Annotated in this window: 111 protein-coding genes, 1 tRNA gene and 3 pseudogenes; 62 read left to right on the plus strand and 53 right to left on the minus strand. The window is 69.2% G+C overall.

Annotated elements, in window-relative coordinates:
• Positions 1-123 precede the first annotated feature (123 nt).
• The 3 genes from istB (at position 124) to ND747_RS10615 (ending at position 2,338) form a co-directional block, all read left to right on the plus strand.
• A complete protein-coding gene (gene istB, locus ND747_RS10605) occupies positions 124-915 on the plus strand; it encodes an IS21-like element helper ATPase IstB (RefSeq protein ID WP_251733337.1) in 792 nt (263 codons plus the stop codon).
• Between the two features lie 8 nt (positions 916-923).
• Positions 924-1,292, plus strand: coding sequence for a hypothetical protein (locus ND747_RS10610; protein ID WP_251733338.1), 369 nt, complete (start codon positions 924-926; stop codon positions 1,290-1,292).
• Positions 1,293-1,459: 167 nt separating this feature from the next.
• On the plus strand, positions 1,460-2,338 hold the full coding sequence (locus ND747_RS10615) for a phosphotransferase (protein ID WP_251733339.1): 879 nt from the start codon (positions 1,460-1,462) through the stop codon (positions 2,336-2,338).
• 241 nt (positions 2,339-2,579) lie between these two features.
• On the opposite strand, the gene ND747_RS10620 is transcribed toward ND747_RS10615, so the two are convergent.
• Together ND747_RS10620 and ND747_RS10625 are read right to left on the minus strand one after the other, a co-directional pair.
• Complete coding sequence (locus ND747_RS10620; protein ID WP_308204600.1) at positions 2,580-4,145, minus strand: ISL3 family transposase; 1,566 nt, start codon at positions 4,143-4,145, stop codon at positions 2,580-2,582.
• A gap of 109 nt (positions 4,146-4,254) precedes the next feature.
• Positions 4,255-5,073, minus strand: a complete 819-nt coding sequence (locus ND747_RS10625; RefSeq protein WP_251733341.1) for an ATP-binding protein — start codon at positions 5,071-5,073, stop codon at positions 4,255-4,257.
• Between the two features lie 414 nt (positions 5,074-5,487).
• Between ND747_RS10625 and ND747_RS10630 the strand changes: the two genes are divergently transcribed.
• The 3 genes from ND747_RS10630 to ND747_RS10640 all read left to right on the plus strand — a co-directional run bounded on the left by ND747_RS10630 (position 5,488) and on the right by ND747_RS10640 (position 9,080).
• Entirely contained in the window at positions 5,488-6,351 is an 864-nt protein-coding gene (locus tag ND747_RS10630) for a helix-turn-helix transcriptional regulator (protein WP_251733342.1), read from the plus strand.
• Positions 6,348-6,563, plus strand: coding sequence for a DUF397 domain-containing protein (locus ND747_RS10635; RefSeq protein WP_251733343.1), 216 nt, complete (start codon positions 6,348-6,350; stop codon positions 6,561-6,563). The genes ND747_RS10630 and ND747_RS10635 overlap by 4 nt, the downstream gene beginning before the upstream one ends.
• An 816-nt stretch (positions 6,564-7,379) precedes the next feature.
• Positions 7,380-9,080, plus strand: a complete 1,701-nt coding sequence (locus ND747_RS10640; RefSeq protein WP_251733344.1) for a recombinase family protein — start codon at positions 7,380-7,382, stop codon at positions 9,078-9,080.
• 112 nt (positions 9,081-9,192) lie between these two features.
• Here the strand turns inward: ND747_RS10640 and ND747_RS10645 are convergent, their stop codons facing one another.
• The 8 genes from ND747_RS10645 to ND747_RS10675 all read right to left on the minus strand — a co-directional run bounded on the left by ND747_RS10645 (position 9,193) and on the right by ND747_RS10675 (position 12,448).
• Positions 9,193-9,399, minus strand: a complete 207-nt coding sequence (locus ND747_RS10645; RefSeq protein WP_251733441.1) for an HNH endonuclease — start codon at positions 9,397-9,399, stop codon at positions 9,193-9,195.
• Between the two features lie 53 nt (positions 9,400-9,452).
• Positions 9,453-9,677, minus strand: a complete 225-nt coding sequence (locus tag ND747_RS10650; RefSeq protein ID WP_251733345.1) for a hypothetical protein — start codon at positions 9,675-9,677, stop codon at positions 9,453-9,455.
• 97 nt (positions 9,678-9,774) lie between these two features.
• Complete coding sequence (locus tag ND747_RS10655) at positions 9,775-10,182, minus strand: hypothetical protein (protein ID WP_251733346.1); 408 nt, start codon at positions 10,180-10,182, stop codon at positions 9,775-9,777.
• Complete coding sequence (locus tag ND747_RS10660; RefSeq protein WP_251733347.1) at positions 10,179-10,619, minus strand: hypothetical protein; 441 nt, start codon at positions 10,617-10,619, stop codon at positions 10,179-10,181. Before ND747_RS10660 ends, ND747_RS10655 begins: the two co-directional genes overlap by 4 nt.
• 85 nt (positions 10,620-10,704) lie before the next feature.
• Complete coding sequence (locus ND747_RS29300; protein ID WP_285900322.1) at positions 10,705-10,830, minus strand: hypothetical protein; 126 nt, start codon at positions 10,828-10,830, stop codon at positions 10,705-10,707.
• Positions 10,827-11,018 carry a hypothetical protein gene (locus ND747_RS10665; protein WP_251733348.1) on the minus strand — a complete coding sequence of 64 codons (192 nt, stop codon included), beginning with the start codon at positions 11,016-11,018 and terminating at the stop codon, positions 10,827-10,829. The genes ND747_RS29300 and ND747_RS10665 overlap by 4 nt, the downstream gene beginning before the upstream one ends.
• A 208-nt stretch (positions 11,019-11,226) precedes the next feature.
• Positions 11,227-11,607: a hypothetical protein gene (locus ND747_RS10670; protein ID WP_251733349.1), complete on the minus strand. Its 381-nt coding sequence runs from the start codon at positions 11,605-11,607 to the stop codon at positions 11,227-11,229.
• A gap of 40 nt (positions 11,608-11,647) precedes the next feature.
• Positions 11,648-12,448 (minus strand): phage antirepressor KilAC domain-containing protein, encoded by an 801-nt coding sequence (locus tag ND747_RS10675; protein WP_251733350.1) that lies wholly within the window; start codon positions 12,446-12,448, stop codon positions 11,648-11,650.
• A 51-nt stretch (positions 12,449-12,499) separates the two neighbouring features.
• On the opposite strand from ND747_RS10675, the gene ND747_RS30055 reads away from it, so the two are divergent.
• A complete protein-coding gene (locus tag ND747_RS30055; protein WP_374216204.1) occupies positions 12,500-13,501 on the plus strand; it encodes a GntR family transcriptional regulator in 1,002 nt (333 codons plus the stop codon).
• Positions 13,502-13,532: 31 nt separating this feature from the next.
• On the opposite strand, the gene ND747_RS10685 is transcribed toward ND747_RS30055, so the two are convergent.
• On the minus strand, positions 13,533-13,727 hold the full coding sequence (locus ND747_RS10685; RefSeq protein ID WP_251733351.1) for a hypothetical protein: 195 nt from the start codon (positions 13,725-13,727) through the stop codon (positions 13,533-13,535).
• Between the two features lie 93 nt (positions 13,728-13,820).
• Positions 13,821-14,099: a hypothetical protein gene (locus ND747_RS10690; RefSeq protein ID WP_251733352.1), complete on the minus strand. Its 279-nt coding sequence runs from the start codon at positions 14,097-14,099 to the stop codon at positions 13,821-13,823.
• A 139-nt stretch (positions 14,100-14,238) separates the two neighbouring features.
• Here ND747_RS10690 and ND747_RS10695 point away from each other — a divergent pair, with 139 nt between their 5' ends.
• Entirely contained in the window at positions 14,239-14,445 is a 207-nt protein-coding gene (locus ND747_RS10695; protein WP_251733353.1) for an AlpA family transcriptional regulator, read from the plus strand.
• Between the two features lie 4 nt (positions 14,446-14,449).
• Here ND747_RS10695 and ND747_RS10700 read toward each other — a convergent pair whose 3' ends face one another.
• Positions 14,450-14,611, minus strand: a complete 162-nt coding sequence (locus ND747_RS10700) for a hypothetical protein (RefSeq protein WP_251733354.1) — start codon at positions 14,609-14,611, stop codon at positions 14,450-14,452.
• Positions 14,612-14,832: 221 nt separating this feature from the next.
• Between ND747_RS10700 and ND747_RS10705 the strand changes: the two genes are divergently transcribed.
• Positions 14,833-15,096, plus strand: coding sequence for a hypothetical protein (locus tag ND747_RS10705; protein WP_251733355.1), 264 nt, complete (start codon positions 14,833-14,835; stop codon positions 15,094-15,096).
• A gap of 551 nt (positions 15,097-15,647) precedes the next feature.
• On the opposite strand, the gene ND747_RS30060 is transcribed toward ND747_RS10705, so the two are convergent.
• The 7 genes and pseudogenes from ND747_RS30060 to ND747_RS10735 all read right to left on the minus strand — a co-directional run bounded on the left by ND747_RS30060 (position 15,648) and on the right by ND747_RS10735 (position 19,984).
• Positions 15,648-16,109 carry a DUF6011 domain-containing protein gene (locus tag ND747_RS30060; RefSeq protein WP_374216205.1) on the minus strand — a complete coding sequence of 154 codons (462 nt, stop codon included), beginning with the start codon at positions 16,107-16,109 and terminating at the stop codon, positions 15,648-15,650.
• Positions 16,102-16,410, minus strand: coding sequence for a hypothetical protein (locus tag ND747_RS10715; protein WP_251733357.1), 309 nt, complete (start codon positions 16,408-16,410; stop codon positions 16,102-16,104). The genes ND747_RS30060 and ND747_RS10715 overlap by 8 nt, the downstream gene beginning before the upstream one ends.
• Before the next feature lie 10 nt (positions 16,411-16,420).
• A complete protein-coding gene (locus tag ND747_RS10720) occupies positions 16,421-16,927 on the minus strand; it encodes a single-stranded DNA-binding protein (protein WP_251733358.1) in 507 nt (168 codons plus the stop codon).
• A gap of 11 nt (positions 16,928-16,938) precedes the next feature.
• Positions 16,939-18,729: an AAA family ATPase gene (locus tag ND747_RS10725; protein ID WP_251733359.1), complete on the minus strand. Its 1,791-nt coding sequence runs from the start codon at positions 18,727-18,729 to the stop codon at positions 16,939-16,941.
• The gene (locus ND747_RS10730; RefSeq protein ID WP_251733360.1) at positions 18,726-19,112 is read right to left on the minus strand and encodes a DnaT-like ssDNA-binding domain-containing protein; all 387 of its coding nucleotides are present in this window, start codon (positions 19,110-19,112) and stop codon (positions 18,726-18,728) included. Before ND747_RS10730 ends, ND747_RS10725 begins: the two co-directional genes overlap by 4 nt.
• 312 nt (positions 19,113-19,424) lie before the next feature.
• Positions 19,425-19,619 (minus strand): annotated as a pseudogene (locus ND747_RS30065) (helix-turn-helix domain-containing protein); the annotation flags it as partial.
• Complete coding sequence (locus ND747_RS10735; RefSeq protein WP_251733361.1) at positions 19,616-19,984, minus strand: hypothetical protein; 369 nt, start codon at positions 19,982-19,984, stop codon at positions 19,616-19,618. The pseudogene ND747_RS30065 and the gene ND747_RS10735, both read right to left, overlap by 4 nt.
• A gap of 187 nt (positions 19,985-20,171) precedes the next feature.
• Here ND747_RS10735 and ND747_RS10740 point away from each other — a divergent pair, with 187 nt between their 5' ends.
• The 19 genes from ND747_RS10740 to ND747_RS10830 all read left to right on the plus strand — a co-directional run bounded on the left by ND747_RS10740 (position 20,172) and on the right by ND747_RS10830 (position 31,438).
• Positions 20,172-20,402, plus strand: a complete 231-nt coding sequence (locus tag ND747_RS10740) for a hypothetical protein (RefSeq protein WP_251733362.1) — start codon at positions 20,172-20,174, stop codon at positions 20,400-20,402.
• Between the two features lie 345 nt (positions 20,403-20,747).
• On the plus strand, positions 20,748-21,317 hold the full coding sequence (locus ND747_RS10745) for a hypothetical protein (RefSeq protein WP_251733363.1): 570 nt from the start codon (positions 20,748-20,750) through the stop codon (positions 21,315-21,317).
• The gene (locus ND747_RS10750) at positions 21,314-21,775 is read left to right on the plus strand and encodes a hypothetical protein (RefSeq protein ID WP_251733364.1); all 462 of its coding nucleotides are present in this window, start codon (positions 21,314-21,316) and stop codon (positions 21,773-21,775) included. The genes ND747_RS10745 and ND747_RS10750 overlap by 4 nt, the downstream gene beginning before the upstream one ends.
• Before the next feature lie 178 nt (positions 21,776-21,953).
• On the plus strand, positions 21,954-22,247 hold the full coding sequence (locus tag ND747_RS10755; protein ID WP_251733365.1) for a hypothetical protein: 294 nt from the start codon (positions 21,954-21,956) through the stop codon (positions 22,245-22,247).
• Positions 22,244-22,660, plus strand: a complete 417-nt coding sequence (locus ND747_RS10760) for a hypothetical protein (protein ID WP_251733366.1) — start codon at positions 22,244-22,246, stop codon at positions 22,658-22,660. Before ND747_RS10755 ends, ND747_RS10760 begins: the two co-directional genes overlap by 4 nt.
• Before the next feature lie 1,354 nt (positions 22,661-24,014).
• A complete protein-coding gene (locus tag ND747_RS30070; RefSeq protein ID WP_285900333.1) occupies positions 24,015-25,130 on the plus strand; it encodes a DUF5131 family protein in 1,116 nt (371 codons plus the stop codon).
• Entirely contained in the window at positions 25,127-25,327 is a 201-nt protein-coding gene (locus ND747_RS10770; protein WP_251733368.1) for a hypothetical protein, read from the plus strand. Before ND747_RS30070 ends, ND747_RS10770 begins: the two co-directional genes overlap by 4 nt.
• Positions 25,320-25,826 (plus strand): hypothetical protein, encoded by a 507-nt coding sequence (locus ND747_RS10775; RefSeq protein ID WP_251733369.1) that lies wholly within the window; start codon positions 25,320-25,322, stop codon positions 25,824-25,826. Before ND747_RS10770 ends, ND747_RS10775 begins: the two co-directional genes overlap by 8 nt.
• A complete protein-coding gene (locus ND747_RS10780) occupies positions 25,823-25,981 on the plus strand; it encodes a hypothetical protein (RefSeq protein WP_251733370.1) in 159 nt (52 codons plus the stop codon). The genes ND747_RS10775 and ND747_RS10780 overlap by 4 nt, the downstream gene beginning before the upstream one ends.
• The gene (locus ND747_RS10785) at positions 25,974-26,225 is read left to right on the plus strand and encodes a hypothetical protein (RefSeq protein ID WP_251733371.1); all 252 of its coding nucleotides are present in this window, start codon (positions 25,974-25,976) and stop codon (positions 26,223-26,225) included. Before ND747_RS10780 ends, ND747_RS10785 begins: the two co-directional genes overlap by 8 nt.
• Positions 26,222-27,832: a hypothetical protein gene (locus ND747_RS10790; protein WP_251733372.1), complete on the plus strand. Its 1,611-nt coding sequence runs from the start codon at positions 26,222-26,224 to the stop codon at positions 27,830-27,832. Before ND747_RS10785 ends, ND747_RS10790 begins: the two co-directional genes overlap by 4 nt.
• Positions 27,829-28,023, plus strand: coding sequence for a hypothetical protein (locus ND747_RS10795; protein WP_251733373.1), 195 nt, complete (start codon positions 27,829-27,831; stop codon positions 28,021-28,023). The genes ND747_RS10790 and ND747_RS10795 overlap by 4 nt, the downstream gene beginning before the upstream one ends.
• On the plus strand, positions 28,020-28,307 hold the full coding sequence (locus tag ND747_RS10800) for a hypothetical protein (protein ID WP_251733374.1): 288 nt from the start codon (positions 28,020-28,022) through the stop codon (positions 28,305-28,307). Before ND747_RS10795 ends, ND747_RS10800 begins: the two co-directional genes overlap by 4 nt.
• Positions 28,297-28,686, plus strand: a complete 390-nt coding sequence (locus ND747_RS10805) for a hypothetical protein (protein WP_251733375.1) — start codon at positions 28,297-28,299, stop codon at positions 28,684-28,686. The genes ND747_RS10800 and ND747_RS10805 overlap by 11 nt, the downstream gene beginning before the upstream one ends.
• A 439-nt stretch (positions 28,687-29,125) precedes the next feature.
• The gene (locus ND747_RS10810; protein WP_374216206.1) at positions 29,126-29,494 is read left to right on the plus strand and encodes a hypothetical protein; all 369 of its coding nucleotides are present in this window, start codon (positions 29,126-29,128) and stop codon (positions 29,492-29,494) included.
• Complete coding sequence (locus ND747_RS10815; protein WP_251733377.1) at positions 29,491-29,964, plus strand: hypothetical protein; 474 nt, start codon at positions 29,491-29,493, stop codon at positions 29,962-29,964. Before ND747_RS10810 ends, ND747_RS10815 begins: the two co-directional genes overlap by 4 nt.
• Before the next feature lie 69 nt (positions 29,965-30,033).
• Entirely contained in the window at positions 30,034-30,807 is a 774-nt protein-coding gene (locus ND747_RS10820; protein ID WP_251733378.1) for a hypothetical protein, read from the plus strand.
• Positions 30,791-31,276 carry a DUF4326 domain-containing protein gene (locus tag ND747_RS10825; protein ID WP_251733379.1) on the plus strand — a complete coding sequence of 162 codons (486 nt, stop codon included), beginning with the start codon at positions 30,791-30,793 and terminating at the stop codon, positions 31,274-31,276. Before ND747_RS10820 ends, ND747_RS10825 begins: the two co-directional genes overlap by 17 nt.
• 9 nt (positions 31,277-31,285) lie before the next feature.
• On the plus strand, positions 31,286-31,438 hold the full coding sequence (locus ND747_RS10830) for a hypothetical protein (RefSeq protein WP_251733380.1): 153 nt from the start codon (positions 31,286-31,288) through the stop codon (positions 31,436-31,438).
• A 6-nt stretch (positions 31,439-31,444) separates the two neighbouring features.
• Here the strand turns inward: ND747_RS10830 and ND747_RS10835 are convergent, their stop codons facing one another.
• Positions 31,445-31,741 (minus strand): hypothetical protein, encoded by a 297-nt coding sequence (locus ND747_RS10835; protein WP_251733381.1) that lies wholly within the window; start codon positions 31,739-31,741, stop codon positions 31,445-31,447.
• A 419-nt stretch (positions 31,742-32,160) separates the two neighbouring features.
• Between ND747_RS10835 and ND747_RS29755 the strand changes: the two genes are divergently transcribed.
• From ND747_RS29755 to ND747_RS10920, 17 genes are all read left to right on the plus strand, one after another.
• The gene (locus tag ND747_RS29755; RefSeq protein ID WP_251733382.1) at positions 32,161-32,691 is read left to right on the plus strand and encodes a WhiB family transcriptional regulator; all 531 of its coding nucleotides are present in this window, start codon (positions 32,161-32,163) and stop codon (positions 32,689-32,691) included.
• 76 nt (positions 32,692-32,767) lie between these two features.
• Positions 32,768-33,073, plus strand: coding sequence for a hypothetical protein (locus ND747_RS10845; protein ID WP_251733383.1), 306 nt, complete (start codon positions 32,768-32,770; stop codon positions 33,071-33,073).
• Complete coding sequence (locus tag ND747_RS10850) at positions 33,070-33,282, plus strand: hypothetical protein (RefSeq protein WP_251733384.1); 213 nt, start codon at positions 33,070-33,072, stop codon at positions 33,280-33,282. The genes ND747_RS10845 and ND747_RS10850 overlap by 4 nt, the downstream gene beginning before the upstream one ends.
• Positions 33,279-33,563 (plus strand): hypothetical protein, encoded by a 285-nt coding sequence (locus ND747_RS10855; RefSeq protein WP_251733385.1) that lies wholly within the window; start codon positions 33,279-33,281, stop codon positions 33,561-33,563. Before ND747_RS10850 ends, ND747_RS10855 begins: the two co-directional genes overlap by 4 nt.
• Before the next feature lie 45 nt (positions 33,564-33,608).
• Entirely contained in the window at positions 33,609-33,803 is a 195-nt protein-coding gene (locus ND747_RS10860; protein WP_251733386.1) for a hypothetical protein, read from the plus strand.
• Positions 33,804-33,872: 69 nt separating this feature from the next.
• A complete protein-coding gene (locus ND747_RS10865; protein ID WP_251733387.1) occupies positions 33,873-35,342 on the plus strand; it encodes a DUF2637 domain-containing protein in 1,470 nt (489 codons plus the stop codon).
• Positions 35,339-35,590 carry a hypothetical protein gene (locus ND747_RS10870; RefSeq protein WP_251733388.1) on the plus strand — a complete coding sequence of 84 codons (252 nt, stop codon included), beginning with the start codon at positions 35,339-35,341 and terminating at the stop codon, positions 35,588-35,590. Before ND747_RS10865 ends, ND747_RS10870 begins: the two co-directional genes overlap by 4 nt.
• A gap of 182 nt (positions 35,591-35,772) precedes the next feature.
• Positions 35,773-36,246 carry a hypothetical protein gene (locus tag ND747_RS10875; protein ID WP_251733389.1) on the plus strand — a complete coding sequence of 158 codons (474 nt, stop codon included), beginning with the start codon at positions 35,773-35,775 and terminating at the stop codon, positions 36,244-36,246.
• 14 nt (positions 36,247-36,260) lie between these two features.
• The gene (locus ND747_RS10880) at positions 36,261-37,265 is read left to right on the plus strand and encodes a hypothetical protein (RefSeq protein ID WP_251733390.1); all 1,005 of its coding nucleotides are present in this window, start codon (positions 36,261-36,263) and stop codon (positions 37,263-37,265) included.
• 81 nt (positions 37,266-37,346) lie between these two features.
• Positions 37,347-39,455, plus strand: a complete 2,109-nt coding sequence (locus ND747_RS10885; RefSeq protein ID WP_251733391.1) for a hypothetical protein — start codon at positions 37,347-37,349, stop codon at positions 39,453-39,455.
• A gap of 35 nt (positions 39,456-39,490) precedes the next feature.
• Positions 39,491-39,715 (plus strand): hypothetical protein, encoded by a 225-nt coding sequence (locus ND747_RS10890; protein WP_251733392.1) that lies wholly within the window; start codon positions 39,491-39,493, stop codon positions 39,713-39,715.
• A complete protein-coding gene (locus tag ND747_RS10895) occupies positions 39,712-39,933 on the plus strand; it encodes a hypothetical protein (protein ID WP_251733393.1) in 222 nt (73 codons plus the stop codon). Before ND747_RS10890 ends, ND747_RS10895 begins: the two co-directional genes overlap by 4 nt.
• Before the next feature lie 55 nt (positions 39,934-39,988).
• Positions 39,989-40,405 (plus strand): hypothetical protein, encoded by a 417-nt coding sequence (locus ND747_RS10900; RefSeq protein ID WP_251733394.1) that lies wholly within the window; start codon positions 39,989-39,991, stop codon positions 40,403-40,405.
• Positions 40,402-40,968 (plus strand): hypothetical protein, encoded by a 567-nt coding sequence (locus tag ND747_RS10905; RefSeq protein ID WP_251733395.1) that lies wholly within the window; start codon positions 40,402-40,404, stop codon positions 40,966-40,968. The genes ND747_RS10900 and ND747_RS10905 overlap by 4 nt, the downstream gene beginning before the upstream one ends.
• Before the next feature lie 85 nt (positions 40,969-41,053).
• Complete coding sequence (locus ND747_RS10910) at positions 41,054-41,194, plus strand: hypothetical protein (protein ID WP_251733396.1); 141 nt, start codon at positions 41,054-41,056, stop codon at positions 41,192-41,194.
• Positions 41,191-41,463, plus strand: a complete 273-nt coding sequence (locus tag ND747_RS10915) for a hypothetical protein (RefSeq protein ID WP_251733397.1) — start codon at positions 41,191-41,193, stop codon at positions 41,461-41,463. The genes ND747_RS10910 and ND747_RS10915 overlap by 4 nt, the downstream gene beginning before the upstream one ends.
• Positions 41,463-41,672 (plus strand): hypothetical protein, encoded by a 210-nt coding sequence (locus tag ND747_RS10920; protein WP_251733398.1) that lies wholly within the window; start codon positions 41,463-41,465, stop codon positions 41,670-41,672. The genes ND747_RS10915 and ND747_RS10920 overlap by 1 nt, the downstream gene beginning before the upstream one ends.
• Positions 41,673-42,042: 370 nt before the next feature.
• Here the strand turns inward: ND747_RS10920 and ND747_RS10925 are convergent, their stop codons facing one another.
• The 16 genes from ND747_RS10925 to ND747_RS11000 form a co-directional block, all read right to left on the minus strand.
• Positions 42,043-42,282 (minus strand): hypothetical protein, encoded by a 240-nt coding sequence (locus ND747_RS10925; protein ID WP_251733399.1) that lies wholly within the window; start codon positions 42,280-42,282, stop codon positions 42,043-42,045.
• 92 nt (positions 42,283-42,374) lie between these two features.
• Entirely contained in the window at positions 42,375-42,788 is a 414-nt protein-coding gene (locus ND747_RS10930; protein WP_251733400.1) for a hypothetical protein, read from the minus strand.
• 3 nt (positions 42,789-42,791) lie between these two features.
• The gene (locus ND747_RS10935; RefSeq protein WP_251733401.1) at positions 42,792-43,709 is read right to left on the minus strand and encodes a hypothetical protein; all 918 of its coding nucleotides are present in this window, start codon (positions 43,707-43,709) and stop codon (positions 42,792-42,794) included.
• Entirely contained in the window at positions 43,706-44,635 is a 930-nt protein-coding gene (locus ND747_RS10940) for a peptidoglycan recognition family protein (RefSeq protein ID WP_251733402.1), read from the minus strand. The genes ND747_RS10935 and ND747_RS10940 overlap by 4 nt, the downstream gene beginning before the upstream one ends.
• Positions 44,632-44,976, minus strand: coding sequence for a hypothetical protein (locus ND747_RS10945; RefSeq protein ID WP_251733403.1), 345 nt, complete (start codon positions 44,974-44,976; stop codon positions 44,632-44,634). Before ND747_RS10945 ends, ND747_RS10940 begins: the two co-directional genes overlap by 4 nt.
• Positions 44,973-45,263, minus strand: coding sequence for a hypothetical protein (locus ND747_RS10950; protein ID WP_251733404.1), 291 nt, complete (start codon positions 45,261-45,263; stop codon positions 44,973-44,975). The genes ND747_RS10945 and ND747_RS10950 overlap by 4 nt, the downstream gene beginning before the upstream one ends.
• 22 nt (positions 45,264-45,285) lie before the next feature.
• Positions 45,286-46,791: a malectin domain-containing carbohydrate-binding protein gene (locus tag ND747_RS10955; RefSeq protein ID WP_251733405.1), complete on the minus strand. Its 1,506-nt coding sequence runs from the start codon at positions 46,789-46,791 to the stop codon at positions 45,286-45,288.
• A gap of 6 nt (positions 46,792-46,797) precedes the next feature.
• Positions 46,798-47,334 carry a hypothetical protein gene (locus tag ND747_RS10960; protein WP_251733406.1) on the minus strand — a complete coding sequence of 179 codons (537 nt, stop codon included), beginning with the start codon at positions 47,332-47,334 and terminating at the stop codon, positions 46,798-46,800.
• Positions 47,335-47,583: 249 nt separating this feature from the next.
• Complete coding sequence (locus ND747_RS10965; protein WP_251733407.1) at positions 47,584-51,900, minus strand: hypothetical protein; 4,317 nt, start codon at positions 51,898-51,900, stop codon at positions 47,584-47,586.
• Between the two features lie 36 nt (positions 51,901-51,936).
• On the minus strand, positions 51,937-54,474 hold the full coding sequence (locus tag ND747_RS10970) for a hypothetical protein (RefSeq protein WP_251733408.1): 2,538 nt from the start codon (positions 54,472-54,474) through the stop codon (positions 51,937-51,939).
• Positions 54,471-55,544, minus strand: a complete 1,074-nt coding sequence (locus tag ND747_RS10975; protein WP_251733409.1) for an NADAR family protein — start codon at positions 55,542-55,544, stop codon at positions 54,471-54,473. The genes ND747_RS10970 and ND747_RS10975 overlap by 4 nt, the downstream gene beginning before the upstream one ends.
• Complete coding sequence (locus tag ND747_RS10980; protein WP_251733410.1) at positions 55,541-56,935, minus strand: AAA family ATPase; 1,395 nt, start codon at positions 56,933-56,935, stop codon at positions 55,541-55,543. Before ND747_RS10980 ends, ND747_RS10975 begins: the two co-directional genes overlap by 4 nt.
• Positions 56,932-57,252, minus strand: coding sequence for a hypothetical protein (locus ND747_RS10985; RefSeq protein ID WP_251733411.1), 321 nt, complete (start codon positions 57,250-57,252; stop codon positions 56,932-56,934). The genes ND747_RS10980 and ND747_RS10985 overlap by 4 nt, the downstream gene beginning before the upstream one ends.
• Positions 57,249-57,626 carry a hypothetical protein gene (locus ND747_RS10990; RefSeq protein WP_251733412.1) on the minus strand — a complete coding sequence of 126 codons (378 nt, stop codon included), beginning with the start codon at positions 57,624-57,626 and terminating at the stop codon, positions 57,249-57,251. Before ND747_RS10990 ends, ND747_RS10985 begins: the two co-directional genes overlap by 4 nt.
• The gene (locus tag ND747_RS10995) at positions 57,623-57,793 is read right to left on the minus strand and encodes a hypothetical protein (RefSeq protein ID WP_251733413.1); all 171 of its coding nucleotides are present in this window, start codon (positions 57,791-57,793) and stop codon (positions 57,623-57,625) included. Before ND747_RS10995 ends, ND747_RS10990 begins: the two co-directional genes overlap by 4 nt.
• Before the next feature lie 78 nt (positions 57,794-57,871).
• Positions 57,872-58,135 carry a hypothetical protein gene (locus ND747_RS11000; protein ID WP_251733414.1) on the minus strand — a complete coding sequence of 88 codons (264 nt, stop codon included), beginning with the start codon at positions 58,133-58,135 and terminating at the stop codon, positions 57,872-57,874.
• A 225-nt stretch (positions 58,136-58,360) separates the two neighbouring features.
• Between ND747_RS11000 and ND747_RS11005 the strand changes: the two genes are divergently transcribed.
• Positions 58,361-59,071 (plus strand): hypothetical protein, encoded by a 711-nt coding sequence (locus ND747_RS11005; protein ID WP_251733415.1) that lies wholly within the window; start codon positions 58,361-58,363, stop codon positions 59,069-59,071.
• A 409-nt stretch (positions 59,072-59,480) separates the two neighbouring features.
• Here the strand turns inward: ND747_RS11005 and ND747_RS11010 are convergent, their stop codons facing one another.
• Positions 59,481-59,672, minus strand: a complete 192-nt coding sequence (locus ND747_RS11010; protein WP_251733416.1) for a helix-turn-helix domain-containing protein — start codon at positions 59,670-59,672, stop codon at positions 59,481-59,483.
• Between the two features lie 360 nt (positions 59,673-60,032).
• Here ND747_RS11010 and ND747_RS11015 point away from each other — a divergent pair, with 360 nt between their 5' ends.
• The gene (locus tag ND747_RS11015; RefSeq protein ID WP_251733417.1) at positions 60,033-61,064 is read left to right on the plus strand and encodes a recombinase family protein; all 1,032 of its coding nucleotides are present in this window, start codon (positions 60,033-60,035) and stop codon (positions 61,062-61,064) included.
• A gap of 38 nt (positions 61,065-61,102) precedes the next feature.
• Positions 61,103-61,147: pseudogene (locus ND747_RS30075) on the plus strand (hypothetical protein); the annotation flags it as partial.
• A 532-nt stretch (positions 61,148-61,679) separates the two neighbouring features.
• On the opposite strand, the gene ND747_RS11020 reads toward ND747_RS30075, so the two are convergent.
• Positions 61,680-61,764, minus strand: a tRNA-Leu gene (locus ND747_RS11020).
• A gap of 1,299 nt (positions 61,765-63,063) precedes the next feature.
• On the opposite strand from ND747_RS11020, the gene ND747_RS11025 reads away from it, so the two are divergent.
• The 4 genes from ND747_RS11025 to ND747_RS11040 all read left to right on the plus strand — a co-directional run bounded on the left by ND747_RS11025 (position 63,064) and on the right by ND747_RS11040 (position 66,211).
• Positions 63,064-63,273 (plus strand): hypothetical protein, encoded by a 210-nt coding sequence (locus tag ND747_RS11025; RefSeq protein WP_251733418.1) that lies wholly within the window; start codon positions 63,064-63,066, stop codon positions 63,271-63,273.
• Positions 63,274-63,552: 279 nt separating this feature from the next.
• The gene (locus ND747_RS11030) at positions 63,553-64,374 is read left to right on the plus strand and encodes a sterol desaturase family protein (RefSeq protein ID WP_251733419.1); all 822 of its coding nucleotides are present in this window, start codon (positions 63,553-63,555) and stop codon (positions 64,372-64,374) included.
• A gap of 212 nt (positions 64,375-64,586) precedes the next feature.
• Positions 64,587-65,015 carry a hypothetical protein gene (locus tag ND747_RS11035; protein WP_251733420.1) on the plus strand — a complete coding sequence of 143 codons (429 nt, stop codon included), beginning with the start codon at positions 64,587-64,589 and terminating at the stop codon, positions 65,013-65,015.
• Positions 65,012-66,211 (plus strand): cation:proton antiporter, encoded by a 1,200-nt coding sequence (locus tag ND747_RS11040; protein WP_251733421.1) that lies wholly within the window; start codon positions 65,012-65,014, stop codon positions 66,209-66,211. Before ND747_RS11035 ends, ND747_RS11040 begins: the two co-directional genes overlap by 4 nt.
• A gap of 243 nt (positions 66,212-66,454) precedes the next feature.
• Here the strand turns inward: ND747_RS11040 and ND747_RS11045 are convergent, their stop codons facing one another.
• On the minus strand, positions 66,455-67,348 hold the full coding sequence (locus ND747_RS11045; protein WP_251733422.1) for a polysaccharide deacetylase family protein: 894 nt from the start codon (positions 67,346-67,348) through the stop codon (positions 66,455-66,457).
• 858 nt (positions 67,349-68,206) lie between these two features.
• Between ND747_RS11045 and ND747_RS11050 the strand changes: the two genes are divergently transcribed.
• A complete protein-coding gene (locus ND747_RS11050; protein ID WP_251733423.1) occupies positions 68,207-69,349 on the plus strand; it encodes an esterase family protein in 1,143 nt (380 codons plus the stop codon).
• 50 nt (positions 69,350-69,399) lie between these two features.
• Here the strand turns inward: ND747_RS11050 and ND747_RS11055 are convergent, their stop codons facing one another.
• The 5 genes from ND747_RS11055 to ND747_RS11075 form a co-directional block, all read right to left on the minus strand.
• Positions 69,400-70,374: a universal stress protein gene (locus ND747_RS11055; protein WP_251733424.1), complete on the minus strand. Its 975-nt coding sequence runs from the start codon at positions 70,372-70,374 to the stop codon at positions 69,400-69,402.
• A 112-nt stretch (positions 70,375-70,486) separates the two neighbouring features.
• Positions 70,487-71,542: a hypothetical protein gene (locus tag ND747_RS11060; protein WP_251733425.1), complete on the minus strand. Its 1,056-nt coding sequence runs from the start codon at positions 71,540-71,542 to the stop codon at positions 70,487-70,489.
• Positions 71,543-72,014: 472 nt separating this feature from the next.
• Positions 72,015-73,016: an LLM class flavin-dependent oxidoreductase gene (locus tag ND747_RS11065; protein WP_251733426.1), complete on the minus strand. Its 1,002-nt coding sequence runs from the start codon at positions 73,014-73,016 to the stop codon at positions 72,015-72,017.
• Between the two features lie 570 nt (positions 73,017-73,586).
• On the minus strand, positions 73,587-73,802 hold the full coding sequence (locus tag ND747_RS11070) for a hypothetical protein (protein WP_251733427.1): 216 nt from the start codon (positions 73,800-73,802) through the stop codon (positions 73,587-73,589).
• Between the two features lie 76 nt (positions 73,803-73,878).
• Positions 73,879-74,106 carry a hypothetical protein gene (locus tag ND747_RS11075; protein ID WP_251733428.1) on the minus strand — a complete coding sequence of 76 codons (228 nt, stop codon included), beginning with the start codon at positions 74,104-74,106 and terminating at the stop codon, positions 73,879-73,881.
• Positions 74,107-74,424: 318 nt separating this feature from the next.
• Between ND747_RS11075 and ND747_RS11080 the strand changes: the two genes are divergently transcribed.
• The 3 genes from ND747_RS11080 to ND747_RS11090 all read left to right on the plus strand — a co-directional run bounded on the left by ND747_RS11080 (position 74,425) and on the right by ND747_RS11090 (position 75,775).
• The gene (locus tag ND747_RS11080; protein WP_374216208.1) at positions 74,425-74,790 is read left to right on the plus strand and encodes an ArsR/SmtB family transcription factor; all 366 of its coding nucleotides are present in this window, start codon (positions 74,425-74,427) and stop codon (positions 74,788-74,790) included.
• Complete coding sequence (locus ND747_RS11085; protein WP_251733430.1) at positions 74,787-75,020, plus strand: hypothetical protein; 234 nt, start codon at positions 74,787-74,789, stop codon at positions 75,018-75,020. The genes ND747_RS11080 and ND747_RS11085 overlap by 4 nt, the downstream gene beginning before the upstream one ends.
• A 74-nt stretch (positions 75,021-75,094) precedes the next feature.
• Positions 75,095-75,775 (plus strand): sensor domain-containing protein, encoded by a 681-nt coding sequence (locus tag ND747_RS11090; protein WP_251733431.1) that lies wholly within the window; start codon positions 75,095-75,097, stop codon positions 75,773-75,775.
• Between the two features lie 20 nt (positions 75,776-75,795).
• On the opposite strand, the gene ND747_RS11095 is transcribed toward ND747_RS11090, so the two are convergent.
• The 7 genes from ND747_RS11095 to ND747_RS11125 all read right to left on the minus strand — a co-directional run bounded on the left by ND747_RS11095 (position 75,796) and on the right by ND747_RS11125 (position 83,178).
• The gene (locus ND747_RS11095) at positions 75,796-76,596 is read right to left on the minus strand and encodes a crotonase/enoyl-CoA hydratase family protein (protein WP_374216209.1); all 801 of its coding nucleotides are present in this window, start codon (positions 76,594-76,596) and stop codon (positions 75,796-75,798) included.
• Between the two features lie 318 nt (positions 76,597-76,914).
• Complete coding sequence (locus ND747_RS11100; protein ID WP_251733433.1) at positions 76,915-78,219, minus strand: MFS transporter; 1,305 nt, start codon at positions 78,217-78,219, stop codon at positions 76,915-76,917.
• A complete protein-coding gene (locus ND747_RS11105; RefSeq protein WP_251733434.1) occupies positions 78,212-79,510 on the minus strand; it encodes a biotin carboxylase in 1,299 nt (432 codons plus the stop codon). The genes ND747_RS11100 and ND747_RS11105 overlap by 8 nt, the downstream gene beginning before the upstream one ends.
• Complete coding sequence (locus ND747_RS11110) at positions 79,507-80,751, minus strand: acetyl-CoA carboxylase biotin carboxylase subunit family protein (protein WP_251733435.1); 1,245 nt, start codon at positions 80,749-80,751, stop codon at positions 79,507-79,509. The genes ND747_RS11105 and ND747_RS11110 overlap by 4 nt, the downstream gene beginning before the upstream one ends.
• Positions 80,748-82,022 (minus strand): acetyl-CoA carboxylase biotin carboxylase subunit family protein, encoded by a 1,275-nt coding sequence (locus tag ND747_RS11115; RefSeq protein WP_251733436.1) that lies wholly within the window; start codon positions 82,020-82,022, stop codon positions 80,748-80,750. Before ND747_RS11115 ends, ND747_RS11110 begins: the two co-directional genes overlap by 4 nt.
• 27 nt (positions 82,023-82,049) lie before the next feature.
• On the minus strand, positions 82,050-82,805 hold the full coding sequence (locus ND747_RS11120) for a hypothetical protein (protein ID WP_251733437.1): 756 nt from the start codon (positions 82,803-82,805) through the stop codon (positions 82,050-82,052).
• Between the two features lie 100 nt (positions 82,806-82,905).
• Entirely contained in the window at positions 82,906-83,178 is a 273-nt protein-coding gene (locus ND747_RS11125; RefSeq protein WP_251733438.1) for a 2Fe-2S iron-sulfur cluster-binding protein, read from the minus strand.
• 741 nt (positions 83,179-83,919) lie between these two features.
• Here ND747_RS11125 and ND747_RS30080 point away from each other — a divergent pair.
• From ND747_RS30080 to ND747_RS29320, 6 genes and pseudogenes are all read left to right on the plus strand, one after another.
• Entirely contained in the window at positions 83,920-84,255 is a 336-nt protein-coding gene (locus tag ND747_RS30080; protein WP_374216207.1) for a CoA transferase, read from the plus strand.
• Between the two features lie 55 nt (positions 84,256-84,310).
• Positions 84,311-85,354: pseudogene (locus ND747_RS11130) on the plus strand (CoA transferase); the annotation flags it as partial.
• 43 nt (positions 85,355-85,397) lie between these two features.
• A complete protein-coding gene (locus tag ND747_RS11135) occupies positions 85,398-86,129 on the plus strand; it encodes a CoA transferase (RefSeq protein WP_251733439.1) in 732 nt (243 codons plus the stop codon).
• A complete protein-coding gene (locus ND747_RS11140) occupies positions 86,101-87,027 on the plus strand; it encodes a TIGR03619 family F420-dependent LLM class oxidoreductase (protein WP_251733440.1) in 927 nt (308 codons plus the stop codon). Before ND747_RS11135 ends, ND747_RS11140 begins: the two co-directional genes overlap by 29 nt.
• Before the next feature lie 298 nt (positions 87,028-87,325).
• A complete protein-coding gene (locus tag ND747_RS29760; RefSeq protein ID WP_308204602.1) occupies positions 87,326-87,664 on the plus strand; it encodes a hypothetical protein in 339 nt (112 codons plus the stop codon).
• Positions 87,585-88,094, plus strand: a complete 510-nt coding sequence (locus tag ND747_RS29320) for a hypothetical protein (protein WP_308204603.1) — start codon at positions 87,585-87,587, stop codon at positions 88,092-88,094. Before ND747_RS29760 ends, ND747_RS29320 begins: the two co-directional genes overlap by 80 nt.
• A gap of 1,076 nt (positions 88,095-89,170) precedes the next feature.
• Here the strand turns inward: ND747_RS29320 and ND747_RS29325 are convergent.
• The coding region (locus ND747_RS29325) for a hypothetical protein (RefSeq protein WP_285900326.1) at positions 89,171-89,514 on the minus strand (344 nt) is incomplete at its 5' end.

An 89,514-nucleotide genomic window follows, 5' to 3' on the forward strand; every position in this document is an offset into this window, starting at 1 on the left:
GCGGGTGGCCTCGCTGACCGCCCGCCGGCTGGCCGCGCTGCCGCCGGACATCCGACCGCTGCCATCGGTCGCCGCCTACGACCAGCTGCTTCGCCGTCCACGCACCCGTCAGGGAGGCTCGCTATGACCGCCGTTCACCGCACCCGGGGCCTGACCGACCAGGCCGCCGACGCCGCCGTCGACACCGCCTGCCGGGTGCTGCGCCTGCCCACCGTGCGCGCCGAGTTCCCCGCCACCGCGCAGGCCGCCGAACGCGAGCACATGTCCTACCGCGGGTTCCTCGCCGAACTACTCATGGCCGAATGCGACGACCGCGACCGGCGCCGGTCCGAACGGCGCACCAAAGCCGCCGGCTTCCCCCGCCAGAAACTGCTCAAGGACTTCGACTTCGACGCGAACCCCGCCCTCGAGCCCGCCGTCATCCACACGCTGGCGAAATGCGACTGGATCCGCAAGGGCCTGCCGCTCTGCCTCATCGGCGACTCCGGCACCGGCAAGTCCCACCTGCTCATCGGCCTGGGCACCGAGGCCGCCCTCGGCGGATTCCGCGTCCGCTACACCCTCGCCGCGAAGCTCGTCAACGAGCTCGTCGAGGCCGCCGACAGCAAACAGCTCGGCCGCACGATCGCCCGTTACGGCCGCGTCGACCTGCTCTGCATCGACGAACTCGGCTACATGGAACTCGACAAACACGGCGCCGAGTTGCTCTTCCAGGTCCTCACCGAACGCGAGGAGAAAAACAGCGTCGCGATCGCCTCCAACGAGTCGTTCTCCGGCTGGGCGAAGACCTTCACCGACCCGCGGCTCTGCGCCGCGATCGTCGACCGGCTCACGTTCGGCGGGAACATCATCGAGACCGGCACCGACTCCTACCGGCTCGCCCGCACCCGCGCCGGCGCACAGACCACCACCTGAGGCCCACCGTGTTCGTCTATCGCCTCACCAAGCCCATCGACCTCTTCGACGGCCTGGTCCCGCTGCGCCGCTGGCTCACCGACGCCACCGCCGGACAGACCAGCTGGGCCCTGGCCGCCGTCCTCGCCCTCGGCGACGCCGCCACCGACGTCGGCTGGCACGGCGACATGCGCCACCTCCCGCTCGTCGGCGCACTGCCGACCCGGCCGGCCACGACCCCCTACCTGCTGGTCAAGCAGGACAACAACGGCGACACGTTCCTCGTCACCACCGCCCCGCCCGGCTGGCTCGGCGAGACCGCCACCCAGGTCCAGGTCCCCACCCGCGACATCGGCGCCTGGGAACCCGACGACAAACCCGACCAGTCCTTCTTCTGACCGGCACGACCGACTGGATACACCGCAGGCCGACGACGTTGTTGCTTGCCATCGAAGCCAGCCCGTTGTCACCGAATCCGACCCGAGGAGTTCGCGCGAGGGGAGGCGCCCCCTTCCGGGTTGATTGGGTGATCTGGTGTCCGGTCTGGCCGAGCAGAATCAGGGCCGTGACATCGCCTGCCCCGAACTGGCCGCGCGCCGAACGGCTCGACGCCGAACGTGTCGCCGAAGCGATCGCCGCCAGCACCGGCGTTCGTCTCCTCATGGAGGGTCCGTGTCCAGGAGGCCAGGTCGGTGCCGCCTACGTGCGCAGACCCGACGGTCGCCGGTCGGTGCTCACCTGGCGGCCGGACACCACCCTGGCCGGCCTGCGTGCCGGTCCCCTCGCCGTCGTGGAGACGCTACGAACCGCCGGATACCCGGCCCCCGCCGTCGAGATGGCGGTTCAGGTCGGCGCGGCGGTCGCGCTCGTCCAGGAACGCCTGCCCGGCCAGAAGATCGACTATTTGACCCATCGGCTGCTGGACCGGCTACTGGACCTCAACGACCTGCAGGCCGGCGCCCTTTCGGGACGGCCGGACGTGCCGCCGGTCCGGCTTCACCTGCGACACGACGGTCCGGGCTACTGCCTGCACGAGCCGCTGCGGCGCCATAGTCCGCGGGCCGCCGCCCTGGAGCGGTGGGTAATCGCCGTCGCGGATGCCTATCCCGACGGTCTGCCGGGTCAGGACGCCGTGCATGTCGACTTCCATCCCGGCAACGTCCTCGCCCTCGCCGGCCGGGTGACCGGAGTCGTTGACTGGGACGGCGCCGGGCGAGGCGATCGCCGCCTGGACCTGGTCACGCTGCGCTTCGGCGTCCGCCCAAAGTCCACCGAGCCCGGCGTCCTCGAACGCATCGACGAGATCCTCGACGCGCTGCCCGACAGCGTCGTCCGCCCGGCGTGGGCACACCTGAGCCTGCGCATGGCGGACTGGGCCATCCGGCACTTCGCCCCCGACGAGATCGACCGCTGGCTCGACCTGGCCGAGAGCCGCCTCGACTGAACGCGGCGTCCGGGCCGAGCTCCAAAGGACCACCGGGCCGGATTCGACGACGCTGGCCCGACTGGAACGGCAAAGGACAGGCGGTCGCCGGTGAACACACAACGTGATCAGAAGGTGGGGCCAAAACTCGTTCCCCGACCAACCCTCGAAGATCGCCAAGTGGGGCCAAAACTCATTGGAAAGTGGGGCCAAATCTCGGGATCTGGCGCTGATCTTGTGATCGGACTGACCCCTTCGATGATCATCTGGCTAGGAGGACGCGTTTGCGGAGGAGGTCGAAGCTGGCGCGGCCATACATCTGCCTTTTGATCATTTTGATGCGGTTGACGTTGCCTTCGACGACGCCGGAGCTGTGGGGTTCGGTGAGGCCGGCGAGGACAGCGGCGTGGTCGCGGCGTAGGCCGTGGGTGAAGCGGTGCAGATCGGGCTGGTCGTCGGCCTCGACGGCGCTGATCCAGGCGTCGAGGCGGTCGCCGTGGCGTTCGACGAGCATCTGGGCGAAGGCGGCGACGTGGGCCGCGGTCGCGGCGAGCGACGGGCTGCGCTCAAGGATCGTCTTGAGCGTGGCGGTGTCGTCGGCGTCGAGCCGGTCGGGGTGGGTCAGGATCCAGCGGGTCACCGTGCGGACCTTCGGTGCCGCCGGCGCCGGCGCCGGGGCGCGGCCGGCTGCGCGCAGCGGACGTAGGTAGTCGCGCAGGGTCGCATAGCTGCCGGTGTAGCCGCGCTCGGAGATCTCCCGGAACAGCTCGCTGAAGGTCGTGACGCCGGCATTGAACCGTTCGTGCAGGTAGGGCTTGTGCACGTCGAGAACGCTGACCCGGCCCTCGCGGGCCCTGGCCAGGACGTCCTCGACCGTTTCGGCCCGGTAGTACTTGCGGACGGTCTCCTTCGCCAGCCCGAGTTCCCTTTTGATCGTCTTGATGCCCAGGCCCTGGGCCTTGAGCTCCTGCACCGCGGCATACCGCTCGCGGGCGTGGCGGACGAAGTCCTTCTGCTCGAACTGCTCCGCGCGCACCGCCGCGGCCCTCGCCTCGGCGTCGGCCTGCTCGGGCTCCGGCGACGGTGCCGGTTCGGCGGCGGGTTCGCGCAGGTCAGCCCGGTGGCGGGTGACGGTCTTCTCGACGTAGCCGGCGAGGTTGTGCCACAGATGCCACCGGTCCGCGATCTGCACGGCCTCGGGGGCGCCGGTGCGCGCACCGTCGGCATAGGCGCCGCCCCGGTCCCGGCAGACGGTCCCGGTCCCGGGATGGGCCTTCAGCCAGGCGGCGAACGTCTCGGCTTCCCGGTCCGCGAGCAGGTCCACCGGCCGGCCGGTGGCGACGTCGATGAGAACCGTGCCGTAGGTGCGACCGCGTCGCAACGCGAAGTCGTCCACCCCGAGCACGACGATCGTCGTCACCTCGGGATCAGGCAGCGCCCGCACCCGACGCAGCAACGTGTCCCGGCCGACCTCCAGACCCAGCGCGGCGGCCAGCCGTGCCCCGGCCCGTCCCGCGAGCGCCAGGCCGATCTCGCGCAGCGCCCCCGCCGCCGGCGGTGTGAACCGTGCATACGGGCTGGTCAACCCCTCAACCTGCTCCGCGAACGTCACCACCACACAGCCCGCCTCGGCGCAGCGGAACCGGCGGACCACCAGCTCGACCACGACACCCAGCCCACCCAGCGCGGTATCAACAAGGCGCCGCCGATACCGGCCATGCACCCGCGCCGAAACCGTCGCGCAACGCGGACAGGCCACCCGCTCCGCCCGGGCACGCCCCCGAAGCCGCAACCCGCCCGCGACACGCTCCACGCTGTCCAACGCCACATTCGCCAGATGCGGCAGCCAGACCCCAAGGTCAAGGAAGTCACACCAGCCCGATGATCGCAGCCGACGATCAATTCTCGATCATCACGGAGCCAGCCCGATCACAAGATCAGCGCCAGATCCAAATCTCGCCCTCATAGCCAGTCCGCTCGATCTCCTCGCCGGGCACCAGGCTGCGCATCCTGGCCAGCAGCACCACGGGGCGCAGGTGTTTCGGAACGCGGAACTGGGCCGCCATCAGCTGGTCACCTTGCCGCTGGTCAGCTCGCTGGGCCGGTAAAGGGCGCAGGCCGGAGGCGAGGCCGCTCGGTTTCGGCGGACAGCTGTTGAGGTGACGTAGTCCGTCCAGGATGCGATGGAGCAGCGCCGGGTCGTCCTCGAAGGCTGAGGGGTGTTCCGGTGTCGGACTGGAAGAACGCGAACGTTTCGGCAGTGCCGTTTCGGTGTGGCCGGTGTCGGGGTGCGCCGGCTCTGTGCGTGCGGCGAGCTGGGCCCAGACGATCTTGCCGCCGCCGCGGGGGTGGTACCAGGACCATCGCAGGCAGAGTGCGTCGACCAGGACGAGGCCGCGGCCGTTTTCGTCGTCGTCGCTCGGGTCGGCCAGGGTGGGTGGGGTGTCGCTGTCGTCCCAGACCTCGATGGTCAGGGTCGGGCCGGTGAGGGTCAGCCAGAGTACGTTTCCGGCGTTCCCTTCGCTGATCTTCGTGGCGTTCGTGGCGTTCGTGGCGTTCGTGGCGTTCGTGGCGTTCGTGGCGTTCGTGGCGAGCTCCGACACGACGATCTGTGCCGACTCGACGGTGTCCGAGTCCAAATGCCAGGCATGCAGGGTCTGGACCGCGGCGGCCCGCACGGCCGGGATGGCGGTCATGGCGGCGGGGAAGTGGTCGACTGCCATGCGGACGGCGAGTGCTGGAAGCGCGGCGGTCACTGTGGCTTCGCGGTGAGGATGAGAGGCGGCGAGGTCGGGCTCGCCTGTGGACGGATCACCTCGTTGGTCATGGTGGCGTCTCTCCATTGGAGTGGAGGTGGCGCTGCCCCGGCTCGTACGGCGTGGTGGGAGAGATCCGGCAAGGGCAGCGGGAGTGGTGAGGACGCCGGGCCAGCAGGCAGTGTGCGGCGGGCGGTTGATGGCTGCAGCGCAGCGGTGTGCTGGCCATGGGTGCTCATGAGCGTGTCGTGGGCCCGTCGGCGTCAGAGCGTCCTTGGAACGTGAGGATGCCGTCACGAACCTTTAAATGCAACTGCATCTGTAGACTTGTTTTCGTTGTGGATGGAGTGGGTGGGGTCCGTTCGGCCGGTGGCAGACTGCGATCGGGCATGGGTGCGCGATGGCGGAGGAAGCGTGGCGAAGTCGTCAGCAGGGCCGACGGTGCGCAGCCGCCGACTGGGGGCCGAGCTGCGCAGGCTGCGTGAGGCTGCCGGCCTGACCGCGGGGGAGGCGGGGCAGGCGATCCGCGCGTCCGACGCCAAGATCAGCCGGATTGAGAACGGTCGGGTCGCCGTGCGCGCGGTCGATGTCGGCGACCTGCTGTCTCTCTACGGTGTTGACGATGCCGGTCAGCGGGAGGCGATCCTCGTGTTGGCGAAGGAGACCCGCCGGCAGGGCTGGTGGCGAAGCTTCGGTGATGTCGTCCCCCGGTGGATGGAGGTCTACATCGGGCTCGAGGCCGACGCGTCGTCGATCAACGTCTACCAGTCGTCGCTGGTGGAGGGCCTGCTGCAGACCCCGGAGTACGCCGCCGCGGTGATCCGTTCCACGTGGCCGGAGCTTCCCGGCGACGAGGTCCGCCGGCGGGTGGCACTGCGGACCAGCCGCCAGGAACGCCTCGCCGGCGCGCAGCCGCCCCGCCTGTGGGTCGTGCTCGACGAGGCTGTGCTGCGCCGCCCGGTCGGCGGCCCCGACGTCCTGGACGCCCAGCTCAGGCATCTCCTGGACGCCGGAACCCGACCGAACGTGACCATCCAGGTGCTACCGTTCGACGTTGGAGGGCATGCCGCGCTCGGGACGTCCTTCACGCACCTGGCTTTCCCGGATCCAGACGATCCGGAGGTCGTCTACCTGGAGGTTCTGACGGGCAGCCTGTATGTCGAGAAGCCCGCGGAAGTGCGGCTGTACCGGGACAAGCTCGACCATCTGCGAGCGCTCGCGCTCAACCCCCGCGACTCCACCGAGATGATCCAGCGCCTGGTGAGGGACCAGCCATGACCAGCAAGATCGAGTTTGACCGGGACAGCCTCACCTGGCAGTTGTCCAGCTATACCAACGGTAGCGGCGCCTGCGTCGAAGTCGCCAAGCTCCCGCAGAACGGCCGCGCCCTACGCGACTCCAAGGACCGCACCGGCCCCATCCTCGTCTTCACCGCCGCCGAGTGGGCCGCCTTCGCTGCCGGCGTCCGTGATGGTGAGTTCGACACCTGAGGGTGACGGGCGCTGGTGATCATCCCTGTGTCGCGCCGGTAGGCTACGTGACCATGACCGGCCGAGCCCGTATCCCGCTCACCTGGCAGGGAAGGCCAGCGATGCCTGCCATGAAGGCATCTGAGCTCGACCGAAAATCACAACAGAAGCCGGACGCCTCCTAAAAGCCCAGCTCACGAAGCGTCCTCCCCATGCCCGTGGGGGTGATCCGGAGGGGATGCGGATGTGCGGGACATGGTCCTGGTCCTCCCCATGCCCGTGGGGGTGATCCGCAGTTCGAGCTCAATCCACTGGTTGGTTTCGGCGGGCGTGGGACGGCGCGCCCTCCTACGCCGGTGGAGATGATCCACTGATAATCAACGGTGTTGACTGTGCCCGCGGTCGCCGCCACGTCTGTGGGGATGATCCGAGACTGGGCCCGGACGCTGGAAGGATCCTGGGAAGAAATCCGGGAACATGCGCAGGAACGCCGGATTCAGCCTCCTCTCATGTCGAACCCTGAGTACGACAAAAGAACGGCCCCTGATCCGACGGTCGCGTATTCATTCGGCCCGACCCTTGACAGTACCTCCCGGGATTCGTCTTTTGGCCATGTCGGACGGCATGGAAGAAACACGCAGAGCGACGAGATTCTTCTCATAGGCGTGCCGGCGGAGCCGCCACACATCACCCCTTCGGTGGGAAGGGTGTTGTTGCGTATTCTGCTGGAGGTGCGCACCTCGCGGCAGGCTGAGGATTCCCGCGTCGAACCGGATGCGCCGCGCGAGGAAGCATCGCTATCGGAGCCCTTGCCGCCGTCTCATCTCGAAGGAAGCAGTGATCAGGTTTGCTTTCTATGGCCGGGTGTCCACGGAGGACCAGCAGGATCCCGAGGCCTCACGCGCCTGGCAGCTCGCCCGCGCCCAGGCCCTCGTCGATGCCCACGGTGAGATCGTCGGCGAGTATTTCGACATCGGCCAGTCCCGTTCGCTGCCGTGGAAGCGACGGCCTCGGGCCAACGAGCTGCTGGCCGCGCTGCGCGACCCGGATCGCGGCTTTGAGGCGGTCGTCATCGGTGAACCGCACCGGGCGTTCTACGGCAACCAGTACAGCCTCGTGCACCCGGTGTTCGTGCACTTCGGCGTCACCCTGTGGGTACCGGAGGTAGGCGGCCAGATCGACCCGACCTCCGAAGCCCACGACCTGATCATGTCGGTGTTCGGGGGGATGTCCAAAGGCGAACGGGAAAGAATCAAGGTTCGGGTGCGATCCGCCATGGCCGTCCAGGCCAGAACCGAAGGCCGGTTCCTCGGTGGCCGCCCACCCTACGGCTACCGAATGATCGATCTTGGCCCGCATCCCAACCCGGCCAAGGCGGCTGACGGCCGTCGATTGCATGGCCTTGCCCATGACGAACAGACCGCCCCCGTCGTCGTCCGGATCTTCACGGAGTTCCTCGCTGGTAGCGGCCTGTTCGCGATCGCTGAAGGGCTGACCCGCGCAGGCGTCCTCAGCCCCTCTGCCTATGATCCGGCCCGCAACTCCCATCGCACCGGGAAGGCCTGGTCGAAGGGTGCGGTCCGGGCGATCATCACCAATCCCAGGTATACCGGCCGCCAGGTCTGGAACCGCCAGCGCAAACAGGAAGTCCTGCTCGACGTCGAGGACGTCGGCCTCGGCCACACCACCAAGTTGCGGTGGAACCCGGATGACAGGTGGATCTGGTCTGAGAACGCGGTCCACCCGGAGATCGTCGATGCCGAGACGTTCACCCAGGCCCAGCAGGTTCTCGCCGGCAGAGGACGGGGCCCTGGCGACGAGAAGCTGCCGCGCACACGCCGTTCCTACGCGCTGCGGGGAGCGGTCTACTGCGGCGTGTGTAACCGCAAGATGCAGGGACACACGGTGCGTGACGCCGCCTACTACCGTTGCCGCTACCCGCAGGAGTACGCGCTGGCGAACACGGTCCGTCACCCGGTGAACGTCTTCGTCCGCGAGGACGTTATCCTGCCCGCGCTGGACAGCTGGATCGCCCGCGCGTTCGCACCGCCGCGCCTGTCGGACACCCTGCAGGCCATGGCGGCAGCTCAGGCCAACATGTCATCCCACGATCTCGCGATCGACCAGGCCCGCCGGGCGATCGAGGAGAGCAACGCCAAGCTCGTCAACTACCGGGCAGCCCTGGACGCCGGCGCGGACCCCGTGGTCGTCACCAGCTGGATCGCCCAGGCCCAGGCAGCGAAGACCACCGCCGAACGGAACCTCCGCGAGGCCAGGAGAACACAGACACAGACGCTGAGCCACGAGGAGATCGCCGCCCTGGTCGAGGAGCTCGGCGACGTGGCCAGCGCACTCGGCGAAGCCGAACCTGCCGAGAAGGCCGACCTGTACCGCCAGCTCGACCTTCGGCTGACCTACCAGCCATCCACCAACACAGTGAAGGCCGAGCTGAAGATCAACTCGGCCTACCGTGGGGTAATGGAACGTGTCCGAGGGGGGACCCGTCCCGAACTCCATGCAAATGGATGTCGAGTTTGACGTCGACGCCGACGCCGCCTGACGTCCTCCCCGGCAAAACGCTCGTCCGCACGAGGATCGGCCCCCGCATCGCAACGAGGCGGGGGCCGATCCTTCGGACTCGGATGGCTGGTCAGACGGAACTTCCGGCCGGGTCGCGGCCCGCTGCGGTCTCCGCCGCACGCACCGCCATCCACTCCACCACCGTCAGGTCACCTTTCGACTGTCCGCACGGCCGACACGCCGGCGCCAGGTTCACCAGCGCCCCAGACCCGCCCCGCGAACACGGCACGATGTGATCCAGATGGTCGGCGGGGCGCAGGGTGCAGTACACGCACATCCCGTCGACCTGCTCGAACAGCCGCCGCCGGCAGGCCGTCGACCGGCGGTGCCTCACTGCGACACCAGGGTGATGTCGGCGCCTAGGTGGACGCGGATCAGCTCGAGCAGCTCCCGCTGCGCCCCGGCCACCACGTCGGTCAGGCGCTCCCCGGGGACAAGCCGGATGTCATGGGTGCGGGCTGCGTAGGACGCCGCATGTTGCTCGGCGTTGTCCAACGCGGCCAGGATCGCCCCCGCGGGCAGGGATGCGGCGGCGAGAACCTCGACGGCGGCCATCAGGAACTCCTCGGGGGCAGGGTGGCGGAGCAGGGGCAGATCAGGCTGTTGTTCACATGGCCGCAGGCGTGGCGCTGCAGGCCGTGCACCGGGGCGGTCACTCGGGAATCACCTCCGCGGCGTGCTCCGGCAGGACATGCCGGTGGAGCAGCAGGTTGAGCGGGGCACCCTCGTCGAGATCCTCAACCGTCCACGTGCGGGCCATGGCCTCGGCGAGGAAGCGGGGGGCGTCCAGGAACCATCTGGCAGGGATGGTGTCGATGAACTCGCTCATCCCAGGCTGCACCTGCAAGCGCACCCCGGTGCAGGTGATGGTCGTGCGGTCGACGGCCGTGACCTGCCCATAGCCGATCTGGCCTGTTCCAACGACACGCCGGCGGAGTCGGCCCGGGCGGTGCAGAGCGACCGCCGACATGACGATCAGATCGCCGGGCGTCGGCCGGCCACGCCTCGGGTGAACCTGAACGTCTCGGACAGCTACCTGGAACGTCGCCTGCTCGCTCACTGCACCACCTCCGCCAGCCAGGCGAGGCCGTCCGGGGTGGCATGGGCGCGTAGTAGCCGGACGAGCTCCCCGGTCTTCGTGAACGCGGGGAGCTGCCAGGCGCGGGCCCCGGCTTCCGCGAGGAACCGGTCGACGTCGACGAAGTAGGCCGCCGGCAGAGAGTCCAGATACTCCCGCTGCCCCGGGCCGACAGAGGGGCGGACCCCTGTGCAGGTGAACGCGCCGTCCTCGGCAACGGCGATGAGCCGGCTGTGCCCGAGTTCCCCGATGCTGACCGGGGTCTGCCTGCGGCGCCAGCGGGACGTTTCGTAGGTGACGGTCCCCGCGGACATGGCCACGATGTCCCCGGGCTCTGGGTCGACGGGGGGCCCGTAGATCCGGGCCCAGAAATCCCCGGGGCGAGCGACCCGGAACGTGGTTTGCTCGGGCCGGCTCACTTGGACTGCTTCTGCAGGTTGTCGGCCAGCTGCTCCACGGCGCGCCGTGTCGCGTCGGCCAGGCTCGTGCCCTTGACTGCTTCGCTCATCGGGCACCGCCCTGGCCACGGGCGTCGACGAGCACGATGACCCCGTTGGCGTTCCTCCGCGAGTTGGCCCACTCCTTGGCCTGCTCGCGGGTCATGCCCTTGGGCGGGTTCTGGTCGCTCACCGGGCGCCGCCCATGTGGCCGTTGATGACCCGCGGCAGAGAGTAGTAGTCGGCGATGACCGACAGCGACAGGGCAATGGACGTCAGCGCGACGACCTCGACGGCCCGGTCGGCGGGCAGCTTCTTCGCCCGGGCCGCGCTCTCCTCTGCGAGCTGGCCCGCGAGATCCGCCTTGCTCGATGCGTTCACAGGACACCGCCGGCCGCGTCGTCGATCAGGTCGGCGAGGTCGTCGACGAACGGGTTGGTCCGAGCGAGTCCGCGACCTGGCGGATCCGAACGGAACGATAGGGCAGGATGGAACATGGTTCTACTCCTTGGGTTGGGGTGGGTCACCTGCCCCGCCCGGAGATTGCAGCTCCGGGCGGGGCCTCTTCTTCTTTGAGCGGCTGGCCTGCCTAGGCGCGGGCCGACTGGACCTTGGTCGAGAACGCCTCGCCGAACGCCTTCAGGACGGCCGGGTGCAGCTCGCTCTCCCAGTCCCACAGGTGGGGCTCGTCCAGGTGGACGATCACCGAGTTCGGGTTGAAGGTCAGGAGTACAGCCCCGTCGATCTTCGCGAGTCGGTCGGCGAGCCGCTGGCCATTGTGGGTCAGGTTCGCGCCGTCGCGGTCCGCCGGCTTCAGGCTGCCGGTGCCGTCGACCTCGATCTCGGAGCCACGGAACTCGTTGCAGAGCCGCTCACGGGTGGCGTACTTGCAGGAGGTCTCGCTGTGATCATTGGAGATGATCACCTTCACGGTGCCGTCCTCTCGGGTTGGGGCGGGCTTAGCGGTCATGTGCTGTTCTCCATCCCGGCAATCACCCGGATGGAGAACGTCAGTGGGCGCTGCTGACGGTGAGCTCGCGAAGGGCTGACGCCCGGCCGGCGATCCGCTTGTGGATCAGGTCGACTCCGCGTGGGGTGACGTACAGCGTGTAGTGGGGGCAGGAGCCCCAGGTGTGCTCGATGACCCGCTCGACAGCGCGGAAGTGGTCGGCGTTCTTGGCGTAGAAATCCCACTGGGTGGCGCCGCACAGGTTCTGGCGGCGGTAGATCAGCTTCTCGTCGGCTAGGAAGGCGCGGAGATCGCGCTCCTTCCAGCCGAGGATCTTCGCGACTTCCCGGACCAGCCGACCGCCCTCTGGTGCCGACAAGTAGGTGTCGTGGGCGAGGGCCTTCGGCTCCAGCTCGGCGACCCTCGTGGTCAGCTCGATCTCCCGCTCGGCCCCGGCGAGGAGGGCCTGGGCGACCGCGCGGCGGCCCTCGGGGGTCGTCATGTCTGGCAGTGCGGGTGCTGGGGCCGGGGTGATCTCGTAGCGACCGGTCCGGCGGATCTCGGGAAGAACCTCGTGGGTAACCCACCGCGTGAACGCTTGGGCCTTCTTAGCCCGGCTCCGAAGGATCAGCTTGTAGAGGCCGGGTTCGCTCACGACGGTGAGGTTCTGCAGCCCGCCGGGGGTACGCACCGGATGCGTACCCTTTTCGTCGTCATCGAGCCAGCGTGTTGCGTCACCCGCGATGCGGTAGCCGAGGATGTCGGTGACGTCCTTCGCCACCCACCACGGCTCGTCATCGACGAGGAACGCCCGTACCTCGTGCCCCTCGAACGCGAACGGGACGATCTCGCGGGCGGTCATCGCAGACCCACCAGCGGGGTCTGAAGCGGATTGCCTTCCAGGCCAGACACCATGGGCCTAGATACGCGAAGACGCGGGTCAGGGAGAAACGTTAGGGCAGGATGGTGCACGGGTCGGGCCTCCATAGGGGTCAGGCCAAGGGACTCCCGGTGCTCGCCGCCAAGCTCCGCGCCGGGGGTTCCGTCTGCCACACCAACTGTCGTACTGAAGTACGGATGTAGTCAAGGCCCTAGCCTTAGACTGGTAGACAACGAGTTGCTAGCTAGGGGGGTTTGGTCCGATTTGCGTGTAAATCCGAGCGACCCAACCCCCGGCTACGTCCAGATCGCCGCCGACCTACGTCGAGCTATCAGCCGGGACGAGCTGCCCAACGGGGCGAAGCTGCCCTCCGTCCGGCAGCTCATGGGCGCCTACGGGGTGTCCGACGGAACCATCGCTAAGGCCATCGACCAGCTCCGCAACGAAGGCTTGGTCATCACCCGCCAAGGACAGGGGGCGTTCGTCCGGCGCCCTCGGCGCTACCTACGGAACGCCACGCGCCGCCATCTCAGATCGGCACGACCAGACGGCACCGCGCCCATGGAGGCTGAGGCTGGCACGCAGGGCTTCGTTCGCGACCAAGAGTTGGTCGACGTCGCCACCGGGCCCTGCCCTGCCGATGTTGCTGGGCGCCTCCAGGTCGAAACTGGATCACCCGTGGTGGTGCGCAGGCACCTGATGACACTTGACGGCGAACCAGCCCAGACAGCAGACAGCTACTTCCCACTCGCCCTGGTAGAGGGATCGCGGATTCCGCAGTTCGAGAAGATCCCGGGCGGCGTGCACTCCGAGCTCGCGCGAGCCACCGGCCGCACCTTCGGACCGGCCTGGGAGGAAATGCTCGCCCGGATGCCAACACCGGAGGAATCGCAGCTCCTGCGGCTCCCCCCGGGGACGCCGGTCGTCGAGCTATGGCGCACCATCAGAGACTCGGCGGGCGCACCGATGGAGGTCAGCCGGTTCCTGTTCGACGGCGCGCGCCACTCGTTTGGCGCCGAGGTGCCAATGGACTAGCTCGGCTGGGCTGCTGCGCACTCGCGCCGATCTATGCCCAGGCGTTCGCGCCGATCATTTTCCGCAGGAAGTCCTGACGGTCGTCCCGGCGGGTCCGCTCGAAGATCAGCTTGACGTCGGCCTCGCAGAGCAGGGTGCCCGCCACCATCGTGACCGCCTTCGACGCATCGCCTCGCCGCGACTTGGCTGCCAGGTAGGCCAGACATCCCGCGCACAGATCAGCCATGATTCCCCCTCGACGTGGTGAACATCCACTGTCGAGTGTGGGCCGCCAGGATCCTCGGCGGATCAAAACAGTCCGGTTCAGCGCGATCCGTGACTAATCCAGCCGGGACGCCCGCGGTCCTCGGAACGTGAGCAGCAGGTTTTCCCGCCGCTGGGCGGCCCCGGTGAGCACCGACCCGGGCGGTACATGGTCCAGCAGGGCCTGCATCACCTCGCCGATCTCCAGCCCGACGTCGAGGTACAGCTCGAACGAGCTCGCGTTCCTGGTCGCGTGAACAACGACGGATACCGGGCCGGGACCCCACATCCCAGCGTTCCTCGCCACGAGCTCGTCCGCGTCCGCAACAGGCGGTGTGCTGGCAACGTCGGACATGGCGGTCTCCTCGGACGTCGAGGGCCCAAGCCGGGCAGGGCCGTCCCGTTGGGCGTGTCCTTCGCACCGTAGCGAGCCTGTGGACATGAGTACAGACCATGTGCTCGGATCATGTGGTCTCACCTAGCGTGCTGGGCTCATGGCCGGCGAGCAGCAAGACGACTGGGTCGACATGGCCGAGCTCCGCGCGCTCCTCGGCGTGAACCGGTCCAGGGCCTACACGATCAGCCGCGACCGGACTTTTCCGTCACCGGAGATCGAACGGCCACGGATCCGCCTGTGGCGCCGCACCGCGGTGGAGGCGTGGTTGGACCTGTACCGGCCAGGCTGGCGCGACGCCGGCTGACCGGCTATGCCTCCCCGGTCTGGAACACCAGCATGTAGCCATGGGGGACTTTGCGGACCTCCACTGCCCGGGCATCATCCAGACCCCCGTCGACGGCGGCGTGCACGGCGATCGCCCCCATCCAGGTGCTCGCAGTGGCCCCGTCGCCGATGAAAATCTCCGACATGCGAGCCGCCCTGGACGTGCGTGCGTGGACTCCGGGCAAACCCTGAGCATGCGACACTGAGCTCACAACGACCCCTCCCCTGGGGGTTGAGGCCCCGCCGTGGTGTGTCAGCACCAGGCGGGGCCGTTGTCGTTCTGGCGGCCAGACCATCGGTAGCCAGGTAGGTGACAGTCGTACACCATTCCCTATCTCCCTACCTGTGCATTCCTACTGTGCGCCCCGTGCACGCCCCCGGAGAGCGCACCTACACGAAAGCCGAGCTCGACAGCCTGATCAGCGTCGAGGACCTCACGCATCTCCTCGGCCGGCTCCGCGGCGACCGTGTTTCCCGCTCCTACGCCAACCGGATCGCCAACCAGAAGGGCTTCCCCGACCCGCTGATCGACCGCCCGCAGCTACGCCTGTGGCTACGCGCCGACGTCGAGGCGTGGCTCGACCGTAACCGGCGCGGCTGGAGAGAAGCCCGCCCGCGTCCCACCGGCTGATCAACCCGCACGCCCCCTGGACGGCCGCCCGACACCGGCCGCTACGGTCAGCGCCGACGACCATCCAGGGGGGAACATGCGTCGCCGTCTGCTGCTGCCCGCGGTCGGGCTTTTCGCCGCGGCCATAACCAGCTGCCAGCCAGCACCAGTCATCCAGCAAACGGCGGCCACGCCAACCGCCACCCGATCGGCTGCGGCGCCAACCTCGCAGGCGCCGACCGTGACCCCGACCTACCAGGAGTCGACCCCACGGCCGCGACCAGCCGCGCAGTCCGTGCCCCCGACGCCGGCCGCCGCCACACAGCCGCCGCCCTCGGCCGCAACATCCGAGACCCCGCCGGCCGTCACACCGACAGCGACGCCCACCGATCTGTGGGGACACCCCGTTGCAGGGCAGCCATGCCTCCAGCCCGGCGCCGGCGGCATGGCCGACGACAACGGGAAGAGCCGGTGGATCAACTGTGGGATGGATGGCATCTGGGCGTGGGGTGAAGCCCCGACACCATCCCCGACGGCGGCGCGCACGCCCCACACCTCGTAGCCGGTCGAGGTCAGGCGTCCGAGAGCACCTCGGCGTGCGCGGCGGCCACCAGCTCCACCATCCGCGCCAACTCCTCCGCCGAAAGGCCCTGCCGGCACTCCGGGCCCACCCCGTACACGCGGCTGTGCTCGTCGGCGAGCTGTTTCCCACACCAGCAGCAGCGGATGGCCAGCGCCGCGAATCGGGCCGACGCAGCATCCGGGTCGGCCTCGATCAGCCGGCGCGCCTCGACCCTCGCGTCGAAGACCCGGTCGAAGTGCTCCCGGACGAACGCCCGGTAGCCGGGCGGGTCCGCGGCCTTATCGAACGGCACGTCGCGCTTCAGCAGATGCCCCCACCGGTTCCGCCGGGGCGGCCACGGCGCAAGCTGGCCGGCGGAGCGGGCCGCCCTCGACCGATACCAGTACGACATCCGCGTCCCGTCGAGGGGATCGGGGACGGCGAAGTATCCCGGCTCCTCCCGATCACCCACGGCCGGCGCCTTCCGGGGCCGGCGGCTCCGCCTCGGCGGCCGGGCTGCCGACAAAGCCACGGCGGATCTCGTCCTTGTGTCGGTTGTGCCAGCGGCGCCGGGCCGCTGTCGAATCGAAATGGTCGGACACCTCGCCGCAGCGGCACACCCCGTGTCCGCCATACCGGCCCGGCTCGCCGAGCTGCGGCGTCGTATCCGTGAGGCTGTACCCGCAGCAGTTCGGAACGGTGAACGCTCGACCCTCGCGCTGCAGGCCGTGGCCAGGGATGGACGTCTGACCCACCCTCGACTCCTCGGCCATGATCCCCACCTTAGAAGGGAGGTGCGTCGGAGTACGCGCCCGCGGGGGCCGCCTGCGACCACGGATCGCCCGCCGCCGACGGCTGCTGGCCGGCGGGGCCCTGCGCCGGCGCCTGCTGGCCGTACCCCTGCTGCTGCCCGCCGCCCTGGCCCCGCTCAGCCCGGGCCACCCTCGCCGTCGCGTACTTCAGACTCGGACCCACCTCGTCGACGTCCATCTCGATGACGGTGCGCTTCTCGCCCTCGCGGGTCTCGAACGACCGCTGCTTCAACCGGCCGGTCACGATCACCCGCATGCCCTTGCGCAGCGACTCGGCGACATGCTCCGCCGGCTGCCGCCAGAGCGAGCAGCGCATGAATAGCGGATCCGCATCGCGCCACTCGTTCGTCTGCTTGTCGAATGTCCGTGGGGTCGACGCCACGGTGAAGTTCGCGACCGCAGCACCGTTCGGCGTGAACCGCAGTTCGGGATCGGCAACCAGGTTGCCCACTACAGTGATCGTCGTCTCTCCGGCCATTTCTCTACTCCTCAACTCGCATTCGTGCCGTGAATCCACGACACGTTGCTGCTCTCGTCCGCCTCATAGGACCGGTCCTGTCGAGGTGGGTTCACCTTCAGCACCTCGATCGAGCTCTCCACCTCCTCTTCGCTCCACAGCGGCTGCCACGGCCAGCGCGCCCCCCACTTCATCGCCATCGGCCAATCCCGCTCGTCGCGGTCCCCGCGGAACCGGCCCAACGTCAGCAGGCGGTTCGTCGGATCGTCCGGGTGGGGTACGAGCTTGATGCCGAACTCGGGCCAGCGTGACCACACCCCGGAGTTCATCGGCCGAAGGTTCCGCCCCCCTCCGGTGTCCAGGGGTGCGTGGGTTTCGAGCCACAGGGCCGTACCGAAGGTGGCCCGGATGTTGTCGAGGATCCGCGCCACCTCCCCGTTGATCGTTTCCGCCTTTTCGCCGTTCTCGAGGAAGCTTTTGTACAGCGGGCCGAGGCAGATCAGGTCCGGCTCGGTCATTTCGCACACCTGGTGCAGCGCCTTCAGTTCCGAGCCGGACCGCAGATCAATGCCCGCCGGTTGTGTCCACAGCCAGCAGCGGCCCGTCTCGTAGGCACGTTCCATCTCCACCGCGCGAACAATGTTTCGAGTTTTCCGTCGAATGTTCCTCGGAGGGTTCTCCAGATCCACGATCAACGTGCGGACCGGTGGGATCTGCTCGAACGTAAACGGGTGAATTCCCTGTGCTGCCATAATAGCAACCTGGCGGGCCATCTGTGTCTTCCCCGCACCTTCCGGGGCGACAATGACAACCCGGTCCATGCGCTCGAGAAGGCCCGGGATAAGCCAGTCGAACTCCTCCTCCGCAGTGGAGATGAACGAGTGCAGCTCATGCAGGCCGGTGATTTCCGCTTCGGGGACGTCCAGGCCGGTGACGAGCTCTCGGACGTAGGTCATCGCCTGCTTCGATGTGCGCTTCGGGTCGTTCGCCGCCGCGGCGATCTGCCCAGCGAGGGCCATCAGCGCGGCCCCCATCAGCTGCCGCTCCGTCGACGGCCCGGACGGCGCCTCCTCCGGGATCAGCCGGCCGAGGTCCCGGACATCGCGGCCGGCAGCGAGATGGTCGTGGAGATCCTTGTGGTCCGGTGGGATCCACAGGTGCACCGTGGCCGCGTACTCGGCGACCTGGTCGGCGACGGCCTGGGCGTGGAGCCGGCCCGGGTCGTCGTTGTCGGCGACGACGTGCACCGTCGCACCCTTGAAGATCTTCGAGTAGTCGCGGCGCCATTTCCCGGCGCCCTGCGCGTTCGTGGTCGCAACCCAGCCGGCCCGTTCGGCGGCGTGGACGTCTTTCTCCCCCTCGCAGATGATCACCGGCTGGCCGGCGGCGACCGCGGCGAGGACCTTCGGGAGCCGGTAGATCGGCGGGGTGGCGCCGCCGAGCCCCCACGTCCACTGGGAGCCGTCCCAGTGCTGCTGGCGGAACGTCTTCGGCACGAACCGGAGGACGCGGATCGTCGGCTGACCGTCGGCGGTCTCGTAGACGTACGTGGCCGTCGGCGTTCCCAGACCCTTCGTTTCCCGAGGTGGGAACAGGTCGGCCATAGACAGCCCTGCGGCGGCGAGCACCGAGTCGGTGTCGCAGCCGCGATGGCACTGGATCAGCACGTGCCCGTCGGGGTTGACTCCGATCGACAGGGACGGGTCTCGGTCGCCGTTGGCGTGGGCCTCGGTGGGGCAGCGGGCCGCCCAGCCGGTTCCGGAGCTGCGGGTGCCGTGGAAGTGTTCGAGGACGCGGGCGATCGGCCCGTCGGCGGCGCTCATCGGTAGACCACGCCGGCGTCCCAGGCGAGCTGGGTGGTTGCTGCTCGGCGTCGGGCCTGCTGCCCGATCCGGCCGCGGTCGATGTCGTCGCGGACCCAGTTCCGCCAGGCGGCCTGCCAGTCCTTCTTCGCGGCGTTCCGGCCGGAGGCAGCCGCCCAGTAGTCGCGGAAGCGGGCCAGGGTGCGGATCGCCTCGTCGCGGGTCACGCCCTGCTCGAGCGTCCACTCGGCCATGCGCTCGGACGGTTTCCAGTCCTGCGGGAGGCGGGTGGCCCGCTTCGAGTCGGACGTGGGGATCGGGATGACCTTCGCGTCCGGGGCCTCCTCGGCGGTCTGGGCCGGAGGGGTTTCCTCGCGTGTGTGTGCGTTCGCGTGCGCGGACACATCCCGAAGGGATGGGTCTTGGTTTGACTCCGTAGGAGTCATGGGTGGTTTAGATGTACTTGGTTTGGGTGACATGGGTGTCACCCCGTTCTGGACACCGGTGTCACCCCGTTCCGACGCCGATGTCACCCCGTTCTTGCCGATCGGGGTGGCGCTAGTGTCACCCCGCTTGCCGGGTGGGCGTCCTGAACGGGGTGACGTTTTGTCGTGCCGTTCCCGGCGCATGGACATGTTCAAGTCCCACACCACCGGGCGGCGGTCGGGCGGGTAGTGGGAGACGTGGGCCTGGTCGCCACGAGATATCAGTCCGCGCTCTTCAAGGCTGCTTAGGTGCCGCTGCACGGTCCGCTCGTGGACCTCGATGTCCTCGGCGATGTTGGGGACGGAGGGGAATGCGTGACGGCCGTCGCGGTCGGCCTGCTCGGCGAGACGGACGAGAATCAGGCGGGCAGTCGGGTCTCCTGCGGGGGCGTCGTAGAGGGCCCAGGAGACGGCAGTGGTGCTCACTGGCCACCGGCCCGACGCGCGTTGATGTCGACGACGTCGCGGCCTTCAAGGACGAGGATTGCCCGCTCGGCGGATCCGTCCCCCCCATGGGACAGGATGGAGATCGCCACGCTGATGCGGGTCTGGAGTTTTCCTGCGGCGCCGTCGAGTGCCCGCCGGCGCCATTCCTCCGCGTTCTGCCGTTCGATGCCGAGCTGGCGGTGCAGCTTGTCCATGCCGCGGGCGGCGGCATCTCTCATGCTGCTTTGCGCGGCGAGGTCGTAGCGGGCCTGATAGCACTGGTCTTCGGTCAGGCACTCGGCGCGCAGGGATTCTGGTTCCCCGTCACAGTTCTGGGCGTCGGGGTGCGGATTTGGATCAGGCATGATAGCCTTTCGTTAGTTGCATGTTGTGGTCCGAGCTGCTAACTCGGATGGCGGCGAGAAGCCCGACCGGTTGCCCCCCTTCCGGTCGGGCTTCTCGCTTTTACGAGGCCATTCGCGCCTGCCAGGACGGGATGAGCCAGCCCGCGGCCGTGGCCCCTACCGGGTCGACGTGGTGGATGTGGTCGTGATGCCGCCGACAGATCAACTTGATGTTGTTCGGGTCGACGATGGATCCTCCGCGGGCCCGCGAGAGCGGTTCGTGCGCATCCACCGGGCCGCCGCAGGGCACCGCGGGGAACGCGCCGGCGGCCGGGCAGCGGTCGGCCGGCTCGACGTCGGCGGCCAGGGCGGCCAGGGCGGCGACGACCTGGCCGCGCTGCCGGTTCTCGGCCCGCCGCTTCGCGGAGACCGGCTGTAGCCGTCCGCTCCGGGTGAAGGGCGCGCCCTGCTGGAGTCCGCCGCTGGCGGTCAGTGGGGTGCGTCGGGTGGGCCCTCCGGTGCGGGCGAGGGGCTGTGAGCGTCTGATGGTGCCCCCTTCGGCTCCGGTCTCCTACAGGATGTTCCATGAACATACCTGCTGTCGAGCGGATCGGGGGCTAGCGGGTCGCGTCCTGGCTGTCGCTCGGCGCGCTCGCGGGTGCCGATGATGCTTGTTGCTGCAGGTCATCGCGCTGGTGACGGAGGTGCGCGGCAGGCTTGACAAATCATGGAACAACATGGAACCTGATGTTAGGCGTCGCTGGACGCCAGCAAGGGGGGCTTCATGATCGACACCACTGACATTGCAGACCTGTACGAGCCGTGGATCACCGCGGTCCGCGGCGGCCAGGCCGGCATTGAACGGCTGCTCGTCGAGCAGCCCGACCTGGGCACGCCCGAGCAGATCGTCCGCGACGTCCTCACCGTCGTCGCCCCTGCGATCACCAACCCGGAGCTCCGCGAGGCCACGCTGCAGGCGGCCCGGGACGTCCAGGCCGCGCTCGACCGGCAGGCCACCACCGCCGCGCCGGGCCTGGCCCGCAGCCGCGCCGGACGGGCTCTGCTCGTCACCGGCCCCGCCGGAGCCATCGAAGCCGAACGGTTCGACGAAGCACAGCTGTTTGCCCGGGTGCGGGTCCACTCCCGCCCGGCCGGCGGCCAGGTCCACTACTGCGAGCGTTGCCCGGAAGGCTGCGCCCGTGGCTCCTGGCACCTCGGCGCAGGCTTCACCGCCTCGAATGCGGCGTTCGCCCAGGAGCTGGCCGCCGGCGTCTTCTACGACGAGGAGGCCACCTACCGGCTGCTGGAGGGCCTGTACGGCGAGTTTTTCGCCGGGTCGGCGGTCGCCGCATGAGCGCCGACCAGATACCGGCCGACCTGTACCCGGCCGACACCAAGGAGTGGACCGACCTCGGGTTCACCCTCGGACGGCCGGTCACCGGGAACCCGCTGTTCCGCCACGTCACCCTGCCGAACGGCTGGGCCTGGCGCGAATCCGACAGCCAGCCGAACTCCTCGACCATCGTCGACGAGCGAGGCCTGGTCCGCGTGGCGGTCGAGCGCAGCCCGAAGGGCCGGGCCGCAACAGCAAGCCTGATCAACGTCGGCTATGTCGTCGCAACCGTCGCGATCTACAACGGCAGTGCGATCCCCTGGGCGACGCTGACCCGCGACGAGCAGACCTTGGCTGCCGCCACGCTCGAGACGTATATCGCGCAGTCCGGCCGGCACCCGGAGTTCATCGACAAGCACCTGCGCCACGCGAAGACGCTGGCCGATTCCGCGCCGATGTTTCCCGCGGGGGCGCAGTGACCAGCGGCGGCGCTGCGGCGGTTCCCTGCGGCGGTTCGTTCCCGAACCCCGACCAGTCGCATCCGCTGCTGCTGGGCACGTACGGCCGGCTGACCGGGACCGGCCGCTGTCTGAGCTGCCTGCGCCAGGCAGACGACCCGATCCATGACGTTGACGTTCCTGCCTATGGAGGCAACCAGTGACCAGCACCAACAACGACTTTGCCGCCGGCAGGGTCGCCACCGGCGCCAACTACCTCGACAAGCTCACCAAATCTCAGGGGTGGGCGAACCGCATCGACCCCGAGCAGGATGTCTACGACCAGGTGATCAACCTGTCGCTTGACCTGATCGAGGGGCGGAGTATCGCCTTCTACCAGGCCTTCGGCCTCGAGCGTGACCCGGTGCATGGCATCACCGACGCCGATCTGGACCGGCTGTGGAAAATCGAGGTCGACAAGCGTCGCGGGACGCGCGGGCGGTCTGGCCGATGAGCTACGAGATCCGCCGGGTCGCCCTCGACTGGCTGCATCCTCGTGACGGCCGCTACCCGAACGGCAAGCCCCGCTACATCGGCCTGTTCGACGGCCCCTCCTACCACGAGCAGGTGGAGTACGCCCGCGAACACGGCGAGCCCGCCCCGAACCCGGCCGACTACATGCCGACGTGGGATGAGAGCACGCCGCTCGGCTGGTGCCTGTACGAAACGGTGACCGAGGGCACCCCGGTCAGCCCGGTGTTCAAGACCGAACGGGCGTTCGAGGACTGGTTGGTGTCCGAGCGGCAGATGACCCGCCCGGGTGCCCGGGAGCTCATCAAGCGCGGCTGGGTGGCAACAGGGTTCAGCGTCGGCGGCCGGTACATGACCGGTCTGGAGTTCATGGACCGCCATGCGGGCCGGTCATGAGCGCCCACCGTCGCCGTCACGTCTCGCCGCTCCGCGTTGCCGCCGCCGGCGCCGCGTTCTCCGCCGCGGTCGCAGGTGTCACAGCCGCCGGTAGCTCGGGCCGTCCGCCTGCCGTCGAGTCCACGGTTGTGCCGGTGAGGTCCACGGTTGTGCCGGTGAGGATGTGGGACCCACGGCCCTCGGGCCCCGCTGGTGGGGATCTGATTGCCATCGCGTTCGGGGAGCGCCACTGATGCCTACGAAGATCGAATGGGTCCGGAACGTCGACGGCACCCCAGGCGAGACCTGGAACGTAATCGACGGATGCTCCAAGATCAGTAGCGGTTGTGACAACTGCCTCGCCCCTGAGACACGGGTCCTCCGCGCGGACATGGTCTGGGTCCCGATCAAGGACATCCAGGTAGGCGACCGCCTCGTGAGCTTTACCGACACCCCGGCGGTTGGCCAGAACCGAGTCTGGGAGGAAGGGGTCGTCGAAGCCGTCTGGGAGACGGAGAAGCCGACAGTCGAGTTCGAGTTGGCGAACGGTGCCCGCGCAGTCGCCAGCGAAGACCACAAGTGGCTGATCGCAAAGCGGGGCGCGTCGCAGTGGTGGCGGTCCACCGTAGATCTCACCTTCAAGACCCCCGTCCGAACTGTGCGGCTGGCAGGAGGCGACCTCCGGACGTCAACCGACTACCGAGCTGGCTACATCGCCGGTGTCACAGCCGGTGATGGAACCTTCCGGTGGGATTCGTCATGGCGGTCTGACAAGCTCGGGTTCCCCCAGTCCTACTGGCGTGTCGCGAAGCCGGAATCGGACCGGGTCGTACTCGATCGGCTCGTCGACTACCTGAGCCACTTCGAGATCGACGTCGCTGTTCGGCCCTTCGACAGCGGGCCATCGGTGTTCACCGACAACCCGGTCCCCATGGCGAAGGTCGAGACCCGTCGGCTCGCCCACATGCCGCTCATCGCCGGCCTCTGCGAGGAACGGCCGACCACCGAGTGGATGACCGGATGGCTCGCGGGCATGTTCGACACCGACGCCTCGTACACCGGAGGCAACCTGCGGTTCCACCAGGCGAAGCCGAACGACGTGCTGGACATGGCAGTCCGGTTCGCGAAGGAGCTTGGCTTCGAGCTGAAGCGTGAGGACTACTCGGGCGGATGCCCGGGGGCCCGTCTCGTCGGTGGGATCCCAGAGAACATTGCCTTCCTCGCCGCGATCTCGCCTGCGATGACACGGCGCTGCCAGGACTTCTATGGCCGCAGAGTCGAAACCGAAGACCACATGGTGGTGGGTGTCCGCCGCGGTCCCGTCCGTCGCCTCGTCGACATCACCGTGTCGACCGGGACCTTCGTGGCGGAGGGGATGCTGACCCACAACTGCTACGCGGCCACAATCGCCCACCGGTTCGCCGGCACCAAGGCCTACCCCAACGGCTTCAACATCACCGTCCACCCGGAGCGGCTCACCGCACCGCTGCGCCGCCGCAAGCCCACCACCTACTTCGTCAACTCCATGGGCGACGTCTTCCACGACGACGTTCCCGACGAGGCGATCGTCCGCATGTGGGCGGTCATGGCCGCCACCCCGCAGCACACCTACATCGTGCTCACCAAGCGTCACGGCCGGATGCGCTCGTTCCTCCGCGACGAATGCCGCTGCGGCGCTGGCCACCAGCCGGGCATTCACCTGCGCTCGGCGATGGACTGGGCGTCCACCCCGCACAGCCCGACGTACGTCCCGGGCATCGAGCCGGGCCTGTACCACCGGATGCGGTGGCCGCTGCCGAACGTCTGGCTCGGGGTGAGCGCCGAAGACCAGCGGACCGCGGAGCTGCGCATCCCAGCGCTGCTGGCAACACCGGCCGCGGTCAGGGTGGTGTCCGCCGAGCCGCTCCTCGGCCCGGTCGATCTCACCAGGCTGAAGGCGCGGAACGGCGCCCACATCGACGCCCTCGCCGGGGACGTCATCCACCCGGTAACGGGTGAGATCTACGCGGCGGCGCCGGGCTGCATCGACTGGGTGATCGTCGGCGGCGAGTCGGGCCACCGGGCCCGGCCGATGCACCCGCTGTGGGCCCGCGGCCTGCGCGACCAGACGACCAGCCGGGGTCGGGCCTTCTTCTTCAAACAGTGGGGGTCTTGGGGTCCGGCCCAGCACAAGGTGCCCGTCGACCCGGAGCTGGTCGAACGGTGGGCGGCGGACCGGGGCGACCCGGCGCTGGTCGCCGAACTGAACGCCGCCAAGGCCGCCTCTGAGGCGGTCGGTGCCACCCACGGCTACGCCGTCTGGGCCGACCAGTACGGCTGGCAGCCCCACGAGTACTCCCACCGGCCGTGGTCCGTCGAGCGCAGCTCCGTCGACGAGTCGATGCACGCCTCGATCCGCCGGTGGGGTGTGAAGGCCGCCGGCCGCGAGCTGGACGGCCGGGTCCACGACGACATGCCCGCCCGCCACGCCCCCGCAGGAGCCGCATCATGAGCCTCTTCGATTTCCAGGCCGCCCTCAAGCTCGCTGACGACGTCTCCTTCGACGCCCTGATCATGGCCGCTGCGCTCCGCGCCGACACCATCAACCGCCGGCTCCTCCACAGCGCGTTCCCCGCTCTCGCCGTCGAGGCGTACGACCGGCGTGAGGCCCCCGGCGGACGGCTGCCCGAGGACGGTCCCCGTGGCTAGCGCCACCAAGGTTGCCGGCGGGCCGATCACCACCGGCGCCCGCTCCGTCCCCCTCACCCGCTCCGACTACGAGCAGGCGGTCGCGGCCATGGCCGACGACCAGGTGGCCTGCTGGCACACCGGCACCCCACTGGAGGGCTACGACGGCTGGGAGGGGTTCAAATGCCGGCTCCGCCCAGGCCACCGTGGACCCCACCGGGCGGTGCCGATCAAACACGATCATCATCCGGGCGGGATTGTCTCCGAGTGGGACGCGGTCCGCTACCCGCACATCACTGTCCACCCGGTGGACCTGCCCGACGGCGGGCAGGGCGTCGAGGTCCGCGACGCGGGCGTGGGAAAGGTCCTGATCCACGGTCTCATCGTCGCCGCCGGGGAGGGCTATGCCGTCCGCTGGCAGGGCCGGACCGGGCAGCTGGGTTCGGAGAAGTTCTACTCCCGGAGCTCCCTCGAGGTGCGGGAGCAGATCGCCATCGCATATGGCGGCGAAGCCCGGTGAGCGCCCTCCCCGACCAGACGTCGGCCAGCACCACCAGCCGGCAGACCGTGGTGCACGTCGACTTGCCGCACGCCTTCGAGCAGCTCGCCAACCGGGCCACTGGCCTCTGCGGCCTGTGCGGCTCGACCGTCCGCGGCGGGATGTGCCATGGCTGACCATCCGCTGTCCGCGCTGCTGGCCGAGAACGATCAGCTTCACGCCGAGAACGCGCGGCTGCGTGAGGCGCTGTCCGCGGCGAACCGGACGATCAAGGTTCTCGCCAACGGCCGTGACACAACCCCTGTTCTCCCGTCGGCGCTGCCAACCCCCCCGGGTGGCGCCGGCGGGGCCACACCTCCGGCCGGGGCGTTGGGTGGGTCCGCACCCCGGCCGGAGCCAACATCGGAGCCGGCACGATGACCCTGACCACCCTCGACCCGATCGACCGGTACCGCGTCCGCGCCGACACGAACAGCCTGCCCGACCTCGACCCCTTCTTCGCCTGCCCGCGCCCGGCAAGCGGGCTGGTCGCCCTCGACCTGTTCGCCGGCGCCGGCGGATCATCCACCGGCCTCATCTGGGCCGGACACAAAGTGGCCCTGGCGATCAACCACTGGCAGACCGCGATCGAATCGCACAGCGCGAACCACCGCGACACCGACCACTGGCGTCACGACCTCGGCGCCTGGCGCCACAACGACCCGTTCTGGCAGGGCACCAACCCGCCCGTCGGCCGCGACGACCTGTACGGATTCCTCCCCGCCGCCGACATCCTGTGGGCCAGCCCGGTCTGCAAGGCACACACCCGGGCGCAGGGTAAGAAGCAAACCCGGCGCGTCCAGCAGGTCAGCCTGTGGGAGCACGACGACGAACGCCCCGCCGACGAGGCCGCCGCACGATCCCGCGCCACCATGCGCGACGTCCTGCGCGCCATCGAATCCGCGACGATGCGCGGCCAGCCCTTCCTCGGCGGGATCATCGAGAACGTCCCCGAAGTTGTGGACTGGGAGCACTGGCCCCGCTGGTGCCGCGAACTGAACGACCTCGGCTACGACTATGCGATCGTCTCCCTCAACTCGGCGTTCGCCGCGGACGACACGCTCGGCGTCACCCGCGCGCCGCAACTCCGCAACCGCGTCTACATCATCTGGTGGAAGCGCACCCTGGGCCGACGGCCCGACCTCGACTTCCGAGTCACCTCCTGGTGCCCGCGCTGCGAAGTCCTCGTCGAGGCGAAGCAGTCGTGGAAGAACCCTTGGCGTGGCGAGCCGGTCGGCACCTACGGCCGCAACGGCCAGTACTGGTACCGATGCCCCACCTGCCGCACCATCGCCGAGCCGCTGGTCCAACCGGCCGCAGACATCATCAACTGGGCGGTCACGGGGCCACTCGTCGGCGACCGTGAGCGGCTCGGCCTGCCCGTACTGCGCCCGGCCACCCGCGACAGGATCGCCGCAGGCCTGGCCCGCTATGGCACCAGTCCCACGCTGATCGCGACCGGTGGCAGTTGGAACACCAGCCCGGCCAGCCCCGCCGACCCGTTCCGAACCCGCACCACCACCGAATGGGAAGCGTTGGCCACCACCCCCGCTGGGGTCGACCCGTTCCTCGTCTGCCTGCGCGGCGGCGGGGAGAAGGGACGTGCCCATTCGGCGTGGGGGCCGATTGGAACCGTGTCCGCGCAGGGCGAGCACCATGCCGTCGTCACCGCCGGCGCCCGCCACATGATCACCTCGTACTACGGCAACGGCGGGTGCACACCCACGCTCGTTCCCCTGCCTACGCAGCCGACAAAAGACCGGTTCGCGCTCGTGTCGACCGACGGCGGCGACGTCGATAGCTGCACCTACCGGATGCTCGACCCCGACACGGAGATCAAGAAAGCGATGGCCTTCCCGGCGGGCTATCACCTGTTCGGCAACCGCGGCGACCGCACAGCCCAGCTCGGGAACGCGGTCACCCCCAACTGCTCTGCTCTGGTTAGTCACAGGCTCGCGCAGGCGATCCTCGGGGAGCGTGTCGCATGACCGCTCCCCGCCGCCTGCCGCCCGGCGAAGCCGTCGTTCTCGCCGCAGCGCTTCTCGCCCTGCTGCTCGTCGCGCTCGCCGTCGGGGCCGCCCAAGCCGGCCCGGCACGCCAGCTGGCCTGCGGGCAGACCCATCCGTCTCGCTGCACCACCCGAACACCCATCCACGATCAAGGAGGAGATGTCCGATGACCACCCCGGCGATGTCCGAGTACGACTGGATGGAGCTGGTCTCCTTCGACTTCAGGATCGAGGAGGGCGGCTTCGACAGCGCCTACCTGAGCTACCCGCCCACGTTCGAGGACCCGGGGCTGCAGACGATCGCCGCCGACGAGCGGCTCCTGCACCGGGCCGTCCTCGGCCTGCAGGTGGAGCTGGAGCGCTGGCGTGAGGTGCACTTCGGCGATGCCGCGGTCCTGATCGACGCGCACCGCCGTCAGGCAGCCCAGCGGCGGGAGGCCGGCAATGTGGCCTGACGACCTGCTCGCCGCGCTGCGCGCGCAGGCCCGCGGCGTCTACACGGCCGAAGCCGCCGTCGAGCTCCTCGCCGGCTGGAACAACGGCTACTGGATCCGCAGGGCCGCCGCAAACCTCGCGGCGCTGAAGGTCGACTACTCGGATGATCCCGACGAGATTGGCGATACCCCGATGGCCAGCATCGACTGGCGGGCCCTCAACCCCAACCGGATAACCGCATCGTCGGGCGAGCGAGCGATCCTCGTGATTGCCTGCTCGCTCGGCGGCGGCCGGCCGGTTGATCTGCGGGACTGCCTGACCTCCTTGGGCCTGCACGGCATCGACTGCGTGACCGCCGCGATCGTCCACGCCGGCGGTCGCCGCCCGGACGGAGTCTGATGACCGCCGTCGAAACGCCACGGTTCGAGGACGGGGCCGACTCCCTGCCCGTCTGGGAGCCGCCGGCCATCTGTCGCTGCCGCCACTCGGAAGGCCTGCACTGGCAGGAGGAGGACGGCGAGCAAGGCTGCGATGGCACGGTCGGCACGCAGTTGTGCACCTGCCGCGGGTTCACCACCTGGCCGGCCAGGCCGCCAGCCGGGGCCTGCCGTGTTTGACCTGGTCGCCACCGCCGCCGCTGTGCTGCTGGCCGCTCTGCTGCTGTGGCTGGCCGGCTGGTGTGCCGGCCGCCGCCACGAACGCATCCGCCGCAGCTGACCCCGAGCCCCGCCGTCCTGTCCGCGCGGACCGCAGCGGGACGGCGGTCTACACGTCCCGGCGCCGGCCAACCCCCGAGCCGGCGCCGGGACCCCCACCACACGGAGAGGGCTATCGCACCGTGAACGCCTGGTACCACGCCCGATCCTCCGCCCGGAAATGGGGCGGTGAGCCAGAGACGTACCTGCCGGTGCACGAGTTCATCGACAGCTCCAAAGAAGCGTTTCCCGACATGCGCCATCGGGCGATGCTCCACAGCTCGTGGGGCATCTACCTGGCTGGCCGCATGTTCGGCCCCACCCTCGTCGTCCCGCGCGAGCACGGTGAGGTCCGGATACCCGTACGTCTCATCGCCGAACAGCACGTAATCGAAGACCTCGGACGGATCCCCACCGTCGAGGACTACCTGAAGTACATGACCTTGCAGCCATGGATGGGCGGCGCCCAGCGCCGCACCGTCACCACGAGCGACTTCCTAGGAGCGAAATGAGCACCGATATCCCAACCACGTTCGCCGGGCTGCCCATCGAAGGCGAGGTCTCCTACTACCAGGAGCCCCGGGACAGGCCGCAGAAGACCGCCGAAGAGTTCAAAGCCGCGCTTGACCGCCTGTTCGCGACCGCGGGGGTGAAGGCTGTGGTGTGGACGCAGTACACCCCATACTTCAACGACGGCGAGCCTTGCGTCTTCGGGATGAACCTTGAAGGTGTGGTGCTGGATCCCGCGCCCGACGGTGTCACCTCCTATAACACCGTTCCCGTCGGGGACGGTGAGCTGCCCGTTTTCGACGTGTATGACCTAGACAGGGAGGCGGGCCTGGCCGCTCTGGTCGGCCTGCTGCGCGAGCTCGGCGGGGACTTGGTCTCGTACGAGGACGTGTCCCTCAATGCGTTCGGGGATCCAGCCCGGGTTGTTGCCCGTCCGGACAGGTTCGAGGTTCACGACTACTCGCACGACTGACCGCCGCGCCACGTCCCCGGGGCGGGCCGGTCAGACCCCCGCCCCGGGGCGCACCCCGAGGAGCCACAGATGATCCGCGTCAACGTTCGGTCGGAACGCTGGCGTCCAGCCGGCGCAGGCTTCACCTCCCCGCTCGCACACAACCCGCCCGACGCCCGGGCACTCATCACCTCCAACCGGAAAATCTGGTTCGTACTGGAGGTTCGTGACCGCGACCTCATCGACTGGGACGAATACGACCGCCTGCGGCTCACACACGCACAGGCCATTCGGGACCAGCGCATAGATCGCCGACGGCGACTAGCCGAGAACAGCGCCACCCTCTCGCTGCCCAGTGGCACCCGGTTCCAAGGCCCGACCACACCGAACGTGTACGACCTGTGGGACGGCACCGCCGGCACATGGTGGAACCGCCCCCGGGTGGTGATGGTCCGCCCGCACCTCGGCGGGAAGCGGCTGCACTGGCGCTGGCCACACGACTTCTGGGCCCAGTGCTGGGCGCTCCCCGAACATCACGCCATCTGCGGGTCGTGCGGCGAGATCTACCCGTGCACCGAGGTCGAAGCGGCCAAGCAGGCGTCCCGCGAGATGGTCAACGTCGAGAAGCTCATGTCCATCCCGCCCGGTGCCTGCTGGCACTGCCAGCAGCCGATCAGCCAGCGTCAGCAGTCCGTGACGTTCCCCGGCGACAACCTGCTGCTGCCCGGTGGCCCCCCGGTCGCATTCCACCTGCGCCGCTCCGGTGGCTGCGGTGACGCGGCTGCCGGCTACGAGACGCGGTGGCGTGAAGCGAAGGCCAACGCCCGCCTGGATGACGAGGTGAACCGTGCCATCGACAGTTGAGCGCGTCGCCTGCCCCTGTGGCAGCCCGTTCCTCCAGTCGGCGATGGGCGACGCCGGCACCATCGACTGGACCGGGTTGTGCCCGGGCTGTGTCACCCTCACCCAGGCCGACCGGGAGATCCTCGCCCGCCTGTCCGCCGGCGACACCGTCGTCGTCCGCCTGCCTGGCCTGTACCAGCCGTACCCGCCGCTGCTCCGCCGGCTGGCCGACGAGCGCCGCCTGGTCCGCATCGGCCGGGGCACCGTGTGGGGCAACCCGCACCGGCTCCCGGCCCGGGCCACAGCGGAGCAGCGCGCCGCCGTCATCGCCCGCTACGCCGAGGACCTCGACCGGCGGCCCGACCTGCTCGCCCGGCTCCCCGAGCTTCGCGGCCGGGCCCTCGCCTGCTACTGCTCGCCGCTCGCCTGTCACGGGGACGTCCTGGCCGCCCGGGCCGCCCAGCTCTCCACCAGCCCACCCAGCCGATAGGAGTCCGCCTTGACTACCCCTTACACCTTCACCTGCCCGTACTGCCTCGCCGTCTCCGACCCGGTCGGCAGCGCCGCGGAGGCCGAGCAGCTGCTCGACGTCCACCTGCGAGGCCAGCACGGCTGGGTCGGCCGGTCTAACGGCCAGACCACCCGGCAGTAGCCGCCCCTACGCCCCGTCGGCCCCGTCGTCTCCGGATGGCGGGGCCGGCTGCTGTCCGGGGCCGTCCAGGTAGGCCTTGAGCGCCTCCACGACCAGCTCGGCCACCGTCCGGTCCTCCAGGAGTGCCCGGGCCCGTAGTCGCCGTTCCAATCGCAGCGGCACCGCCCGGTAGATCGCCAGCAGCGCCCGGATGACCGGCGTGACCTCCCCGCCGGGTCCACGGGACCGCTGGACGCGGGCCATCGTCGCCCGCCACTCGTCCTCGGCGATGCGAACAGTGCGTTTCGGTGTTCCAGCGGACACCCGACCCCCGTCGACAGGCCGGTGACATGGCGGTGTCATGTCACCCTTCACCGCAGTCTAGCTGCGACAACTCGGAATCGTAGCCAAAACCTTCACGATAACCGGCGCGGGGCCTTCACAACTGCCGGTTCTCGGGATAGTGTCGTGCCAGCGACTTAAACAACCGAATACGCGGCCGAGACAGCGCCCCACTCCACTGGGTGCGCCCCAGGCGCAGGGACTCCACTCCCTGGCCCGGGACGACTAGGCCGTACCGCCTGACCTAACCAGGAGGACAACCCATGGCTACCCTGCCATGCCGTGCCCCGGCACGAACACCCCCGCACGGTGTTGCCCCACCGTTGCGCAGCCGTCGGCGCCCCGTCACGCCGCTGACCAGCGCCGATCTCGCCCCCCATGCCGCCCGCTTCTGGGCCCTCGTGGACCGCACCGGCGAGCACTGGACCTGGACCGGCCCGGTCGACCCCCGCGGCGCCGGCCGCTTCTACGTAGGTCAACAGCAGATCCGCCCCCACCACGCCGTCCTTCTCCTCGAGGGCAGCGCCCGGCCTGCGGCGAATTCGATCACCCGTCAGAGCTGCGCATCCGCAGGCTGCATCCGCCACTGGTCGTGGAAACCCGAGAAGAACACGCACCGGGCCAATACCATCCTGGGAAGCGTCGCTCGGCCCATGCCCAGAAAGGCTCCACCGGTCGTCGGAGACTCGGTCGGGTGGGAAAGCCGTGCGCTGTGCGCCGGCACCGACAACCCGGACTTTTTCTTTCCTGACAGCGCCGAGGACAGCCGGGCTGTGCAAAGGTTCTGCCGGCCCTGCCCCGTCCAGGTCGAGTGCGGCACCGCGGCGATTGCCCGGGGCGAGGAGCACGGCGTGTGGGCCGGCATGTCGCAGATGGAGCTCCGCCGGGCCGTCCGGCAGGTCGCCGAGAGCCGTCAGGTGGTGGCGGCATGAACGCCTGCTCCGAGTGCGGCCGGGTCCTCACCGGCGGCGGCCAGCACGACTCGATCTGCTCGAAGGGCCGGACCTCATGAGCCTCGAGCTTGAGCGTGCACAGGCGGCGAACGCGGCCCTCTGGGCCGCCACCCACACTCTCCTCGGCCAGATCGAAGCCGAGCAGACCCTGCACACCGCCTACGTGAACCTGCTGGCAGTCGGTGCTCCCAGCGCCGAGCTGGCCGAAGCGTGGGAGGCCTACGTCGGGGCGCGATCCCGTCGCGCCCGCCAGTTCGCGGTCCTCGGCCGCGGTGAACTGATCGGCCAGCTCGACGCCGCGGAGAACGACGCGATCGAGACCGCCGCCCACGAGGCGGCTGTGAGCGGGGTGGCCGCATGATGCTCACCGCCATCCAGGAACTCGCCGCCGCACTGGCCGAGGAGGACCGGCTCGAGGAGCGCGGGGTCCTCGCGGCCGGCGACCGGACGACCTGCCACACCCACCAGTCGTGGGCCCGGGACTGTGCCGCCAACCCGGCGCATGTCCAGGCCCGGGTGAACTCGGCGTGGGCGACGCGGGCCTTGGCCGTGCTGCAGGGGGCCCGGTGAACGCCGCGACCGTGCGCCGGGGCATCGCCCGCCCGCTGGAGTGGGCCGCCGCCTACATGCCCGCCCTCGCCGTCCTTGCAGTCGTCGCCGTGCTGTTCGCCGGCCAGGGCTTTCGGGCCGCGGCCGTGTGGAGCATGCCGCCGATGGCAGCGATGGGCCTGTTCCAGCTTGCCGCCGGCCTGCTCGACCCGCAGCCGCCCGCCGACCGTTCCTGGTGGGCCGAGCCCATGGTCAGTCTCGCGCTCGGCGTGTTCGGCAGCTACTGGTACCTCGTCCGCTAGTTCAGCTCACCCACCCCCGTACCGCCTTCACTAGGAGTGATTGTCATGCCCATTTTCGCCATCGTGGCCATCGGCCTCTGCGTCTGGCGCTGCCGGAAGAAGGGCGCGCAGGCCCCGGACATGTTCCTCGGCGCCCTCGCCCTGCTCGGCATCAGCCTGGCAGTTGATCTGCACTCGATCGCCGAGCCGATCAACACCTCGCTGGGCCAGCTGTTCAGCAGCGCGAAGAACGTCATCTGACCCGGCTGGCCGCCGGACAGCGTGCCCGGCGGCCAGCCAACCCTGCCCTACCTGAAAGGGGTGACCGTCATGCTCCGCACGCCCGAGACCACCGACCTCGCGCCCGTCGACCCCGTGGAGCGGCGTGTGGATGCCGACGCCGACGTCGACCGCGACTTCCGTCGGGCGAAACTCCAGCTCGAAATCGAACAGCTCCAGCAGGCCGCAGCCGACGAACGCGAGGCGAAGCTGGCCGCCGCAGCCAAGGCCGAGAAGGCCGACAAATGGGCCGGCCGGAAGGCCGCTGTGAACGGCACTCTGGCCGCGCCGGTCCGCTACTGCCGGCGGAGCGCCGCCGGCGCCTGGTCTTCGATCGTCTACGCGCTCGCCGTCGGCACCGCCGTCTACGGGCAGATCACCATCGCAGTGGATCTGCTCCACTGGCCCACCCCCGCTGGGGTCGCGGTCGCAGGCTTCGTCGAGGGCCTTGCCCTCAGCATGGCGCTGACCGCACACGAGCTGAGGATGCGCGGCGAGCGGGCCTTGGCGCCCCGGGTCCTGACCTGGGTTGCCGCCGGGTTCGCCGCCGCGGTCAACGGATATGCGCACAGGGACGACGCGGTTGCTGCGGTTCTTCTTGCTGCCGCTTCTCTCGCGGGCATTACGGTCTGGGAAATTCGCACCGGCGCCCGAAATCGTGGGGAGCTGCGCGCACTCGGAATCATTGCGGTTCCCCGCCCCCGCCTCGGGTTGGCCTACTGCGTCCGCTTTCCGGTCCGCGCATTCTGGGCGTGGACCGCAACGATCGCCTATCCGGCTATTCGGACGCGGGCTGAGGCCATCGACATTGGCATGGGGCTCAGGTCCGTCCGGCGAGCGGACCGGTGGAAGAACTTCCAGCAGACCGCGGCGGACGATCTTCTCCCGGTCCGGTCCGGCGAGACTCCCGGTCCGGAGGGTCCGGGTGGTGCGGACGACCCGGTCCGGATGGTTGCGGACTGGTCTGTCCCGTCCGGCTGGGTTCCGGACCGGACCGCGATCACCGCCGGACCGGACCGGGCCGAAGCGGACCGGACCGCAGACGAGCGGACCGAGCCGCGGACCGGCATTGCGGACCGGTCCGGAGAGCCGGTCCGGACGGACTGGACGCCGGACCGGAGCGCGGACCGGACCGGACCGGACGGGGAGGTTGCTGCGGACCGGTCCGCAGACCAGGAGGTTCCGGTCCGGACCGGGCTGGCGGACCGGTCTGCCAGTGGGGCCGAGGATGCGGACCGGTCCGCGGAGTTGCGGACCGAGGAGGCGTCCGAGGATGGCCCGTCCGCGGACGAGATGGAGCCTGCGGTCCGGGATGCGCTGCCGTTGGTCCGGCCGTTCGCCGAGGTGTTGTGGATGCGCGGCGACAAGATCAACAGGGAGACGTTGCGCGCCGAGATCAGGAACGCCCCCGAGGACCGCAAGATCAAAATTGAGAACGGTCTCCTCGGCAAGGTCAGCCAGATCCTCCGCGCCGAACTGCCCCTCCCCTCCCCCGAGGAGAGCGAGGCGACCACCCGATGAGCCGCAAAGAGGACCGTCGGGCCACCACCGCCGCCGAGCGCCACCGCCGCCGGCAGGCCGTCCTCAGCACCAAGTTCCGCCGGGCCAAGAACCAGAGCCAGCGCGTGTCGGCCGCCGCCGACTACGTCCGCTCCGCGATGAGCGACCCCGAGGTGACCGCCGCGGCGGCGAACTCAACGGCCGACCAGGCCATCCGCAAGCTCGTCGAGCTCGCCGACCAGCTCGTCACCCAGACCGGAGGGCGGTAACTGTGAGTGAAACCCTGGAATCCCCAGTGGAGTTTCCGGCCGTCCCCCCCCTCGACCCGGAAATCGGGTCCAACGCGCGCCCGCGCGCACGCGAGGCTAACACGCCCCTTCCGGGCCCCGAGAAGGGGTGGCGACCAGAGTTTCCGGCATGGTTTCTGGCCACTCTCGGTGACTATCGGGAGGTGTGGGAGACCGCCCCCACCCCTGCAAACGATCTTCTTCGGTACTCGACCGAAGGCGCTTGGACCTACCCCTACGCGATCAAGCTCCGGAAGATCCACTGGTGGTACACCTGCGCCATCGCCATCCCAGCCACCGCCATCGCCTACCCGCTCGCGCTGACCGTCCAGCACCTCGCCGGGCTCCACGCCGAGCGCGAGCCGCGCGCCGAACCGCTCACCGGCGGATCGAAAGTCGGCCAGGCCGTGCTCGACCGGGTTGGCCAGATCCCCGAGCCACCGGCCCTCGTCGACGTCTGGCACGAGGTCCAAGACGACGTCGCGACCCGTGAGGGTGCGGGCGCCCGGTTGGCGTGGTGGATCGGAGCCGCCACCACCGCCGTGACCGCTCTGCTGTACGGCATCGCCTGGCTGGTTCAGCGGCCTGGCAGGCTCCTGACCTGCACATCCATCGCCCTAGCTGTCCAGCTCACCTGAGAGGAGGTGACACCATGATCGAAACCCTGATCGTCATCTGGCTCGCCAAGACCCTCTTCGAGGTCGTCAGCGACGTCGTCCTCAAAGAGACAGCGTTGATCAAGGGTAGGGAGGTCGAGTTCGCCAACGGACGACGCTTCCGAGGACGCAGCCGGGGCGCCCTGTGGGGCACCCTCACCAACGCCGCCGGCGAGGTGTGGCAGACCAACTGGTCCGCCCGGAAGAGCTTGCGGGCGGAGAAGGCCCGGGTCCGCGCGGACCGGTCCGCGGAACGGTTCCGCGATCGGGAGAAGCGGCGGGCGGACCGCCGTCGCGGACCGGACGGTCCGGAGCTCGACGTCCCGGACTGGATCCGCGACCCGGCCAACCCAGCCCGGTCCGACGATCACCGTCCGTCCGTCCGGACCGGCTCTCCGGACCGGACCGGCCCCGGACCGGACGGACCGGGCGGCACCGGACCGGTCCGGACCGGCACACCAGCTCCGTCCGGACCGTCCGGACCGGGGGAGGCCCCGGCGGACCAGGCCCAGCCGGACCGCGGACCTGGCTCGAGCGGATCCCGGACCGGTCCGGACCCCGGACAGCCCGACGCCGACGTCGGCGAGCCGGCCCGTCCGGACGCACCCCAGACCGCCCGGCCGACGTTAACCCTCGTCAAAGACGACACGCCACCCGAAATCCCCACCCAAACAGCACCCCCCCGCATAATCGAAGGAGACGCCGTGCATTCCGGTGAGACCAGCAATATCGATGACCTCACTAAATTCCTCCAGGGACTCGACACGTACGCCGCGCAGGTAATCGCCTCCCTGGAAATCGCCAGGGCCACCCTCAACCGGATCGGCCTCACCGACCCGGGAGTTCTCGGACCGCTCGCCGGAATCGGCGAAAAGCTCGTCGGAATCCGTGTGGACGCCGGCAACGCGAATGCCGGCCTGATCCCGCACCGCAATGTGGGTGAGGCGGTCAGCGCAGCAACCGGCGCGGCGACCAGCACCGACTTCTACCAGCCCAGCTGATCTGCCTGTTTCTGTCGGGCCCGAGGCAGCCTCGGACCCGGCGGTGACCGCCAGACCACCGCAGCCTGAGAGGAGCACGCCATGCCAGCACCTACAGCGACCATGACGGCGATGGACGTGGACGCGCTCCTCGCCCAGGAACCACAGCCCGCCACCCACACCCGGGAGGGTGAGACGGTCGGAACGGATCAGGTTCACCCCGTCCTGCGGATCCGCGTCCACCGGCAGCTCGTGCCCCTCGGGGTTATCGGCACCCTGTGGGCGGGCGGCGCGGTCGCCGCATCCCGGCCCGACAAGGCGCTGCCGATCCTCGGCCTGTACCTGTCGGTCGCGATCCTCTACTGGTGGGTGAAGGGCCGTCGGGCCGCGGACCCGTACGAGCGGCAGCGGCGGAAGCGCTGGACCACGATCATCACCGTGTGCGGGACGGCATGGCTGTCGGTTGCCTCGGTGTCCTCCGCGGGTGGAGCCCAGGCGGCGCTGCTGCTGGCTGCCGGGTCGGTGATGGGCATCCCGTATTGGATCAAGAATCGGATTCCGGTTCCTGGAACCGGCAGCCGCCTCGAGCCGCTCGTTACGGCACCCGCTGCCGGTAGCACGGACGTCGAGGTGGATCCGAACCCGGGCCTGTGGGCGGCCAGCGTCGGTAGCCCTCACGGCATGCTCGCTGGCAGCACGCTGACAGCCGAGGAGACGCTGCCCAACGGTGCGTTGGCCTACACGGTCAACCTGCTGCCCGGCAAGCAGTCGGCGGAGCAGGTCGGCTCACCCGCCGTGCTACCGCTCATCGCCTCCGGGTTGCACCGCAGCCTCGCCGAACTGCAGCCGGACCAGCATCCGTCCGGGCAGCAGAACCTAGCCCGCATTCTGATCATGAAGCCGTCGGGCAACCCACTGATGCGAGTCACCATCCACCCTGGGCTCGACGCAGCCTACGACCTGGCTACTGGCACCGCGGCGTTCGCGACCTACGCCGACGGCAGCCATGTCCGCTGGGCGTTCTACGAGCCGAAGATCGGCATGCGTTCCGGCCCGGTGTTCGGCGGCACCCGCGTCGGCAAAAGCACCCTGCTCGAACTGTTCGGGAAGCAGGCCGCGTCCACCGGGTTCATCTCCGTATGGCCGGGCTGCCCGTCCGGCGGCGCCTCGTTCCCCGGCCTGCTCGCCGGCGCCCCGTTCCCTGCCCGGTCGCGTGAGCGGATGCTCGAGCAGGCCCGCCTCGCAGTGCTGATCATGCAGATTCGGGGTGCGCTCGGCGGCCTACGCGGCGAAGTGGGCAAACTCCATGTGCCCACCCCGCAGGCCCCCTGCATCCTGCTCATCTGGGATGAGATCCACAAAATCTTCCAGGAGACGTGGGACGGCCGGGCGGAGATCATCGAGCTGGCCCGGCAGATCGTCTGCGAAGGCTCCAAGTTCGGCATCGGCCTGATCGCCGCCGACCAGACGCCGGGCACCGAGGTGTTCGGCGGCAACGAGGCGCTGCGCGCGAACCTGTGGGTCCGCCAGGCCGTCATGCTCCGCACCGGGTCGACCTCGGCGGGCGGCATCCTCCCCGGGCTGACGATCAACCCGGCGAGCCTGCCCGAATTCTGGCCGGACGGCTCCCGCACACAGGGCCTCGGCCTGCACACCGGCGGGCAGAGCGGCGCGATGATGCGCACATGGTGGCCAGAAGGCCTGCCCACCATGGAAAGCCTGCCTCATCCCGAGCTTGAGCCGGTGATCGCTGCCAGCCTCGGTAGCAGGTGGGCGAACCGGCTGGGTGACGCCGAGGACGAGCGGATGTTGAACGCCGGCCGCTACCTGGCGAACCTGCCTGCCGATGTGCTGGCGGCAATGGCCGCGCAGGAACCGGAGCTGGCGCAGGCTGCACGCCTGTTCCAGGCGCGTAGCACCGGCCGGGCTGCACCAGCGACCCCTTCGGCGGAGACGTTGGAGGGCTGGTGGCAGCTGCCTGCCCCGCCCACGTTGAACATGCGCGCGCCGGAGCATCCGGTGCTGCGTACCCCGGGCGTCCGCCGGGTGCACGAAGTGGTGTCCGGAGGCGTCAAAAAGCGCGCGGACATCATCGCCCATGCCGATCTTGCACCGCAGACCGTGGACGCGGCGCTCAAGGCGCTGAAGGACGCCGAGCTGCTCCTGAACCCGTCCCACGGTGTGTGGGAGAAGGCCCCGGCGGCGGCCTGACCAATTCCGACCCTGACCGAACTGGAGGAACAACTATGAAGATCACCCGAATCGACTTCGGTGAGGACGAAGAACCGTCCGAGATCACCGTGCGTCTGTCTCCCGTAGCGGCAGCCCGGATTACGAAGTGGGCCGGCAGCCTCTCGCCAGCGGAGGGCGGAACCGAAGAGCTGTCGAAGGTCTACGACGTTCTCGACAGCTTCTTCAACCGGTTCTGGGAGGGCGGCGCGGACGAGGTGCTGCAGGGAGGGCCGCGGTGAAGGCCCGGCAGATCATCTGGCTCGGCACCACCGGCCGGGCCGGCGGCGCGACCTTCTCGATATCCCTGTACAGGGCGAATACCTACCGCGTCAGGGCCAACGTCGAACCGATCCAGCGTGACCTGGGGTCCCAGTTCCCGTCGCAGGAGGAGGCGCAAGCCGCCTGCCAGCAGGCGCTCGACGTGTTCGTCGCCGAGCTGGTGGACGCCGCCCAGTGACCGCGGCAGCAGTGCCCCGCCCGATGCCCATCCCGACAACACGGAGTTAACGATCATGCCCATTGCGATGCCCCGCACACCCACCGTCACCATCAGCCGAGGTGGCAGCAGATCCGCCATCTACATCGAGCCCGAGCTGGCCCGGGCCGCCGATCCCGAGCTGGACCGGCTGATCCGCGCAGAGGAGAAGCTCGGCCGGAAACGGAACCTGCGACAAGGCCAGGACCGGAAGGTCGACGAGCTGTACCGGCAGATGCACGCACGCCACGCCGAGGTGCAGAACCTGCTTGCCCGCGAGGTCATCGTCGGCCTGGTCGGGCAAGTCGACGGCGACAAGGCGCATCTCGCCATGATCGCACAGGGGGCTGTGTTCGACCGGCATGCCTGTGACGGGCACTGCTCCTGCTCGCCTGCGGTCATGGTCCCGGGCCTGCTACGGGGCGGGCGGACGGTCACGGTGCTGGTCAAGTGAAGACCCGCAGCGCATCCGACCTGGGCTGGCGGTCGGCGACCAGCCTCGACGACCTCGGCGAGCTGACCGCACGCTGGCTCCTCGGCGACATCCCCGCCATCCCCGGCCAGGCCGGCCGCCCCGACCTCGAAACAGCCGAGATCCGCGACGCGCTCGTCACCCTCAACCGTGGCGGCCTGGTCACGACCATGTCCCAGCCGCAGGCGGCGGGGACCGGATGGCGGCAGCGCGCCGCCGTTACCGGGCTGGCGTCCGCGGACGTCGCGCGGCGTCTGGAGACGGCCTGCAGACGGGCCGGGCTCGGGGTCGGCGTCGTATCGCCCGGAGAGCGTCATCGATGGCACCGCGACAGCTCCAGGGCTGCCACCGTCGGTGAGATCCGAGGCTCAGTGTCCGTACTGGTCGGGGCGGTCGAGTCGACCCACGCCTTGCGGCTGCTGTGGGGCCCCCATCTGTCTCGCAGTGGGCTGGCCGTGGTGCTCGGCGCGTGCGAGGTGTTCGCCTACGACCCGGAGTGGACCCGCAGCGGCCTGCTGTGGGACACGCTCACCCGCGCTATCTGACCATGCCGGTGTGGCGTCCCGCCTGCCAAGAAGAGCCGCCACACCGGCACCACCCCAACCCCCTGATGGGAGAAGGAGCAACACCATGATGGACCGTCTGTACGGCGCACTGGACGTGCTGGGAGATCGGGCGCTGCTCGTCGCCGCAGCCGCCATGTTCGTCGCCGTAGCCGCCGGTGAGGGCCGGCATGCCCTGACCGCCGCAGCCGTCCGGGATGCGGCATGACCGCCCGTCCGCCCCGGCCGGAGGGCCGTCGGGGCCGAGGCGCCGAAACCCTGCCCACGGTGGAGGAGTTGACGGCTGCGCCCAGCCGGGATGCGGCGGCAGGGATGCTGCGTGACGCCACCGTGGTGCAGCTACGCGAGCTGGCAGAAACAGCCCGGGTGCAGGTCACCGCGCGGGCTACGCGCGAGGACATTGTTCGGATGATCGTGGACGGGACGACCGGGATCCGCCTCACCGCGGCAGCGTTCAGTACGGAAGGGATTGCCTGATGGCCCGCCGTTACGTCTACTTCGTCCACTATGCGATCTGGGACAGGGGGGGGCGTCCGGCCGGCGAGGGCAGCGGTGAGGTCGTAATGCCGGAGGCGATCACCAGCATGGGGCATGTCAAATCTGCTGAGAGTTGGCTGGAGGAGAACATGCGTTCTGGCCATCGTGCGGTGATCCGGAACTTCCATCCGCTGCGGATCGAGGGCTGACTGGAGAGCCAACCGTGGCAAGCTCCTGACCCCGGGCATGCCGAAATGGCCCCGGCCACCCGCGAGAGACGCGGGTGGCCGGGGCCGTGGTGTTGCTGGGGTCAGGCGGTCGGCGCGTTCGGCAACAGAGTGCACACGTTGTCAGCGTCGACCACGTAGGCGCCGGGTTGCGGTGCTGGCCCGCCCGTCTTGACGCCGTCTGGCGTTACCCAGGTGATCTCGGCATCGGACGGCTCGGCGCCGGGGCCGACAGGGCAGATGAATTGCACGGGGTCCCAGGCCATGGCCTAGTGTCCCACCGCCACGCCGAACCGCCCCCGGCCACCTGCTCACGCGGGTGGCCGGGGGCGCGGTGCTGCTGGTGGGCCGGTCAGACGGTCGGCTCGCCCGGGGTCTCCGGGGCCGGCTCCGGCTCGGGGGTCGGCTCCTCGGTCGGCGGGTGGGCGACCGCGTCGAGCTTCGAGACGAAGTCGTCGAGCGCGGTGAAGTCCAGATCGGCACCAGCCGCGGCGGCCTGGTCCTTCAGCGTCTGGATCTCGGCCTTGACGGTGTCGAGATCCTCGGTCAGCGCGCCGACGACAGCGTTGATGTGGTCCTGGTTCGCGGACATGCGACGGTCCTCTCGTTGCATCTGGTGGATGGTGTGTTGCAGGTCCTGGACCTCCCTGCGGGTGGCCCAGGGGATCAGCCGGGGCAGGCGCATCAGTACGCCGCCCGGGTGTCGGGGTCAGCCGCGAGCGCGGCCCGGGGGGTGACCTCGGACCGGTGACCGAGACCGAGCGTCGCGGCGACCAGGGCGAGGATCGCCGCGTCCGCCCCCGGCGGCAGGTCCAGCCCGCACAGCACGGCCAGCGGCAGCAGCGCCTGGAGGGCACCCCAGACCAGCGCGGGCCGGGACGGCGCGGTGGCCCAGCCTGCGACGGCGGCGAGAATCGCGGCGGTCGCGGCGAGGATGACCGTCTGGGTGCCGGGGGTGAGAGTGTCCGGCCACCAGTAGGCAGCGAGCGCGACGGCGGCGGAGAGAACAGCCTGCGCGCTGGCGGTGAGCGCGGCGGGTTCCCGGCGGGGCAGCGGCAGGACAGCCGTCGCAGGGGCGGTGGTCAGCAGGTAGGGCACGGGTCAGCCTCCGGTCGTGGGGCGTGCGGCGAGCCAGGCGGAGGCCGCGGGGATGAGGGTGCGGAGCGCGTCGGCGAGCGCCCGACCGTCGTCGTCGGCAGGAGTCGGCGCGGGCGGAACAGGTACGGGGGCGGGTGTGACCGTGGGGAACGGCCGGCCGGTCAGCTCCTGGTAGTCCGCGGCGAGCGCCGCCAGATCCACCCCGGCCTGGAACACAGCCGAGCCGAGATGCTCCGGCCAGATGACCACCCAGGCTTCCTGGAGCTGACGGCGCCGGAACGCCGCGGTGGTCGAAACCCGTTCGGCCCAGGTGATGACGTCGTCCCGGCCCGCCCGGTACGCCCCGGCGAGCACCGCATGGCCGCCCCACTCGCCCGACCTGCGGTAGTCCCACACCGGCGGATGCGCATCGGTCTGCGCCTGCTGCGCCACCTCGAGGTCGACACCCCAGAGGATTCCGCCGAACAGGCTGATCGCCGCGTCCAGCTCGTCGTCGTTGCCGACGTCGACCTGCGCGAACGCCAGCGACTGGACGCCGCCAATGCCGCCGGCCTGGACGGCCTGGAGCATCGTCTGCATCTCGACGCCGTTGTCGTCGGCGCCGGTCGCCGGGTCGAACCCAGGGTTCCCGCTGCGCCGGTAGAGGTCGAACACGTCGTCCTGGCTGGGCGCCTGCATGGTGCCGGTCAGCCCTGCGGTGACGACCCTGCGCAGGTTCGCCACCGACGTGGGCCCGCAGTCGCCGTACCGGTCGTTGGCGTACAGCCCGTACTCGAGGTGGCCGAGATGGTCAGCTGCGCTCGGGTGGGCGGGCACGACACCGGTCAGGTACCGGCCGATCCGCAGCGCCGCGCGCCTGGTCGGGGGCCGCAGGCCGGTCTTGCGGGTCGGATGGGCGTGGATACCGACGGCCGAGGTCATGCAGTGGCTCCGGGAGGCGTAGGGGCGAGGAGGGATGCGGCGTGGCCGGCGGCGGCCTGCGCCAGGCGGACGGCATCGAGGGCGTCGAGGCGGCCGACGGCGTCGAGTAGCTGGTCGAGGGTGGGCTCTGCCGGCGAGGCCATGGCGAGGATCGCGGCGGCCGGATGCTGCTGGTCGACCATCGTGGACATGGCCTCACGGACTGCGGCCATGTCCGAGCCGAGCGCGGCGAGATGGGCCTGGAGATCGCCAGCCTTGAGGTAGGTGGCGCCGATGGTCTGCCCGGCGCTGCCCTGCCGGATCGGATGCTGCGGGTCGGCCGCCGTGCCGACGTCGGTCCACAGCTCCGCGCGGACCCGGCTCGACACGGCGGCGGCGATGGAGCTGATATCGGCGTCGGTGAGCACATCTGCCTCCGGTGCTGGGGGGGTGAGGATGGCCACGGCGGCGGCGAGGATGTTCGCCCGCCGGCCGGCGCGGATCGGCCCGGGGCATTCGTGGCCGCCCCAGGCGGCACCGCCCATCTGATGGGTGCCGAGACCACGGCCGCCGGGCGAGTCGGCGAGCTCGAGCGGCCAGCCGAACTCGCGGACACCCCAGGCGTACAACGCGCCGAGCGCGCCGACCTGCTCTGGAGTCAGGTCCTCGTCCGGGTGGCCCTCGGTCTCGACCGAGACCCAGTACGGGTTACCTGCTTCCTGCGCCCACGCTCGCTGGTCCAGCGGGACGAACTGCTCGACGTCACCGGCCCGCGACACCCACAGATGGGAGCTGACCTGGCTGGCCGGATTGTCGAACCAGCCGAACGGCGAGCCGGTGCCGACCTGGACGTGGACGATCAGGCCCCGCGTCGGCCCGGCGATCACCCCGCTGCGGTTGCGGACGGGCCGGTACCTGGCCGGCGGGTAGAGCACGGGGGCGGTCATGGCGGGCAGCCCCGCGCGATGTACGCGGCATCGGCCCGCGCGGCGAGCAGCTGACCGGCCGCGGTCGTCCGCGGCGGATCACCCGGCCGTGTGCGCAGCAGGTCCAGCAGCCCGCAGTCGGCTGCTTCCACCCGCTGCTGGGTTGCGGTTGCCTGCTCGACAGCGTGCTGGGCTTGCTCGCGGGCTACGTCCACCCGGGAGGAGAACGCCTCGAACGCAATGCTCAGGCTGCCGACGGACAGGATGACGCAGAGGACGACTGCGACCTGGATCTGCGCGGGGGACAGCCGGACGCGGGCGAGACGGTCGCCGGCGCTGCGGGGGAGAACTCGCGCGTTCACGTCCGCCCCTCCAGCCGGTCGTTGCGGGCCTGGAGACGCTCGATCATGCTGTCCCTCCGGTCGATCTCCTCGCGGTGCTCGTCCAGGAGCGCACGCAGCCGTGCGAGGTCCTCGGTGCGCTGCCGCTCGGACGCCTCGGCGCGCTGCCGCTCGGCTTCGGCGCGGGTCCGCTCGGCCGCCTCGGCGCGTTCGGCCCGCCGGGCCTTCGCGGCGGCCACGGAGCCGAGGAAACCGCCGCCGAGCGTGCCCGCGAGGCCAATAAGCGCGACGGCGATGGTCGGGTCCACAAGCGCCGGCCTCTCTGCGCAATCATTTGCCGAACAGCTGCCGGTAGAGCGCTGCCGCTTTCGGGAACTGCGTCGGCGCGGTCACCTGAAACGCTCCACCAAGGTTGAAATACGATTCATACACGACGTTGTTCGCCGGATTGGCAAACACGTCATGCATCCGCTGGATGTAGATCGCGTCATCGCCGGAACCGTTCGCCGAGCCGAACCCGGGGCCGGCGTTCAGCCCCCACTCGGGGAACGCCAGCGGCAGACCCTGAGCTTTCGCGTAGGCTATCCACGCGCCGATCCCGTACGGCGCCCCGCTGGACTCGACATCCATGTAATGGGCGTCCCAGGACTTCTGGTCGTGGATCGCCGGGTACATGTTGTACCAGTCGGTGGCGATCACATCGCAGTGGTCGGAGCCCGGGAAAACGGTCCGGACGTCGAACGGGAAGTCGGCGGACTTGTTCGGGTTCCACACGATCTGGAAGTCGTCGCTGACCCCTTTGAAGATTTCGTAGACGCGTCGGAATCCGGCCTTCCACGCGTCCGCGTTCGCCGGGGTGGCATGCCAGTAGAACCAGTCGCCGTTCATCTCCCAGCCGAGCCGGACGAACGCGTTCCCGAACCCCACATCCTTCAGGCCCTGTGCTATGGCCCGGAAATTGGCGTCGTTCGCGCCGCCCGCGGTCGTGGCCGCGGTCTCACCCTTCGCCCACAGCGCCTGCGAGAAGCTAAGCCGGCCGGTCCACCGCCTGTTGAACGGTGCCGCCTTCTCGCCGGTGAAATAGGCGTGGACGGTGTCCAGGCGTTTCATCGTCGCCCAGTCAGCCTGAGCGTTCCAGGTCTCCCACACCTCGACCGGACGCCCCCGCCAGGCGCCGAACGCGTACGGATCGGCCACCCCTGCGCCGCTCAGCCACGTGCCGCTGCCGGTCGTGCCTCCCCCGCCCGTGCCCGGATCTTGGCTGGGCGTGCCGGTGCCGTAGCACAGCACCTCCAACCCCTGCAGCGTCGCGGCGTTGACGACGGTGGTCAGCGCGACCGTCAGCCGGCCATCCGCGCCGACCGTCGCCGGCACCTCGCGGACGACTCCGCGGTACGGTCCGCCCGCGAGCGCCACCGGGTCCACCGCGCGCAGGGCACTGCTGCCCTGGACAGCGACATCGAACACCCGCATCCCGGGGCTGGTGTCCGCGGCGTAGGAGTCGGCGAGGTGCAGCCGGACCACGGCCGGGCCCGGGGGCAGACCGGTCAGGGTGTAGCCGAAGTCGCCCCACCGCTCGGTCTCCATGACCGCGTCGGCGCCGTAGTGGCCGGTGCCCTGCGCGCTGGCGGTGCCGCCGGAGTAGCCGCGGTCGGCCTCCCACGCGACCCCCGTCACGGTGACAGCCGGCCCGCCGCAGTTGAGCCGCACCACCCGAGTCGGAGTCGACACGGGCGGGTCCGGCTCGGGCTCGGCCGGCGGGGCCCACGGGTGCGCGGCCATCCACTCGGCCAGCGCGGCACCAGCCTGCGCGGCATAGTCCGACCAGGTGGTCATGGCGCCTCACTTCGAATGGAAATAGACCGCGGCAAAATTACCGGCTAGCGCGTTCAGCTGGCCGGTCGACGTCTGGTAGCCGACGACTTCCAGATAATCGGAGGATCCGTTACAGGCGACCGGGATAGACGTCGCAGTCATTCCCTGTCCGGGTCCGCCGATGTTAGGAACGTCCATGCCGCCGTAGTTGGTGGCAGTCAGATAGTTGCCGTTTGCGTTTTTCGTGATCCGGATCTGCCTGTAGCCAGAGTTCGCGCCCGCCCATGCGAACCAGGTGGTTACCGTGAAATATCCAGAGTATGTCGGCTTGATGATGTAGGTGTTGTTTACCTGATCATGAAAATTGTATGGATCGTAGACGTCGGTGTTCCAGAGCATGCCAGCCTGCTGGTTGGCGTTGAACAGCACGTTTCCGGAGTTCGTCACCACGCACAGCGGCTTCTGCATCAGGAAATTCAGCGGGGTGCCGAGCCCGGCGTTCAGGAACCCGTCGGTTTCGATCTCGCCGGGAATGAACGTTCGGACTGCGGGCGGGTCGGCCATATACTCTCCTCATGAGCGACAATCGATGCCCGAAATGCGGGCGTGACGATGACCTGCACGCCACCCTTTTCCACCTGGCGTTCGACGAACAGCAGGACCCCGAGCACACGCCCTGTGGGCGATCCGCCGAAGGCCTCGAGGCCGGATGCATGCGCCAGAAAGGCCACACGGGGGGGTGTGTTCTTCCCGACCCCGACGGTGCGACGCCGCAGAACCCGTCAGGGTTGATGGAAATCGCCCATTGGGCGGTCAGTTCGCCAGCCGGGTAGTGGAGCCCAGAATGCTGCGGCTGTCCCACTGGGTCGGGCTCGACTGGGAGGTCGCCCCGGCGGGCAGCTGCGACACGATCGTGTCCCCGGCGTTCACCCCGAATCCGAGGGCGGTCACGGCCACGGTGAACGTGGTGTAGCCGGTGAACGTCGGGTTGACCGCGGTCACCGTCACCTGGCCGATGCGGGCGCCGGCCCGCCAGATGTCATAGGCGCCGGTCGCCCAGCTGGCCTGGGCCGGGTTGGTCAGCCGGTCGGGGAGGGCGGCGAGCACCAGGGAGGTGGAGCCGGCGCCGGCCCCGGCGCTGACCGTCGTGCGGGCGGCGGCTAGCTGCCAGTAGTCGACCAGCATCGGCGACATTTGCACATCGGTTTTCCACTCCTGGGTGCCACCGTGTTCGACGGTGATCTCCTCGGCGAGCGCGTCCACGTACCCGTCGTAGGTGATCGCGGGCGCGCCGATCGGCCGGTGCACGACCCGCTGCCGGTCGGAAATGTCGATGGTCAGCGCGACCGGGAACAGCACGCTCGGATTGGCCGACGGAATAAACGAGAACCCGGACATGCGCAGCCGCGGGTTTTTGTACAGGGACAGGTACAGGTTGGTGCGGCCGGCCAGCTCGGAGTCGTCGCGGAGTTTCAGCGTGCCCGAGTAGGTGCGCGGCAGGTACATGTCGGCTGATGTTGTGTCGGTCGCAGACTGGGTGGGCCCGCCGTCACGGGTCAGGTTTACCGTGTTGTAGATATAGGTCGGGTCGAGATCGAATCCTAGGCCGTCCAGCTGGTAGGGGAGCCCGGCGATCCCGTCCCACAGGTTGACGGCCTGTGTCTGCGACGCCCGGTAGCTGCGCGCTTCGAACACGATGGTGCCGTCGGCCGCGGCGTACAGCTGGCCGGCCTCGGCGTCGGCCGTGTCTTGGCAGGCTCCCAGCGTCGACTGTCCGGCGAGGCCGGCGAGACCGAACCCGTTGCCCGAGCCGGCGTAGGAGTCGCCGGGCTGCACCGAGCGCATGGCTACCGGCCAACGGCCGTAGTTCAAGATCCGGTTGACACGCGCCCCGGTGCGCTCCAGGTCGTATCCGCCGTTGCGCCCGACAGCCCAGTGGGCCGCCACCCGATCTGCGGGCAGCTCGTAGTTGTAGAACGCCACATGGGAGACGAGGGTTTCGCAGAGATGCTGCGGTGAGGTCGTCGAATACCAGTCGCCGCCCAGGACCGCCGCAGTCGGTGTCGGCCCCAGATAGTTGGTCGATGCGAACTCCTCGCCGCCGTTGATGTAGAAATGTGACCGGCCGGTGGTGTCGAGGGTGATGCACAGGTAGATCGCGTTGATCTCGCCCGTTTTCGAGTCCTCCGGGTACCAGGTGCCCCCCGAGTTGTAGGCGATCGTGCCACCGGTCGCGAAGCTGATCTGGCCGTCGAAGTTACGGCTGATGATGATCTGATAGCCGGTTTTCAGGTTGGTGCCGGCGATCAGGTGGGAGAACAGCGGCGAGTTGGTGTCCGGGATGACATCCTGCTGAGGCTTGATCCACATTTCCATGGACCAGCCGGTGGCTTGCGACGGCACCATCCCGGGTGCTTTCGACAGGTCCACGTAGTCGCAGGCCGTCAGCTGCCCGCCCGGGTTCAGATTCAGCGAGGACCCGCCGTCGAACACGACCGCCGCGCCCCCGAAGTCCGATTGGGCCCCGCCGTACTTCGACGGGGTGATCGGCGCGACGTCCGGCTGCACGATGTCCCCGGCCGCCTGGCTGGTCTGCTCCTCCACCATCGGAATGAAGGAGGCGGGGTTGTCGAGGCGCACCTCCTCCTCGTAGGTAGACCTCAGCTCACCCTGCGACAGCACCCCCGGCGAGTCGACGCAGGTGATCGTCGGAATGCTGAGTGCCGGGTCCTGCCAGGACAGCGGCCACCGCTCGACCACCCCGGCCCACCGCGGGTACACCACCCCGTTCCAGACCGCGCGGATCCGGACCGGCACGATCGGCCGAATGTTCGGGTAGTAGGGGCTGGCCGAGTTCCCGTAGGTGAACCGGCCGTCGGAGTTGTCCACCGCGATCGACGCGCTGCCTGCTTCGAACCTGCCTAGCTCGTACTGACGGCTGCTCCGCTGCAGGCTGACTTTGCCCCGCACATAGCGGGTGATATCCGTCCACCGGCTGGTGGAGGTGTCCGCAGTCAGCGCCGCCGCATAATGCCGCTCACCCGCGGCAGCGCCCGGGATGTCCACGTAGAAGAACGCGTAGGACGTCCCTGTGGGGGCAGGCGAGGTAACGGTGAGCGTGGTCCACCCGTTCGTGTTCGTCGTGATCGTCGTCCCGGACACCGTCGCAGTCCCACCACCGGCGAATTTCCAGTCGATTTTCAACGTGGATGCCCTGCCGGTCACAGCCGCCCGCAACTGCACCGTTGCCGTGTAGGAAACTCCCGAGAGTATCGATCCGACATCCGTCTGGATGCCTGCGAGCATCTCCCCGCCAGTGCCAGTGATCGCCACACTGTTGCGGTACGGCGCCGGTGCGACCCCCCGGGCCAGCCCAACAGTGCACGCCACGTAGGCCGCCCACTGGCCGATGGACCGCTGGCAGGTGGCGGTGTCCCCGTTGGACAGCGGCCAGGTGGTGGCCGCCCGGGCCGGCAGGCCGAACCCGGCTTCGACGATCAGCCGCGGCCAGGTCGCCGAGCCCGGCCCGCTGCCGCCACCCCCGGTGGTCGGCGTCAGGTTGAAGTTGTCGTAGACCGCGCTGCCTTGGTCTGCGAACCCGAGGCCGTAGTAGCCGGCGAGCAGACTGACGCCGACCGCAGTGAGGGAGAACGTCGAGGCGGCGGTGCGCTGGGTGGTCCAGGTCAGACCGTCCGCGGACGTCGCCCAGGTGATCACCCCGGCGGCCTCGGTCATCCGCCACCAGCGGTGATCTGTCGTGCTGTAGGGGATGGAGACGTCGGACATGACACCGGCCGTCTTCAGCCGGAACACCAGAGCGAGCGCGCCGTCCTGCGTCTCGCAGACGGTTTCCACCGTGTTGGTGCTGTTCAGGGAGATCTGGACGGATGCCTGCCCGGTCCCGTTCGCAGGTCGGGTGCCGTTCGCATTCGCCAAAAAGTTGTTCTTGAACAGGCCGCCCCATGTGGTGGTCGTCGTGTAGTCGGCGGCCGTCATGGCGTTGTCGTCATACCAGTTGCCGAAGAGAAAACCGGCAGCCCCGCAGAAGTTTGTCTGCGTCTGCATCTGCGCCGCGTAGAACGTGGCGGCTTGCCCGCCCCACGTCGGGTTGTCGGACAGGTTGCCGTTCTTCACACCGAATTCGGTTTCGATGATGATGTGGCGGCGGGAGGCACCCCCAGTTGCCGCCGTCCACCGCGCCCCGGAAAACGTCTGCCCGGTGGCGTCGTCGTCGTCCGGGTAGTCGTGCTTGGCGAAGGCGATGTTGGCCCGGCCCGTGCCGGTCAGCGTCGTATCCAGGTTTTCGAGATTCGTGAACCTGGTGTCGTCGTAGGCGTGGCTGTAGTTGTTCGAGTCGATGAGCAGCAGGCCCTTGTAGCCGATCGTCGACCGGTAGTAGGTGATGGTCGCTGCCATCGCCGTATACCAGTCGGCATCGGAAACACTGTTGGGCTCGTTGAACGGCTCATAAAACGTCCACGGGTCGTTCACCCCAACGGCGTTCGCCACCGCCGACATGAGGTCGAACGCACGGTTGTAGTTCGTCGCCCAGGCGGCACCTTTGTAGGTCCCATCGAGCGCATCCCAATAGCAGAAACAAGTGAGAATGCCCTGTGCCTGCAGTGCGTCTCGCCAGCCGACAGCTTTCGCGACATAGGCGGCCCGGTCGGAGGAGGTGAGCCCATTCCAATAGTCGGCCCACAGGCGGATCCGCACGTAGGTGACACCCCAGGACCGCAAAGTGACGGCGATGCTGTTCCGCGCGGCGTACTGCTGGTCGCCGAGCGGGCTCGGGCCCACAATCGGGTCCTGAACACCCCACAGGCTGATGCCGGCGAGTAGCATCCGCGGCCCGGTGAGACTGCCCTGGCGCAGCTGACTGGTCGTCGCGGTGACATCGGCCACCGGGGCTATCGCCGCATAGCCACCGGTGGGCACCCCGAGCACCTGCACGGCCACCCGGGACGAACGAAAATCCAGGGTGCTGGCAGTCTGCACATTGCCGTAGGAGGGAACACACTGGACGGTGAGAACCCCGCCGGCTTCGGTGGCGAACGCCGACGCCGTCCACGGGGGATTGCCGATTACACCGTCGTTGAAATCATCGGTGATGTCCCCGGTGAGCGCCATAACATCTCCCGGAGGCGGATGTGGAAACGTGGATGGTCAGGCTGCGCCGAGAGCGCGCTGGCCCTGGCCGGCGGCGGAAAGACCATTGGTCAAGTTCCGTCGCTCGCTTTGCAACGCCTGGGTCTGCACAGCGCGGAACACCTCGCGGCCGTCGATCTGAACGACGATGTCCGCCGGCTTGCCGGCCGGCTGCCCTCCGGCAGATGCGGCGAGATTCCCCGCCCAGCTGGCAGCGGCGCCCGCCCAGCTGGTAGCGGCCGGACCGAACGCGCCCGGGGTGAGCCGGCCGGTGAGCTGGCCCATCGCCGCGTCAACCGTGCCCATCTGCCCGCCGATACCCTGGGCGAGTAGCCGCACAATAGACTGGCCAGAATAGAAGGGGTTTCCTCGACCGGAAAGCGGGCCTTCCTTTGCCGGGCTGAAAGGTAGATAGCCTTTTATTTTTGACACGATCGAGTGCATCGTGTCGCCAATTTTCCCGGCTGCATGCTTCAGTCCGTCAATCAGGCCTTGGATGATGTGCTCTCCTGCGTCGAACAGCCATCGTCCGGCGTCGGCGAACAGGCCGCCGATCACCCCTGGAATGCGTCCTACCCAGCTGGACGCGGCGGTCCAGCCGTTCTGGAGACCACCGAGCAGCCCGCGGAGCACCCGGACGCCTGCGTCGAACAGCCATTGCGCGGCGTTCAGGAAAAACCCGAGGATCATCAGCGGTAGGCCGACATACCAGAATACGATAATATTCCAATACATCTTGATCCCCCAAAGCAGGCCCTCGAGGATTTTTCCACCAGCCTCCTTGAGGAGCTCCGGCGCTTTCCCGAAAAAGCCGAGGATCTGCCCTGGGAGTTCCTGAAAGAAGTGACCTACGGCCTTGGCCGCATTACCCACCCATTGCAGCGCTCCATGTACAAGATTGCGGAATCTCTGCGAGTGGGTGTAGGCCAGGATGAAAGCTCCGACGAGCAGGCCGAGAACGAGTAGCAGTGCACCTAAGGGGTTGGCAGCGAGAAAAGCGGAGAATGCGGTGAACGCGGTGCGCACAATGCTGATCCCACGGGAGATCAGGCTGAATGCGCCGCCTACCCGGCGGATAGCGTCCCGTAGGCTCATGAGGATCCGCACGCCCGGGGTCATGCGGGCGATGAAACCGGCGAGCGCCTGAAAGCCGCGGGCGAAGCTCAGAAGTCGGGAGACGTTCCAGAGGGCTCGGGCATCCCGCAGGCCCTGAATGAGTAGCCGAAGGGCGTTTCGTGTCCCGAGGATCGGGGACACGAAACGGTGGAAAATCATGAAGCCGGCGGCGAGCACTCCCAGCGTCCGGGTATGGGCAGAAATCTGGCCGCCGGCGCCGCCGAGTGTCGGGCCAAGCACGTGGGCGAGCACCCACACGAATGCGTTGACAGCAGGCAGAACAATCGCCCCTACGACCTTCGCGAAAAACAGCAGAACCGGAATGATGATCTGCGAGAAGACCTGACCCATGGCCCGGTTGAACGGCGCGATCTGCTGGAAAAATTCGATCAGATTCCGGAAGATCGGCCCAAGCTGTTGTCGCAGCGTGTCCAGCCCTTTACCGAGGCCTTCGATTCCGGAGTTACCCGCCGCGTCCCCGAACGCCCCCGCCGAACGCGAAGCAGCGAGGAAAACCCGGCCGATATCGGTGAGAATGGGCCACAGGTGCTGAGAGAACAGCACCCACAGGGCCTTCGCTTCCTGCTCCTGCGCCCAGGCGGCGGCAACCTGCTGGGCGGCCTCGAGCGCGCCGTCGTCAGGCGGCGACGGGAACTTCGGCTCGGGCCCGCGGCAGTTCGTGCCGTAGGAACAGAACGTCCGGCAGAAGAAGTAGTCCTCGTCGCGGATCTCCCACTTGTCGATCGCACGGCGAATCTCGGTGATCTTATCGTCCGTGCTTTCCGCGCCGAACCGGTCGAGGATGCCGGCCATCTCGGTGGCCCGCGCCCGCTCGGTGGCAACCCGGTCCGCGGCCTCGTCGGCAATCTTCTGGTCGAACGGCTCGGAAAACTCCCATGCGTCCTCGAAATCGCCGTCGCGGGGAACGAACACCAAGCCGACGGTATGGATGTCGTAGCCCGCCTCGCGGAGTGCGGCGCCGGCGAGATGCACCTGGGCGCGGTAGCCCCGGCCGATCCCGTCCTTCTTCAGGCGGGCGATCTTCGAGAGGCGAGGGAACTTCCAGTCGACCACCCGGCCAGCCAGGATGAAACCGAGGTCGATTGTGCAGGCCACCTTCCGGTACACCGCCCGGAACTCGACCAGCAGCCGGAAACGGTCCGGAAGGCGGCGCAGCGCCGCCTCAGCAGCCGCGTGGGCCGCCTTCCCCATCCACGAGTCCGCCCGCAGCCGCGGGTCCGACTCGGGTATGCGGAGCAGCCGCCACAGCGACTCGGCCCGGCAACCCATCGCCTGCGACGCCCCGGTCTCCACCTGCAGAGCCCGCGGGTCGGAGGCTTCCATCTCCGATATCGCCAGCTGCAGCAGGCCCAGCCCGGTCAGCTCCTCGACGTCCGGCGCGTCCTGCCCGCCGGCCGGACGCTCGTCCAGCGTGGTCATGACGACCACCGCCCGCCACCGGATGCGGCAGTCACGGACTTCGCCAGCGACTGGCAAAGCGTGAGCTGCTTCGACAGAACCTTCGACCGGTCCTCGATGTAGGCGAGCGCCAGCTTGCAGCGGCGAACATCCTCCCGCTCGGCGGCAGTCGCAAGATCAGCCTTCGCCTTCTGCCGGTACTCAGGCAGCAGGCGAGCGCCGGTAGCCTCGCACTCGGCGGCATAGCGGTCGAAGAAAGCGGCGTAGGCGCGGAGACGGATCTCCTCTGCTTCCGACAGCGCCTCCATCGCGGCCCGCTTGTAGGCGGCGACGTCTTCCAGCCGGGCGGCGATACGGAGCTGTTCGGCGTCGACCTGTTCGGGGTTGCAGTTCTGCTCGTTCAGCGCGAACCGGGAGCGGATCTCCCGGATTCGGGACGGGATCGTGTCGAGGATCCGGCCTCGGGACTCCGGGTCGGCGTTCAGCATCGCCGGTGGAATCTCAAGGTCGGCATCCGGAGACGCGTCGGCCGGCTGGCCAGCGTGTTGTGTCTGCTGTTGGCCCTTGGCCGCCTGCACGCGCTGCCGTCCCAGCTCGTAGCGGATCTGCATGAGGATCTTCCCGAGATGGTTCTGGCCCTCGGCGGCGCAGGCGGGACGGCCGCAAAAGCAGTCCCCCCATACGTTGTCGTGCCAGGTGTTGCCCTCGACGAGCAGCCGGTCGCCGGTCTCGACGAGCAGGTTTGCGAGATGGGGGTTGGTGAACTTGGCGCGGACGGCTTCGGTCATCACCTGATGGCGAATCTCGTCCCAACCGTCCCGGATCTGTACCTTCCTACCTCGGGCCTTCGCTTCGGTGGGGGTGGGAGCGGACAGCACCCACTCGCGCTGCCGGGCGTCGACGGTCTTCATGCACTGGAAGGCGTGCTCAACCGTCGGGTATGTGCGGCCACCCCAGGTGAAGGGTGCGCGGGCAAAGTTCGACAGAAAGCCGAGCGTGCCTTTGAACTCCTCGATGGCGACTGGATGCCAGTGACCGTCGGGGGCGAGGACCGAGCCGTTGCGGATCTCACCGATCGTCGGCGCGGTCATGCCGCCACCGGCTGCCGGCTCACGGTCTTCAGGTGCTCGGCGAACCGCTGCAGCAGACCGACTGTCGCGTCACGAAGCAGCGACCCGCCCGACCACTTCTCGTAGGCGGCGGTGAGCGCCGCGAAGTCCAGCGTCCCGTCCGGCTGGGCGAAGCCCGCTCGGATGGCAGCCTGGGTGACATCCCGACGCCGGGCCTCCAAGTCGTCCGGAGCCGGCTCTGGCAGAGGCGCGTTGGCCGCCGGCGCGGGTGGGATGCTGGCCAGGTCGCCGCTGATCCCGTTCATGTTGGCCGGGGTCTGGACGGAGTTCGGCACCGGCGCAGGCGTCTGCTGCTGCTCGGCCGCCCGACCGGTAGCGATGGCCGGCGGCGAGGAGATCTCGTTGCCCTTACGAATGATCAGCTTGCCGAGGGGGCCGATCTCGCCCGTCTCATCCATCACCGGCACGGCGAGCTTCCCTGTTTTCAGGGCATCGTCGTACAGCCGGCGGAGGTCTTCCTGGGTGGCGTTCTTGTCGAGTGCGCGGTCACGGAACTGGGCCGCTGATGGGTCCTCTCCACGCTCCTCGGCGGTCAGCTCGCCGCCGGTCGTGGCCTTGATGTCCCGGACATGCGCCTGCTCCGGGTCGCACCGCAACGCGGTGAAGATCAGCCATTCGAGGAGGTTCCGCTCTGCCTCGGCGGCCTTCACGTCCTTCGGCTCGTCGCGCCCCGGGCGGATACCGGCATGCACGGACCGCGCCCCGATGATCTGCGGCTTGCCGGATCGGGACATCCGGACCCACATCGTCGCGTCGTAGGCCAGCGTCTTGTGGCCCTCGACCCGATAGTCCTTTTGCCGTTCGATCGGCTTGCCGTTGTCGTCGAGGGCGGCGACTTCCTTCCCGCGGGCCAGCAGGATCACAATGCCCGGGAACGTCAGGAGCTCGGTCATCAGCCGCCGGTAGCGGGAACCCGAGTCGTTCCACAAGTCCATCGAGACCGTCACCTCGACGTCCGGGCCGAGCTTGCGGCGCTGCCGGGCCCGTTCCGACGCCCAGTTCTTCAGCCCCTCCCACACGTCCGAGATGGTGTCGATCACCAGGACGGTCGGGGGTTCCTGCGCGTCCGAGGCGCGGCGAGCCTCGGCCTTCACTGCGCGGACCTGGCCGAGGATGTCGAGGAACGTGCCGTCGTGCTCGATCACCTCGTAGCGGACCCCGGGGATCGCCCCGTACTCGTCGGCGGAACCTTCGCCGAGGTCGACCCAGAAGGTTCGGCCGACACGGGCCGATGCCGACAGCAGGGCCGCGGAGTACGACTTCCCGGATTTCTCCCCGCCTTCGACGAGGATCACCGGCCACGGCACCTGGCCGGTGGGCCGGCGGGAGCGGATCTGTGGTGCGACGGTCATGCTGCAGCCCCCGGGGTGGTCTGGTCGGACGGGATGATCTGGTCGGCGATGTCCGCCACGTCATCGGCGATGTCGATGACCTTCTCGGCGAGCGCGTCGACCGCGTCCGCGAGGATCCGCGGGCCGGCGTCGGCGATCTGCTGGGTCAGCGTCACCAGCGACATGGCGGTCGACACCTGCGCTTTGGTGCGGGCCAGCTCGGCGACGGGCAAGCCGGTGCCGTCCAGGCTGTTGGCCAGGCGGACGGCGTCGGCGGCGAGGTTCGCCGCGGTGGCCACATCCCCCTGGTAGGGGCTGGCCGTCGGGTTGTCGCTCATCGGACATCACCAGCCAAGTAGGCGGTCACGCCCAGCTCGGCGGCCCGCATCGCGACGTCCGGGTCGGCATATGGCGACCGGTTCAGGTGAACGATGCTGTCGCCGGGGCGTACGTCGAGTGGCCGGCCGTCGATGACGTGCCAGTGCCACTGGCCGCCGTCGGCGGTGGCCCAGTAGACGACAGCGGCAGCCACGCAGGAGTGGAAGCCGAAGCGGCAGGCGGAAGGCGTGCATCTGTAGCGCCGCTGGGCAGTCAGTGGGATGTTCACCGACCCGTACGTCAGCACCCAGTCGTCGAACGCTAGGACCGCGCCCTGGAGTCTGCGGGACTGAAGGTCCTGCGGCGAGCCGGGCGGGAAGTTGATCGCGCTCATACGGCACCAGTCGGCGTGGCCTCGACGTACCGGGGGCAGTCGCACTGCTCGGCCGGAACGTGGACGGCCTGGCCGTCGATGCCGAGCACCGCGCGGTGCAGGTGGATCGATCCGCCGCAGCCGGCGCACGGCCGGTGGCGGGTGATCCCCGGGGTAGTGTGAGACACAGGTACCCCTCTCTGATGGTGGTGGGATGGGGTGTCAGGACGCCCCGGCCGGTCGCAACGGCATGGGGCGTCCGGCGTTTATGCGGCTGTTGCGGACAGTCCGCGGGCGTAGACCGGGCCCTCGATGTAGGCGATGACGTCGGACAGCCGGTAGCGGTATGTGATCTTGGTTCCGCGTTGGATGTGCTCTGCCGCCTTCAGTCCACGCGCCGGATCTTTCTGCTTCGCGTCGCGACGGGTCAGCCACGTGACGTGCTGACGCGTGTAGCCCAACAGGACGGCAACGTCCGACGATCGGAGCCACCGGTCGGCGGGCTTGGTGCGCCGTGTCGTTAGAGCCATGGCCTAATGTTCCATTCTGTTCCAGGAAAAGTCAAGAGCTGGAACAGGCTGAACATGCATGCAAGAGCTTGAGCCCTCAGTGACTACAGACACGAGCCGGCCCCCAGGATCGGCCGCGACGCGCCACAGCGATGTGACACCCTTGCGCCTGTGGCGACGGATAAACGGGGTGGTCGGCTGACCCCCGAACAGACCCGGCTCCTGCACGCCGCTGTGCGCGACCGCATGGACGAGCTCGGGATGCAGGCCCGGCAGCTGTACCCGCTACCGACCTCGACCTACTACCTGATGGGCCAGGGCGGCGGCGTCAACGTCTCAACCCTGCCGTCGGTGGACACCGCCATGTGGTGGGAGCCGGGCTCCGCCTCCGACTACGCCCTCGGCAAGGGGCCGCTCCGGCCACTGGCGCGGCCAACCCCGTTTCAATGGCTGATCTTCACCGAGCGCGCGAAAGACAAGCTCAGCTACGAAGCCGTCGCCACCCTGGCTGGCAGTGACGAAAAAGGCCAGCTACTCACCGCGAGCAACGTTCATCGGCTCGAGCGAAGCGCGCCGAAACGCGTGCCAGGCGACCGGGCCATCCGCGGCCTCGCAACCGCCCTCAATCTCGGCATCGCCGACATTCGGGATGCTCTCGCCCGATCCATCAGCGGCCAAACCGACGACGCCCACCTCGAAATCGAGGCCAGACGGCTCCTAGCCAAGGCCGACGAGATGGACGAGCGCACCAGGTCCGAGTGGGTGGAAGCGGCGCATCTCCTGGCTGATGCGTTCCTGCGCGCGAGCCGGGGACGGCCGCGGGCAGCGGTCGACGCCGGTGAGGTTGTCGAGGACCTTTACGGCTTGGTTGGCAGCGGCGACGACCTCGAGGCCGCGTTCCAGCAGCTCGACGGTGACGGCGAGCCGGTCAGTGACCCGCGGGAATCGGACAGCTAGGACGCTTCACGGAGCGCCCTGACGTCGTTGCGGATCTGGTCGAGCTGTCCCGCCATCGCGTCGGCCTCGATCGCCGCGATGGCCCGGTCGCGGGGGTTTACCCCGGGGTCCTCGGAGAGTCGCCTGCGGTCATCAATGTTCCGTTTCGCGTTCGCTAGTGCAACGAACACTCTGTGATCACCCATGCTCCCCCGCACCCCGTTCTCTCTCCGCCCCCCGGCGGACACCTCACCCTAAGGTGTCGTCTACCTGCAGATACCGACGTAACCGTCAGATTGTGTGACGCTAGTGGTTCGCGCTGTTGCAGGCGAGAACAATAACGGAACGTCATCGTTATTTGCGCACAGAAAGTCGATACCGGACAAATCGAATCCTGCTCCGTAGCCAGAGTAACCCGGCCCTGGCAGAGCTAGTCGACGACGGTCTGGACCGTGCGTGCCTTGATGTACTCGAGCACATCAAGCGTCCGGTAGCGCACCACCCGGCCGATCTTCACGAACGCCGGGCCCTGCGGTGGCGACATCGCCCGCCAGTTCTCCAGCGTCTTCGCCTTCACCTGCAACAGCTCTGCCAGCTCGCAGGGCTTCAGTAACCGCTCCACCATGCCTCCGTCTACTAAGACTGGACGTAGCCTCCCATAAAAGAGGATGCTGGGGAACCTCCGGGGGCACCGGGGGCCTAGCGGGAGGTACGGGTGATGCAGGAAGCCGAGCGGGACGACTCACCTCGGATGTGGGGACCTGGCACAACCGGGATGGCTCCGACGCCTCAGCGGGAGCCTCGCCGGCGGCTCAGACTCGCAGACCCGCCACCCGCAGACGCCCTCGATGTCGTCGTCCCCGACGACCCCCCGCAGCTGTCGCCCCAAGCCGCCCGGACACTTCTCGCTATCCTGCGCCGGGCACACCTCGGCGCCACTGGCTGACGCGCCCCCGATCACATCCAACAGAACGGAGCCGTCTTGATCCGCTTCGCGTTCTATGGCCGCGTCTCCACTGAGGATCAGCAGGACCCGGAATCCTCGTTGGGCTGGCAGCGCGGCCGCGCCACCGCCCTCATCGCCCCCCGCGATGGGCAGGTCGTCGCCGACTACTTCGACATCGGCCAGTCCAGATCGGTCCCCTGGCAGCGCCGCCCCCAGGCCGCCAACCTCCTCACTGCCCTTGCCGACCCCGACCGTGGCTTCGATGCGGTCGTGGTCGGGGAACCGCAGCGCGCCTTCTACGGTAACCAGTTCGGTTTGACCTTCCCCGTCTTCGAGCACTACGGCGTCACCCTCTGGGTGCCTGAGGTCGGCGGCCCGATCGACCCCGGGAACGAAGCCCACGACCTGATCATGTCCGTGTTCGGAGGCATGTCGAAAGGCGAGCGGATGCGGATCAAAGTCCGCGTCCGCTCGGCCATGGCCGCGCAGGCGCTGACCGAAGGCCGCTACCTCGGTGGCCGGCCACCCTACGGCTACCGCCTTGCCGACGCCGGCATCCATCCCAACCCAGCGAAGGCGGCCGACGGGAAACGTCTCCACGTCCTGGAACCCGACCCGGATACCAGCCCCGTGGTCGCCAGGATCTTCCGCCAGTTCCTCGAAGGGCAAGGTATTTTCGCCATCGCCGAGGGGCTGACCGCCGACGGAATCCCCAGCCCCTCGGCCCACGACCGGACACGTAACACTCACCGCAGCGGGATCGCCTGGGGGAAAAGTGCCGTCCGGGTCATCCTCACCAACCCCCGCTACACCGGACGGCAGGTGTGGAACAAGCAGCGCAAGGACGAGGTCCTCCTCGACGTGAAAGACGTCGGCCAGGGCACACCACCAAGTTGCGGTGGAACGGCAAAGACGACTGGATCTGGTCGGAGAAAATCGCTCACCCGCCGCTGGTCAACGACGACACCTTCCGGCAGGCCGGCGCCATCATCGCCTCACAGTCCCGAACCGCGGCGAACCCGCACACCCCACCCAGGCGGCGCCACCCCTACCAGCTGCGCGGGCTGATGCACTGCGCGATCTGCAGCCGGCGGATGCAGGGGTCGATGAACAACGGCCGGCCACACTACCGCTGCGGGTTCCCCGCCGAGTACGGAACTGCGAACGCGCTGAACCATCCCCGCAACGTGTACATCCGGGAAGACCGGGTGGTGCCGAAGCTGGACCGGTGGGTGGCTACCGCGTTCGCCCCGAACCGGCTGGGCGCCACGATTCGGGCGATGCTCGGCGAGCAGGACCGTCCCGTGGATCTTCGGCAGGTGGAGGTGGCCCGGCAGGCCCGGGAGGCAATCGCCGACTGCGACCGCAAGCTGGCCCAGCATCGGGCTGCCCTGGAGGCGGGCGCGGACCCGGTGGTGGTGACGGGATGGATTGCCGAGACGCAGGCAGCGCGGGCGGCGGCGGTCAAACGGTCGAGCGTGACCGCTCCGACGATGCGGCCGATGGCCGAGGAGGAGCTGGCTGCGCTGGTCGCCGAGCTTGGTGACATCGCGGTCGTCCTCGGCGATGCGGACCCCGCGGACAAGGCGCGGCTGTACGCACAGATCGGATTGACGCTGATCTACGACCCCGGGTTGCGCCGGGTTGCGGCATCCGTGCAGCTGAACCATGGAGTTCAGAACGTGTCCGAGGGGGGACTTGAACCCCCACGCCCGATAAAGGGCACTAGCACCTCAAGCTAGCGCGTCTGCCATTCCGCCACCCGGACAGGTGGTCGCGGGTCTCACCCGCCGACAGGAGCGATGTTACACGGTCGGACATGGTGGTTGTCGCTACCCCCGGCCACCGGCAGATCAAGTCCCCGGGTGGGGCGCGCCGAAGGTCGGGTGCCGGGGTCGGATCGGGCGTGCGGGCCGTTCCGCCGGGCGGACCCTGTAGGCGGCGATGCCCTTCCGTGTAGGGGATGCCCTGCGCTCGCCTGGCGCGTCGGCGAGCGCATCAGAACCGGGGAGCATCGCCGTCCGGCGCGGTGATGTTCGACGGAGGGCGCCGCACTCCGCGTCCGACGATGGTCATGGGTGTGGTGGACGGCCTCTGATCGGGGCCGCAGGGTAGGGGCGTTGCCGCGGACGGGGTGGCACGGCGGCCGATCGCCGTCCAGGCGCGCTGGCCCGGCGATCGGCCGTACCCGGCGATCGGGCTTGTGCATGCCGATCCCGGAAGGGTCTGGATCTTGGCGGAGCTTGTCGGCGCTGTGGTTATGTCACGTATCGTCTTCGCCGCACATGTCCAGGCGGCGGCGGGGGTGCCGCCCCTGACCTGCCTTGGTCGCTGGCGAATGCTGCTCGCGCAGCGGGCACCGTGCGACGGTGGGATTCGGGCCGCAGCTCTCGCCCCGACGTTGGAAAAAACGTCCGAGAGGGTGTTCGGCGCAGTGTTCAAACGCCAGAGCGGGCGGTCACTCCTGCGATATCGGCGACGCTTTCACCCATGGGTCGGCGCCGAACAGCGCGCGCTTTCGCGCGATGTAGGTGCCACCCGTCCCCGACGCCGGTGGGTGATCGGACCATGGTGTCCGCCATGTCGTCGATGCTGGTCGCGGGGCTGGTACTGGACGCTGGTTCCGTGCGCCCCACCACGGCCGCATCCAGGCCACACCACGCGACTCGACGTCAAACGAGGGAGAGAGGACGGCCGTCGTTCGTGCCCGCTCGCGACATGAACGATCCGGCTGGCGCCAGATCGGAATGCGGAGGAAAATGGTCCACCGGGAAGGTCGAAGAAACGGTATCCCGGCGATAAAGGGCGGGAAAGCGGCCTCTGGGTCCACGGGCCCACTTCGCGCCCAGGTCGGACCATGCACATGAACGTCGGGTGTCGACTACACGACAGTCATCGCGTCCCAACTTTCAACGGGATACCCTGAGCGTCAGTCGAAAGGGTTCCCAACCTGGGATCCAGCCGGCCTCCTCCCCGGCGGGCAAGGGCCCGCCGGAGCGTTCCGGTCGGTACGCGCGCTTCCCCTTTTTCTCCCGAGGCGCACGTGCCAGGCGTGAAAGGAATACGTATGGCTGCAGTGCAGACCTTTTTCCAGAACTCCGTCGGGCGCCTCCTGCTCATCACGATGCTCGCCTTCGGCCTGGTCGGCGGGACGCTGTCCATCACCCACCCGGACTGGTTCCGCGGGTCGTCCTCCGACGCCGGCGTGATGCCGATCGGCGGCGGCACCGGTGGTCCGATCAAGGGCGGTCCGATCGTGGTCGACCCGTCCAAGTAGTTCCTACGCCCCGCAGCTGCCGGGGCTGCCCGGTGGGGCGCGGGCCATCACGGCCGGCGCCCCACCGGCGCGACCCGGACCGGCCGGTCCAGGCCGTCGGGCCCGGACCGCGGATCGGCCGCAATCCCCCGAGAGGACACGCTGATGGCCGCTGTCTCGCCAGTACCCGCGTCGGCCGGGACCAGCACTGCCATCGCGGCGCCGGGGGACGCCACGGTGGCCGGGGGGCGCGGGTGCTCCGGTAGGTCCGGGGGAGGCCGAGCCAGAGTGCTGCGGAGGGTGACCACGGGCCTGATCGCCGTGGCCGCCGTGGCCGCCGGCGTCCTGGAGCGCCCGCAACTGGTGCTCGGGTTCGTGATCTGCGCGCTGGTCTTCATTCCCCTCGAACAGCTCATCCCGCTGATCCACCGCCCGCCCCGGCCCGACTGGGTCGTCGACGTCGTGCACAGCTTCGCCAACCGGCTGCCGATCACGATCGCGTTCGCGGTGGCACTGGGCGTGCTCGGCCCGGCGGCGCACCGGGTGTTCCCGTCGGCGGTGCGCCACGTCGTGCTCGCGCAGCCGGGATGGCTGCAGTTCGCCGTGCTGGTTCTGGTCGCCGACCTGGCGAACTACGCCGGTCACCGCGCGCTGCACGAGATCGGACCGTTGTGGCGGCTGCACGCCGTGCACCACTCCAGCACTGACCTGGACTGGCTGTCCACCAGCCGCGGCCATCCCCTCGACCAGATCATCAACCTGGTCGTGACCGTGCTCCCGATCTACGCGATCGGCTTCGACCTGAGCTTCTCCGCGGCCTTCATGGCGTTCCAGTTCTACTTTCCGTTTCTGGCCCACGCCAACACCCGCATCACGCTGCGGCCGTTGAGCGCCGTGTTCGTCACCCCCGCGTTCCACCACTGGCATCACGCCCTCGAACCCGAGGCGGTCAACCGCAACTACGGGGCGATCTTCTCGATCTGGGACCGGCTGCTACGCACCAGTCACCTTCCCCGCCGGCTGCCCACCGCCTACGGCATCCCCGACGCCATGCCGGCCAGCTGGCTCGGCCAGCTCGCCGCCCCGTTCCGGGCCCGGCCGTCCGCACCCGGCCGGCCGTAGGAGGCCTGGGCACCGGCCTCGTCCTCTTCATGGCCCCCGGCGCGATCCGAGGCCCGGCTGGCGACGTGAACCCCGGGCGCCGGCACCCCGCGTGACTGGCCGATGCCGCCACGCACAGCCCGCGGTCAGCACCTGGACCACTGCGGGAACATCGTGGGATCACCGTGGGGGCCTCGATCGGCGCAGGTGGGTCGGTAGAGGAGCATGGACGGATGCCCGACGTCCGGTGGAAGAACGACCCCGAAGAGCATGACTACCCCGCGGCGGCGGCCTATCTCGGGCTCCTGGCCGGGCCCGAGGAGATCGACGTCCTGGTGGGGCTGCTGCGCGCGGCCAGGACCCGGCACTGGAAGGCCAAGGACATCCTGCGTGCGTCCGGGCTGCCGCTGCTGCCGGTCGACAACCCGCATGTTGCCGCGGACCTGCACAAGATCGCCGGGCGCAAGGCGTTGTCTCCGGTGCTGCTGATCCGCGGCGACCTGACGTCGGGACGGGCGCTGCAGATCGCCGACGGCTACCACCGGGTGTGTGCGAGCTACCACACTGACGAGAACACCGACATTCCCTGTCGGCTGGTGGACCCCGGCACCCGCCCGACCCAGCCGGCCCGGCCAGGGGGCCCGGCGGCGGAGCAGGAGTGAGCTTCGCTCTTCTGGCACTGGTCTGCCTGGCCGGGATCACCGGTCCGCTGCTGGCGCTCTCGCACCGCTGGCGGCTGCCTGTCGTCGTCGGTGAACTCCTGGCCGGGATCGCCCTCGGTCCGATGGGCGTGGGGCGCCTGAACCCGACCACGCCCACGTTCGCGTTCCTGGCCAACGTCGGGTTCGCGTTGGTGATGTTCGTCGCCGGCTCGCATGTCCCGGTGGGGGACCGTGGCCTTCGGCGCGCACTGCCGGTCGGGCTGTGCCGTGCCGCCGTCGTGGGCGCGGTGTCCGTTCCCGTCGCGCTGGCCATCTCCACGGTCTTCGGCACCGGCCACCCGGCCCTGTACGCCGTGCTGCTGTCCTCGTCCTCCGCCGCCCTCGTCCTGCCCATCCTCGACGCACTACAGCTCGAAGGCACCGCGATCCTGCAGTTACTGCCCCAGGTGGCCATCGCGGACGCCGCGTGCATCGTCGCCCTGCCCCTGGCGATCGACCCCGCCAGGGCGGGCCGCGCGGCCATCGGGGCCGTCGTGGTGGTGGTCTGCGCCGTTGCGCTGTTCGCCGTCCTGCGCGAGACCGAACGCCGTGGGTGGCGTGGAAAGCTTCACCGCCTGTCGGAACGCCGGAAGTTCGCCCTGGAACTGCGGATCAGTCTCGCCCTGCTGTTCGGCCTGGCCGCCGTCGCCCAGACCTCCCAGGTATCGATCATGCTGGCCGGGTTCGCCTTCGGCCTGGCCGTGGCCGCCGTCGGCGAACCCCGCCGCCTGGCCCGCCAGCTCTTCGCCATCACGGAGGGATTCTTCGGCCCGCTGTTCTTCCTCTGGCTCGGAGCGTCCCTGGACCTGCAGGCGCTCGCCCAGCGCCCCGCGCTGATCGGGCTCGGCCTGGCCCTCGGTCTCGGGGCTGGCCTGTGTCACCTCGTCAACCGTCTGATCGGCCAGCCGGCAACACTCGGTGCGCTGGCCGCCGCGCAGCTCGGCGTACCGGTCGCGGCCGCCACCCTCGGTGCGCAGTCGCACCTGCTGGCCACCGGCGAACCAGCCGCCCTCATCCTCGGCGCCCTCGTCACGATCGCCGTCGCCTCCGTGGCAGCAGCACTCACCGGCCGAGATCCCACCGCGCCAGCCAACCCGGCCGACCCGGCCGGTCCCACCCCGACCCCGACCCACGAGCCGGATCCCGAGTCACCCTGACCGCAGGTGAAGACCGCCAGGGCGCCAACGGCCCTGTCCGCCAGGAGGAGCCCTGCCCGGCGAGAGGAAAGGATCGGAGCACTGACCATGCCGGTATTCGCTCTTCCCGACCGGGGTTGGGAGCTCCCCGCCACGGGCGCAGTGTTTCCGACGAGATTCTGAGCTGCTCGATCCGCCGCCTGTATCGATCCGGTCGCCCTTCCTTGTTCGTGTCCGACGGGGCGGTGGATGGCGTCCACGCGGTTATGGCCCGTGCGGGGGCGCGGGCAGGTGTACGAACCGGAAGCCGGCGTTGAGCAGGCGGGGGAGCGCCGCGGCCACCCCGCGGGCGGTGCCACGGCCGGGATGGTTCATGTGCCCGATCACGATCGACCCGGGCGGGGCGGTGAGCAGGGCGGTGGAAACCTGGGCCGGGGTGAAGGTGGCGCCGCCGTCGCCGTTCACCGCGAAGGCGACCACTGTCTCCGCGAGGTCGCCGACGATGCGGACCGCGACGTCGTCGCAGAAGGCGGTGCCGGGACGGAACAGTCGTGGCGGCGCACCGAGCAGCGCGGTGAGCTTGGCGTGGTTTCCGGCCACCTCGTCGAAGACCTCGCCGCAGTCTCGGGTTCCCGCGATTCCGTAGGCCGAGCGGCCCGACGTCGACAGCGGGCGGTGCCGGGTTCCGTGGTTGGCGATCTCGAACAACGGGTCGGCGGCGAGGTCGGCGAACACCGGCCGGTTGGCGTCGATCCACCGGGCGTTGAGGAAAAGGGTCGCCGGCACGGCGTACCGTCGCAGCGTGGTGACCAGCCCGTGGTCGTAGCCGCCGCCTCCCGGGCCGCCACAGGCATCGAAGGTGAGCGCGAGGGTCCTGCCGCCCATGGGCAGTGTGTCCATCATCCCTGGCAGGTGCAGCCCCCAGGCGTGGGGAAGCAGCCCCTCGTAGCGGGCGACGATCGCAGCGCGGCTCGGCGTGCCGGGCGCCATCGACAGTCCACCGGGTGTCGCGGGGGCTCCGGCGGGAACCATGGTCGGGCCGCCGGGATCCGCCCCGATCCGGGGCCCGCCCCGAGCGGGCGCCGGGATCGGTTGCCCGCCGCGTCCGGAGGCGCTGGAACCGTGCGCCGCGCAGCCGGTCAGAGCCCCGATGGCCATGCCAGCGATCAGCTGACGTCGAGATGCCAGCACGTCCCCGCCCCCCTTGAGCCCACCCGGTTTTTACCATGGGCGGCCGCGAGTCACCGCCGGAGATCCGACATGCACCCCACGCACCTCCCGGGTACCCGGTGTGCTCAGGCGCGGTTGGACACGCGGGTCGGCGAATCCGTCGGCGGCCGTTGCACCCGGCCCGACATGGGCTCTGACGTCCATCTCGGGCAGTGGCGGGTGGACCGGTGCCTGCGGATGCGTTCGTGGCCTGCGGCAACCTGCTGGCGGGAGGAGTGATGATGGCTGGGGCGTTCGACGCGGCGACGAGCGCAGGATCGGGCTGGTTCCCGAAAAGCCTTTCATCCTTCGCCGTCATACATGGGCTTGCCCGTCCGGGACATGTCGCCGCCCATCGTCGTGGCGAGGGTGCGAAGCCCGAAGCCCGATCTTCCGGAGGGGGAGGTCGCGGCTGTCGGTCCGACGACGTCCTGGGATCTGCGGATCTGCGGCTTTCCGGCGTCCGACCACGTCACAGCACCCGAACGTGCCCGACTTGATAGTAAATAGCCGCTTAGGTGAACTTCGCGCCGTCTGTTATGGGGTTCTGGCAGCGGGGGCGGGGCTGGTGCGTCCGCGGGAGCGCCGGCCGACCCGCCCGCCATTCGGCCCGTGACGCCCCTCTGCACGGAGCATCTCTGCACGGAGCATCTCTGCCGCAGAAGGATGTGGAAGGGCTGTAGCTGGGGCAAGGTGGTGCCGGGTACTCTCAACGCCGACAACAAGCTCCGACAGGGACAGATCGGAAGATATGTGATGCTTCTCACTTCCTGACCTGCGGGTGCGGGAGAGGGAAGGGGGGCCTCGGTGCGGATCACCACCTGGCCGTTTCTCGTCATGCTTTACGTGCTCGGTCTGCTCTGTCTGGTGGCCGTCTACGTAGCCTGGAACCGGTGGCCACGGGTCGCGGCCGTTCCTGGTCGTGTCATCGGCATGATCCTGATCATGTCGGTGGGTGCGGTCATCGCGATGGCTCAGGTGAACCATGAGTTCGGGTTCTACACATCGCTGTCGGACCTGCTCGGCAACCCTGGGACGGAACACTCCCTTGCTGTTCCGGTACGACCGCAGAGTGCCTCGGGCGTCGACGTCCTGACGGCGAACTGGCTGGCTGCCGGACGCCATGCGGCACGCCACGGCAAGGGTGAAATGCTGTCGGTCATCTTCCATGGTGCCCACAGCGGTCTGAGTCATCACGGACTGCTCTACCTGCCGGCCGGCTACTTCCGGGGGCCGGCCGACCAGCGATTCCCCGCCCTCGAGGTGTTCCACGGTTTTCCCGGCTCACCGGAGACGTTTCCCGGAAACATGTCCATTCAGAACCGTCTCGAAACCGAGATCGCTGCCGGCCGGATCCCACCGATGGTCCTCGTCATTCCCCAGGTGTACCAGGGGGGTACCAGCTCGGAATGTGTGAACGCCGTGCGCGGGCCGCAGTTCGAGACCTACCTTGCCATCGACGTGTTCGACGACGTCGTAGCCGGCTTTCGCGTACTGCCGGCCCGCTCCTGGGCGACGTTCGGCATCTCCACCGGCGGGTTCTGCGCGACGAACATCGCCCTGCACCATCCCGAACGCTACGCGGCCGCGGCCAGCCTGTCCGGCTATTTCAACGCCGCCGAGGATCCTGGTACGTCGGCGCTCTACCTCGACGCACGGTTCGGTCGCCGGATCAACTCACCCCTCTGGTGGGTGCGCTACCACGCTCCCGAGGCCCCCGCGCTCTACCTTTTCGCCTCCGGCGGCGATCCGCCTGCCGTCGCCGAAGCCAAGGCGATGACCGAGACCCTGCGTCGATACTGTCGGGCACTCCCGACCACCACCGTCATCACCGGCCACGGCGGCCACAACTGGGGAGTCTGGTCCGCGGCCTTCGCCCCCGCCGTCGACTGGCTCGCCCAGTACCTGCCGGCCCCGCTCACCCCGCCCGTCATCCAGGGAACAGACTGATCGAACAGGGAGCTCGGACCGTCCGGCTCAGGTGTCGTCGCCGTCCGGTGTCACGGGTGCTGTTCCCGGCCGGCGGTCAGGTCCGTCACCGTGCGGGTGGGAGGTGGCTGCTGTTCGGACCAGCCGCGGCCTACCACGGCGACCGGGCACGGTGATCGGACGACGCACGCGTGGGCGACGGAGCCGAGGGTCAGCCCGGGGAAGCCGCCTGTTCCGCGTACGCCGATCACGAGCAGCTGGGCGTGCCGGGCCTCGTGGATCAGCGCGGTCGCGGCGTCCCCGTTGATGAGTTCGGGGGTGAGCCGAAGCTCGTCGAGCTGTGCCCGACATGCGGTGGCGCTGTAATCCAGCGTCGCGGTGCCGGTCGGCCGGCTCCGCCCTGGTAGCGGGCCAGGGAAAACCAGCCGCCCGGCCAGCTCCCGGGGCTGGGCGTACAGCACCCGCAACGGAACGCCGCGCATGTCCGCTTCCCGTGCCGCCCATCGCAGCGCTGCCAGGGACGCCGCGGAACCGTCCACGCCCACCAGGACGGGACGAGCGGTCAGCGACTGGCCTTCCGCCGGTTCGCGCACGACGACGACCGGGACGGACGCCTTGTGGGCACAGGTGTCACCGACGGATCCGGCGATCACATAGCGTCGCAGTTGTCGCGTGCGCGTGCCGACGACCAGCAGGTCGGCATCGAGCGACTCCTGCAGGAGTGCATGGGCCGCGGTGCTGTACACCGCACGCTCCACGACCCGGACGGCCCGAACCTCGGGTGACCCGGCCTCGGGTGACACGGCCTCGGCGGACACCCCGCGCACCGTCTGGTGCAGCAGCCGCCGGGCCGCGACGGCGAGATCCTCGAGAAGCGGGGACTGCGCGGACACGTTCACCTCGTCCGGCCGGTCGGGCGCCGCCCAGGCCAGGACCGCACGCACGTCCGATCCACGCAGGCGAGCGTCGTCGATCGCCCATCGCAACGCCGCCGTCGAGCCCGCGGAACCGTCGAGTCCCACCACGATCCCCACCATTGCGATCATCTCCCGTTCCCGCCATGGCTGTGCGCCATGGTCGGTCCGTCGTCCTGTCGATCACGGATGCGCCGCACGGGCACCCGGCAGCCCCCGCTGACCGGTCGCCCACGCCGGCCGGTCAGCGGGGGCTGGGCGCCCAGGTGCAGGGGTCGGACGTCATGAGGATCTCGGTGACCGGCCGGCGCGGGGTCGGTGCGGCCACCTCGTCGGTGTAGCCCAGGCGCAACAACACCTGGGGAAGCGCCGGGGTCCGGGTGTGACGGCGCACCATCTCCCGGGACCCCGCGAGGTCGACGGCCTGGTTCAGCAGGCTGGCCTTCGCGCCGGCCGCGGTGGCGACCAGCAGCAGCCGGGCCAGGGCCATCCCCGCCCGCAGCAGGGACTGCTGATCGTCCTCGGCGCTGAGCAGCATGATCGTGGGATGTTCCGGTGGTCCCTGCCACAGACGGTCCGAGCCGAAGTCACGCTGAAGAAACTCCCCCGGCTCCGGCTCCGGCACCGGCCGTCGGGCCCCTGCCGCGACCTGCGGCACACCATCCGGCGTGCCGTCTCCCGCCGGCCGGGTCCATTCCTGTAGTTCCCGGCGGTAATGCGGCGAGGCACGCTGGGCACGGTCGGCCAGTGCCAGGGTGTGCGCCAACGCCGTCACCTGCGTGGTGTCGCCCTCGGCGACGACATGCAGGTGGGCACCCTCCAACGAGACGGCGTCGGTGAGGTCCGCGAGCAGCGAGGCCGGGACCCGACGGGCGTTGAACATCGCCCGGGTCGTGCGCCGCTCGAAGACGGCGTTCACCAACGCCCACTCCTCGAAACCGGGTGCACGCTCGTCCCGGGTCGCACCATGGATGCAGGCCAGCGGAATCCCGGCGCCGACCTCGTCCGCCAGGGTGATCTCGGCGGTCCGCCCCAGAGCTCGCATCGCCAGGGCACCCTGGAACAGCGCCGCCCCACAGGAGAGCAGGAGCTGCCGGCCATCCGGGTCGATCACCGGCAACTGCCGCGACCAGTCGGCGTGCACCTCAAGATCCGATCCGTTCCAGTGAAACAACCACGGTTGGCTGTTGTGCAACGAGGGCGCCATGGCCGCAACACCGACCGCCCAGCCGACGGCACCTGGCGTCAGAACACCGCTCGTATCGGTTCCCGTACCGGGCCCGAAGATGTCCGGCTGCATCGTCCCTCCACGGAAGGTTGCCTGTGGCAGCAGCCTGCTTGTTCGGGGACGCGGGTCCAAGACATCCCCAGCCCACCTCTCCGGGACCTCCGGTCCGCCTTGGGGGGTCGTTCGGCCCTCCTTTTGTCGGTCGCCACGCAAACCTGGCCCGACGAAGGGTGACGCCCAGCGGCCGTGCCGACCGGACCATCGTGCCCCGGGTTGCCCCGACCCGCCCTGGGCCCTGCTCTGAGCACGGGTGAAGCCCCCATCGACGTTGTCGTGGGTCTGGTCGGTCATCTGGTGCGACGGAACCTGGGCCTCTCCGGTTCACCGCCATCCTGGCTGCCGCGTTCCGTCGCTGGTGGTGCAGGGCCAGTCGCTGGTGGTGCAAGGCCGGCGGAGCGCGATCTGCCGCAGACATGTCCCGGCGGGATCCGGCGGGGGCGGCCGTTGGGATCACACGATGGGTGGCCGCCCCGCCGGGGAAATCTCAGCCCGCGCTGCCCGGGGCGAAGGCCGGGAGAACCTCGTGCTCGAACAGGTGAAGGCTCGACCAGCCCAGCTCCGGTGGTATTCCGCCACACAGCGGATGGAACAGGACGTACGGGAACGGCGTGGCGCGCAGTTCCTCGACGAGCTGTGTGGGGGTGAGAACCGCGTACTGTCCGCTGGCGCGCAGCTCATCCAGCGAGTCGAAGGACCGGTAGGGCGAGGCCACGTTGTTCTCGGCCTGCCAGGCGCCGTAGCTGTTGGTCTCGTGCAGGAAGTAGGGACCCGCCTGCTCCCAGCCCTTCTCCGGGTCCTCCGCGAGGAAGATGAGGCGGTTGTCGCTGATCGGGCAGGGGCCCGGATCCGGGCGACCGAGTTTGCTCAGCTCGTCCTGGTAGAACTCCCAGACCTCCGGCACCCCGGGCAGGAATCCGTCCGCGATCCGGGCGGCCCGCCGCGCGGCCGGCTCACTGGTACCGCCGAGCAGCACCGTCGGCCCTCCGCGGCGAAACGGCGCGGGCGTGACCTGGACCGTCCGGCCCCGGTACTCGAACGGCTCGCCGGTGAACGCCGCCTTCAGGGTGGCGACCGCCTCCGTCACCCGTTTTGGCCGTTCCTTCAGCGGAACATCGAACATGGCGAACTCCTCGCGTACGTAGCCGCCGCCGAGGAGAACGTCGACCCGCCCCCTGCTCAGATGGTCCAGCACGACCAGGTCCTCGGCCAGGGACAGCGGATCGTGGAAAGGGGCGAGAAGCGCCGCGACCATCAGCCGGGTGTTGGTGGTGCGCGCGGCCAGCGCCGCGAGCATCGGGACCGGGCTGGGAAGATAGCCGTCCGCCGAGGCATGGTGTTCGGAGATCACGATGTTGTGGGCGCCGAGCCGATCGGCCCAGGTGGCCATGTCCAGTCCGGCCGCGTAGCGGTCGGCCATGACGGTGCCGGCGAAGTCAGGGTTGCGGAAGTCGAAACGGAGCGAGAATAAGACGCCCGTCTGTTCCATAACGGTCTCCGATTCCTTGCCTCTCCGGCCCGCGGTCGGTCGCCCGGTGCGGGCCCACGCGCCGGCCAGCCGGCCAGGTGGTTCCGCCTGCTGCGGCCGTGCGTGGTCACCGGGCGGCTTTCCGGTGCGGGTCGTCGGGAGAGAGCGGTGTCAGGTATGTCCCAGCAGTATGGACGAGCGGGACGGCGCCGGTCGGCGCCAGGCAGGCCGGCGGCGGGGCCTCGGCGACTGCCAGCGGCCAGCCTCCGTGTCGGGGCCCGAGGTCTCCTCCGGGCCTGCGATGGCGTCGGCCGCCCACCACCCCGACGCGACGGACATCCACTTCGTCAAGGAAAGGTCGCTCAGGAACGGGGCGGGCCGTAGGCGGTCAGGAACAGCTCGACCGCCGAACCGGCGCCGCGATCGGCATCGCCGTCGTGACCCTCATCCTCCATCCTCGCCGTCGTCGGCCGGGACAACCTGATCGCCGGCTTTCACGGCGTCTCCTGGTTCGCGATCGCCGCCCTCGCCCGAGCAGCCTCCAGCACCCGAGGCGTCTCCAGCAGCAGAGGCCTTCTGGCCGGGTGGAGGTCAGCCGTAGCTGGGGTCGAGCGGGGTGGCGGGGTGGGCGGTGACGGCGTCGAGGGCGGGATCGGCGAGGATGGTGTCGATCGCGGTGTGGCTGGCGCCGAGGTAGGTGAGGTAGCCGTCGATCTCGGTGGCGACAAGCCAGGATCGGTCCCGGGGCCACCACAGGCTCGCGCATCTCCACTGCACCGCGGCCGGCAGGATCGGAGCAGCGCTCACCGGTCCGGTGAGCAGGTGGTATTCCCGGTATGTGGTTCGTACACGGGTTGGTCGATCCCCGGGGTCCGTGTAGATGTCATGCGCCGCGCGTTGGTTCGGACTCCTCGGCCTCGGCGCGGGCGTACGCGAAGGCGCGCGCCAGGTCGTGGAACCGGTAGCGGTCCAGTCCGGCCTCGGTCAGCAGTCGGGCCGCCAGGAGCTGCCCGCAGGCCCGGTCCGCCTCGGCTGGCGTTGCGGCGGCCAGCGCGGCTGCCGCAGGCCCGCTCATCTCGACGCCGGGGTGCATACCGAGAAGGCGAAGCATGCGCTGAGTAGGTCGAGCTGGTCGGCGAGCTGGTCGGCCAGGTCTGTGGCCGTCCACGCCGGTCGGGCGCGCAGCCGGGCTGCCGCGATCGGGCCGCCCAGGCGCGGTCGGCGTCCACATGGCTGATGAGCACGATCGGCCGCCGCCGATCCGTGGTGTCCACACCACCCGAACAGTCCTACAGCTGCCGAGAACCACGACGGAGATCGCCGACCGCGGTGGGCCGGGAGCGGGCGACAGCCAGGCTGGGATGACAGATCGACCAAACACCTGTAAAGTTTTTCTTACAGGTGAAGTTTCGATCATCGGGGAGTAGTTCTGACCAGTGAGGAGCTCCTGGCGCTGCTCGCCGCGGTGGGCCACGTGCAACGGCTGCGCATCATCGCGGAGCTCGCCGGCGGCCGGGTTCATGTGAGTGAGCTGGCCCGCCGGCTGGGCCTGTCTCGACCGCTGCTCTACATGCATCTCGACCGGCTGGAAAAGGCCGGCATTGTGCGCGGGGCCCTCGAGCTGTCGTCAGATGGCAAAGCGATGAAGTACTTCAGTCTTGCTGCCTTCGACCTGCACATCACCGTGGATGTGATTCTTGACGTGATACGCGCGGACGAACTGGCCGCTGGTTCGAGCGCCGACCCCCCGAACAGCAGCGAAGAATCCCCCAACCGGAAGGAGAACCCGAGGTGAGTGGCGGTCTCATCGCCATCGTCATCGTCCTGATCGTCATTGGTGGTGTCTCGGTGAGCGTGATCTCGTACTTCACCCTGCAGCGCCACCGGGCCGACGCGGTGGCGATGGCCAGCTACCGCAAGCTGGCCGAGCAGGCGGTCGAGAGTCAGGAGTCGCTTCTGCTGAGGCTGGACGAGCTCGACGCCAAGATCGATGTGGTCGAGAACATACTCAGGAGTGTGGAATGACGCCTGATTCTTCGCATGGCCGCCTGCGGATCCACCCCAACCCGCTGCGCATGTTCTTCTCTGCGGGTCCCTGGGTGGCGACCGCCTATCTGGGCAGCTATCTCGTTGTCGGTACCGTTCTGTTCGGTATCTCGCTCACGGCGCTGGCTCTCGGTGGCTCGCTGAGCATCATCTGGCTCGGGCTGCCATTCCTCGTTGGCGCGGCCGGCATCATCCGCGGTTGCGCACAGTTCGAGCGGCTCCGGGCCCTGCTGGTGGGTATCCGGATTCTGCCGGCGTATCGGCAGGTCATCCGCCCAGGTCTGCTGGCCCAGCTCAGGACCCGATGGTCCGATCCCGCAACCCTTCGTGACTGTGTCTATCTGCTCGTGCTGTTTATTCCCCTACTGATCATCGACACGGTGGGACTCGCGGTCTGGTTGGGCTTTGTCGCGATGATTGCTCTGCCGCTATGGTACTGGTCTATCCCTCAGACCTGGGAGGACACCGGCGTTCACGATCACGGCGTCATCATCGGATACCTGCCGAACGGGCCGCACATGTCGGACGGTGGATGCGGCGTGTGGATCGGGAGCTTTCCGGCCGCCCTGATGGCCTCGGCGGTGTTCTTCGTCCTTGCCTGCCTCGCCGCTTACCTCGTGGTCGGTGTGGCACGGGCTCACGCGGGAGCGGCACACAACCTCCTTGGCCTCTATCTGGACCCGCTCACCGCCGCCAGGCAGGTTCTCGACGAGGCCGGACCACTGCGGCGCTGACCAGGTCGTCCGACCGTGGGTCAGTGGCGGCGGAAGAGCGGGGTGCGCTTGGCGACGAAGGCGGCCGGGCCTTCCTGGGCGTCCAGGGACTGGTTGACGGCGGTGGCGTAGGGATGGTCGTGGGCGTAGGCATCCTGCTCGGACAGGGTGAGGGTTTCGCGCAGGGTGCGCACGACGGCCTCCACCGCCAGCGGGCCGTTCGCGGCGATCAGGGTGGCCAGCTCGCGCGCCTTCGCGAGGCTCTGGCCGGCCGGGACGAGGTGGCTGAACAGGCCGGCGTCGCGGGCCTCGACGGCGGTGATGGTCCGTCCGGTCAGCAGCAGGTCAGCGGCGACCGCAACGGGAATCTGCCGGGGGAGTCGGACGGCGCCGCCGCCTTCGGCGTACAGGCCCCAGCGGACCTCCGGCAGCCCGAACCGGGCGTTCTCGGCGGCGACCCGGATGTCCGTGCCGAGCAGCAGTTCGGCGCCGCCGGCCAGCGCGTTGCCCTCCACCGCGGCGATCAGCGGCTGGCGGGGGCGGCGGTCACGCAGCAGCGCGTCGTAGACGCGGGACTCCTCGGCGGACACGGCGACACGACCCGTGCTCTGCCGGTCGGACAGGGCCTGCAGGTCCATCCCTGAGCAGAAGCTGCCGCCGGCGCCGGTGACGATGATGACCCGGATGTCCGGATCCTGGTCCGCACGGTCCCAGGCGTCGGCGAGTAGGCGGAACGACGTGTAGGTCAGCGCGTTGCGCCGGTGCGGCCGGTTCAGCGTCACTGTGAGGATCACGCCGTCCTGGTCCACCAGCACCTCGGACTCCACCGGCACCTCGGACATCGTCATCTCCGTCTCCCTCGACCCGACCGCGATCCGCCATCTGCCATCTGCCATCTGCGGGTCGGGGTGTCGCCTCTGGCACCTCAACCCACCGAGGGCCTGGCCGTCCAGTGAACGGCAGTGCCGGGGACGGTGCGCCGCAGCCGATCCCGTCCAGGCGACCTCTCGTGGATCAGCGGGGCTGTCGTGGGTCATCCGTCGATGCTCGGTCGGTGGGCCCGGTCATTGGCGGGATCAGCAACCACACATCGAGCGGCGACCTCATGGGCGGCCCGAGCGGGTCGGTGATGGGGGTCGGTGATGGGGATGAGGGGCGGCCTACGACGCCACCGGCGCCGGCGCGGGGTCGGCGGCGGGGCGCGCCGTCATCGCCTGCGTGCGCAGCGGACGCAGGAGCAGCGCGTATGCGGGCCAGGCCAACGCCGCGACGGCGAGGAACAGCAGCTGCACGGGCAACCGGCCGCCGACCAGCGCGACCAGCCCACCGGCCAGGGGCAGCGTGCTCTGGTTGAGCAGCACGATCAGGCTGATGACGCGGCCCCGCTCGGCCGGGGCGATCCAGTGCAGCCGTTCGACCCGGATGAAGACGTTGAACAGGCCGGTCATGCCGATGCACAGGCCATAGCCGAGCACGTACAACGGGAACAGCCGCGCGACGCCGACGAGGGCCGCACCGGCGGCGCTGAGCAGGAACGACAGCACGCCGACCTGGTAGATGGACAGACGGCGCAACAACGGTGTCAGCAACAGCAGGGTGACCACCGAGAACATCCCCACCGTGATCTGCAGGGTCGCGAAAACCCTGTCGTGCTGGTGGAAGCGCCCGATCGTCAGGGGCGCCCCGGTCGCCAGGGCAAGACCCACCATCAGGTTGGCGACCATCGTCAGCCCGACCAGCGACCTCAGGATCGGCGCCCCGGCCAGACTGCGGATGCCGACCCGCAGGTCACCGCCCACACTTCGCCGCCCGCCCACACTTCGCCGCCCGCCCACCGCGCCGCCTGCGGCATCCGAGGTGCGTGGGGCATCCGAGGTGCGTGGGGCATCCGAGGCCAGCGTGCCGAGACCACGTAGGAGGGGAACGCCGCAGGCACCGACCGCGAACGCCACCCCGCTCACCCACAGCAGCTGGGTCGGGGACACCCACAGCAGCATCAGCCCACCCAGCGCCGGACCGAACACACTCGACCCGCTGTTGATGATCTGTAGGACGCTCTGCGCCTTCGCCAGATCCTCCTTGGGTACCACCTGCGGGATGGTCGACTCCAGCGCGATGAACGTCTGGGCGTAGCAGAACGCGCACAGTGCCATGAGCGCCGTGGTCAGGCCGAAGGCGTGCCCCGGCCACCGGCTCAGCGCCAGGACGGTGACCAGGCACGCCGTTGCCCGGATGCTGTCGCTGGCGGCGTAGACGCGGCGTCCACCGAAGCGGTCGGACAGCACCCCGGCCAGCGGAAGTGAGCTCAGCCGCGGCAGCCATTCGAGCAGGAACGCGAACCCGGCCAGCGACACGCTGCCCGTCGCGGTGTAGATGATCAATGGGACTGCGAACTGCAGCACCTGATCACCCAGCGTCGACAGGACCCGGGCGCCGAGGAACACCCGCAGCCGCCAGCTATTCACGCCCACTCCCCGCGACGTCGATCCGTTCCTCGACGGCGGCGCTGAGCCGGTCCAGGCGCTCCAGCAGGGTCGGGGCGTCGTCAGCGACCAGGATGATGTGGCCGACGAAGCCGGCGTTGTCCGCGACCTCGGCGCGCACCTGCTGCCCGGGCGACACGCAGAGCTCCGCGTCCTGCACCGGGATGCCGAGCCGCTCGGCGACGGCGGCGACGTCCGGAATCGACCCGACGACGCCGTCGCGGGGCGCGCGCAGCATCCGGATGCCGCTGACGGCCTGGGCAACCGGACGAGCCGAGGGCAGCTGACCGTCGGTCGACCAGCGCAGCCATTCCCGCCAGGGATCGAAGCCGCCGAAGGCGAGCCTGGCCAGATCCCAGATGTGCATGCCACCGGGGCGCAGGTTGGTCTCGACCGTGGCGACGCCCTGCTCCAGCAGGAACAGCTCGGTGTGGAACGCGCCGTTGGTCGGTGACACCAGCTGCCGGACGTGGGCGCCGGCCTGGTCGAGCAGGGCGGTCTGCACCTCGTCCAGCGGCGCCGGGACGATCTGCTGGAACTCGGCGCGGAACCGTCCCGCAGTGGTGTGCTTCGCTGTCAGCCAGCGCGTGCCACCGACGAAGTCCCAGCTGTACTCGCGGGCGCCGGTCACCAGGGTTTCCACCAGCACCCCGCGGTCGTGGTACGGCGCCAGGGCCGTCCACAGGGCCGGGCAGGCGGCGAGGGTGGGGACGAGCTGACAGCCGCGGCTGTTGCCCTCGCTGGTCGGTTTGACGAACGCCGAGCCGCCGAACCGCGCCACGGCGGCCTCGAACTCGGCCAGCGTCTGGACGACCTGGCTGCGCAGCGGCGTGTAGCCCGTCGGATGGGCCGCGGCCGCGGCCTCGACCGCACGGAACCGGTGCTTGTCCAGGCCGCTCGCGGCCTGCGCCGGTTCGGCACCGGGCAGTCCGAACCGCGCGGCCAGCTGCGCACCCAACACGACGCCGCGGTCGGAGAACGGCAGTACCCCGATCGGCCGCAGACCGCGCCGTGCCAGCTCCGCCGCCACCTGCCCGGCCACGCCGGCCGGGCTCGGTGGGGCGTCCGAGGTGCCGTTCGGGGGAAGCCGGCCGAGCCGGCCGAGCGCAGCGGCGATCACGACGTCGGCGGCGGCGGCGTCCTGCGGCCCTGGCCGGTCGGTGACCAGGACGAGGCGTGCCCGGTACTCGCGGTGGCACAGGTCGCGCAGCTTCGCGACGTCGTAGACGCGGGTGTTGTTGTAGCCGGTGAGGACAAAGCACGCGGCGCTCATACCGGCTCCAGAGCGGTCGCCTGCGCAGGCGGTCCTGACCGCCTGCAGATCTCGGCGAGGGTGTCCCGCAGCTGCCGCGGGGTGCCGCGGACCACCCCGGACAGCGGTGTCGCCGCCGCCGCGTAGCTGATCTCGCCCGCCTTCGCCGCGGGGCGCTCGTTGTGGACGTAGGAGACCAGGCGCCCGGCGAAGCGGTCCGGGTCGAAGCTGATGCTGGTGTCCGGGGCATCCTGGGCGTGGTGGTGCGCGGGGAAGACGAACCAGCCGTACCAGTGCGCCGACAGTCGCACCGGGGGCTCCTCGACGGCACCGGTCTCGCCGGCCGGATGGTGCGTGCCGCCGACCAGCTGGTGGGCCAGGTCGCGCTGGTAGAGGTTGATGCCGGTGCGCAGCTCGAACGTCTCCGCGACGCCGGCGCCGCCGACCCGACCCGCCGTCTCCAGGAACAGGAACCGGCCGCCCGGGGTCCGGATCAGCTCGCAGTGGAAGGCACCGTCGCGCTGACCGAGCGCGGCCAGGATGCGGCGCAGCAGCGCGAGCGCGCCCGGCTCGTCGGGTGTCTGCGCGGAACCCAGCGGGCTGCCATGGGCGAAGTTCAGGCAGTCCCCGACGTAGACGCTGCTGGTCACCGCGCGGATGGTGCCGTGGCGCAGATAGCCGTCGAGATGCCAGATCTCGCCGGGCACGAACTCCTCGACGAACACGTCGGCCGCGACTCCGTCCCCGTCCCCGTTCGTCCGGGCGAGGCGGGCGAGGATCTGGCGTGCGTCGCCGGTCTGGATGCCGGTGCTGGACGCCTCCAGACGGGGCTTGATCAGGTAAGTGGTGGCGGCAGTGGCGGGCGGGGTGCGGCGGAAGTCCGCGGCGCTCCAGAACGCGGGCTGGGGGATGCCGGCGTCCGCGGCCAGGGTGCGCATCAGCCATTTGTCGCGCAGCGGCGCGATGTCGGCGGGTCGGTCGCCGGGGATGGCGAACCGTTCACGCAGGTGAGCCGCCGGCAGCAGGTCGTGCTCGGAACGGGCGATCAGCCGGTCGGCCGGGCCCAGCCAGTCGGCGTGCCGGGCGGCGAGCGCGTCGACGTCCGTGGTCGGGGTGGCGAGGATCCGGCTGTGCGCGCCGGGCGGCAGACCGTCGGTCGTGCCCGTCGTGCTCAGGTAGCGGACGGTGTGGCGGCGATGGTCGACCGCAAGGTCGTAGCGGATCTTCGTGAACGGGATGCGATGCAGGATGACGATGTTCATGATCGGTAGCCGATCTCCAGATAGGACTCGGTCTCGACGACGAAGTCGGCCGGCAGGTCGGGGCCGAGGTCGGTGACGTCCCACAGCGCCTGGCCGACGAAGATCTCCCGGTCGACGTCGGGCAGCGTGTCGTCCTCGTGGACGAACACCCTGTCCTCGACGACCCCGATCCGCCCCGGCCGGCGGGTCAGCCCGGCGACCCGGCGGCCCGGCTCGCCGAAGAACACCCGGAAGAACGTCCGACGCATCCGGTCGTCCGCCGGTTCGCCGGCAGGTGGCCCGGCGGCGTCGCCCAGCAACAGGTCGATCCACCGTCCGAGCAGGTCCACACCGCTGTGCAGCCGGGTGCTGGGCACGATGCAGGCGCCGCCGACCCGCGGGTTGACCTCGACGATCTCCCAGGCTCCGGCGCTGGTGTGCCGCGCCTCGACGTGGAACACGCCGGTGTCGACGGCCAGGGCCTTCAGCACGAGCGTGACGTGGTCGACGCCGCGCGCCACCACCGCGGCGCCGAACGAGGTCGGCGGGCAGACGCAGGCGTTCTCCAACACCGTGCGCCCGGCCGCGCGCAGGTCGACCTTCTCGTGTACCGCGTGCACGGTCACCGAACCCTGCTCGACGCTGACCTCGAAGCTGCATTCCACGCCGTCGATGAACTCCTCGATCAGGAACGCCGGGGTGCCCTCGAAGGCGCCGGCATAGGCGACGTCGCGGGCGGCCCGATCCCAGAGCCGTTGCGGTTCGGCGGCGTCGTCGAGCCGGTCCGCGCGCAGTGCGCCGAGCGAGGCGAACCCGGTGCGCGGCTTGACGAAGTACCGGGACGGGTCACCCAGCGCGGCGAACCGCCGCGCGTCGAACGGCCAGGCACCTACCTGCGACAACCCGTGCTCGCGCAGCCGCTCCCGCATCGCCAGCTTGTCCCGCAGCAGGCAGACGGACTGCTCGGTCAGGTCACCGGCGCCGATCAGCCGATTCGCATGAGCCATCAGTTCCCGGTAGGCGTCCCAGACGCTGATACAGCCCAGCAGCCGGACGCCCTCCGCCGACAGCCGCGCGAGCAGGGCGTCGATGTCGGCGTGGCGCAGAGCGTGGTCAGCGGTGACGTGCAGCGCGGCGACCTGCGGGCGCCAGTCCGGCGCCCCGGTGTCCTGCGCGGGACGCGACGACAGGACGTAGGGGGTGATCCCACGTCGGCGCAGGGCATCGACCAGCGACGGCACCATGGTTTTGAGCTGGTGCGAGAGAATGAGAAAGCCTGGATTCCCGGTCATGTCGACATCCGTTCTCGAGGACGCGGGTCAGGCCGACTTCGGCTCGGCGCTGCCGAAACGCTCGTACAGATCCACGAAGAACTGCCGGAGCAGCTCCTGGATCTCATCGAAGTACCGCCTGATGTCGACGAGGTCCTGCTCGCTCTCCACGAAGAGGCTGAGAATATCCCACATGTCCTGGGTGTGGTCCTCGACGAGGTCGGTGTTCAGGTGTGCGGCCTGGCCGACAATCATGTCCTTGCCCAGTGACGTCGACATGGCCTTGATCTGCTTCGGGGTGATCTTCTGGGTGGTGTACTCCACCAGATAGCTGTAACAGATGACACCGAGAATCTTCTCGTGCTCCGCGACGAAGTACAGGTAGCCGGCCAGCAGCCGGGTGTACAGGCTCGGTTCGGTCGCGAAGATGTCCTGCGCCGACAGCCCCACCTTTTCGGCGTCCTTCATGAACAGGACGTCGTGCAGCATCTCCTCGTCCTGGTAGGCCGCGTAGAGCTTGGCCGCCTCGGCGTTGACGCGAGTGATCTTGTGGAGGGCGTAGGACTGCGCGGTGCGCATCAGGCGAATGCGCCAGGCATGCTCGACCAGCGTCTGCCGGTAGTACTGCAGGTGGATGTCGGTGCCCTCGAGATGCCGCGCGAACGGTACGGTCGCGTTCCACTGTTCGATCTTCCCGTCCAGGAAGGCATCGATCTCCTGCTTGGCCCGGGCACTGTCACGGGGGGCGAGGAACGGCTTGCGACGCAGCAGGGCGCTGTGGGTGAGGCGGTTCGTGGTCTCCATGCGGATCTCCAAATGTGCTGGTAAGAGCGGTGTCGGTAGGGGTGGCGCTGGCTGGTGGGGGTGGTACTGACCGGCGGGGGTGCCGGATGGCGGGGCGGGCTCAGTTGACCTCGTCGAGGACGGCGTCGCCGTAGGCCCGGCTCTGGCAGGCCAGGCGCATGGTCGGGCTGTCCTCGCCGAGGAGATCGAAGAGGCTTTCTTCCCGCGAGGTCCGCGGCGACAGGTTCTCGGCGCCGCTCACGATCCGCACGGCGCAGATTCCGCAGCGGCCGGACCTGCAGCCGAACGTGATGATGTCATCCATCTCGGTCAGATCGACGTAATCATCGAAGTCGACCTTTTCATCGGCACTGAGGAATCTCAGCGTTGGCATGCGGCACCTCCATACGGGTGTGTCAAACGGGCGGCCGAACGGCCGTGTGGGGAACCAGCAACGGCTTTTTTTGCAACTCCCTGCACAGCGACTCCTCCAACGGTCCTGCTCGGTGCTCCCATGCACGGGAGCACTGGTTCCCCCCTTGGATAGCCTTGGTGGTTACGGTCCGCATGGCTCTGCCCGGGATCGTCCTGGTGCCCGGAAAAGCGGTCCGAGATGTTCCGCGCGAGGGCAGGTGGTGCGCCCTCGGGCGTCGCCCGCGGGCGACGGTGAGGAGCGTGCCGGTACTGCTTTTACCGCTGTTCGAAGGGAGGCTTGTGTAACCTCCCGCCCGCTGGCCGGGCAGGGTGGCCGCTCACTTCGTGCCCATCCTGTCATCGGCCGGTAACGGGATTGCATCAATGACTTTACGCGGCATCGCGAGGATGGCCGGCTGACGCGACGTTGTGTTTCTGTCGAGCAGACGACACGCTCGCCGGGCACCGATCCCGTCCGCCGACGTTGCCCGGTTTGCGAGCAACATGGTCGTACTCGGCCGCCGAACCGCCGCGGTCGGGCCGCCGGTGATGGGATTGTCAGGGCGAGGTCTGCCGGGCTGGGTGCCGGAGCCAGATGACGGCGTACGGGCCGCAGGGTCGGTGGACCGCGCTCCGCTCGGTCGCCTCGCATCCGGGCGGCAGGGCACCGGGTGTCAGCACCGGCAGGGAGGCTGCGGAGCATGGCCAGGACTGAGCGGACGTGAGGGATTCCGGACCGTTGGCCGCCGGGCAGTCCACCACCGAGCTGTCTGGCGCCGGGCCGTTGGCCGGTTGGCGGGTCATCGAGATCGGCGAGAGCGTCGCCGTGAGCTTCTGCACCAGGATCATCGCCGATCTTGGCGCTGAGGTGCTGCTGGTGGAGCCGCCCGGTGGGCACGTGCTGCGCACGGTGGAGCCTCGCACCGCCGCGGGGATGAGCGCCCGGTTCGTCTATCGTCTACCTCCGTGCCGGCAAGCGCAGTGTCGTGCTGTCCGGCGCGGACAGTGCGATCGTGGACCTGGCCGCGGCGGCCGATCTGGTCGTCACCGATCTTGATCCTGTCCGGCTCGGCACGCTGGTCGCGCGGATTCCCGACACGGCCGTGGTGAATGTGCGGCCGTTCGGCGCAACCGGCCCGCGCAGCAGCCATCAGGCCCATCACCTCACCCTGTTCCACGCCTGCGGAGAGGGCTCGACGCTGCCCAGCGGCCTTGGCTGGCAGCAGTTTCCCGAGCGTGCGCCGATCCAGCTCGGCAGCGCCCAGCGGGTGGACGTGTCGATCCAGGAGTCGCTGCTGACGCTCAACCGCACCCGGCTGGACCGGTTTCTCAACGACGCCATCTGCGTGGGCCGGGAGCGGTCCCGCTACCCGGTCGGCGGGATGCAACGTTGCCCGGACGGCTGGATCCAGGTCGTCGGCCTGCGCGACGAACACTGGGAGCGGCTGCTCGCCACCCCTGACGGCGCCGAGTTCCGGGCGGTCGGCTTCGCGAGCGCGCAGGAGCGGGCAGCTGACGTGCCCGGCCTGCAGAAGGCGCTGGGCGCTTGGAGCGAGGCACGGCCCAGGCGCGAGGCCGCGCGCATCCTCGCGGCCGTGGGTGCCCCCGCCGGCATCTTCGCCGAGCCCGCCGACCTGCTCGACGACGAACAGCTGGCACACTGCGGCTTCTTTCGCGACGTCGGCATCAATGGTGTCGCCGAAAGCGGGAGCGCCGGCCGCGGTGCGGACGACTGGCTGCGCATTCCCGGGCCGCCCTACCGGTTCTCGGCATCGACGCTGCCGGTGCGGCCGGCCCCGCGGCTTGGCTCGTCCACCGGTTTCGTGCCCCGCGAGGCGCACGAGCGGCGGGCCCGCCGCCGCGGCGGCGAGTCCGGGCGGCTGCTGGCCGGCGTGCGGGTGCTCGACTTCACCTGGGCGGCGGCCGGCCCGTACGCAACGCTGCTGCTCGGCTTCCTCGGCACGGACATCGTCAAGGTCGAGTCGACCCGGCGCCCCGACCTTGCCCGGTACGGATTCCTCGTCCGCTACGACAGCCTCGAGGCATCGCCGATCTTCAACGAGCTCAACCTGAACAAACGATCACTGAAGCTCGACCTGACGCAGCCGGACGCGCTGGCCTTTGCCCGCCGGATCGCCGCCCGCGTCGACGTGGTGGTCGACACCTTGCCAGCACCTCGACCTGTCCTCCCGCGAGGTCGTGATCGCCAGTGCCCCCGACGCGGTACTGGCCCACGTCGCCGGTGTTGCCTGGCACCAGCGCCTTGGCAACGGTCATCACACCATGTCCCCCCACGACGTCTACCCCTGCGGCAGCGGAAACGAGCACGGCGGGAACGCGCCCGGCACCGGCGCGGGTGGCTGGCTCGCGCTCGCGGTCGGTGACGAGGGGCAGTGGACGGCGTTGTGCACAGTGCTCGGCCGCGACGACTGGGCACTCACCCTGCCCACCCCGGCCGCCCGGCGCAACGCCATCGACCAGATCGACGACGCCATCCGCGCCTGGACGGGCCCGCGGACGGCGGCCGAGGCAGCGGCGATCCTGCAGGCCGCCGGCGTCCCGGCCGAACCGGTGCTGTCCTTCGCGGATCTTGCCGCCGACCCGCATCTCGCCGCCCGCCAGGCGTTCGTCGACGTCGAACACCCAGTGCTGGGACGTCAACGGGTGCTCCGTCCACCGTGGCGCTTCTCCGCCGGCGGACGCGGCGGCAGCGGCGGCGGCCCGGTCCGTCCCGGCCCCGTCCTCGGCGCCGACACCGATGCGATCCTCGCCCCGTTCACCAAAGGCGTGGAAAATGCGGGGGACACGAAAGATGCGGGGATACGAAAGAGGCGGGGGATGCGCCGACCACGCAGGAAGGGAACCGAGAGGCGGTCCGGTGACGGGTGCGGTGCCCCAGCAGGTGAAGGTCGGTCTTGTCGTCGGCGGTGAGCTGAAACGAGCCGCCCGCTTCGACGAGCTGCCCATCGACTCGTTGTGGACAGGTGGGCACATCGCCTCCCGCAACCCCTCGACCGAGGCGATGATGACCCTGGCACGGCTGTCCGCGGTGACCGAGCGGGTGCGCCTGGGCACGTCCATTCTGCTGTTGCCGTTGTACCCGCCGGCGATCATCGCGAAGCAGGTCGCGGACCTCGACCGGGCCACCGGCGGCCGGTTGACCCTCGGTGTCGGCATCGGCGGGGAATATCCGCAGGAGTTCCGCGCCTGCCAGGTGCCGCTGAACGAACGCGGCCGTCGCCTGGACGAGGCGATCCCGCTGCTGCGCCGGCTGTGGACGGCCGAGGAGATCACCCACGACGGGCCCTTCTACGCCATGGACGACGTGAGGATCCACCCCGCACCCGCGCAGCCGGGTGGCCCGCCCATTGTCATCGCCGGCCGCAGGGAACGGGCGATGCGCCGAGCGGCACTGGTCGGTGATGGGTGGATGCCCTACCTGTACTCTCCGCGGCGGTATGCGGCATCGGTTCAGACCATCAGCACGTTGGCGGCCGAAGCCGGACGTGACCTGACTGGTTTCGAATACCACGTCTTCGTCTTCGTCAACGTCGACAAGAACGGCACGCGCGCTCGTGAGGAGGCTGCCCGCACCATCGGCGGCAACTACGACCAGGATTTCCGTACCATGATCGACAATGTCGCCGCGGTGGGCACACCAGAAGAGGTGACCCGCAAACTGCAGGATTTCGTCGCCGCCGGCGTCAGGCACTTCGTCTTCATGCCGGCTCCCGGCACCGGGGATCCCGACGACGTCGTGGCCCGCCTGCTCGAGGATGTCCTGCCCGCCGTCCGCGCCGAGACCGCCCAGACCGCCGGGTCGCAGTAGGCGGCCATCCGACCCGGTCCGCCGACGGGTGGGCCGTACGGCGCTCCACTGGTACGGAGGATCCGGGCTGACCGGTGTTCCAGGAGGGGAGACGTGCCACCGCCCCGGCCTGTGCCGTTGCCACCGGCAGCAATTTCCGGTCCACGAGGAGTCGTAATGAAATAAGTTGGTTTTCTTGTTTGGCGTGTGATTTTCTGGTGTGGTTGTCTGGGTAGGGCCGGGGTGTGACGGTTGACCGGTCGGGGGATTTCGCGGCGATGGCGGCGCGGTTGGACGTGTTGCTGCCTCGGTTGAACGAGTGGGACCGGCGCCTTGCGTTGGCGGCGGAGGCGCGTTCCGGGGGGGGGGGCTCCGCTCTGGACGCCGAGCCGGGTGCGTCGACGCGGGTGCGGGCTGCTGGTGGCGGGCGGAGATCGCGAACCCTGGTCTTTCTGAGGCGCTTGATGGTCTGGTCGAACCGGAAACCCGCGGGGATCCGGAGTCGCCGCTGCAGTGGGCGACGAAGTCGACGCGGCACCTGGCCCGGGAGCTGGCCCGGAAGGGGCACACGGTCAGTCATTTCGTGGTCGCACAGGTCCTGCGCGCTCAGGGCTACCGTCTGCGGTCGACCCGTAAGTCGTTGGAAGGCACGCAGTAGCGAGCCGGACCGCGATGCCCAGTTCCGCTCCCTCAACGGCACCGCGGCCGAGTTCCTGGCTGCCGGTGACCCTGCGATCAGCGTCGATACGAAGAAGAAGGAGCTGGTCGGACGATTCGGGCAGGCAGGCCGGGAGTGGCACCGTACCGGCGAGCCCACGCAGGTCAATAGCCACGACTTTCCCCAGTTGGCGGATGGCCAGGCCATTCCCTACGGCGTCTACGATCTCGCCGGCAACTCCGCCTGGGTCATCGTCAGCCTCATCGCGAGCACGACTACCACCGCCGATCTCACCGTCCGCTGCGAGCTTGACCCTGCTGACTATCCCACGAAGATCGCAATGACCGATCAGGAAAAGAAGGCCATACCGATCAGCAGACATGATTTTCATGGCGGCTGGAACTACGCCATCAACCCGCCGGTCGGCTAACATATATCAATCCGGATCCATAGTCGGCCCTGAGCCCCGATAAAATCCTGGCATTGATTGGCTATCGCCTCGCCTTCGACCCGTGAACGCCGGGTGGCTGCGTGACCAGGCCGGACAACGTGGCGACCTCCGACTTTGTTGGATGGCTTTCGCACGGTGCGTCGTCCGGGGCGCGTAGTGAGTCGGGTTCACGGAACGTCACCGGATGGCAGGTCGGTCTGATCTTTGGAAGTCCCCGTGGAACCTGGCGTTGGCCGCGCATTTCTGCCGCCTTTGGCCAGTCGGACTGCGGACTCGTGGTTATGTGGCGCCTGGTCTCTGGGCTGCCTCGCCGGGTCAATCCTTCGTCGGCGCGTTGCGCGCGCACCGTTCCTTCGGCCTGGTATTCATGGAGGCCATCGGGCCGGCCATCGAGTCATCGAAGAAGTCCGTTCTGATAGCGAAAGATGCACCAGTCATATATTGCGCCGCGCAACCGTTTAATGTAACCAGACGAACACATGCGATGCCGCCGAGATGCCTGAAGGGAGAGGCGTGACCGTGTGCGCCACGGGTGGGAAGGATATCAGTTTTCTCATCCACCGTGTCATCACAAGAGACGGAAGGAACCCACCCCAGGGTAGATTGACCGTTTGTTGCCGTCCCCCCGGATCGGCGCCCTGTCGGACGGACTTTTACTCATATCCAGGATCGGAAGAAATGTTTAGCCGATTCTTGTAGGTCCCTTACCGGTCGCGGTGCTCTGGTCCCGCCGCCGCGCTTCCTACCTCTTCGTATGCCCGAGGCCGGGCTGCCCGGACCGATTCCGAACACTGCTCAGCCGGTCCTGTCACTGACGGGGCATCGCTTGGATATGCCCAAGGATGCAGTGGATTCCAAGTCAGGGGCTGACCGGGCGGTAGTTGTGTGCCGGCGGCGGCCTCGGGCCGAAAACCGTACAGAGCAAATCTTCCACTGGCAAAGAAAAATTCCCACGCACGTAAACGGAGATGGCTGTCGTGAATCATCAGTCTTTGAATAAAAATGTTGTCAGGGCTGTTTTCCTGGCGACAGCGACAAGTGGCCTTCTGGGCCTACTAGGGGCCGGTCAGGGCATTGCTGCCATCGCTGCCCCGACTGGCAGTGGAGTGGTGCAACACACGCTCCAGGTTCCCGGCCCCAATGGGGCAACGGGTTCCGCAGTGCGAGTTGCGAAGAATATCGATATCTTCGGTGACGACAAGGGAAAGCAGGGCCCGCAAGGCCCGCAAGGCCCGCAAGGCACGGCTGGTGCTCAGGGTGCTCAGGGTTTCCAGGGTGATGTTGGCGTTGGGACGCAGGGTGCTCAGGGTTTCCAGGGCACGGCTGGTGCTCAGGGTGCTCAGGGTTTCCAGGGTGATGTTGGCGTTGGGACGCAGGGTGCTCAGGGTTTCCAGGGCAC

The sequence above is a fragment of the Frankia sp. R82 genome (assembly GCF_023716925.1).
GTDB lineage: Bacteria > Actinomycetota > Actinomycetes > Frankiales > Frankiaceae > Frankia.

Bases quoted from the DNA above. Each gene is read 5' to 3' on its own strand.
- istB (WP_251733337.1), top strand. From the start codon at position 124: ATGACCGCCGTTCACCGCACCCGGGGCCTGACCGACCAGGCCGCCGAC.
- ND747_RS10635 (WP_251733343.1), top strand. From the start codon at position 6,348: ATGACCAGCAAGATCGAGTTTGACCGGGACAGCCTCACCTGGCAGTTG.
- ND747_RS10645 (WP_251733441.1), bottom strand. From the start codon at position 9,399: ATGTGCGTGTACTGCACCCTGCGCCCCGCCGACCATCTGGATCACATC.
- ND747_RS10650 (WP_251733345.1), bottom strand. From the start codon at position 9,677: ATGGCCGCCGTCGAGGTTCTCGCCGCCGCATCCCTGCCCGCGGGGGCG.
- ND747_RS10670 (WP_251733349.1), bottom strand. From the start codon at position 11,607: ATGACCGCTAAGCCCGCCCCAACCCGAGAGGACGGCACCGTGAAGGTG.
- ND747_RS10675 (WP_251733350.1), bottom strand. From the start codon at position 12,448: ATGACCGCCCGCGAGATCGTCCCGTTCGCGTTCGAGGGGCACGAGGTA.
- ND747_RS30055 (WP_374216204.1), top strand. From the start codon at position 12,500: ATGGGCCTAGATACGCGAAGACGCGGGTCAGGGAGAAACGTTAGGGCA.
- ND747_RS10685 (WP_251733351.1), bottom strand. From the start codon at position 13,727: ATGGCTGATCTGTGCGCGGGATGTCTGGCCTACCTGGCAGCCAAGTCG.
- ND747_RS10690 (WP_251733352.1), bottom strand. From the start codon at position 14,099: ATGTCCGACGTTGCCAGCACACCGCCTGTTGCGGACGCGGACGAGCTC.
- ND747_RS10695 (WP_251733353.1), top strand. From the start codon at position 14,239: ATGGCCGGCGAGCAGCAAGACGACTGGGTCGACATGGCCGAGCTCCGC.
- ND747_RS10700 (WP_251733354.1), bottom strand. From the start codon at position 14,611: ATGTCGGAGATTTTCATCGGCGACGGGGCCACTGCGAGCACCTGGATG.
- ND747_RS10715 (WP_251733357.1), bottom strand. From the start codon at position 16,410: ATGGCCGAGGAGTCGAGGGTGGGTCAGACGTCCATCCCTGGCCACGGC.
- ND747_RS10720 (WP_251733358.1), bottom strand. From the start codon at position 16,927: ATGGCCGGAGAGACGACGATCACTGTAGTGGGCAACCTGGTTGCCGAT.
- ND747_RS10725 (WP_251733359.1), bottom strand. From the start codon at position 18,729: ATGAGCGCCGCCGACGGGCCGATCGCCCGCGTCCTCGAACACTTCCAC.
- ND747_RS10735 (WP_251733361.1), bottom strand. From the start codon at position 19,984: ATGCCTGATCCAAATCCGCACCCCGACGCCCAGAACTGTGACGGGGAA.
- ND747_RS10740 (WP_251733362.1), top strand. From the start codon at position 20,172: ATGCCGCCGACAGATCAACTTGATGTTGTTCGGGTCGACGATGGATCC.
- ND747_RS10745 (WP_251733363.1), top strand. From the start codon at position 20,748: ATGATCGACACCACTGACATTGCAGACCTGTACGAGCCGTGGATCACC.
- ND747_RS10750 (WP_251733364.1), top strand. From the start codon at position 21,314: ATGAGCGCCGACCAGATACCGGCCGACCTGTACCCGGCCGACACCAAG.
- ND747_RS10760 (WP_251733366.1), top strand. From the start codon at position 22,244: ATGAGCTACGAGATCCGCCGGGTCGCCCTCGACTGGCTGCATCCTCGT.
- ND747_RS30070 (WP_285900333.1), top strand. From the start codon at position 24,015: ATGCTGACCCACAACTGCTACGCGGCCACAATCGCCCACCGGTTCGCC.
- ND747_RS10770 (WP_251733368.1), top strand. From the start codon at position 25,127: ATGAGCCTCTTCGATTTCCAGGCCGCCCTCAAGCTCGCTGACGACGTC.
- ND747_RS10785 (WP_251733371.1), top strand. From the start codon at position 25,974: ATGGCTGACCATCCGCTGTCCGCGCTGCTGGCCGAGAACGATCAGCTT.
- ND747_RS10790 (WP_251733372.1), top strand. From the start codon at position 26,222: ATGACCCTGACCACCCTCGACCCGATCGACCGGTACCGCGTCCGCGCC.
- ND747_RS10795 (WP_251733373.1), top strand. From the start codon at position 27,829: ATGACCGCTCCCCGCCGCCTGCCGCCCGGCGAAGCCGTCGTTCTCGCC.
- ND747_RS10800 (WP_251733374.1), top strand. From the start codon at position 28,020: ATGACCACCCCGGCGATGTCCGAGTACGACTGGATGGAGCTGGTCTCC.
- ND747_RS10805 (WP_251733375.1), top strand. From the start codon at position 28,297: ATGTGGCCTGACGACCTGCTCGCCGCGCTGCGCGCGCAGGCCCGCGGC.
- ND747_RS10815 (WP_251733377.1), top strand. From the start codon at position 29,491: ATGAGCACCGATATCCCAACCACGTTCGCCGGGCTGCCCATCGAAGGC.
- ND747_RS10820 (WP_251733378.1), top strand. From the start codon at position 30,034: ATGATCCGCGTCAACGTTCGGTCGGAACGCTGGCGTCCAGCCGGCGCA.
- ND747_RS10845 (WP_251733383.1), top strand. From the start codon at position 32,768: ATGAGCCTCGAGCTTGAGCGTGCACAGGCGGCGAACGCGGCCCTCTGG.
- ND747_RS10850 (WP_251733384.1), top strand. From the start codon at position 33,070: ATGATGCTCACCGCCATCCAGGAACTCGCCGCCGCACTGGCCGAGGAG.
- ND747_RS10860 (WP_251733386.1), top strand. From the start codon at position 33,609: ATGCCCATTTTCGCCATCGTGGCCATCGGCCTCTGCGTCTGGCGCTGC.
- ND747_RS10865 (WP_251733387.1), top strand. From the start codon at position 33,873: ATGCTCCGCACGCCCGAGACCACCGACCTCGCGCCCGTCGACCCCGTG.
- ND747_RS10870 (WP_251733388.1), top strand. From the start codon at position 35,339: ATGAGCCGCAAAGAGGACCGTCGGGCCACCACCGCCGCCGAGCGCCAC.
- ND747_RS10880 (WP_251733390.1), top strand. From the start codon at position 36,261: ATGATCGAAACCCTGATCGTCATCTGGCTCGCCAAGACCCTCTTCGAG.
- ND747_RS10885 (WP_251733391.1), top strand. From the start codon at position 37,347: ATGCCAGCACCTACAGCGACCATGACGGCGATGGACGTGGACGCGCTC.
- ND747_RS10890 (WP_251733392.1), top strand. From the start codon at position 39,491: ATGAAGATCACCCGAATCGACTTCGGTGAGGACGAAGAACCGTCCGAG.
- ND747_RS10900 (WP_251733394.1), top strand. From the start codon at position 39,989: ATGCCCATTGCGATGCCCCGCACACCCACCGTCACCATCAGCCGAGGT.
- ND747_RS10910 (WP_251733396.1), top strand. From the start codon at position 41,054: ATGATGGACCGTCTGTACGGCGCACTGGACGTGCTGGGAGATCGGGCG.
- ND747_RS10915 (WP_251733397.1), top strand. From the start codon at position 41,191: ATGACCGCCCGTCCGCCCCGGCCGGAGGGCCGTCGGGGCCGAGGCGCC.
- ND747_RS10920 (WP_251733398.1), top strand. From the start codon at position 41,463: ATGGCCCGCCGTTACGTCTACTTCGTCCACTATGCGATCTGGGACAGG.
- ND747_RS10925 (WP_251733399.1), bottom strand. From the start codon at position 42,282: ATGTCCGCGAACCAGGACCACATCAACGCTGTCGTCGGCGCGCTGACC.
- ND747_RS10935 (WP_251733401.1), bottom strand. From the start codon at position 43,709: ATGACCTCGGCCGTCGGTATCCACGCCCATCCGACCCGCAAGACCGGC.
- ND747_RS10940 (WP_251733402.1), bottom strand. From the start codon at position 44,635: ATGACCGCCCCCGTGCTCTACCCGCCGGCCAGGTACCGGCCCGTCCGC.
- ND747_RS10955 (WP_251733405.1), bottom strand. From the start codon at position 46,791: ATGACCACCTGGTCGGACTATGCCGCGCAGGCTGGTGCCGCGCTGGCC.
- ND747_RS10960 (WP_251733406.1), bottom strand. From the start codon at position 47,334: ATGGCCGACCCGCCCGCAGTCCGAACGTTCATTCCCGGCGAGATCGAA.
- ND747_RS10965 (WP_251733407.1), bottom strand. From the start codon at position 51,900: ATGGCGCTCACCGGGGACATCACCGATGATTTCAACGACGGTGTAATC.
- ND747_RS10970 (WP_251733408.1), bottom strand. From the start codon at position 54,474: ATGACCACGCTGGACGAGCGTCCGGCCGGCGGGCAGGACGCGCCGGAC.
- ND747_RS10975 (WP_251733409.1), bottom strand. From the start codon at position 55,544: ATGACCGCGCCGACGATCGGTGAGATCCGCAACGGCTCGGTCCTCGCC.
- ND747_RS10980 (WP_251733410.1), bottom strand. From the start codon at position 56,935: ATGACCGTCGCACCACAGATCCGCTCCCGCCGGCCCACCGGCCAGGTG.
- ND747_RS10985 (WP_251733411.1), bottom strand. From the start codon at position 57,252: ATGAGCGACAACCCGACGGCCAGCCCCTACCAGGGGGATGTGGCCACC.
- ND747_RS10990 (WP_251733412.1), bottom strand. From the start codon at position 57,626: ATGAGCGCGATCAACTTCCCGCCCGGCTCGCCGCAGGACCTTCAGTCC.
- ND747_RS11000 (WP_251733414.1), bottom strand. From the start codon at position 58,135: ATGGCTCTAACGACACGGCGCACCAAGCCCGCCGACCGGTGGCTCCGA.
- ND747_RS11005 (WP_251733415.1), top strand. From the start codon at position 58,361: ATGGACGAGCTCGGGATGCAGGCCCGGCAGCTGTACCCGCTACCGACC.
- ND747_RS11025 (WP_251733418.1), top strand. From the start codon at position 63,064: ATGGCTGCAGTGCAGACCTTTTTCCAGAACTCCGTCGGGCGCCTCCTG.
- ND747_RS11035 (WP_251733420.1), top strand. From the start codon at position 64,587: ATGCCCGACGTCCGGTGGAAGAACGACCCCGAAGAGCATGACTACCCC.
- ND747_RS11045 (WP_251733422.1), bottom strand. From the start codon at position 67,348: ATGGCCATCGGGGCTCTGACCGGCTGCGCGGCGCACGGTTCCAGCGCC.
- ND747_RS11055 (WP_251733424.1), bottom strand. From the start codon at position 70,374: ATGATCGCAATGGTGGGGATCGTGGTGGGACTCGACGGTTCCGCGGGC.
- ND747_RS11060 (WP_251733425.1), bottom strand. From the start codon at position 71,542: ATGCAGCCGGACATCTTCGGGCCCGGTACGGGAACCGATACGAGCGGT.
- ND747_RS11065 (WP_251733426.1), bottom strand. From the start codon at position 73,016: ATGGAACAGACGGGCGTCTTATTCTCGCTCCGTTTCGACTTCCGCAAC.
- ND747_RS11075 (WP_251733428.1), bottom strand. From the start codon at position 74,106: ATGCTTCGCCTTCTCGGTATGCACCCCGGCGTCGAGATGAGCGGGCCT.
- ND747_RS11095 (WP_374216209.1), bottom strand. From the start codon at position 76,596: ATGTCCGAGGTGCCGGTGGAGTCCGAGGTGCTGGTGGACCAGGACGGC.
- ND747_RS11105 (WP_251733434.1), bottom strand. From the start codon at position 79,510: ATGAGCGCCGCGTGCTTTGTCCTCACCGGCTACAACAACACCCGCGTC.
- ND747_RS11110 (WP_251733435.1), bottom strand. From the start codon at position 80,751: ATGAACATCGTCATCCTGCATCGCATCCCGTTCACGAAGATCCGCTAC.
- ND747_RS11115 (WP_251733436.1), bottom strand. From the start codon at position 82,022: ATGACCGGGAATCCAGGCTTTCTCATTCTCTCGCACCAGCTCAAAACC.
- ND747_RS11120 (WP_251733437.1), bottom strand. From the start codon at position 82,805: ATGGAGACCACGAACCGCCTCACCCACAGCGCCCTGCTGCGTCGCAAG.
- ND747_RS11125 (WP_251733438.1), bottom strand. From the start codon at position 83,178: ATGCCAACGCTGAGATTCCTCAGTGCCGATGAAAAGGTCGACTTCGAT.